The sequence below is a fragment of the Pinisolibacter sp. genome, assembly GCF_036782435.1.
GTDB lineage: Bacteria > Pseudomonadota > Alphaproteobacteria > Rhizobiales > Ancalomicrobiaceae > CALBKH01.
The window spans coordinates 1-113024 of the sequence record NZ_DAIPZB010000002.1 but is presented as its reverse complement, the minus strand read 5'-3'; the positions used below and the strand labels follow the sequence as shown (position 1 = coordinate 113024).

At 68.6% G+C, this 113024-nt stretch carries 104 protein-coding genes, 1 tRNA gene and 1 pseudogene (1 of these 106 running past the window's edge); 48 read left to right on the top strand and 58 right to left on the bottom strand.

The genetic code is table 11. The features are described from left to right. The 10 genes and pseudogenes from V7Q42_RS01445 to V7Q42_RS01400 form a co-directional block, all read right to left on the bottom strand. Positions 1–1295, bottom strand: the 5' portion of a protein-coding gene (locus V7Q42_RS01445) for an ABC transporter substrate-binding protein (protein WP_333821893.1). 214 nt of this gene lie to the left of the window's left edge; 1295 of the gene's 1509 nt are visible here — the first part of the coding sequence; it begins with the start codon at positions 1293–1295; its stop codon lies beyond the left edge, outside the window. 19 nt (positions 1296–1314) lie between these two features. Next, a complete protein-coding gene (locus V7Q42_RS01440) occupies positions 1315–2067 on the bottom strand; it encodes a FadR/GntR family transcriptional regulator (RefSeq protein WP_333821891.1) in 753 nt (250 codons plus the stop codon). Positions 2068–2245: 178 nt separating this feature from the next. Then, positions 2246–2896: an HAD family hydrolase gene (locus V7Q42_RS01435; protein ID WP_333821951.1), complete on the bottom strand. Its 651-nt coding sequence runs from the start codon at positions 2894–2896 to the stop codon at positions 2246–2248. A gap of 57 nt (positions 2897–2953) precedes the next feature. After that, a pseudogene (locus V7Q42_RS01430) lies at positions 2954–4531 on the bottom strand (FGGY-family carbohydrate kinase); the annotation flags it as partial. A 12-nt stretch (positions 4532–4543) separates the two neighbouring features. After that, a complete protein-coding gene (locus V7Q42_RS01425; RefSeq protein ID WP_333821890.1) occupies positions 4544–6022 on the bottom strand; it encodes a mannitol dehydrogenase family protein in 1479 nt (492 codons plus the stop codon). A gap of 67 nt (positions 6023–6089) precedes the next feature. Next, positions 6090–6863, bottom strand: coding sequence for an L-iditol 2-dehydrogenase (locus V7Q42_RS01420; RefSeq protein WP_333821889.1), 774 nt, complete (start codon positions 6861–6863; stop codon positions 6090–6092). Next, a complete protein-coding gene (locus V7Q42_RS01415; protein WP_333821888.1) occupies positions 6860–7861 on the bottom strand; it encodes an ABC transporter ATP-binding protein in 1002 nt (333 codons plus the stop codon). The genes V7Q42_RS01420 and V7Q42_RS01415 overlap by 4 nt, the downstream gene beginning before the upstream one ends. Positions 7862–7872: 11 nt before the next feature. Continuing rightward, positions 7873–8703 (bottom strand): carbohydrate ABC transporter permease, encoded by an 831-nt coding sequence (locus V7Q42_RS01410; RefSeq protein WP_333821887.1) that lies wholly within the window; start codon positions 8701–8703, stop codon positions 7873–7875. 3 nt (positions 8704–8706) lie between these two features. Then, positions 8707–9579 (bottom strand): carbohydrate ABC transporter permease, encoded by an 873-nt coding sequence (locus tag V7Q42_RS01405; RefSeq protein WP_333821886.1) that lies wholly within the window; start codon positions 9577–9579, stop codon positions 8707–8709. Positions 9580–9836: 257 nt separating this feature from the next. Continuing rightward, positions 9837–11147: an ABC transporter substrate-binding protein gene (locus tag V7Q42_RS01400; RefSeq protein ID WP_333821885.1), complete on the bottom strand. Its 1311-nt coding sequence runs from the start codon at positions 11145–11147 to the stop codon at positions 9837–9839. Between the two features lie 374 nt (positions 11148–11521). On the opposite strand from V7Q42_RS01400, the gene V7Q42_RS01395 reads away from it, so the two are divergent. After that, a complete protein-coding gene (locus V7Q42_RS01395) occupies positions 11522–12487 on the top strand; it encodes a sugar-binding transcriptional regulator (RefSeq protein ID WP_333821883.1) in 966 nt (321 codons plus the stop codon). 91 nt (positions 12488–12578) lie between these two features. Next, complete coding sequence (locus V7Q42_RS01390) at positions 12579–13523, top strand: carbohydrate kinase family protein (protein ID WP_333821879.1); 945 nt, start codon at positions 12579–12581, stop codon at positions 13521–13523. A 173-nt stretch (positions 13524–13696) separates the two neighbouring features. Here V7Q42_RS01390 and V7Q42_RS01385 read toward each other — a convergent pair whose 3' ends face one another. The 9 genes from V7Q42_RS01385 to V7Q42_RS01345 form a co-directional block, all read right to left on the bottom strand. Beyond that, positions 13697–13885 carry a 2-hydroxymuconate tautomerase gene (locus tag V7Q42_RS01385; RefSeq protein ID WP_333821877.1) on the bottom strand — a complete coding sequence of 63 codons (189 nt, stop codon included), beginning with the start codon at positions 13883–13885 and terminating at the stop codon, positions 13697–13699. Between the two features lie 135 nt (positions 13886–14020). Continuing rightward, the gene (locus V7Q42_RS01380; protein ID WP_333821876.1) at positions 14021–14791 is read right to left on the bottom strand and encodes a 2-keto-4-pentenoate hydratase; all 771 of its coding nucleotides are present in this window, start codon (positions 14789–14791) and stop codon (positions 14021–14023) included. Beyond that, complete coding sequence (gene dmpG, locus V7Q42_RS01375; protein ID WP_333821875.1) at positions 14788–15822, bottom strand: 4-hydroxy-2-oxovalerate aldolase; 1035 nt, start codon at positions 15820–15822, stop codon at positions 14788–14790. Before dmpG ends, V7Q42_RS01380 begins: the two co-directional genes overlap by 4 nt. Beyond that, the gene (locus tag V7Q42_RS01370; RefSeq protein ID WP_333821873.1) at positions 15822–16763 is read right to left on the bottom strand and encodes an acetaldehyde dehydrogenase (acetylating); all 942 of its coding nucleotides are present in this window, start codon (positions 16761–16763) and stop codon (positions 15822–15824) included. Before V7Q42_RS01370 ends, dmpG begins: the two co-directional genes overlap by 1 nt. Before the next feature lie 75 nt (positions 16764–16838). Continuing rightward, a complete protein-coding gene (locus V7Q42_RS01365) occupies positions 16839–17627 on the bottom strand; it encodes a 2-keto-4-pentenoate hydratase (RefSeq protein WP_333821872.1) in 789 nt (262 codons plus the stop codon). A 15-nt stretch (positions 17628–17642) separates the two neighbouring features. Next, complete coding sequence (locus tag V7Q42_RS01360; RefSeq protein WP_333821870.1) at positions 17643–19154, bottom strand: 2-hydroxymuconic semialdehyde dehydrogenase; 1512 nt, start codon at positions 19152–19154, stop codon at positions 17643–17645. 54 nt (positions 19155–19208) lie between these two features. Beyond that, a complete protein-coding gene (locus tag V7Q42_RS01355; RefSeq protein WP_333821868.1) occupies positions 19209–19631 on the bottom strand; it encodes a GlcG/HbpS family heme-binding protein in 423 nt (140 codons plus the stop codon). Positions 19632–19647: 16 nt separating this feature from the next. Then, positions 19648–20568, bottom strand: a complete 921-nt coding sequence (locus V7Q42_RS01350) for a catechol 2,3-dioxygenase (protein WP_333821865.1) — start codon at positions 20566–20568, stop codon at positions 19648–19650. A 23-nt stretch (positions 20569–20591) separates the two neighbouring features. Beyond that, positions 20592–21038 (bottom strand): 2Fe-2S iron-sulfur cluster-binding protein, encoded by a 447-nt coding sequence (locus V7Q42_RS01345; protein ID WP_333821864.1) that lies wholly within the window; start codon positions 21036–21038, stop codon positions 20592–20594. A gap of 238 nt (positions 21039–21276) precedes the next feature. Between V7Q42_RS01345 and V7Q42_RS01340 the strand changes: the two genes are divergently transcribed. The 13 genes from V7Q42_RS01340 (at position 21277) to V7Q42_RS01280 (ending at position 34338) form a co-directional block, all read left to right on the top strand. Next, the gene (locus V7Q42_RS01340) at positions 21277–21984 is read left to right on the top strand and encodes a GntR family transcriptional regulator (RefSeq protein WP_333821863.1); all 708 of its coding nucleotides are present in this window, start codon (positions 21277–21279) and stop codon (positions 21982–21984) included. 135 nt (positions 21985–22119) lie between these two features. Beyond that, positions 22120–22950: an alpha/beta fold hydrolase gene (locus V7Q42_RS01335; RefSeq protein WP_333821862.1), complete on the top strand. Its 831-nt coding sequence runs from the start codon at positions 22120–22122 to the stop codon at positions 22948–22950. A gap of 232 nt (positions 22951–23182) precedes the next feature. Then, positions 23183–23941 carry a glucosamine-6-phosphate deaminase gene (locus V7Q42_RS01330; RefSeq protein WP_333821860.1) on the top strand — a complete coding sequence of 253 codons (759 nt, stop codon included), beginning with the start codon at positions 23183–23185 and terminating at the stop codon, positions 23939–23941. Beyond that, complete coding sequence (locus tag V7Q42_RS01325; RefSeq protein WP_333821859.1) at positions 23938–24942, top strand: N-acetylglucosamine-6-phosphate deacetylase; 1005 nt, start codon at positions 23938–23940, stop codon at positions 24940–24942. The genes V7Q42_RS01330 and V7Q42_RS01325 overlap by 4 nt, the downstream gene beginning before the upstream one ends. A gap of 261 nt (positions 24943–25203) precedes the next feature. Further along, a complete protein-coding gene (locus V7Q42_RS01320; RefSeq protein WP_333821856.1) occupies positions 25204–26739 on the top strand; it encodes an ABC transporter substrate-binding protein in 1536 nt (511 codons plus the stop codon). 4 nt (positions 26740–26743) lie between these two features. Beyond that, the gene (locus tag V7Q42_RS01315; protein ID WP_333821855.1) at positions 26744–27685 is read left to right on the top strand and encodes an ABC transporter permease; all 942 of its coding nucleotides are present in this window, start codon (positions 26744–26746) and stop codon (positions 27683–27685) included. After that, positions 27685–28545, top strand: coding sequence for an ABC transporter permease (locus V7Q42_RS01310; protein ID WP_333821854.1), 861 nt, complete (start codon positions 27685–27687; stop codon positions 28543–28545). Before V7Q42_RS01315 ends, V7Q42_RS01310 begins: the two co-directional genes overlap by 1 nt. After that, complete coding sequence (locus tag V7Q42_RS01305) at positions 28545–29777, top strand: amidohydrolase/deacetylase family metallohydrolase (protein ID WP_333821853.1); 1233 nt, start codon at positions 28545–28547, stop codon at positions 29775–29777. Before V7Q42_RS01310 ends, V7Q42_RS01305 begins: the two co-directional genes overlap by 1 nt. Further along, positions 29774–30820, top strand: coding sequence for an ABC transporter ATP-binding protein (locus V7Q42_RS01300; RefSeq protein ID WP_333821852.1), 1047 nt, complete (start codon positions 29774–29776; stop codon positions 30818–30820). Before V7Q42_RS01305 ends, V7Q42_RS01300 begins: the two co-directional genes overlap by 4 nt. Continuing rightward, positions 30817–31806: an ABC transporter ATP-binding protein gene (locus V7Q42_RS01295; protein ID WP_333821851.1), complete on the top strand. Its 990-nt coding sequence runs from the start codon at positions 30817–30819 to the stop codon at positions 31804–31806. Before V7Q42_RS01300 ends, V7Q42_RS01295 begins: the two co-directional genes overlap by 4 nt. Further along, complete coding sequence (locus V7Q42_RS01290; RefSeq protein WP_333821850.1) at positions 31803–32288, top strand: RidA family protein; 486 nt, start codon at positions 31803–31805, stop codon at positions 32286–32288. Before V7Q42_RS01295 ends, V7Q42_RS01290 begins: the two co-directional genes overlap by 4 nt. Positions 32289–32299: 11 nt before the next feature. Further along, positions 32300–33499, top strand: coding sequence for an aminotransferase class V-fold PLP-dependent enzyme (locus V7Q42_RS01285; RefSeq protein WP_333821849.1), 1200 nt, complete (start codon positions 32300–32302; stop codon positions 33497–33499). A 38-nt stretch (positions 33500–33537) separates the two neighbouring features. Then, on the top strand, positions 33538–34338 hold the full coding sequence (locus V7Q42_RS01280; RefSeq protein WP_333821848.1) for an IclR family transcriptional regulator: 801 nt from the start codon (positions 33538–33540) through the stop codon (positions 34336–34338). Between the two features lie 110 nt (positions 34339–34448). Here V7Q42_RS01280 and V7Q42_RS01275 read toward each other — a convergent pair whose 3' ends face one another. Continuing rightward, entirely contained in the window at positions 34449–34868 is a 420-nt protein-coding gene (locus V7Q42_RS01275) for a hypothetical protein (protein WP_333821847.1), read from the bottom strand. On the opposite strand from V7Q42_RS01275, the gene V7Q42_RS01270 reads away from it, so the two are divergent. The 10 genes from V7Q42_RS01270 to V7Q42_RS01225 all read left to right on the top strand — a co-directional run bounded on the left by V7Q42_RS01270 (position 34855) and on the right by V7Q42_RS01225 (position 44563). Then, positions 34855–35409, top strand: a complete 555-nt coding sequence (locus tag V7Q42_RS01270) for a TorD/DmsD family molecular chaperone (protein WP_333821846.1) — start codon at positions 34855–34857, stop codon at positions 35407–35409. The genes V7Q42_RS01275 and V7Q42_RS01270 overlap by 14 nt on opposite strands. Positions 35410–35499: 90 nt before the next feature. Then, the gene (locus tag V7Q42_RS01265) at positions 35500–35694 is read left to right on the top strand and encodes a twin-arginine translocation signal domain-containing protein (RefSeq protein WP_333821843.1); all 195 of its coding nucleotides are present in this window, start codon (positions 35500–35502) and stop codon (positions 35692–35694) included. 55 nt (positions 35695–35749) lie between these two features. Then, a complete protein-coding gene (locus V7Q42_RS01260) occupies positions 35750–38665 on the top strand; it encodes a formate dehydrogenase subunit alpha (protein WP_333821842.1) in 2916 nt (971 codons plus the stop codon). A 15-nt stretch (positions 38666–38680) separates the two neighbouring features. After that, the gene (gene fdh3B / locus V7Q42_RS01255; RefSeq protein WP_333821840.1) at positions 38681–39277 is read left to right on the top strand and encodes a formate dehydrogenase FDH3 subunit beta; all 597 of its coding nucleotides are present in this window, start codon (positions 38681–38683) and stop codon (positions 39275–39277) included. Positions 39278–39473: 196 nt separating this feature from the next. Beyond that, positions 39474–40607, top strand: a complete 1134-nt coding sequence (locus V7Q42_RS01250) for a formate dehydrogenase subunit gamma (protein WP_333821838.1) — start codon at positions 39474–39476, stop codon at positions 40605–40607. A 14-nt stretch (positions 40608–40621) separates the two neighbouring features. Next, a complete protein-coding gene (locus V7Q42_RS01245; RefSeq protein WP_333821837.1) occupies positions 40622–41266 on the top strand; it encodes a hypothetical protein in 645 nt (214 codons plus the stop codon). Continuing rightward, the gene (locus tag V7Q42_RS01240) at positions 41263–42546 is read left to right on the top strand and encodes a (Fe-S)-binding protein (protein WP_333821836.1); all 1284 of its coding nucleotides are present in this window, start codon (positions 41263–41265) and stop codon (positions 42544–42546) included. Before V7Q42_RS01245 ends, V7Q42_RS01240 begins: the two co-directional genes overlap by 4 nt. Before the next feature lie 66 nt (positions 42547–42612). Beyond that, on the top strand, positions 42613–42804 hold the full coding sequence (locus V7Q42_RS01235; protein WP_333821835.1) for a DUF6494 family protein: 192 nt from the start codon (positions 42613–42615) through the stop codon (positions 42802–42804). Between the two features lie 8 nt (positions 42805–42812). After that, positions 42813–43553, top strand: coding sequence for a biotin/lipoate--protein ligase family protein (locus V7Q42_RS01230; RefSeq protein WP_333821834.1), 741 nt, complete (start codon positions 42813–42815; stop codon positions 43551–43553). Next, positions 43550–44563 carry a DUF6352 family protein gene (locus V7Q42_RS01225; protein ID WP_333821832.1) on the top strand — a complete coding sequence of 338 codons (1014 nt, stop codon included), beginning with the start codon at positions 43550–43552 and terminating at the stop codon, positions 44561–44563. The genes V7Q42_RS01230 and V7Q42_RS01225 overlap by 4 nt, the downstream gene beginning before the upstream one ends. Positions 44564–44612: 49 nt before the next feature. Here V7Q42_RS01225 and V7Q42_RS01220 read toward each other — a convergent pair whose 3' ends face one another. Continuing rightward, complete coding sequence (locus V7Q42_RS01220) at positions 44613–46691, bottom strand: 4Fe-4S binding protein (protein WP_333821831.1); 2079 nt, start codon at positions 46689–46691, stop codon at positions 44613–44615. 62 nt (positions 46692–46753) lie between these two features. Here V7Q42_RS01220 and V7Q42_RS01215 point away from each other — a divergent pair, with 62 nt between their 5' ends. After that, the gene (locus V7Q42_RS01215; RefSeq protein WP_333821830.1) at positions 46754–47299 is read left to right on the top strand and encodes a DUF3305 domain-containing protein; all 546 of its coding nucleotides are present in this window, start codon (positions 46754–46756) and stop codon (positions 47297–47299) included. Beyond that, the gene (locus V7Q42_RS01210; protein ID WP_333821828.1) at positions 47292–47951 is read left to right on the top strand and encodes a DUF3306 domain-containing protein; all 660 of its coding nucleotides are present in this window, start codon (positions 47292–47294) and stop codon (positions 47949–47951) included. The genes V7Q42_RS01215 and V7Q42_RS01210 overlap by 8 nt, the downstream gene beginning before the upstream one ends. Before the next feature lie 24 nt (positions 47952–47975). Here V7Q42_RS01210 and mobB read toward each other — a convergent pair whose 3' ends face one another. The 10 genes from mobB to V7Q42_RS01160 all read right to left on the bottom strand — a co-directional run bounded on the left by mobB (position 47976) and on the right by V7Q42_RS01160 (position 57175). Next, positions 47976–48512, bottom strand: a complete 537-nt coding sequence (mobB, locus tag V7Q42_RS01205) for a molybdopterin-guanine dinucleotide biosynthesis protein B (RefSeq protein ID WP_333821826.1) — start codon at positions 48510–48512, stop codon at positions 47976–47978. After that, entirely contained in the window at positions 48509–49135 is a 627-nt protein-coding gene (mobA, locus tag V7Q42_RS01200; RefSeq protein WP_333821825.1) for a molybdenum cofactor guanylyltransferase MobA, read from the bottom strand. The genes mobB and mobA overlap by 4 nt, the downstream gene beginning before the upstream one ends. Next, a complete protein-coding gene (gene fdhD, locus V7Q42_RS01195; protein ID WP_333821824.1) occupies positions 49132–50028 on the bottom strand; it encodes a formate dehydrogenase accessory sulfurtransferase FdhD in 897 nt (298 codons plus the stop codon). Before fdhD ends, mobA begins: the two co-directional genes overlap by 4 nt. Before the next feature lie 208 nt (positions 50029–50236). After that, a complete protein-coding gene (locus V7Q42_RS01190) occupies positions 50237–51334 on the bottom strand; it encodes an ABC transporter ATP-binding protein (RefSeq protein WP_333821823.1) in 1098 nt (365 codons plus the stop codon). Between the two features lie 45 nt (positions 51335–51379). Further along, a complete protein-coding gene (locus V7Q42_RS01185) occupies positions 51380–52195 on the bottom strand; it encodes a carbohydrate ABC transporter permease (RefSeq protein WP_333821822.1) in 816 nt (271 codons plus the stop codon). Positions 52196–52234: 39 nt separating this feature from the next. Next, entirely contained in the window at positions 52235–53113 is an 879-nt protein-coding gene (locus V7Q42_RS01180; RefSeq protein WP_333821820.1) for a carbohydrate ABC transporter permease, read from the bottom strand. Between the two features lie 110 nt (positions 53114–53223). After that, positions 53224–54483, bottom strand: coding sequence for an ABC transporter substrate-binding protein (locus V7Q42_RS01175; RefSeq protein WP_333821819.1), 1260 nt, complete (start codon positions 54481–54483; stop codon positions 53224–53226). A 385-nt stretch (positions 54484–54868) separates the two neighbouring features. After that, positions 54869–55516 carry a 2-dehydro-3-deoxy-6-phosphogalactonate aldolase gene (locus V7Q42_RS01170; protein WP_333821818.1) on the bottom strand — a complete coding sequence of 216 codons (648 nt, stop codon included), beginning with the start codon at positions 55514–55516 and terminating at the stop codon, positions 54869–54871. Then, complete coding sequence (locus tag V7Q42_RS01165; RefSeq protein ID WP_333821817.1) at positions 55500–56453, bottom strand: 2-dehydro-3-deoxygalactonokinase; 954 nt, start codon at positions 56451–56453, stop codon at positions 55500–55502. Before V7Q42_RS01165 ends, V7Q42_RS01170 begins: the two co-directional genes overlap by 17 nt. Before the next feature lie 236 nt (positions 56454–56689). Next, positions 56690–57175: a MarR family winged helix-turn-helix transcriptional regulator gene (locus V7Q42_RS01160; RefSeq protein ID WP_333821816.1), complete on the bottom strand. Its 486-nt coding sequence runs from the start codon at positions 57173–57175 to the stop codon at positions 56690–56692. A 191-nt stretch (positions 57176–57366) separates the two neighbouring features. On the opposite strand from V7Q42_RS01160, the gene V7Q42_RS01155 reads away from it, so the two are divergent. From V7Q42_RS01155 to bktB, 6 genes are all read left to right on the top strand, one after another. Further along, complete coding sequence (locus tag V7Q42_RS01155; RefSeq protein WP_333821815.1) at positions 57367–58398, top strand: ABC transporter substrate-binding protein; 1032 nt, start codon at positions 57367–57369, stop codon at positions 58396–58398. A 2-nt stretch (positions 58399–58400) separates the two neighbouring features. After that, the gene (locus V7Q42_RS01150) at positions 58401–59465 is read left to right on the top strand and encodes an ABC transporter ATP-binding protein (RefSeq protein WP_333821814.1); all 1065 of its coding nucleotides are present in this window, start codon (positions 58401–58403) and stop codon (positions 59463–59465) included. Next, positions 59462–61180, top strand: coding sequence for an ABC transporter permease (locus tag V7Q42_RS01145; RefSeq protein WP_333821813.1), 1719 nt, complete (start codon positions 59462–59464; stop codon positions 61178–61180). The genes V7Q42_RS01150 and V7Q42_RS01145 overlap by 4 nt, the downstream gene beginning before the upstream one ends. A 10-nt stretch (positions 61181–61190) precedes the next feature. After that, positions 61191–62366, top strand: coding sequence for a CaiB/BaiF CoA transferase family protein (locus V7Q42_RS01140; protein WP_333821811.1), 1176 nt, complete (start codon positions 61191–61193; stop codon positions 62364–62366). A gap of 2 nt (positions 62367–62368) precedes the next feature. Then, a complete protein-coding gene (locus V7Q42_RS01135) occupies positions 62369–64462 on the top strand; it encodes a 3-hydroxyacyl-CoA dehydrogenase NAD-binding domain-containing protein (protein ID WP_333821810.1) in 2094 nt (697 codons plus the stop codon). 113 nt (positions 64463–64575) lie between these two features. Next, on the top strand, positions 64576–65754 hold the full coding sequence (gene bktB, locus V7Q42_RS01130) for a beta-ketothiolase BktB (protein ID WP_333821808.1): 1179 nt from the start codon (positions 64576–64578) through the stop codon (positions 65752–65754). Positions 65755–66390: 636 nt separating this feature from the next. On the opposite strand, the gene V7Q42_RS01125 is transcribed toward bktB, so the two are convergent. The 6 genes from V7Q42_RS01125 to V7Q42_RS01100 all read right to left on the bottom strand — a co-directional run bounded on the left by V7Q42_RS01125 (position 66391) and on the right by V7Q42_RS01100 (position 73224). Further along, positions 66391–67680: an alkaline phosphatase family protein gene (locus tag V7Q42_RS01125; protein WP_333821805.1), complete on the bottom strand. Its 1290-nt coding sequence runs from the start codon at positions 67678–67680 to the stop codon at positions 66391–66393. 22 nt (positions 67681–67702) lie between these two features. Further along, positions 67703–68563 (bottom strand): ABC transporter permease, encoded by an 861-nt coding sequence (locus V7Q42_RS01120; protein ID WP_333821804.1) that lies wholly within the window; start codon positions 68561–68563, stop codon positions 67703–67705. A gap of 2 nt (positions 68564–68565) precedes the next feature. Further along, positions 68566–69501: an ABC transporter permease gene (locus tag V7Q42_RS01115; RefSeq protein ID WP_333821802.1), complete on the bottom strand. Its 936-nt coding sequence runs from the start codon at positions 69499–69501 to the stop codon at positions 68566–68568. Continuing rightward, positions 69501–70493: an ABC transporter ATP-binding protein gene (locus tag V7Q42_RS01110; protein ID WP_333821800.1), complete on the bottom strand. Its 993-nt coding sequence runs from the start codon at positions 70491–70493 to the stop codon at positions 69501–69503. Before V7Q42_RS01110 ends, V7Q42_RS01115 begins: the two co-directional genes overlap by 1 nt. Further along, complete coding sequence (locus V7Q42_RS01105; RefSeq protein WP_333821799.1) at positions 70490–71512, bottom strand: ABC transporter ATP-binding protein; 1023 nt, start codon at positions 71510–71512, stop codon at positions 70490–70492. Before V7Q42_RS01105 ends, V7Q42_RS01110 begins: the two co-directional genes overlap by 4 nt. Before the next feature lie 74 nt (positions 71513–71586). Beyond that, on the bottom strand, positions 71587–73224 hold the full coding sequence (locus V7Q42_RS01100; RefSeq protein WP_333821798.1) for an ABC transporter substrate-binding protein: 1638 nt from the start codon (positions 73222–73224) through the stop codon (positions 71587–71589). 251 nt (positions 73225–73475) lie between these two features. On the opposite strand from V7Q42_RS01100, the gene V7Q42_RS01095 reads away from it, so the two are divergent. After that, the gene (locus tag V7Q42_RS01095) at positions 73476–74306 is read left to right on the top strand and encodes a sugar phosphate isomerase/epimerase family protein (protein WP_333821797.1); all 831 of its coding nucleotides are present in this window, start codon (positions 73476–73478) and stop codon (positions 74304–74306) included. A 96-nt stretch (positions 74307–74402) separates the two neighbouring features. Here V7Q42_RS01095 and V7Q42_RS01090 read toward each other — a convergent pair whose 3' ends face one another. From V7Q42_RS01090 to V7Q42_RS01040, 11 genes are all read right to left on the bottom strand, one after another. Next, a complete protein-coding gene (locus V7Q42_RS01090; RefSeq protein ID WP_333821796.1) occupies positions 74403–76022 on the bottom strand; it encodes an ABC transporter substrate-binding protein in 1620 nt (539 codons plus the stop codon). Between the two features lie 38 nt (positions 76023–76060). Further along, entirely contained in the window at positions 76061–76825 is a 765-nt protein-coding gene (locus V7Q42_RS01085; protein WP_333821794.1) for a glycerophosphodiester phosphodiesterase, read from the bottom strand. Positions 76826–76832: 7 nt separating this feature from the next. Further along, complete coding sequence (locus tag V7Q42_RS01080) at positions 76833–77702, bottom strand: ABC transporter permease (RefSeq protein ID WP_333821791.1); 870 nt, start codon at positions 77700–77702, stop codon at positions 76833–76835. Then, the gene (locus tag V7Q42_RS01075) at positions 77699–78646 is read right to left on the bottom strand and encodes an ABC transporter permease (protein WP_333821789.1); all 948 of its coding nucleotides are present in this window, start codon (positions 78644–78646) and stop codon (positions 77699–77701) included. Before V7Q42_RS01075 ends, V7Q42_RS01080 begins: the two co-directional genes overlap by 4 nt. A gap of 74 nt (positions 78647–78720) precedes the next feature. Next, positions 78721–80628: an ABC transporter ATP-binding protein gene (locus V7Q42_RS01070; protein WP_333821788.1), complete on the bottom strand. Its 1908-nt coding sequence runs from the start codon at positions 80626–80628 to the stop codon at positions 78721–78723. Continuing rightward, entirely contained in the window at positions 80625–81512 is an 888-nt protein-coding gene (locus V7Q42_RS01065) for a metallophosphoesterase family protein (protein ID WP_333821787.1), read from the bottom strand. Before V7Q42_RS01065 ends, V7Q42_RS01070 begins: the two co-directional genes overlap by 4 nt. A 66-nt stretch (positions 81513–81578) precedes the next feature. Beyond that, positions 81579–83132 carry an ABC transporter substrate-binding protein gene (locus V7Q42_RS01060; protein ID WP_333821786.1) on the bottom strand — a complete coding sequence of 518 codons (1554 nt, stop codon included), beginning with the start codon at positions 83130–83132 and terminating at the stop codon, positions 81579–81581. Between the two features lie 89 nt (positions 83133–83221). Then, positions 83222–84118, bottom strand: coding sequence for an ABC transporter permease (locus V7Q42_RS01055; RefSeq protein WP_333821785.1), 897 nt, complete (start codon positions 84116–84118; stop codon positions 83222–83224). Beyond that, the gene (locus V7Q42_RS01050) at positions 84115–85053 is read right to left on the bottom strand and encodes an ABC transporter permease (protein WP_333821784.1); all 939 of its coding nucleotides are present in this window, start codon (positions 85051–85053) and stop codon (positions 84115–84117) included. The genes V7Q42_RS01055 and V7Q42_RS01050 overlap by 4 nt, the downstream gene beginning before the upstream one ends. Positions 85054–85196: 143 nt before the next feature. Then, positions 85197–85973 carry a phosphonate metabolism transcriptional regulator PhnF gene (gene phnF, locus V7Q42_RS01045; RefSeq protein WP_333821783.1) on the bottom strand — a complete coding sequence of 259 codons (777 nt, stop codon included), beginning with the start codon at positions 85971–85973 and terminating at the stop codon, positions 85197–85199. Between the two features lie 274 nt (positions 85974–86247). Further along, complete coding sequence (locus V7Q42_RS01040; RefSeq protein ID WP_333821782.1) at positions 86248–87204, bottom strand: LysR family transcriptional regulator; 957 nt, start codon at positions 87202–87204, stop codon at positions 86248–86250. Between the two features lie 173 nt (positions 87205–87377). Here V7Q42_RS01040 and V7Q42_RS01035 point away from each other — a divergent pair, with 173 nt between their 5' ends. Then, on the top strand, positions 87378–88733 hold the full coding sequence (locus tag V7Q42_RS01035; protein WP_333821780.1) for an amidase: 1356 nt from the start codon (positions 87378–87380) through the stop codon (positions 88731–88733). A 23-nt stretch (positions 88734–88756) separates the two neighbouring features. On the opposite strand, the gene V7Q42_RS01030 is transcribed toward V7Q42_RS01035, so the two are convergent. Then, a complete protein-coding gene (locus V7Q42_RS01030; RefSeq protein ID WP_333821778.1) occupies positions 88757–89470 on the bottom strand; it encodes a GntR family transcriptional regulator in 714 nt (237 codons plus the stop codon). A 149-nt stretch (positions 89471–89619) separates the two neighbouring features. On the opposite strand from V7Q42_RS01030, the gene V7Q42_RS01025 reads away from it, so the two are divergent. The 9 genes from V7Q42_RS01025 (at position 89620) to V7Q42_RS00985 (ending at position 99102) form a co-directional block, all read left to right on the top strand. After that, complete coding sequence (locus V7Q42_RS01025) at positions 89620–90387, top strand: class II aldolase/adducin family protein (protein WP_333821776.1); 768 nt, start codon at positions 89620–89622, stop codon at positions 90385–90387. A gap of 97 nt (positions 90388–90484) precedes the next feature. Beyond that, complete coding sequence (locus V7Q42_RS01020) at positions 90485–92047, top strand: ABC transporter substrate-binding protein (protein WP_333821773.1); 1563 nt, start codon at positions 90485–90487, stop codon at positions 92045–92047. A 249-nt stretch (positions 92048–92296) separates the two neighbouring features. Continuing rightward, positions 92297–93274: an ABC transporter permease gene (locus V7Q42_RS01015; protein WP_333821771.1), complete on the top strand. Its 978-nt coding sequence runs from the start codon at positions 92297–92299 to the stop codon at positions 93272–93274. Next, on the top strand, positions 93271–94110 hold the full coding sequence (locus tag V7Q42_RS01010) for an ABC transporter permease (RefSeq protein WP_333821768.1): 840 nt from the start codon (positions 93271–93273) through the stop codon (positions 94108–94110). The genes V7Q42_RS01015 and V7Q42_RS01010 overlap by 4 nt, the downstream gene beginning before the upstream one ends. 10 nt (positions 94111–94120) lie before the next feature. Further along, positions 94121–95764, top strand: a complete 1644-nt coding sequence (locus V7Q42_RS01005) for an ABC transporter ATP-binding protein (protein ID WP_333821767.1) — start codon at positions 94121–94123, stop codon at positions 95762–95764. Between the two features lie 38 nt (positions 95765–95802). Then, complete coding sequence (locus V7Q42_RS01000) at positions 95803–96831, top strand: histone deacetylase family protein (RefSeq protein WP_333821765.1); 1029 nt, start codon at positions 95803–95805, stop codon at positions 96829–96831. Next, positions 96828–98075 (top strand): Zn-dependent hydrolase, encoded by a 1248-nt coding sequence (locus V7Q42_RS00995; RefSeq protein ID WP_333821764.1) that lies wholly within the window; start codon positions 96828–96830, stop codon positions 98073–98075. Before V7Q42_RS01000 ends, V7Q42_RS00995 begins: the two co-directional genes overlap by 4 nt. Before the next feature lie 169 nt (positions 98076–98244). Next, a complete protein-coding gene (locus tag V7Q42_RS00990; protein WP_333821761.1) occupies positions 98245–98613 on the top strand; it encodes a hypothetical protein in 369 nt (122 codons plus the stop codon). A gap of 177 nt (positions 98614–98790) precedes the next feature. After that, positions 98791–99102, top strand: coding sequence for a hypothetical protein (locus V7Q42_RS00985; RefSeq protein ID WP_333821759.1), 312 nt, complete (start codon positions 98791–98793; stop codon positions 99100–99102). Between the two features lie 269 nt (positions 99103–99371). On the opposite strand, the gene V7Q42_RS00980 is transcribed toward V7Q42_RS00985, so the two are convergent. Next, positions 99372–99461, bottom strand: a tRNA-Ser gene (locus V7Q42_RS00980). Between the two features lie 421 nt (positions 99462–99882). Next, positions 99883–100641, bottom strand: a complete 759-nt coding sequence (nth, locus tag V7Q42_RS00975; protein WP_333821758.1) for an endonuclease III — start codon at positions 100639–100641, stop codon at positions 99883–99885. 237 nt (positions 100642–100878) lie between these two features. Between nth and V7Q42_RS00970 the strand changes: the two genes are divergently transcribed. After that, positions 100879–101760, top strand: a complete 882-nt coding sequence (locus V7Q42_RS00970) for a bifunctional helix-turn-helix domain-containing protein/methylated-DNA--[protein]-cysteine S-methyltransferase (RefSeq protein ID WP_333821757.1) — start codon at positions 100879–100881, stop codon at positions 101758–101760. 346 nt (positions 101761–102106) lie between these two features. On the opposite strand, the gene V7Q42_RS00965 is transcribed toward V7Q42_RS00970, so the two are convergent. From V7Q42_RS00965 to mutM, 7 genes are all read right to left on the bottom strand, one after another. Then, positions 102107–102727: a 2,3-bisphosphoglycerate-dependent phosphoglycerate mutase gene (locus V7Q42_RS00965; protein ID WP_333821756.1), complete on the bottom strand. Its 621-nt coding sequence runs from the start codon at positions 102725–102727 to the stop codon at positions 102107–102109. A 27-nt stretch (positions 102728–102754) separates the two neighbouring features. Next, entirely contained in the window at positions 102755–103573 is an 819-nt protein-coding gene (gene dapB, locus V7Q42_RS00960) for a 4-hydroxy-tetrahydrodipicolinate reductase (RefSeq protein WP_333821754.1), read from the bottom strand. A 222-nt stretch (positions 103574–103795) separates the two neighbouring features. Next, the gene (gene dnaA / locus V7Q42_RS00955; protein ID WP_333821949.1) at positions 103796–105226 is read right to left on the bottom strand and encodes a chromosomal replication initiator protein DnaA; all 1431 of its coding nucleotides are present in this window, start codon (positions 105224–105226) and stop codon (positions 103796–103798) included. Positions 105227–105414: 188 nt separating this feature from the next. Further along, the gene (locus V7Q42_RS00950) at positions 105415–105861 is read right to left on the bottom strand and encodes a rhodanese-like domain-containing protein (protein WP_333821752.1); all 447 of its coding nucleotides are present in this window, start codon (positions 105859–105861) and stop codon (positions 105415–105417) included. A 674-nt stretch (positions 105862–106535) separates the two neighbouring features. Next, positions 106536–106802, bottom strand: a complete 267-nt coding sequence (gene rpsT / locus V7Q42_RS00945) for a 30S ribosomal protein S20 (protein ID WP_333821750.1) — start codon at positions 106800–106802, stop codon at positions 106536–106538. Positions 106803–107077: 275 nt separating this feature from the next. After that, positions 107078–107851, bottom strand: a complete 774-nt coding sequence (locus V7Q42_RS00940) for an enoyl-CoA hydratase (RefSeq protein WP_333821748.1) — start codon at positions 107849–107851, stop codon at positions 107078–107080. 140 nt (positions 107852–107991) lie between these two features. Next, positions 107992–108888: a bifunctional DNA-formamidopyrimidine glycosylase/DNA-(apurinic or apyrimidinic site) lyase gene (gene mutM, locus V7Q42_RS00935; protein WP_333821747.1), complete on the bottom strand. Its 897-nt coding sequence runs from the start codon at positions 108886–108888 to the stop codon at positions 107992–107994. A 320-nt stretch (positions 108889–109208) separates the two neighbouring features. Here mutM and ubiE point away from each other — a divergent pair, with 320 nt between their 5' ends. The 3 genes from ubiE to V7Q42_RS00920 all read left to right on the top strand — a co-directional run bounded on the left by ubiE (position 109209) and on the right by V7Q42_RS00920 (position 112298). Then, complete coding sequence (gene ubiE, locus V7Q42_RS00930) at positions 109209–110012, top strand: bifunctional demethylmenaquinone methyltransferase/2-methoxy-6-polyprenyl-1,4-benzoquinol methylase UbiE (RefSeq protein WP_333821746.1); 804 nt, start codon at positions 109209–109211, stop codon at positions 110010–110012. Positions 110013–110016: 4 nt separating this feature from the next. Beyond that, on the top strand, positions 110017–111603 hold the full coding sequence (gene ubiB / locus V7Q42_RS00925) for a 2-polyprenylphenol 6-hydroxylase (protein ID WP_333821745.1): 1587 nt from the start codon (positions 110017–110019) through the stop codon (positions 111601–111603). 92 nt (positions 111604–111695) lie between these two features. After that, positions 111696–112298, top strand: a complete 603-nt coding sequence (locus V7Q42_RS00920) for a DUF4202 domain-containing protein (protein ID WP_333821743.1) — start codon at positions 111696–111698, stop codon at positions 112296–112298. Positions 112299–113024: the final 726 nt, after the last annotated feature.

The following is a 113024-nucleotide window of genomic DNA, read 5'->3' as shown; positions in this document are numbered from 1 at the left end:
TTCGGGTTGCAGTACTTCACCTCGTTGAGGCCGCCCTTGCAGGTGACGAATTGGTGGATGTTGCCGTCCGGATCGACGCGGCCGGACCAGTCGGTCCGCGCCATCTGGAAGTTGCCGGCGGTCTCCTCGTTGAGGAGCGTGGCGAACTCCATGGTCTTGAGTTTCACGTCGAAACCGGCCTCGGCCACCATCGCCTGCACCGCCTCCATCATCTGGACGACGATCGGGCTGTTGGAGACCAGCATCTCGATCTCCAACCGGTCGTGACCGGCGGCCTTGAGCAGCGCCTTGGCCTTGGCGACGTCGCGGGCCGGCACCGGGATCTTGGCATTGTACCAGGGGCTCGTCGGCGCGACCGGCTGGTTGCCGGCCGGCGCGGTGCCTTCGTAGACGATCTGGTTCAGCGCCTCGCGGTCGATGGCGAGCGAGAACGCCTGCCGCACCCGCTTGTCCTTGCCCATCGGCGTGTCGGCGCGCGGGCCATGGCCGACGTTCACGTAGATCGACAGGAAGCCGAGGTTGACGACCTGGGCGAGGCCGAGCTTGGCGTCCTTCTTCACCACGGCGGCGTCGGTCGGCGACATGCGCTCGATCATGTCGAGGTCGCCGGCGCGCAGGTTGGCGAGCCGCACGGTGGCGTCGACGATCGGCAGGTAGGTCACCTTGTCGAAGTGGATGTTGTCCTTGTTCCAGTAGTCGGCGAACTTCTTCAGCACGATGCGGTCCTGCTGGACGCGCTCGACGAATTCGAACGGCCCGGCGCACACCGGCTTGCTGGAGAAGTTGGCGCCGAGTTCCGCCGCCGCCTTCGGCGACACGATCATGCCGGCGCGGTCGGAGAGCTGGGCGAGGAGTGTGGCGTCCGGTTGCTTGAGGGTGAACTTGACCTCGAGCGGCCCCGTCGCCTCGACCGAGGCGATCGAGGCGACCTCGCTCTTGCGTCGCGATTCCGGCATCGTCTGATTGCGCTTGATGGTGGCGACGACCGCTTCGGCGTCCATCGCCGTGCCGTCGTGGAACTTGACGCCGGGGCGCAGCTTCATCGTCAGCACCTTGTCGCCGTCCGACCACGCCCATTCGGTGGCGAGCTGCGGCACGATCTCGAGGTTCGGCGTCACGTCGACGAGCTTGTCGCACATCGCCGTGTAGACGATGCGGCCGACGAAGGTGCGCGACTGTGCCGGGTCGAGCATGTCGGGGTCCTCCGCCAGACCGATCTTCAGGTCGGCGGCGAAGGCGGGGGCGGCGAAAAGCGCGCCGGTCAGAAACGTCGCAAGAAGTCCTGCTTTCTTCATGCCCTTCTCCTCTTCGATCTCAGCGGTTCTCCGAGCGCTCGGACTGCGGTCCGGGCCCTCGTACGAGTCGGTCCGTGAAGACGTCGTGCGAGGTCGCCCGCACGAGGTTCTCCTGGATGGTGAGCAGGTGACGGCGCATCGCCTCGCCGGCGCCCAGCGGATCGCGCGCCGCGATCGCGTCGACGATCGTCAGATGCTGGTCGTGGGTGATCGGGCGGCTGCGCGCCGCGACGCGCGCCTGCTCGCGGATCTTCTGCCAGGCGAGGTCCTGCCGCACCCGGTTCATCATGTCGAAGAGAGCCAGCATCAGGTTGTTGCCGGCGCACTGGGCGATCTTGCGATGCAGGGCGCCGTCCCACAGCTCGCGCGCATCGGCGTCGGCGCATTCGCCGATCTTGCCGATTAGATCGTACATGCTGCGGATGTCCTCGGGCTTCGCCCGCATGGCGGCGAGCTGGGCGAGCTGCGGCTCGAGCCGCAGGCGCACCTCCATCACCTCCATCGGATCGGTGTCCGCGACCAGGACCTCGAGACGTTCCTCCGTCTCCGCCGGACGTGAGCCGACGAAGGTGCCCGACCCCTGGCGGCGCCAGACGATGCCCTCCGATTCCAACACCTCGAAGGCACGGCGAACCGACCGGCGGCTCACGCCGAGCTCTTCGGCGAGGGTCCGTTCCGTCGGCAGCCGCGTACCCTTCTCGAAGCGGCCGCTGCGCAGGAGCGACCGGAGACGGTCGAGGGCGGCATTGGAATTGTCGCTGTCGTCGTGCATGGATTGGTGCGGCCCAATTTCGAATTGGTTCAGTTCATCCCGAGCCGCCGGCGCCGTCAAGCGCAAAAGCGGCCAACAAACGGGCTTGCCGAAAGTTCGAGCACTTTGCCGGTGAAATGACCGCGTCCCGTCCGCCGACATGCCGACGCGGCGGATGAGGTGCCGAGCGATGGCGCCGTCAGTCGATCAGCGTCGCCAGATCCTCGAAGCTCGTCACGATCGCCCGAGGACGGGCCGCACGCAGACGGGCTTCGTAGTCGGCGCCGACCGCGTGGCCGCCGCCGAGGAAGCCGATCACGGCCATTCCCGCCCGCTGTGCCGCCTCGATGCCGACGGCGCTGTCCTCGATCACCACACAGTCGGCGGGCTCGACGCCCATGGTCCGTGCCGCATGGAGAAACAGGTCGGGCGCCGGCTTGCCGCGCGCCACCATCGTCGCCGAGAACACGCATCCGGTGAAGCGATCGGCGAGACCGGCCGCGGTCAGCGCGACATCGAGCCGGTGCGGCGAACTCGACGACGCCAGGCAATGGGCGATGCCCCGCGCCGCCAATCGATCGAGCAGCCGCACGACGCCCGGGATCGCGGTCAATTCGCTGCGGAACCGCGCGAACAGCCGCTCCTGCAGATCGACCGCGTCGGCTTCGTCGATCCGCACGCCCCAGGCCTCGTGGATGCCGGCGTAGGCCTCGGCGGCGCTGCGGCCCAGCGTCCGGGCGGCGAGTTCGGCGTCGTCGACGGTGGCGCCCCGGTCCTCGATGTGCGCCTTCAACACCGCGAGGGCGATCGGCTCGCTGTCGACCACGACCCCGTCGCAGTCGAAGATCACCAGTCGTCGGCGGGCGAGAAGCGCGGCGGCACGTTCGCCCGATCCGCGCCGCTCGACCAGCCGGTCGACCTCGCGGCGGTGGGCATGCAGCGCGAGGAAGATCTCGTAATCGACGTCGTGACGGCGCTTCGCCCGTCGATCCGGCACGCGCACCGTGTCGCCGACGCGCATCGCCTCGGCGGCGGCGGCCGGACCGTCGTGGAGACCGGCGGCGCAGGCGGCGAGCATGGCGGTGCCGCGCAGCATGGCGTTGTCTTCGCCGGTGACGACGACATCGCAACCGGTGACGTCGCCGTAGAGTTCGACGAGAAGGGGGTTGCGGGCATGCCCGCCGGTCAGATGCAGGATATCGATCGTCCGCCCGGCGGCGCGCATCGCCTCGAGGATGTGACGGACGCCGAGAGCGAGTGCCACGCCGGTGCGCCAATAGAGGGCGCACAGCCCGTCGAAGGACGCGTCGACGTCGAGGCCCGAGACGACCCCGAGGGCGCGCGGGTCGGCGAGCGGCGAGCGGTTGCCGTGGAAGTCGGGCAGCACGTGCAGGCGCTCGGCGAAGGCCGCGCCGTCGCGCGCCCTCGAGTCCTCGATGCGGCGGATCACCCGCTCGACCAGATCCGGCGTCGGTTCGCCGCCGGCCCGGTGCAGACGGATGACGTGGTCGAGCAGCGCCCCCGAGGCCGACTGCCCACCCTCCGTCACCCACAGATCCGGAAGAATCGCACCGAAATAGGGACCCCAGCTCCCGGCGAAGACGATCGGTCGCGGTGACAGAGTCATGACGCAGCTCGACGTTCCGGCGATCAACGCCGCGCGGCGATCGAGTTCGCTCGCCGTCCGGCCGAAGGGGCCGAGCAGCGCCAGCGCGCCGGCATAGGCGTCGACGAGCCCGGCGCCGACCCGGCAGTCGGGGGAGAGGCCGAGTTCGCGCGCCGCCTTCGCGGTGAGCGGCCCGAGGTCGGTGCCGGGCGCCACCGCCCGGGCGGGAAGCGCGCCGCGTTCGGTCAGGTCGTCGAGGCCGACCGCGGCGAGATGATCCCGCGCCCAGGGTTCGGCCTCGTGCGGCAGGTAGGCCCATTTGCAGCCGAGCGTGCACTGCGATCGCGCCGTCGCACCACTCGCCTTCCAGGTGAGGAAATCGGCGAGATCGAAGAGGTGGCCGATGCGGGCCCAAGCCTGCGGCAGGCGTCGCTTCAGCCACATCAGCTTCGGCGTCTGCATCTCCGGCGACATGACGCCACCGACCCGATCGAGAACCGCATGACCGGTGGCGGTGCACTGGTCCGCCTCGGCCAGGGCGCGATGATCGTGCCAGACGATCGTGTCCCAGCGATCCGCGCCGGTGATCGACACCGACACCGGTCGGCCGTCGGCATCGCGCGCCACCAGCGAGCAGGTGGCGTCGAAGGCGATCGCCGCCACCGCGTCGCCGGAGATCCCCGCCGCCATGACCGCCGCGCGCGTCGCGGCGCAGACCGCCGCCCAGATGTCCTCGCTGTCGTGCTCGGCGTGGTCGGGCGCCGGTCGATGGATCCGCACCGGATGTTCGGCCGAAGCCGCCATCCGACCGTGTTCGTCGAATATGCCGACGCGTGCGCTGCTCGTCCCCACGTCGACGGCGCAGAGATGTCGAGCCATGCCTTCGTCCCGTCAGTCGCCTCTGACGTAATCTGTCAGAACCGCGAGGGTTCCGCGATCCCACAGGTCGCGAAGATGACGGGAAAACCGCTCGCGGAAAGCGGGTGCGTCGGCGACGTCGCCGAAGACGTCGCCGAGCCCGTCGAGGAAGACGGTCGGTTCGGCACGCGCCGCCGCCGCCAGCGGCCGCAGCCGCTCCGCCGCCGGATCGTCGACCGGGATCGGCCGACCGGCGTCGTCGGTTCCGGCGCAGAAGCGGCACCACGCCGCCGAAACGAGCGCCAGCCCGGTGACGTCGAGCCCCTTCGCCAAGCGGTCGCGCAGCGACGGCACGATGAACTTCGGCTGGCGGTTCGAGCCGTCCTGGCAGAGCCGCGGGATCGTGTCGGCGATCTTCGGGTTGGCGAAGCGCTGCGCGATGAGCCGGTAATAGGCGACGAGGTCGGTGTCCGGCACCGGCGGCACGATCGGCACGATCTCGCTCGTCTCGAGCTTGTCGAGGAAGGCGGCGATCGACGGATGGGCCATGGCGTCGTGAACGAAATGGACGCCGATCAACGCCGCCGGATAGGCGATCGCCGCGTGTCCGCCGTTGAGGATGCGGATCTTCATCAATTCCCACGGCGCGACGTGGTCGACGAAGGTGACGCCGACCGTCTCGAAGGCCGGCCGGCCGAGCGGGAACCGGTCCTCGAGCACCCACTGCTTGAACGGTTCGCAGAACACCGGCCAGTTGTCGTGGACGCCGAAATCGGTCTCCAGCGCCTGCCGCTCGCGCTCCGTGGTCGCCGGGGTGATACGGTCGACCATGCCGTTCGGAAAGGCGACCGTCTCCTCCACCCAGCCGGCGAAGGCGGGATCGGTGAGCCGCGCCAGCCCGGCGAGCGTCTGGCGCGTCACCTCGCCGTTGCCGGGGATGTTGTCGCAGGACATGACGGTGAAGGGCGCGAGCCCCGCCGCGCGACGCCGGCGAAGCCCCTTCAGGATCAGGCCGAACACGGTGCGCGGATGGTCGGGCGCCGCGGCGTCGGCGACGATGTCGGGATGGCCGGCGTCGAAACGTCCGCTCGCCGAATCGAGGAAGTAGCCGCCCTCGGTGATGGTCAGCGAGACGATGCGGATCTCGGGCGAGGCGAGCGTCGCCACCAGCCGATCGCGGTCCTCGACCGGGATGAAGTCGATCATCGGCCCGATCACCCGCACCGCCGCCGGATCGCCGCCGAGTTCGACCAGGGTCGTGAGGTAGTCCTGGGACGCCAGCGCCTCGCGCATGGTCTCGTCGGAGGGGCGCACCCCGGCGCCGACGATCCCCCAGTCGAGCGCCTCGCCGCGGCTCATCAACAGGTCGAGATAGACCGCCTGATGGGCGCGGTGGAAGTTGCCGACGCCGAAATGGACGATGCCGGGCGTCAGGTCGCCTCGCGCGTAGGTCGGGCGGGTGACGCCGGCCGGAAGCCGGTCCAGCGTCGACGACGAGAGTGCGATGACCATGTTCGTCTCCACGAGATCCGGGACCGCGGGGGCGATCGAGGCCGCCCCGGCTCACGCGATCTCGGCCTCAGCTCATCCAGTTGCCACCATCGACGTTGTAGGTCTGGGCGACGACGTAATCGCTCTCGGCCGAGGCCAGGAAGATCGCCATGCCGACGAGATCCTCCGCCGTGCCCATGCGGCCATAGGGCACCGCCTCGCCGACGAGACGCTTCTTCTCGCCGAGCGGCCGGTTTTCGTATCTGGCGAAGAGAGCGTCGACCCCGTCCCAGTGCTCGCCGTCGACGACGCCGGGGGCGATGGCGTTGACGTTGATCCGGTGCCGGATCAGGTCGAGCCCGGCCGACTGGGTGAGCGAGATCACCGCCGCCTTGGTGGCGCAGTAGACGGCCACCAGCGCTTCGCCGCGCCGTCCCGCCTGGCTCGCCATGTTGATGATCTTGCCGCCGCGCCCGCGCCCGATCATCGATTTCGCCGCCGCCTGGAGGGTGAAGAGCGTGCCGGCGACGTTGACGGCGAAGAGCCGGTCGTAGCTCTCGCGGCTGATCTCGACGACGGGGGCGAGGTCGAAGAGGGCGGCGTTGTTGACCAGGATGTCGAGGCCGCCGGTGCGGGCCTCGACCGCGGCTACGCCCGCCTCGATCGACGCCTGATCGGAGACGTCCATGCGGACCGCCCAGGCCGCTGGGCCGATCTCGCGCGCCGTCGCCTCGGCGCGCTCGACGTTCACGTCGGCGATGGCGACCGTCGCCCCTTCCCGCACATAGGCCTCGGCGAAAGCGCGGCCGATGCCGCGCGCGGCGCCGGTGATCAGCACCGACTTGTGCCCGAGCCGTTTCATCTGATCGCCATCCCTTTGTCGTCGAAGCGATGGATGGCGGCCGGATCGGGGGTCAGACCGACCCGATCGCCGTGGCGGAAGCCGACGTCGCCGCCGGCGCGCACCGTCAGGGTGCCGAGGTCGCCGGCGTCGACGTGCAGGAAGGTGTCGGAGCCGAGCCGCTCGGCGACGCCGACCGTGCCCGGCCAGTCGCCGCCGTCGGCCGAGATCGCCAGATGCTCGGGGCGCACCCCGATGGTGTGGGCGCCGTGCGCCGCCGCCACCGGCCCGGTGACGAAATTCATCTTCGGCGAGCCGATGAAGCCGGCGACGAACAGGTTGTCGGGGCGACGGTAGAGGTCGAGCGGCGAGCCGACCTGGGCGATGCGGCCCTTGTTCAGCACCACGATCTTGTCGGCCATGGTCATCGCTTCGACCTGGTCGTGGGTGACGTAGATCATGGTGGTGCCGAGCTGGTGGTGCAGCTCGGAGATCTCGAGCCGCATCTGCACCCTGAGCGCCGCGTCGAGATTGGACAGCGGCTCGTCGAACAGGAACGCCGAGGGTTGGCGCACGATGGCGCGACCGATGGCGACGCGCTGGCGCTGGCCGCCGGAGAGCTGCTTCGGCTTGCGATCGAGGTAGTCGGTGAGGTTGAGGGTGGCCGCCGCCGCCGTCACCTTGGCGTCGATCTCGTGCGCCGTCATGCCCGCCATCTTCAGCGGGAAGGCGATGTTGGCGCGCACGCTCATGTGCGGATAGAGCGCGTAGGACTGGAACACCATCGACAGTCCGCGCTTGGCCGGCGCGAGGTCGGTGGCATCGCGCCCGTCGATCAGGACGCGGCCGGCGGAGACGTCCTCGAGCCCGGCGATGAGGCGCAGGAGCGTCGACTTTCCGCAGCCCGAAGGGCCGACGAACACGGTGAACTCGCCGTCGCCGATCTCGAGATCGATCGGCGGGATGACGGTCACTTCCCCGAAGGTCTTCTCGACCTTTTCCAAGACGATGCTGCCCATGGGTCGGTTCCTCATTTCACGGCGCCGAAGGTGAGACCGCGCACCAGCTGCTTCTGCGAGAACCAGCCGAGGATCAGGATCGGCGCGATCGCCATGGTCGAAGCGGCGGAGAGCTTGGCGTAGAACAGCCCCTCGGGGCTCGAATAGGAGGCGATGAAGGCGGTGAGCGGCGCCGCCTTGGCGGCGGTCAGGTTCAGCGTCCAGAACGCCTCGTTCCAGGCGAGGATGACGTTGAGCAGCAGCGTCGAGGCGATGCCGGGCACCGCCATCGGCGTCAGCACGTGGACGATCTCGTTCCACAGATCCGCACCGTCCATCCGCGCCGCTTCGAGGATCTCGCCGGGGATCTCCTTGAAGTAGGTGTAGAGCATCCAGATGATGATCGGCAGGTCGATCAGGGTGAGGATGATGGTCAGCCCCAACCGCGTGTCGAGCAGGCCGAGATCGCGGAAGATCAGGTAGATCGGCACCAGCACGCCGACCGGCGGCATCATCTTGGTGGAGAGCATCCACATCAAGAGATCCTTGGTGCGCTTGGCCGGTTGGAAGGCCATCGCCCAGGCCGCCGGCACGGCGATGACGAGACCGATCACCGTCGAACCGAGCGAGATCACCACCGAGTTGAGGAAGTGACGGAAATAGTCCGAGCGCTCCTGCACCTCGGCGTAGTTCTCGAGCGTCCAATGGAAGGCGAGGAAGGACGGCGGCGAGGCCACCGCCTCCGCTTCGGTCTTGAACGAGGTCAGGACCGTCCACAGGATCGGGAAGAAGACGAGGAAACCGATACCCCAGGCGAGGGCCGTGACGCCGAGCTTGCGGGGCAGAGTGGTGCGACGTGCCATGGCTCAACCCTCCAGCGTCCGGCCGATCATCCGCATCAGGAAGAAGGCGACGATGTTGGCGAGGACGACGGCGACGATGCCGCCCGCCGAGGCGCCGCCGACGTCGAACTGCAACAGCGCCTGGGCGTAGACGAGATAGGCGAGATTGGTGCTGTCGGTGCCCGGTCCGCCGTTGGTGGTCACCAGGATTTCGGCGAAGACCGACAGGAGGAAGATCGTCTGGATCAGGATCACCACGGTGATCGCCCGCGACAGGTGCGGCAGCACGATGTAACGGAAGCGCGCGAGCGCTCCGGCACCGTCGAGCTCCGCCGCTTCGCGTTGTTCCTCGTCGAGCGACTGCAGCGCGGTGAGCAGGATCAGCGTCGAGAACGGCAGCCACTGCCAGGCGACGATGACGATCACCGCCAGCAGCGGCGTCGTCGCCAGCCAGTCGTGCGGCGCCATGCCCACCGACTTCTGCAGCCAGGCGAAGAGCCCGTTGACCGGGTTCATGAACATGTTCTTCCACACCAGCGCCGAAACCGTCGGCATGACGAAGAACGGCGCGATCATCAGCAGCCGCACCGCGCCCTGGCCGAAGAACGGCTGATCGAGCAGCAATGCGAACAGGATGCCGCCGACGATGGTGATGGCGAGCACCCCGAGCACGATCGCCAGCGTGTTGGCCACCGCGGCGAAGAAGGCCGGATCGGTGAGGAAGAACTCGTAGTTGAGAAAGCCGATCCACTCTCGGGTGCCCGGCATCAGCAGATTGAAGCGCAGGAACGAGAACCAGACGGTCATCGCCAGCGGCACGATCATCCACAGGAACAGAAGGACGACCGAGGGTGCCACCAAGAGGCGTGCCGCGGCCCTGGAGTGTTGCGTGGACATGGACGACCTCCCGGATGGGGCGGTGGGCACCGACCCGCCGGCCGCGCCGGAGCGCGGCACCGCGGATCGCGTCGGATCGGTCCCGACGGGCGCCTCCCGTCGGTTGCCGGCGGGCGGAGCGGACGGCCGCCCGCCGCGCGAACCGGTCTTCCCTTCGACGCGGCCGTGAGACCCCGCCGGAGGAGGGGTCGGAGCCGCGAACATCGGGTCGCGGCTCCGACCGGGTCACCTCCCGCGGTCCGGGAGGAGGGACGGCGTCACTTGAGGTAGCCGGCCTTGGTCATCTCGCGGACGGTGATGTCCTGGCCCGCCTTGAGGGCGTCGTCGACCGACTTCTGCCCGGCGAGCGCCGCCGAGAACTGCTGGCCGACCGCCGTGCCGATCCCCTGGAATTCCGGAATGGCGACGAACTGTACGCCGACATAGGGCACCGGCTTCACCGTCGGATGGGTCGGATCGGCCGAGTTGATGCTGTCGAGCGTCATCGCCGCGAAGGGCGCCGCCTTCTGGTACTCCGGATTGGCGTAGAGCGAGGCGCGGGTGCCCGGCGGCACGTTGGCCCAGCCCTCCTTCGAGGCGACCAGGGCGAGGTACTCCTTGGAGGTCGCCCAGGCGATGAACTTCTGCGCCGCCTCGGACTTCTTCGAGCCGGCCGGCACCGCCAGCGACCACGCCCACAGCCAGTTGCCGCGCTTGCCGAGGCCGGTGTCGGGGGCGAGCGCGAAGCCGACTTTGTCGGCGACCTTCGATTCCTTCGGGTTGGAGACGAAGGAGGCGGCGACCGTGGCGTCGATCCACATGCCGCACTTGCCCGACTGGAACAGCGCCAGGTTCTCGTTGAAGCCGTTGGAGGAGGCGCCCGGAGGTCCGGCGTCCTTCATCAGCTTGACGTAGAAGTCGAGCGCCTTCTTCCATTCGGCGGAGTTCAGCTGCGGCTGCCACTTCTCGTCGAACCAGCGCGCCCCGAACGAGTTCGCGGTGGCGGTGAGGAACGCCATGTTCTCACCCCAACCGGCCTTGCCGCGCAGGCAGATGCCGTAGACCTCGGCGTTCTTGTCGGTGAGCTTGCGCGCCGCGTCGGCGACGAAGTCCCAGGTCGGCGCCTTCGGCATGGTGAGGCCGGCCTTGGCGAAGAGGTCGGTGCGATACATCACCATCGACGACTCGCCGTAGAACGGCGCCGCATAGAGCTTGCCGTCGCGCGACAGGCCGGAGCGGATCGCCGGCAACAGGTCGTCGACGTCATAGGCCGCGCCGAGCTTGTCGAGCGGCACCAGCCAACCCTGTTTGGCCCAGATCGGCACCTCGTAGGTGCCGATGGTCAGCACGTCGAACTGGCCGCCCTTGGTGGCGATGTCGGTCGTCACCTTCTGGCGCAGGACGTTCTCTTCGAGAGTGACCCATTCGACGTCGATACCGGGGTTCTTCGCGGTGAAATCCCCGGTCAGCTTCTGCATGCGGACCATGTCGCCGTTGTTGACGGTCGCGATGGTGAGCGTCTCGGCCTGCGCGGCGGAGACGATCACGAACAGCGAGGACATGCCCAGCAATACCGATCTCAGTGTCATCAGACCCTCCCTGTCCCGACGGTGGCCGTTCGGCGGCCATCCCACCGGGGAAACCGGAGCCCGTCGCCGACGACCGGCGCGCGCTTCCGCGTGACAGAGCAATTGCTCATCCCTTGAGTAATTACTCGATCGGAGTAGACTGTCAATGGAGATTCCTCGCTGCACTGCAGCGATACTTCCTCCGTGGCGTCCGTTGTTGCATCGCAAAATCGAAGCGGTGTAAGCACGCGTCCGTAGGCTGTCCGCGGAAGTCGTCGAAATTGAAATTTCTCCGAGTTGTCGAATGAATACTCGTCGTTCTTGCGTTCTTGACACCCCGTCGGGGGCGATGCTCTGGTTGGACCGCGGCGACGGAGCCGGTACGGGAGTGGGTGATGGCGTCGCAGCGAGGCGGGGACGAGAACGGCAGGCTCGAGGATGCCGCGCGCGCCGGCTGGCTCTACTACATCGCCGGCAACACTCAGGATCAGATCGCCGCGAAGCTCGGCGTGTCGCGCCAGAGCGCCCAGCGACTGGTGTCGCTGGCCATCTCCGAGCGCCTGATCAAGTTCGAACTGGATCACCCGATCGCCCGCTGCCTGTCGCTCGCCGACGAGCTCGAACGGCGCTTCGGCCTGCGGCTCGCCGAGGTGGCGCCGACCGATCCGGAGCACCCCGGTTCGCTGGTCGGCGTCGGCCATGCGACGGCCGCGCATCTCGAGCGCCATCTGCGCTCGGCCACGCCGACGACGCTCGGTATCGGCACCGGGCGAACCCTGAAGGCGGCGGTGGAGCAGATGTCGGCCTTCGACTGTTCGCACCACAAGATCGTGTCGATGACCGGCAACATCGCGCCCGACGGCGTCGCCGCCTACTACTCGGTGATCTACAACATCGCCGACAAGACCAAGGCGCGCTGCTATCCCTTCCCGATGCCGGTCGTCGCCTCCTCGGCCGAGGAACGCGAGACGCTGTCGCGTCAGCCGCTGATCCTCTCCAACCTCGGGCTGATCGAGCAGGCGGAAGCGATCTTCGTCGGCATCGCCGGCGTCGGTCCGGATGCGCCGCTGCTCGTCGACGGCTTCCTCTCCGAGGCGGAGTTGAACGCCCTGCGCGATGCCGGAGCGGTCGGCGAGATCACCGGCTGGGCCTTCGATCGGGCCGGCGTGCCGATCACCGGTCTGACCAACGCCCGGGTGATGAGCGCGCCGCTGCCCGATCTCGCCTCGAAACTCTGTGTCGCCGTGGCGGTCGGCGCCTCGAAGGTCGAGCCGTTGCGCGCCGCGCTCGCCGGACCGCTGATCAACGGCCTCATCACCGACGAGGCGACCGCGGAGGCGCTGCTCGGCGCCGCCGTCTGATCGTTCTCGACCCGTTTTCGTCATCGACGCCGCCGCGCCACGCCGGATCCCCGGCGACGGCAACGGGGCGCCGCACAGGGGAGCCCGCATCATGATCGTCGTCGCCGGCGAAGCTCTGATGGACGTCTACGAGGCCGGCACGACGCCGACCGGGTCGATGCTCGACGCGCGCATGGGCGGGTCGCCCTTCAACGTGGCGATCGGGCTGGCGCGGTTGGGGATGCCCGCCGCCTTCTTCGGTGGCATCTCGACCGGTATCCTCGGCGATCGCCTCGCCCGCGCGCTGGCCGAGGAGGGGGTCGATCTCGGCCCCGCGGTGCGGCTCGACGCACCGACCACCCTGGCGCTGGTCGGTCTGAGGCCGAACGGCGTTCCCGACTATGCCTTCTACGGCCATGGCGCCGCCGATCGCTCGCTCGCCCTCGACACGCTGGCGCGGGTGCCGGCGGCGTCGGCCTACCACTTCGGCTCCTATTCGATGGTGGTCGAGCCGACCGCCTCGACGCTGCTCGCCCTGGCGCGGCGCGAGAGCGGCCGGGCGGTGATCTCCTGGGATCCCAACGTCCGGCCGACGGTCGAGCCCGACCCGGAGGTGTGGCGTGCGCTCGTCGCCCGGATGCTGCCGCTCGCCCACCTGATCAAGGTCAGCGACGAGGATCTCTCGATCCTCTTTCCCGGCCGCGACCCCGCCGACGTCGCCGGCGAATGGCTCGCCGCCGGCGTCCGCCTCGTCGTCGTCACCCGCGGCGGGCTGGGGGGCTCGGCCTGGACCGGGGCGGGACGGGTCGATCGTCCGGCGCGGCAGGTCGCGGTGGTCGACACGGTCGGCGCCGGCGACACCTTCCAGGCGGCGCTGCTCACCGCCCTCGCCGAGGGCGGGCATCTCGCCCCCGACGCCCTCGGCCGCCTCGCGGGCGAAACCCTCGCCGAGATCCTCGACTTCGCCGCCACCGCCGCGGCGCTGACCTGCACCCGTCGCGGTGCGGATCTGCCGAGACGGGCCGAACTCGACGCGCCGCCGCGTACGGCCCCCTGACGGCGTCGCCGCCGTCGGGCTCACGGTTCGCGAACATCCGCGCGCCGCCTGTTCCAAAGGCCGGAGGCGCTGCCGCACCCGGCCTTCGAAGACACGCGAATTTCTCATTTGCGTCAGAGGCATGAGAAATTCGCGTCAGGAATGTCATCGGTCGTTTTCGATGGCCGATGAGATCATTTCGGCTCGCCCTTGAGGACGCCGCCGGCGGCGAAGTGCCAGGCGGGCACTTCGTTGATGATGATCCGCACCGACTCGCGCGGCGCGTCGAGGCTGGCGACGAGCGCGTCGGTCACCGCCTCGACCATCTTCTTCTTCTTCTCGAAGGACCGGCCCTCGATCATGGTCATGTGAACGATCGGCATCGCTTCACCTCCGACGAGAGGCCGGAGGTGCCGGCGCACCCGGCCTCGAGAATACGCGCGAATGTCTCATCCGCATCGGAGGCATGAGAAATTCGCGCAAGGAATACCGACGGTCGTCTTCGACGCCCGTCGGTATCAATCGACGACGTGGAAGGAGACCGCGCCGAGTCCCTGGAAGGCGGTGCGGACGAAGAGGCCGGGGGCGAGCGGATGGGCGGCGGTGGCGCCGCCGGCCAGCACGATGTCGCCGGGCTCCAACCGTTCGCCGGCCCGCGCCACCAGACGCGCCGCGGCGACGAGGCTGCGGATCGGGTCGCCGAGGATCGCCGCGGTCGAGCCGATCTGCACCGGCCGGCCGTTCACCTCCATGACGATGCCGAGGTTCGACACGTCGGTCGACGGCCTCGCCCATGATCCGACGTAGAAGCCGGAGGACGACGAGTTGTCGGCGATGACGTCCGGCAGGGCGAACTTGAAGTTCTGGTAGCGGCTGTCGATGATCTCCAGCGCCGGGGCGACCGCCTCGACCGCAGCCAAGGCTTCGGCTGCCGAGACGTCGCCCTCGAGTGGCTTGCCGATGATGTAGGCGATCTCCGGTTCCACCCGCGGATGGACGTACCGGCCGCGGCGCAGTTCACCGCCTTCGGCGAGCCGCATGGCGTCGGTGAGCCGCCCCCAGATCACCTCGGAGACGCCGACCTGTTGCATCTTGGCGCGCGAGGTGAGGCCCATCTTGTAGCCGGCGCGCCGTTCGCCGCGGGCGCGGCGGCGGGCGACCGAGAGCGCCTGGACCGCATAGGCGTCCTCGGCCGTCAGGTCGGGGAGGGTGTCGGTCAATTGTGGGATGGCGGTCGCGGTGCGGGCCGCCTCGTCGACGATGCGGGCGAGTTCGGCGAGGCTCGTCATGCCGCTTCTCCGCGCTTCTGGAGGATGTCGAGGGCGACGTCGATGATCATGTCCTCCTGACCGCCGACCATGCGGCGACGGCCGAGTTCGGTGAGGATCTCGCGGGTGTCGACGCCGTAGAGCTTCGAGGCGTTCTCGGCGTGACGCAGGAACGACGAGTAGACGCCGGCATAACCGAGCGACAGGCTCTCGCGATCGACCCGCACCGGGCGATCCTGCAGCGGCCGAACGAGGTCGTCGGCGGCGTCCATCAGCTTGAAGAGATCGCAGCCGGTCTCCAGCCCCTTGCGGTTCAGCACCGCGATCAGCGCCTCGAGCGGTGCGTTGCCCGCACCCGCGCCCATACCGGCGAGGCTCGCGTCGACGCGGACCGCACCGGCCTCGATACCCGCCACCGCATTGGCGACGCCGAGGGTGAGATTGTGGTGGGTGTGGACGCCGATTTCGGTCTCCGGCTTCAGCGCCGCGCGCACCGCCGTCACCCGTTCCGAATAGTCCTCGGGGAGGAGCGCGCCGGCCGAGTCGGTCACGTAGACGCATTCGGCGCCGTAGCTCTCCATCAGCTCGGCCTGCTCGACCAGCTTCGCACTGTCGACCATGTGGGCCATCATCAGGAAGCCGATGGTGTCCATGCCGAGCGCGCGCGCCGCCTCGATGTGCTGGCGCGACACGTCGGCCTCGGTGCAATGGGTGGCGATGCGCACCGACCTTGCGCCGGCTTCGTACGCCGCCTTCAGATCGTGGACCGTGCCGATGCCGGGGATCAGCAGGATGGTCGGCACCGCGTGGGTACAGACCTCGGCGACCGCGCCGATCCAGTCGACGTCGTCGTGGACGCCGAAGCCGTAGTTGAAGGTCGAGCCGGTGAGGCCGTCGCCGTGGGTGATCTCGATCGCGTCGACGCGTGCCTCGTCGAGCGCCTTGGCGACGGCGCGCACGGTGTCGAGCGTATAGGCGTGGCGGATCGAGTGCATGCCGTCACGCAGCGTGACGTCCTGGACGTAGAGTTTGTTCGGGTTCGGGCGAGCCATCACGCGGCCTCCTGCGCACGGACCTTGGCGGCCCAGTGGTCGGCGGTGACCAGGGCGGCGGAGGTCATGATGTCGAGATTGCCGGCATAGGCCGGGAGATAGTGTGCGGCACCCTCGACCTCGAGCATGATCGTGGTCTTCAGCCCCGACGAGAGGCCGATGCCGGGGATGCGGACCGGCGCATTGTCGCCGATCACCTCGAACTGCACCTTCTGCTTCAGCCGGTAGCCGGGCACATAGGTCTGCACGGCAGCGACCATCTCGAGGATCGACGCCTCGATCGCCTCGCGGTCGCCACCCTGGGAGAGGGTGAAGACGGTGTCGCGCATGATCAGCGGCGGTTCGGCCGGGTTGAGGATGATGATCGCCTTGCCGCGTTCGGCGCCGCCGAGGACCTCGATCGCCTTCGACGTCGTTTCGGTGAACTCGTCGATGTTGGCGCGGGTGCCGGGGCCGGCCGACTTCGACGAGATCGAGGCGACGATCTCGCCGTAGATCAGACGCTTCGACGCGCGCTTGACCGCGTGGACCATCGGGATCGTCGCCTGGCCGCCGCAGGTGACCATGTTGACGTTGGGCTCGTCGATGTTGGCGTCGCCGTTGATCGCCGGGATGGTGAAGGGTCCGATCGCCGCCGGCGTCAGGTCGATGACCTTCTTGCCGTCCTTTTGCAGCAGCGCGTCGTTGTGCAGATGCGCCTTGGCCGAGGTGGCATCGAACACCACCTGGATGTCCTCGTACTCCGGCATGCGGCGCAAGCCGTCGATGCCTTCGTGGGTCGTCGGCACCTTGAGCCGCGCCGCCCGGGCGAGGCCGTCGGAATTCGGATCGATGCCGACCATCGCCCCCATCTCGAGATGCTGCGACGTGCGCATCACCTTGATCATCAGATCGGTGCCGATGTTGCCCGACCCGATGATCGCGCATTTCACTTTGGACATGGGTTCACTCCTCGTGGTCGCGCCCGGAGGGCGAGCCGCGTGAAAAGGGAAGACGGGGGATCGCCGCCGCCGAAGTCAGGCGAAGGCGGCTCGGACGTTGCCGAGGCCCTCGATGCGGACGTCGAAGACGTCGCCCGCGACCACCGGCACCATCGGGCCCAGCGCCCCGGAGAGGATGGTGTCGCCGGCCCGCATCGGCCGGCCGACCTGCGCCATCACCTTGGCGAGCCAGAGGGTGGCGTTGAGCGGCGAGCCCATGCAGGCCGCTCCGGCGCCGACCGAAACCGGTTCGCCGGCCTTCTCCATCACCATGCCGCACAGCCGCATGTCGAAATCGGTGATCCTGACCGGCCGCGAGCCGAGCACGTAGAGGCCGGAGGAGGCGTTGTCGGCGATCGTGTCGGTCAGCCGGATGTCCCAGTCGGCGACGCGGGAGCCGACGATCTCGATCGCCGGCACGGCGTAGTCGATGGCGCGGAAGAGATCGGCCACCGTCAACTGCTCGCCGTCGAGGTCGCGTCCGAGGACGAAGGCGATCTCCGCCTCGACCTTGGGCTGCATCACGTCGGCGAGCGGAATGTCGAGCGCCTCGGGACGGGCCATGTCGGCGAACAGCATGCCGTAGTCGGGCTGGTCGACACCGAGCTGTTTCTGCACCGCGAGCGAGGTGAGGCCGATCTTGCGGCCGACGAGACGGCGGCCGTTCGCCAGCGCCCGCTCGGTGTTGATCTGCTGCACCGCATAGGCCGCGGCGGCGTCACCGGCCTCGAGGAGGTCGCGGATCGGCGTGGTCGGCGTGCCCGACGTCGCGGCGGCGTGGAGGCGGTCGGCGGCCTCGCGGATAGCCTCGGGAGAGGTGGCCATGGTTCGGTTCCGATCTCAGAGCTTGACGCAGACGTTGGTGATCTCGGTGTAGAACTCGAGGCTGTGCACGCCACCCTCGCGGCCGATGCCGGAGGCTTTGGCGCCGCCGAACGCCGTGCGAAGATCGCGCAGGAACCACGAGTTCACCCAACAGATGCCGACGTCCATCTTGGCCGCGACGCGATGGGCGCGCGACAGATTTTCCGTCCACACCGCCGCGGCGAGGCCGTAGGGGGTGGAGTTGGCCAGCCGCACCGCCTCTTCCTCGGTGTCGAAGGGGCGGATGTGGCAGCAGGGGCCGAAGATCTCTTCGTTGACGCAAGATGCATCGTCGGAAAGCCCGGTCCAGATGGTCGGCTCGACCCAGGAGCCGCCGGCGAGATCGGCCGGCATGGCGGGGACGCCGCCGCCGGTGACGACCGTCGCGCCCTCCTCGACCGCCTTGGCGTAATAGGACAGCACCTTCGACTGATGTTCCTTGGAGATCAGCGGGCCGATGCCGGTGGTCGGGTCCTCCGGTCGGCCGAGCCGCAGCCGCTCCGCGCCCTTCTTCAGACGGGCGACGAACTCCTCGAAGATCGGCCGTTCGACATAGACACGCTCGGTGCCGAGGCACACCTGACCGCAGTTGGAGAAGACCGAGCGCATGGTGCCCTCGATCGCCTTCTCCATGTCGCAGTCGGCGAAGACCAGTGCCGGGTTCTTGCCGCCGAGCTCGAAGGACACCGGGCGGATGCCGTGCGCCGCCTGGCGCATGATCGCCTCGCCGGTGCGGGTCTCGCCGGTGAAGGTGATGCCGTTCACGCCCGGATGCTGGGTGAGAAACTCGCCGGCCGAATTCGGGCCGAGGCCGTGGACGACGTTGTAGACGCCCTTCGGCACCCCGACCGCGTTCATCACCTCGCCGAGCAGCGTCGCGGTGAGCGGCGTCTCCTCCGACGGCTTGACCACCACCGTGTTGCCCAGCGCCAGTGCCGGTCCGACCTTCCAGGTCATGAGCAGCAGCGGCAGGTTCCATGGGCTGATGACGGCGATGACGCCGCGCGGCCGCCTGAGGCCGTAGTTGATCGCGCCGGTGCCGTCGGGAGTGGCCATGGTGAAGCACTCGGTCGCGACCGTCTTGGCGACGTCGGTGAACATCTTGAAGTTCGCCGCGCCGCGCGGAATGTCGATGTGGGAGGCGAGCGACATCGGCTTGCCGGTGTCGAGGCATTCGGCCTCCAGGAAGTCGTCGAAGCGGCGGTTGATCTCGTCGGCGACGGCGCCGAGCAGATCGGTGCGCTCGACCACGCTCATCCGGCCCCATGGGCCGTCGAGCGCGGCGCGCGCGGCGCGAACGGCGCGATCGATTTCCTCGCGGCCACCCTCGGGGACGCTGCCGATCGGGCTACCGTCGGTCGGGCAGACGTTCCGCCAGCTCTTTCCCGTCGTCCCTTGCGTGAATTCACCGTCGATGAAGTGGGCGGCATCTCGCCGAGCGCTCGAGTCGGCGAGCGAACGGCGTTCGTGGAGCGAATGAACGGTCATACGACGGTCTCCTGACGGACACGACGGGGCGAGCCCCGTCCGGAATGGATGCGCTCACGCGGAGAGGGCGGCGAGCCCGGCGGCGGCGCAGGCGCGATCGTCGTCCTCGGAGCCGCCGGATACGCCGATGGCACCGACGGTCGCGCCGTCGAGAACGATCGGCAGACCGCCGCCGAAGAGAACGACGCCGGGCCGGAGCGCGATCCCCTCGCGCAGCACGTCGCGCGACGACAGCGCCTCGCACAGCCGGTCGGTGGTGAGCCCGAAGGTCGCCGCCGTCCACGCCTTGTCGCGGGCGATGTCGATCGAGGCGGTGAAGGCGCCGTCGGCGCGGATCGCCGCCAGGAGATGCCCTCCGGCGTCGACCACCGTGGCGACGACCGCGACGCCGCGCGCCGTGCCGCGGGCCACCGCCGCCTGCGCGGCGACGACGGCCGCCGCGCAGGTCAGCGTGGAGATCGAACGCAGGTTCGACATCGACCGGCCCTCGCCCTCAGGTCACGACCGAGAGGAAGGCGTCGTTGAGCTGGCGCTCGTAGTAGAAGATGCCCTTGCCGACCTGCTCGGCGTCCCAGGTGCGGGTCGGGTTGTCCGGGTAGTAGGAGTAGCCGCCGGCGAACACCTCGTTGCGATTGCCCGAGGGATCGAAGAAGTAGATCGTCTGGCCACGGGTGATGCCGTGACGGGTCGGCCCGATGTCGACCGAGACGTCGTAGCGGGTCAGGATGTCGGCGGCGTGGCCGATGTCGTTCCAGTTCTCCAGCTCGAAGGCGGCGTGATGGAACTTGCCCGGCTCGGGGTGGTTCACGAAGGCGATGTCGTGGGCCTTCATCGAGGCGGTCAGCCAGATGGCGAGCAGCCCGTCGGGCATGTCGACGCGCTCGGCGCAGGAGAAGTCGAGCACCTTGGTGAAGAAGTCGAGATTGCGCCGGATGTTCGGCCCGTAGAGCAGGGCGTGGTCGAAGCGGCGCGCCCGCATGCCGTGCGGCTCGATCTCCCAGACATCGGGATTGTGGACGCGCGGTTTGGGATCCGACTGGTCGGCATGATGGTAGAGCTCGATGCGATGACCGGATTCGAGCATCCAGCCGATGCGGCGGCCGAGACCGGGCTGTTCGCCGGCGGCGACGTGGTCGACCGGATAGCCCCATTCGACGACGCGCTTCTCGAACATGTCGAGATCGCTCTCTTCGCGCACCTTGAAGGCCATGACGTCGAAGCCGGCGGTGTCGGCGCGACGCAGCACGAAGCTGTGGTGATCGAACTCGTCGGCGGCCTTCAGGTAGACGCGGCCGTCGGGGCCCTCGGTCACCTGATGCAGGCCGATGCGCTTGGTGTAATGCTCAAGCGCGGCGGGCATGTCGAGCACCCGCAGCTGGATGAATCCGGGACGCAGAACGCCGGTATGGGCCATTTTCGTTTCCTCCTGGGACGAGATCACCCGAAGACCTGGTTGGCCGACGGGCCTTTCGTTCTGCCGAGGCTCGGGGTCTCGAGCCGCAGCGTCAGATCGGATTGCGCGTAGATGGCGCAGGCGAGCACCACACCCTCGGCCTCGTCCGCCTCGGTGACGTGGGCTCGGCTCATCGGTGTGACGCGATAGTCGCCGGCGAGGACCCGAGCGCGGCAGACGCCGCATCCGCCCCGTCGGCAGCCGACCGGTAGTTTCCTCGGCAGACCCTTGAGCTGCCCGAACCCTTGGGCTCGCTCCAGCGCCACCAGAACCCGTTCCTCGGTCGAAGCGGTCGCCGAACCACATCCCTCCACCACGATGGTCACCCGACGCGGTGCCGTGAGCCGGTCGGACCGGGGTGTCCCCGATGCGCCGGTCGTGACCGCCGGGCTCGTTCGACCCGAGGCTGAGGTCGCGGTCTCGTCGTTCATCACCGCTCTTTCGTGGTCCATGGCGCGTTCGGTCGCCCGTTCGCGCCTCGTCGAGGGATTTATGGGACACGGATCGGAGGGTGTCAACAAATTTTCGAGATTTTGAGATTTACCGGATTATTCCTGATACTCGGCAATGTGGAATGCGCGCGTTCTTGTGGTGATTGTCGGCGTTTGCTAGGCTCCGAACGGTGCGATCGGCTTCCCCTCCGACGCCCTTCGCGAAGGAATTCCCCGCATGGACAAGAACTCGGCCGCAGCCGGGCGCCAACCCAAAGTGGTCGGTGCGCGCAGCCTCGTGGAGGCTGCCTATGCGACCATCCGCCACGACATTCTCGACGGCTCTCTGGCACCGGGTCTGAAGCTCCGTTTCGAGATGCTGCGCGAACGCTACGGCGTCGGCGCCTCGACCCTGCGTGAGGCGCTGACCCGGTTGGTCGGCGAGTCGCTGGTGACGTCGGAGGAACAGCGCGGGTTCCGTGTCGCGGAAGTGTCGCTCGACGACTTTGCCGACCTCACCCGGGCGCGCAAGCTGATCGAAGTGGAGGCCCTGCGGCAGTCGATCCTCCACGGCGACGACGCCTGGGAGGGTACGCTGGTCGGCGCCTTCCACCGGCTGAGCAAGGTCGAGGCGAAGCTGGCCACCGGCGCGCCGGAACTACGTGACGATTTCGAGGAGCGCAATCGCGACTTCCACTACGCGCTCATCGCCGCCTGTCCGTCGCGTTGGCTCAAACACATGCACGGCATCCTGTTCCAGCAGTCGGAACGCTATCGCCGGCTCTCGCTCGCCGCCAGGGACGAATCGCGCGACGTCCACGCCGAGCACGAGGCGGTGCTCGAGGCCGCGCTGGCGCGCGACGTCGATCGCGCCTGCCGGCTCGAGGCCGAGCACATCGACAAGACGCTGCAGCTGCTGAGCCGCCGTTTCGCTCCCAAGACCTGATCGCTCCGTCCCTCGTCGGATGCGCCGGCCGCGCCCGCCGGCGGCTTCGTCGTCGATGAAGACAATTTCGATATTCATGATATCATCGAAATATCGAGATCCGCCGCGCGGATCGCACCCGCCAGGAGGAACGAGATGAACCAGAGCGATCCGGAGATCGGCCGTCGCGTGAGAACCGGCGCCTTCGACACCAACGTCCACGACCGCGGCGCCGGCGCGCCGGTCGTCTTCATCCACGGTTCCGGACCCGGCGTCTCGGCCTGGGCCAATTGGCGCGGGGTCCTCCCCGTTCTGTCGGAGTGTTTCCGGGTGATCGCCCCCGACATGGTCGGCTTCGGATTCACGGACCGACCGGCCGGTATGGACTATCGGCGTGAGGTCTGGGTGAAGCAGGCGATCGATCTCCTCGACGAACTCGGGCTCGAGCGCGTCGACATCGTCGGCAATTCGTTCGGCGGGGCGATCGCCCTGGCGCTGGCCATCGCGCATCCGCAGCGCGTCCGCCGGCTGGTGCTGATGGGCAGCGTCGGCGTGTCCTTCCCGATCACCGAGGGGCTCGACCGGGTGTGGGGCTACCGGCCGTCGCTCGCCGAGATGCGGGCGATGCTCGACATCTTCGCCTTCGACCGCGCTCTGGTCACCGACGAGCTGGCCGAATTGCGCTATCGCGCCTCGATCCGACCCGGCTTCCAGGAGAGCTTCTCGGCGATGTTCCCGGCGCCACGGCAGCGATGGGTCGATGCGCTCGCCAGCGACGAGATCGACATCCGCGCTCTGCCGCACGAGACGCTGGTGATCCACGGCCGCGACGATCGAGTGATCCCGCTCGAGGCGTCGCTGCGGCTCGCCGGGCTGATCGATCGCGCCCAGCTGCACGTCTTCGGACGCTGTGGCCACTGGACCCAGATCGAACATGCCGCCCGCTTCAACCGATTGGTCGGCGACTTCCTCGCCGAAGCCGACTGAGTGAGCATCCTCGGCGGTGGCACGGGGTCGCCCGCGCCGCCGCTCGATCGGCGGGTTCCGGCGCCCGGCGCTCCGTCGTCGACGAGCGCGTCGTCGCCACCGGTCTGCCACGCCCCGGTGGAGTCTTCCCTTGTGAGCCTTCGCGCGGAAACACCGTTGCCTTCTCGTCGGTCGAGACTAAGCTCCGCGAACGAACAAGGAGCGGACACGGGCGGCACGGACGGAAACCCGGATGATCGACGCGCGCCTACTCCCCGACAAGCGAACCATCGGAGTGAAAGCCGCCGCGCTCGGCGCCGCAGCCATTCGCGCCGCGATCGCCCGCGACGGCGCGGCGACCATCATCCTGGCGACCGGCTCCAGCCAGTTCGAGGTCCTCGAAGCGCTGGTGGCGGCCCCCGGCATCGACTGGTCGAAGGTCACGGCCTTCCACCTCGACGAATACATCGGCTTGGCCGCAGCCCATCCGGCGAGCTTCCGCCGCTATCTCCAGGAGCGCTTCGTGGCGCCGCTCGGCGGCCGGGTCGCCTTCGTCCCCGTCGACGGGGAGGCGGACGTCGCGGCCGAGACGGCGCGCCTCGGCGCGCTGATCGCCGGCCGGCGCATCGCCGTCTGTTTCGCCGGCATCGGTGAGAACGGTCACATCGCCTTCAACGATCCCCCGGCCGATTTCGAGACGAGCGAACCCTACATCGCCGTCGATCTCGACCCCGTCTGTCGCAATCAGCAATACGGCGAGGGCTGGTTCGAGACGCTCGAGGCGGTGCCGCACCGCGCCATCTCGATGAGCGTCCGCCAGATCATGAAGAGCGAACTGATCATCCTCGCGGTTCCCGACGCGCGCAAGGCGCGGGCCGTGCGCGATACGCTCGAGGGGCCGATCTCGCCGCTCCATCCCGCCTCGATCCTCAGGACCCACCCGGCGACGGTGCTGCTCCTCGACCCACCGGCCGCTTCGCTGCTGGCGCATCCGCCGGGAGGGCCGCGATGATCGTCTCCGAGGGCCTCTTCGATCTCCAGGTCAACGGCTTCGCCGGGATCGACTTCAATTCCGGGGCGCTGACGCCCGATGATCTCGATCTCGCCCTGGAGGCGATGCTCGCCACCGGCGTCACTCACTGCCTGCCGACCGTCATCACCGCGCAACCGGACGAGCTCGCCGCTCGCTTCGCGGCGCTCGACGCCGCCGTCTCGAAGAGCCGCCTCGGGCCGCTCATGTGCCCGGGCTATCATCTCGAGGGTCCCTTCCTGAACCCGGCGCCCGGCTACTGCGGGTGCCATCCGCCGAGCGCCATGGGCCCGGCCGACCCGAGCCTGATCGTGCGCCTGGAGGCCTCGCTCGCGCGGCCGATCCTGTTGGTGACCGTTGCTCCCGAGATCGACGGCGGCCTCGACCTGATCGCCGGGCTGAGCCGGCGCGGCAAGATCGTCGCGCTCGGCTACACCGCCTGCGACTTCGACACCGCCCGGGCGGCGGCCGATGCCGGCGCTGTCCTCGCCACCCATCTCGGCAACGGCCTGCCGCAGACCCTGCACAAGCTCGCCAACCCGATCTTCGCCCAGCTCGCCGAGGACCGCCTGTGGGCGAGCTTCATCGCCGACGGAATCCACATCGACCCGCGCGCCCTGAAGGGGCTGATCCGCGCCAGGGGGATCGGTCGATCGATCCTGGTGACCGACGCCGTCGCTGCCGCGGCCGCGCCGGTCGGCCCCCACGAGTTCGCCGGCATGCCGATCGAACGCCGGGCCGACGGCTCGGCCCGCCGGGCTTCGAGTGAGGCGCTCGCCGGCTCGGCGCTGTGTCTCGATCGGGCGGTGCGTAATCTCGTCGCCTGGGGGATCGCCACGGCGCAGGACGCGATCGCCATGGCGTCGGCCCATCCGCGTGCCCTGCTGGCGCCGGCGCTCGCCGCCCACGGCGTCGCCATGGGTGCCGGCCGTGTCGCGTGGAGCGATGTCCTCGACATCGTCGAGGCGAGCGCGGACGCCTGAAGCCCGACGGAGCCCCGACGGCAGCAGCGCCGTTTCACCGGATTCAGGGGCGGAGTCGGCCGTGCCGAACGGTGGAACCCTCTTCGGCGACGCACGCGCGCGCCCCTGGCGGAACGAAGCCGGAGTTCGACGGATCGGGAGCCGAACCGGGATGGAGCGCCGCGCCGGAGCGAAATTGACAAAGTCGGATCCCGGTGAGATCGTATGACATAATAAAAGATGTCATTCCACAATAGTGGTATAACCGACAGGGAGCTCACCATGAACGGTACGGTTCGGATTCTCCTTTCCTCCGTGATCGCGATCGTCGGCCTGACCGACGCCGTGTCCGCCGCGCCGGCGCGGGGCGGGGTCATCGACGTCGCCACCATCGGCGAGCCGCCGACGCTCGATCCGGTCTCCTCCACCGCCGACCTCGTCGGCATCATCTCGCAGCACGTCTTCGAGACACTCTACACCTTCGACAAGGCCTGGGCGCCGACGCCGCTCCTCGCTGCGACCCTGCCGGAGATCTCCGCCGACGGCACCGTCTATCGGATCCCGTTGCGCGCCGGCGTCAAGTTCCACGACGGCTCGACCATGTCGTCGAAGGACGTCGTCGCCTCGCTGAAGCGCTGGATGAAGATCGGTTCGCGCGGCAAACAGGTCGCCGCCAACGTCGTCTCGATCGAAGCCGACGGCGACATGGCGGTGAAGATCACGCTGAAGACCGCCTACGCGCCGCTCACCGCCTTCCTCGCCTTCAACAATTCGGCGGCGATCGTCGTGCCGGAGGCCAACAACGAGGACACGCTGACCAAGATCGTCGGCACCGGTCCCTACATGCTGAAGGAGCGCAAGCCCGATCAGTACATCCAGCTCGTCCGCTTCGACGGCTACGCCTCGCGCGCCGGCGACCCGGACGGCTACGGCGGCGCCCGCAAGCAGTGGCTCGACGAGATCCGCTTCGTCCCCGTCCCCGACGCCAACACCCGCGTCGAAGGCGCGGTCGCCGGCCAGTTCGCCTATGTCGACAGCCTGCCGATCGAGAGCTTCGACCGGGTCAAGGCGGGCAAGGACAAGCCGATGCTGCTGAAGCCCTTCGGCTGGCCGATGTTCGTGATGAACACCAAGCAGGGCGTCTTCTCCGACATCACCCTGCGCAAGGCCGTCCAGGCGGCGCTGGCGCCCGAGGACATGATGACCGCGGCCTTCGGCTCGAAGGACTTCTTCTCGGTCGAAGGCGCCATGTATCCCAAGGAGTACGTCTGGTCGACCGACGCCGGCACCGAGCCCTACAAGCCGCAGGGCGCGACGGAAGCCGCCGCCGCGTTGGTCAAGAAGGCCGGCTACGACGCCTCCAAGCCGATCCGCATCCTCACCTCGCGCCAGTACGAGTTCCACTACAAGATGGCGCTGGTGGCGCAGGAATACCTGAAGGCGGCCGGCTTCGCGGTGCAGCTCGACGTGGTCGAGTGGGCGACCCTGGTGCAGCGCCGCGCCGATCCGGCGCTGTGGGACATCTACATCACCCACAGCCCGTTCCTGCCCGAGCCGGCGCTGATCGGCTTCATGTCCGACGCCGCCCCCGGCTGGTGGACGAGCCCGGCCAAGACCGCGGCGATCGCCGCGCTCAACACCGCGACCGACCCGAAGAAGCGCATCGCCGCCTGGGCCGAGGTGCAGAAGGTGATCTATGCCGAAGCGCCGGCCTACAAGGTCGGCAACTTCAACGCACTCGCCGCCAAGGCGCCGCAGCTCGAGGGTGTCTCCCCCGCGCCGTGGCCGTACTTCTGGAACGCCTGGCTGGAGAAGTGACATCGTGGCCCGGGTGATCCTCCGCCGCCTCGTCGAGATGGTCGCGGTCATGGCTCTGGTCGTGACCATCGTCTTCGTGATCGTCCGGGTCGCCCCGGGCGATCCGGCGGCCATGATGCTCGGGCCCGACGCCACACCCCAGGACGTCGTCGATCTCCGCGCCCGTCTCGGGCTCGACTCGTCGCTCTTCGTCCAGTACGGGCGCTACGTCGCCGGGTTGCTCCAAGGGGATCTCGGCCAATCGATCTTCCTCGCCCGGCCGGTCGGTCAGGCGCTGTGGGAGCGGGCCGAGCCCACCTTCTTCCTGACGCTGTTCTCGATCCTCGTCGCCTGCGGCATCGCCCTGCCGGTGGGGATCCTGTCGGCCTACTGGCGCGGCTCGGTCTTCGATCAGGTGACGACGACCACCGCGGTCTTCGTCGCCTCGATCCCCAGCTTCTGGCTCGGCCTCGTGCTGATGCAGGTCTTCGCCGTGAAGCTCGGCTGGTTCGATCCGTCGGGCTACGGCGGGCCGGGGGCGTCTCTGGCCGAGCGCCTCCATCATCTGGTGCTGCCGGCGGTGGCGCTCGGCATCGTCTCCTCGGCGCTGATCGCCCGCTTCACCCGGGCGAGCATGCTCGACGTGCTCGGCGACGACTATGTCCGCACCGCCCGCGCCAAGGGCATGGGCGAGGCGAGGGTGGTTCTGAAACACGCCTTGAAGAACGCCCTGATCCCGATCCTCACCGTGATCGGCCTGACCGCGGCGCTGCTCATCTCCGGCGCCATCGTCACCGAGACGGTCTACGGCCTACCCGGCGTCGGCTCGCTCGTCGTCTCGGCGGTGCTGAGGCGCGACTATCCGGTGATCCAGGGGACGCTGCTGATCGTCGCCGGCCTCTACGTGCTGATCAATTTCGTCATCGACATGCTCTACCTCGTGGTCGACCCACGCGTGAGGTACTGATGGCCGCCTCCGCCCCCATCTCCGCCGACGAGAGCCTCGTCGCCGGGCTGATGCGCCGGCCGCCGGCGGTCGCCGCCGCGATCATCCTCGCCCTGGTGATCCTCGCCGCGCTCGCCGCCCAGTGGGTGGCTCCCTATGCGCCGTCGAAACTGTCGATCGCCTCGCGCCTCCAGGGACCGTCGCTCGCCCATCTCTTCGGTACCGACGAGTTCGGCCGCGACGTGCTCTCGCGCACCATCTGGGCGGGCCGCGTGTCGCTCGCCGTCGGCGGTTCGGTGGTCGTCGTCTCCTGCCTGATCGGCGTGACCCTCGGCCTCCTCGCCGGCTATTTCCGCCGGCTCGACGGGCCGCTCTCCCGCCTCATCGATGCGATGATGGCCTTCCCCGACATCCTCCTCGCCATCGCCCTGGTGGCGGCGCTCGGGCCCAACGTCGTCAACGTCGTCCTGGCGCTCGGCATCGTCTATGCCCCGCGCGCCGCCCGCGTGGTGCGCGCTTCGACCCTGGTCATCCGCGAACTCGCCTATGTCGAGGCGGCCCGGGCGCTCGGCGTGCCCACCTACAAGATCCTGATCCGCCACGTGCTGCGCAATCTCGCCTCGCCGATCACCGTGCAGGCGACCTTCATCTTCGCCAACGCCATCCTGGCCGAGGCCGGTTTGTCCTTCCTCGGCGTCGGCGTCTCGCCGGACGTGCCGACCTGGGGCACGATGATCGCCATGGGGCGCCAGTTCATGGATCAGGCCGGCTGGATCATGTGGTTCCCCGGCATCGCCATCGTCGCCTCGGTCATGTCGCTCCAGGTCATGGGCGACGCGCTACGCGACCTTCTCGACCCGCGTCTCGCGAGGACCACCTGATGCTCGACGATCTCTTCGCCGCCGCGAAGGCCCCGATCCTGATCACCGATGCCCGACCGATCGGCTTCACCGATCTCGCCGGGACGGCCGAGCGCGTGGATGTGCTGATCGACGCCGACGGCAAAGTCGCCGCCGCCGGACCCGGCATCGCGTCGCAGGCGCCGAGCGAGGTGCGGCGGGTCGAGGCGAAGGGGGCTTTCCTCTCGCCCGGCTGGGTCGATCTCCACACCCACGTCTGGTGGGGCGGCACCGACGTCTCGATCCGCCCCGAGCAATGCGGCGCGGCGCGCGGCGTCACCACCCTCGTCGACGCCGGCTCGGCCGGCGAGGCGAACTTCCACGGGCTTCGCGAGCACGTCATGGAGCGGGCGCGCGAGACCATCTACGCCTTCCTCAACATCGGTTCGATCGGCCTCGTCGCCTGCAACCGGGTGAGCGAACTCATCGACATGCGCTCGGTCGACCTCGACCGCACCGTGGCGGTGATCGAGGCCAACCGCGACCGCATCGTCGGGGTGAAGTGCCGGGCGAGCGCGGTGATCACCGGCACCTGGGGCATGGAGGCCCTGAAGCTCGCCAAGAAGATCGCCCGCGTCGTCGACCTGCCGTTGATGGTCCACGTCGGCGAGCCGCCGCCGCTCTACGACGACGTCCTCGCCGTGCTCGATCCCGGCGACATCGTCACCCACTGTTTCAACGGCAAGGTCGGCGGTTCGCTGCTCGAGGATCGGACGCTGTGGTGTCTCGTCGAACAGGCGGCGGCGCGCGGTATCGTCCTCGACGTCGGCCACGGCGGCGCTTCGTTCTCCTTCGAGGTGGCGGAAGCGGCGATCGCCGGAGGCCTCCTGCCGCACACGATCTCGACCGACCTGCACCAATGGTCGCTCGACGGCGCGGTCTGGGACCTCGCCACCACGCTCTCCAAGCTGCTGGCGCTCGGCATGCCCTTCGAGGCGGTGGTGAAGGCGGCGACCACGACGCCGCGCGCCGCCATCCGCAAGCCGACGGACGGGTTCCTGACCCGCGGCGCGGCGGCCGACTTCACCCTCTTCGACCTCGTCGACGAACGGCTGGAGGTGCGCGACTCGAAGGGTCGCCCCGCCCGCCTCGAGCGGCTCTTCGAGCCGCGTCGCACCATCATCGGCGCGAACCTGGTCGAGGCGCATCGTCACCTCCCGCCGGACGGTCCCAAGGGCCGCGCCGCCTGTCCCAACTGCGGATGGCTGCAATGACGGCCGCCGCCCCCGTCCCCGCGCCGGATCTCGATCTCGCCCCCGAGGTGATCCTCGAGGTTCGCGATCTGAAGACTCATTTCCCCGGTCGCCGTGGCGTCGCCAAGGCGGTCGACGGGGTGAGTTTCACCCTGCCGCGCGGTCGCACCGTGGCGGTGGTCGGCGAATCCGGGTCGGGCAAGTCGGTGACCAGCCTGACGATCATGGGGTTGCTCGCGCCTCCCGGCCACGTCGCCGGCGGCTCGATCCTGCATCGCGATCGCCGCGGCCGGTTGCGCGACCTGACGACGCTCGGCCGCGCCGAATTCCGCGACATCCGCGGGCCGGAGATCGCCATGATCTTTCAGGAGCCGATGACCAGCCTCAATCCGCTGATGCGGGTCGGCGATCAGATCGGCGAGATGATCGCGCTGCACGAGAGGATCTCCCGGAGCGAGCTGCGCGCCCGGGTGATCGAACTCCTGCGCCTCGTCGAGATTCCGGCGCCGGAGAGCCGCATCGACACCTATCCGCACGAGATGTCCGGCGGCATGCGCCAGCGCGTCATGATCGCCATGGCGCTCGCCTGCCGGCCGGGTCTGCTCATCGCCGACGAGCCGACGACGGCGCTCGACGTCACCATCCAGGCGCAGATCCTCGAACTGATGCGCCGGCTCCAGAGCGAACTGGGCATGAGCGTCCTGTTCATCACCCACAATCTCGGCGTCGTTGCCGAGATCGCCCACGAGGTGGTGGTGATGTACGCCGGCCGCGTCGTCGAGCAGGGGCCGGTTGAAGAGATCTTCGCCCGGCCGTCGCATCCCTACACCCGGGCGCTGCTCGCCTCGACGCCGAACGTCTCTCGCGACGTGGCGGCCGACGGCACCCGCCGGCCGCTCGCCGCCATCCCCGGTTCGGTGCCGTCGATCACCCGCCTTCCGCTCGGCTGCGCCTTCGCGCCGCGCTGCGCGCTCGCCGTCGACGCCTGCCGCGAGGTCGACCCGGCGCTGGAGCCGATCGGCCCCCATCATGTCGTCCGCTGCCCGAGGAGAGACGCCGCATGACCGCCGCGCCGCTGCTCGAGGTCCGAGGCCTCACCAAGCATTTCCACCTTCCCGACGGGCGCATCGTCCATGCGGTCGAGAACGTCGATCTGACGATCCCGCGCGGCCGCATCGTCGGACTGGTCGGCGAATCAGGTTCCGGCAAGACCACGGTCGGGCGGGCGCTGCTGCGCCTGATCGAGCCGACCGCCGGCAGCATGATGTTCGACGGCACCGACATCTTCGCGCTGTCCGAGCGCGAGATGCGCGCCTGGCGCCGGCGGCTGCAGATCATCTTCCAGGATCCCTATTCGAGCCTCGACCCGCGGATGACCGTGCGCGCCATCATCGACGAGGCGCTCGATACGCGCGGCTATCCGAAGGGCAGGGCGCGGCTCGAGCGGGTCGCCGACCTGCTCCAACTCGTCGGCCTCGAAGCCGATCACGCCTCGCGCTACCCGCACGAATTCTCCGGTGGCCAGCGCCAGCGCATCGGCATCGCCCGGGCGCTCGCCGTCGAACCGGACTTCATCGTCGCCGACGAGCCGGTCTCCGCTCTCGACGTGTCGGTCCAGGCGCAGGTCTTGAACCTCATGGAGGATCTGCGCCGCCGCTTCGACCTGACCATGCTGTTCATCTCGCACGACCTGACCGTGGTGGAATACGCCTGCGACGAGATCGTCGTGCTCTATCTCGGCCGGGTGATGGAGCGCGGCCCCAGCCGCGAGATCCGGGCGAACCCGCTCCACCCCTATACCCGGGCGCTTCTCGCCGCCGCGCCGCAGCCCGACCCGACCCGTCGGCGCATCCATCGACCGCTCGGCGGCGACATCCCCAGCCCGATCTCGCCGCCCTCGGGCTGCGTCTTCCGCACCCGCTGCCCGCTCGCCGACAAGGCTTGCGCGGTCACCGTTCCTCCGACCGTCGATCTCGGCGGCGGGCGGTCCGCCGCCTGCCTGAAGCTCGACACCGCCACTTCCCTCCCGCTCGTGGACAGACCCGCATGACCATCCACCCCCAGGCCTCGCCGCTCGATCGGCTCGCCGCCCTCGGCCTGACCCTGCCGCCGCCGCCCGAGCCGATCGCCAACTACATCCCCTATGCCATCCACGGCGACCTGCTCTATCTCTCGGGTCAGGGGCCGCGCCAGCACGACGGCAGGCTGCGCATCGGCAAGGTCGGCCGCGACGTCGACGTGGCCCGGGCCCGCGCCGACGCGGAGCTCACCGGTCTCAACCTGCTCGCCGTCGCGCAAGCCGCGCTCGGCGACCTCGGACGGGTCAAGCGTGTCGTCAAGCTCCTCGGCATGGTCAACGCCGTGCCGGACTTCGCCGACCATCCGAAGGTGATCGACGGCTGCTCGTCGCTTCTCGTCGCGGTCTTCGGCGAGGCCGGCCGCCACGCCCGCTCCGCCGTCGGTCTCGGCTCGCTGCCCGACGGCATCACCGTCGAGATCGAAGCCATCTTCGCCGTCGAAGATCGCGCCTGAGGACCCGTCCGATGTCGAACCACGACCCCCGTCCGCGCCTCGGCCTGCGCCCGGTGATCAACACCTCGGGCACCATGACCTCGCTCGGCGCTTCGATCGTCGTGCCCGAGGCGATCGCCGCGATGACCGAACTGCTGCCGCAGTTCGTCGAGATGGGCGACCTGCATCGGCTCGCCAGCCGCGCGATCGCCGCGGCGACCGGCGCCGAAGCCGGCTTCGTCACCGCCTCCGCCGCCGCCGGCATCACACTTTCGATCGCCGCCGCCATGACCGGCGCCGATCTCGCCGCCATCGAGCGGCTGCCCGAGACGACGGGACTGAAGGACGAGGTGGTGGTGCTCGCCGGCCATCTCGTCGACTACGGCGCCCCGCTCGACCAGTCGATCCGCGTCGCCGGGGCGAAGCCGGTCGTCGTCGGCCAGGCGACCTCGTCGCACGCCTATCAACTGGCCGGGGCGATCACCGAACGCACCGCCGCGGCGCTCTACGTCGTCTCCCACCACGTCGCCCACTACGGCATGGTGCCTTTCGAAACCTTCGTCGAGGTGGCGCACGCCCGCGGTGTGCCGGTCATCGTCGACGCGGCTTCCGAATACGACCTGACCGGCTTCGTCGCGGCAGGCACCGACGTCGCCGTCTATTCGGCCCACAAGTTCCTCGGCGGGCCGACGGCGGGTCTCGTCGCCGGGCGCAAGGATCTCGTCCGCGCCACCTACCTGCAGAATCGCGGCATCGGCCGCGGCATGAAGACCGGCAAGGAGAGCATCCTCGGCGCCGTCGCGGCGCTCGAGGCCTGGGCCCGGCGCGACCATGCGGCGGTGCGCCGGCGCGAGCGCGCCGCGCTCGATCACTGGGTCGAGACGCTCTCCGGCCGCCCCGGTGTCCGCGCCGAGATCGAAGCCGATCCGACGCATAATCCGCTCGACCGGCTGAAGGTGCGGATCGACGCCGCCGCGGCGCGTATCACCGCCTGGGATCTCGCCGACGCCCTCGCCGCCGGGTCGCCGCCGGTGATCGTGCGCGATCACGAGGTCGAACTCGGCTTCTTCTTCCTCGATCCTTGCAATCTGCACGAAGACGAGGAATTTCTGGTCGGCCGTCGCCTGATCGAAGAACTCGACCGGGCGGCGGCGGCTCCCACCCCGATCGCCACGTCCTACGCGGCGCGTCGCCTGAAGGCCGAGGCGAAGATCCTCGCCTGGCCGGACTGACGGGGGAGGGGGCGCGAACGAAGCGAGCGGAGACGAAGGTGGGAGACGTGACGATCGAGGAGGCGACGGGAGGGCGAAAGCGGGTTTCGCGAGTGAGCGCGCTCGACCGCATGCTGCAGATCCTCGATCATCTCCAGGAGACCGGCCAGCCGGCGACCGCCTACGAACTCGCCAAGGCGACCGGGGCGCCGCTCTCCACCGTCTACGCCACCGTCGACGACATGGTGGCGAAGCGCCTGCTCGATCGCACCGCGGCCGGCGCGGTGTGGCTCGGCCCGCGGCTCTACCACTACGGTCTGAGCTACGCCCGCAATCTCGACTTCCTCACCGTCGCCACCCACGAGATGAACGAGCTGTCTCACGCGGTCGGCGAGACGGTGCAGGTCTGTGGCCGCGACGGCGACCACATGGTGGTCCTCGCCATGGCCGAGGGCATCGGCCATTTCCAGGTGACGTCGCGGATCGGGACTCGGGTGCCGCTCAATTGGACCGCCTCGGGTCGTCTTCTCGTCGGCCACCTCGACGAAGCCGAGCGCCTCGAGATCTTCCGCCGCTCGGCGACACCGTCGCCCACCGGTCGCGCCGAGACCGATCCGGTGGTCCTGGCGACGACCTCGCCCAGGGCGCTCGATGCCTGCCTCTCCGTCCAACAGGGCGAGAGCGACTATTCCGTCGCCTGCATCGCCGCACCGATTCGCGATCGCGACGGCGCCTGCATCGCGACGATCTCGATCGTCGTCCCAGAGTTCAAGGTCGGCCAGTCCGACCCCGATCTCGTCGACGCCGTGAAGGCCGCCGCGACCCGCATCGAGGACCGCCTCGGTCGCCAGAGCGAATGATACCGGGTCCACGAAATTCGGACTCGTCCGAATTTCGCGAGTTTCGGCCTGACCGGCCGCCGCCCGTTCGGGCTCGCCTTCGCCCGTGAAGTCTCGAACGGGTCGGCACTTCATGGGGTCGATATGACGACGGTGGACGACGGGCGCGTTCCGGTGTCCGGCCTCGTCCCCGGACTGCGCGCCGTCGCGCGGCGACCGACTCGATCGCGCCCGATACCGTCGGCGGGTGCGAGGGTGCTCTGCAGGTTGCCGCGCGAAAGAGAAATGTCGAAATGGTTGCGATCGCTGGATGGAATTTCGTTATGCGCAAGATGTAACAACGCATTCTTCCTGTCGTCGCAACGGTCGTCGAGGGTTTCTGCGGGAAGAGCGATGATTTCCTGAAAATCGTCGCCGAGAAGAAAAATAGCCGTTGCTTTCGACCTTCGTCGATGGTCATTCTTGGAAAAAATACAGGGAGGCGTTGTGTCGCAAACCGCGTCGACGCGTGAACGGCCGATCGATGAGACCGATCGGATGAGAGCCGGCATCTATCGTCTGCTGGCGCGGCTTCTGGCGCGCCCGGCCGACGCAGATCTGCTCGCGCTCGTCGCCGGCCTCGGCGGCGATCGATCCGAGATGGGGCAGGCGATCGCAGCCCTGGCGGCGGCCGCCGCCGCGACGGCCCCCGAAGCGGTGCGGGACGAGTACGACGAGGTCTTCATCGGCGTCGGCCGCGGCCTCCTCATCCCCTACGCGTCCTACTATCTGACCGGCTTCCTCAACGACAAACCGCTGGCGCGCCTGCGCATCGACATGGAACGGCTCGGCATCGCCCGGGCCGAGAACGTCGTCGAGCCGGAGGACCACGTCGCCGCACTGCTCGAGATGATGGCCGGGCTGATCGAGGGCGGCTTCGCCGTGCCGGCCTCGGACGAGGATCAGGCGGCATTCTTCGAGGCCCACGTGGTCGGTTGGATGCCGCATTTCTTCGCCGATCTCGAGAAGCTGCCGCAGGCCCGCTTCCACGGAGCCGTCGGCCGCGTCGGACGTCTGTTCGTCGAGATCGAGAAGGCCGCTTTCGAGATGTGACCGCATCTCGTCCATCACCCCGCGATCGGCGCCGACGACCGGCCGGCCGAGGGGAACCGACAACGGGTCGTCGAGAAGAGGAGAGATCCGATGGATGGGAAGATCGAAGAAGCCCGGACGGATCGTCGAGGCTTCCTGAAGTTCGCCGGCCTCGGAACCGTCGCCGGCGGTGCCGCGCTGGTCACCGGCGGCGCCGAACCCGCGCAGGCGGCCAAGCCGGCCGAGGGCCAGGGCTATCGGGAAACCGAACACGTGAAGACCTACTACGCCACCGCCCGCTTCTGACGTTCACGAACGACGAAGATCGCCGACGAGGCGAAGGGTACAACGGGAGATTGATATGCTCAGGAAGAAGACGAATGGGGTAGCGAGAGGCCCCCGACTGTCCTCGACCGGTACGGAGCACGGGATCGCGGCCATCGACCGCCGCACCTTCCTCAAGCGCTCTGGTCTGACCATCGGCGGTGCCACCGCCATCTCGACGCTGACCACCGGCATGGTCGAGGCCGCGACGCCCGCCACCCCGGCGGCCAAGGCGACCGAGACCAAGATGTCCATCTGCACCCACTGCTCGGTCGGCTGCTCGGTCATCGCCGAGCTCGATCACGGTGTGTGGATCCGCCAGGGCGTCGGCTACGATTCTCCCTTCAGCCTCGGTGGCCACTGCGCCAAGGGCGCGTCGGTGCGCGAACACGCGCACGGCGAACGCCGGCTCAAGTACCCGATGAAGCTCGTCGACGGGAAGTGGAAGCGCGTCTCCTGGGATCAGGCGATCAACGAGATCGGCGACAAGATGCTCGCCGTGCGTGAGAAGTCGGGCCCGGATTCCGTCTACTGGCTCGGCTCGGCCAAGCACTCCAACGAGCAGGCCTATCTCTATCGCAAGTTCGCCGCCTATTGGGGCACGAACAACGTCGACCATCAGGCGCGTATCTGTCACTCGACCACGGTCGCGGGTGTTGCCAACACCTGGGGCTACGGCGCGATGACGAACTCCTACAACGACATCCACAATTCGCGCTCGATCATCCTGTTCGGCTCCAATCCGGCCGAGGCGCATCCGGTGTCGCTGCTGCATCTGCTCAAGGCCAAGGAGCAGAACAACGCGCCGCTGATCGTCTGCGATCCGCGCTTCACCCGCACGGCGGCCCACGCCGACGAATTCGTCCGCTTCCGTCCCGGCACCGACGTGGCGCTGGTGTGGGGCATCCTCTGGCACATCTTCGAGAACGGTCTCGAGGACAAGGAGTACATCCGCACCCGTGTCTGGGGCATGGACGAGATCCGCAAGGAAGTGAAGAAGTGGACGCCGGCCAAGGTCGAGCAGGTGACCGGGGTTCCCGGCTCGCAGCTCGAACGGGTCGCCAAGACGCTGGCCAACAATCGCCCCGGCACCCTGATCTGGTGCATGGGCGGCACCCAGCACACCAATGGCTCGTCGAACACCCGCGCCTACTCGATCCTGCAGCTGGCGCTCGGCAACATCGGCGTGTCCGGCGGCGGCGCCAACATCTTCCGTGGCCACGACAACGTCCAGGGCGCCACCGATCTCGGCGTTCTCGCCGACACGCTGCCCGGCTACTTCGGTCTGGCGGCCGGCTCCTGGGCCCATTGGGCGCGGGTCTGGGAAGAGGACCTCGGCTGGCTCAAGGGCCGCTTCGCCACGATGACCGGCAAGGACGGCAAGGCCAAGCCGATGATGTACGAGACCGGTATCCCGGTGTCGCGCTGGATCGACGGCGTCCTCGAGGCCAAGGAGAACATCCTGCAACCCGACAACACCAAGGTCATGGTGTTCTGGGGCCATGCGCCGAACTCGCAGACCCGTCTGCCGGAGATGCGCAAGGCGATGGGCATGCTCGAAATGCTGGTGGTCGTCGATCCCTATCCGACGATGACGGCGGTCCTTCAGGATCGCAAGGACGGCGTCTATCTGCTGCCGGCCGCGACCCAGTACGAGACCTACGGCTCGGTGACGGCGTCCAACCGGTCGATGCAGTGGCGCGAGAAGGTGATCGAGCCTCTCTTCGAGTCCAAGGTCGATCATGAGATCATGTATCTCTTCGCCAAGAAGTTCGGTTTCGCCGACCGGATGTTCCGCAACATCAAGATGAACGGCAACGAGCCGGTGATCGAGGACCTGACCCGCGAATACAATCGCGGCATGTGGACCATCGGCATGACCGGCCAGTCGCCGGAACGCCTGAAGTCGCACATGAAGCATCAGGCGACCTTCGACAAGACGACGCTGCGCGCCGTCGGTGGCCCGCACGACGGCGAGTTCTACGGACTGCCGTGGCCGTGCTGGGGCACGCCGGAGATGAAGCATCCCGGCTCCGCCGTGCTCTACGACACCTCCATCCCGGTGGCGCAGGGCGGCATGGGCTTCCGCGCCCGCTTCGGTGTCGAACGCAACGGTGAGAACCTGCTGGCGGAGAACAGCTGGCCGGTCGAGTCCGAGATCAAGGACGGCTACCCCGAGTTCACCATGGGCATGCTGCGCGGCCTCGGCTGGGACAAGGACCTGACCGAAGCCGAGATGGCCTCGATCAAGAAGGTCGCCGGCTCCGACGATCCCAAGAAGATCGACGAGGTCAACTGGAAGAACGATCTGTCGGGCGGCATCCAGCGGGTGGCGATCAAGCACGGCTGCGCGCCCTACGGCAACGCCAAGGCCCGCACCGTGGTGTGGACCTTCCCCGATCCGGTGCCGCTGCACCGCGAACCGCTCTATGCGCCGCGGCGCGACATGGTCGCCGAGTTCCCGACCTATACGGATCGGACCGACTGGCGCCTGCCCACCGCCTACGAGTCGATCCAGAAGAACGACTTCTCGAAGGACTTCCCGTTGATCATGACCTCGGGCCGTCTGGTCGAATACGAGGGCGGCGGCGACGAGACCCGGTCCAACCCGTGGCTCGCCGAGCTGCAGCAGGAGATGTTCGTCGAAATCAACACCTTCGACGCCAACAACCTGGGCATCAAGGACCACGATAAGGTGTGGCTGCACAGCCCGTCGGGGGCCAAGATCAAGATCGCGGCCATGGTGACCGAACGCGTCGGGCGCGGCGTGGTGTTCACGCCCTACCACTTCGGTGGCCAGTTCCAGGGTGTCGATCTCCGGGACAAGTATCCGGAGGGCAGTGATCCGATCGTGCTCGGCGAGGCCAGCAACACCGCGCAGACCTACGGGTACGACATCATCACCCAGATGCAGGAGACCAAAACCACGCTCTGCCGGATCGAGCGGGCCTGAGGGAGGAACTGAACCATGGCACGTATGAAGTTCCTCTGCGACGCCGAACGCTGCATCGAATGCAACGCCTGCGTCACCGCTTGTAAGAACGAGCACGAGGTTCCCTGGGGCATCAACCGTCGTCGGGTCGTGACGATCAACGACGGCAAGCCCGGGGAGCGGTCGCTGTCGGTCGCCTGCATGCACTGCTCGGACGCGCCCTGCATGGCGGTCTGCCCGACGGACTGCTTCTACCAGACCGACCAGGGTGTGGTGCTGCACAACAAGGACCTGTGCATCGGTTGCGGCTACTGCTTCTACGCCTGTCCCTTCGGCGCACCGCAGTATCCGCAGGCGTCGAGCTTCGGCTCGCGCGGCAAGATGGACAAGTGCACCTTCTGCTCCGGCGGTCCGGAGGTCGACAACTCCGCCGCCGAATTCCAGAAGTACGGCCGCAATCGTCTGGCCGAGGGCAAACTGCCGCTGTGCGCGGAGATGTGCTCGACCAAGGCGCTTCTGGCCGGCGACGGCGACACCGTGTCGGCGATCTACCGCGAACGCGTGGTGGCGCGCGGATTCGGAGCCGGAGCCTGGGGGTGGGGAACCGCCTATCAGAAGAAGGTTCCCCGCTGATCGGAACGGGACACACGACGATCACCTCGGACGGTCGGGTCGACCGGCCGTCCGGGTGAGCGAAGGTCGACGGGCGCCGAGGCGTCCGTCGCGACCGCGTGATCTCATCCGACGCCTCCCCTCATTCTGGAGTGGATCGATGCGCTTTCCACGAACGCTCCGTGCGTCGTTCTCGAATACGTTCGCGGCCGATGGCGTGGCGCAGGGGCTCGCGAAGCCCGCCGCGCGGCGCTTTCCCGCGTTCGACCTCGCACGGGTGGCGGGCGGCCTCGTCGTGGTCGTCCTGCTGCTTCTCGCCTCCCTCGCCCCGAGCCTGGCGCAGAGTTCGGTGCGCCCGCCGGCCGGGGCCGTCACTCTGGCGCCTCCCGGCCCGGAGATGCAGGGCGGTGCGCTCGGCAACCGTTCGGACGCCGAGGTCTGGCACGACGTCCGCAAGGGCGCGGCCGGCCGGGTCTCCATCCCCGATCCCAACGCACCGACGCTGATCCAGTCGCAGGGTCAGGACTGGCGCGTCTTCCACAACGAAGTGGTCAAGGTGTGGGGCGGGCGGATCTTCGCCGGCGTCGTCGTCGCCATCGTCGCCTTCTTCCTGATCCGCGGCCGCATCCGCATCAAGGGTGGGCGTTCGGGGCGGGTGATGCCGCGCTTCTCGCTGACCGAGCGGGTGGTCCACTGGTTCATGGCGGTGCTCTTCGTGCTGCTGGGCGTGAGCGGGCTCATCCTCTTCCTCGGCAAGGACATCCTCCTGCCGGTGGTCGGACCGAGCGTCTTCTCGCTGTTGGCCAGCGCCTCGCTGCAGGGTCACAACCTCTTCGGCCCGCTCTTCGTCGTGGCGATCGTCGCCCTCTTCGTCACCTTCGTCCGCGGCAACGGCTTCCGCTGGGTGGACGTGGTGTGGGCGCTCAAGGGCGGCGGCCTGCTCGGCGGCCACGCCAGCTCGCACCGCTACAATTTCGGCGAGAAGTCCTGGTTCTGGCTGGCCAGCATCGCCGGTGTGGCGCTGTCGATCAGCGGCATCCTGCTGCTCTTCCCCGACCACCTGCCGGGCATGGTGGCGCAGACGACGCCGGACGCTCCGCCGGCGCGGGCGATGATGCAACTCGCCAACCTCGTCCACGGCATCGCCGCCGTCGGCTTCATCGCGGTCGGTCTCGGCCACATCTACATCGGCACGCTCGGCATGGAGGGCGCGCTCGAGGGCATGACCCGCGGCACCGTCGACGAGAACTGGGCCAAGGAACATCACGACCTCTGGTACGAGGCGCATCTCGCCGAATCGAGCACCGACAGCGTCGGCGCCGAAGTGGCGGCCGCGGCCGGTAAGGTCTGAGAGGGGGCACGACGATGACGTTTCTGCAACTTGTCGAAGGCCCGCTCTGGTATCTCGCCGTCGTGGTCTTCGTCGTCGGCGTGGTCTGGCACCTCGTCGGTCTCGTCCGCCTCGGCCGATCGGTCGATCGCAGCGCGGCGCGGTCCTCCGGCACCGCCGGCGCGCTCAAGGCGATCGCACTGCATTCGGTGCCGCACGGCGGCAACCTGGGGCGAACGGTCTACCACTTCGTCACCGGCTACGCCTTCCACATCGGCCTCTTCGTGCTGGTGCTGTTCGCGGCGCCGCACGTGAAGTTCATCCACGACCGCATCCTCGGCGTCGGCTGGACGGCGATGCCGCGGTGGGGCTTCCTCCTCGCGGCCGAAGCCGCCTTCGCCGGGCTGATCCTGATGTGGGTCCGCCGCCTCACCGATCCGGTGATGCGTCGCCTGTCCGACGCGGATGATCACTTCGGCGTCTGGCTGATCTTCCTGGTGATGTTGACCGGCTGTCTGGCGCTGCAGGAGGCCCACGACGGGCTGCGGGCGCTGCACATGCTGTTCGTCGACATCCTGCTGATCTATTTCCCGTTCGGGCGGCTGATGCACGCCTTCACCTTCGTGTTCAGCCGCGCCTACACCGGCGCCACCTACGGGCGCAGGGGGGTGACTCCATGACCACCGCGACGACGATCGGGCCTTCGACGGTGAACGTCCAGGCCGCCATCGACCGCTTCCAGGCGGTGATCGGCAGTCACATCGCCTCCTACCTCGAAGCCTGCATCCACTGCGGACAGTGCAGCCAAGCCTGCCACTTCCACGAGGCGACGCAGGATCCGAAGTACACGCCGACCCTCAAACTGGTGCCGATGACGCGGGTCTACCGCCGCCACAAGGCGCCGCTCGCCGGCGTCAAGAAGCTCTTCGGTCTGGTCCCGCCGGAACTCACGGCCGACGATCTGATCGAATGGAAGGAGCTGATCTTCGACAGCTGCACCATGTGCGGTCGCTGCACCGAGGTCTGCCCGATGGGCATCGACATCGCCTCGATCGTCGGCCTGTCGCGACAGGCGATGACGGCGGCGGGCGTCGGCCCGTCCGATCTGTGGGAAGCGGCGGAGAACTCGCGCACCCGCGGCAGCCCGCTCGGCCTGACCCCGCAACTCCTCGAAGACCGGCTCGAGTGGCTCGCCGACGACAACGAGGTCGAGATCCCGCTCGACCGCGAAAAGGCGGACGTGCTGATCACCGTCTCGTCGATCGAGATGATGAAATATCCGGATTCGATCGTCGCGATGGCCAAGGTCCTCAACGCCGCCGGCGTCGACTGGACGATCAGCTCGAAGGGCTACGAAGCGACCAACTTCGGCGTCCTGTCGGGTAAGCCCGACATCGCCAAGATCATGGTCGAGCGTCTCACCACGGCGGCCGAGGCGGTCGGCGCCAAGACCCTGGTCATCCCGGAATGCGGCCACGCCTACGGCGCCATGCGTTGGAGCGGCGCCAACATTCTCGGCCGACCGCTGACCTTCGAGGTGGTGCACATCACCGAAATGGTGGCCAAGCTGATCCGCGACGGCAAGCTGAAGCTGAAGCCGACGGCCGAGTCGATGACCTATCACGACCCCTGCCAGATCTCGCGGCGCGGTGGTGCGACCCAGGCGGCGCGCGACATCCTCGGCGCCTTCGCCAAGGACTTCCGCGAGATGTCGCCGACGGCGAACCACAACTGGTGTTGCGGTGGCGGTGGCGGCGTCCAGGCGATGGGCAGCGCGGCGGAGCTTCGCCACAAGGTCTTCCAGGTGAAGATCGATCAGGTCGAGGCGACGGGAGCGGAGCATCTGGTGTCGTCCTGCGCCAACTGCCGTCTGACCATGGACGAGAGCCGGCAGGCGCTCGGCTGGACGCGGGAGATCAAGAGCCTCGTCGAAGTCCTGGCCGATCAACTCGAGGCCTGATACCCGTCCGAGCTACGAAACTGGAACGGCCGGCCCCCGTGGCCGGCCGGAACATGGAGACGCGCGGTGAGCGACGAAGACTTCAACATGTCGATGCGGAAGTTCCTGAAGCAGGTGGGCGTCACCTCGCAGCAGGAGATCGAGAACCTGGTGCGCAGCGGTGGCGCGTCCGGGCGCACGCTGAAGATGAAGGTGGTCGTCACCGCCGAAGGCACCTCGCTCGCCCATGTGGTCGAGGGCGAGATCGAGCTGCCCTGATCGCCCCCGTGTCGTCCGCGCCGATCCTGCCGCCCGTGTTGACCGGCCATCCCGCTCCACCGGATGTCGATCCTCTGCGCGTCGCGCTCGAGGGGGCCGCCTCCGGACGGCTCGGCGCCGGCGATCTCGTCTGGTCCCGGTCGACCGACGTCGCGGCCGCGGCGATCGTCCTCGAGCCCGACGTTCCCTGGCGCGACGTGCTGGAGATCGTGCCGGTGATGCTGCTCGCCGTCGGCGACGCGCTCGGCTCGATCGGCCCGCCCGACCTGCCGCTGATGGTCCGCTGGCCCGAGACCCTGACCGCCAACGGCGGGGCCGTCGGTCGGGTGACGATCGACGCGACCGCGCCGACCGGCCTCGACGACATCCCCGACCATGCCGTCGTCGGTTTCTCGGTCACACTGGAGCTGCCGGAGCATCTACGCGATGCGCCCGGGCACGAGGTCGGTGTGACGGCGCTGCACGAAGAGGGCTGCGGCGACGTCGTGTCGGATGCGCTGATCGGCGCCACGGCGCGCCATTTCCTGTCGTGGCTCGACGAATGGCGCCACGGCGGCTTCGCCCGCCTGAAGCCGGCTCTAGCTGGACGTCTCCTCGACGTCGGCGGTCCTCAGGCGCGGGTCGATCTCGGCGGCGCCATGTGCGAGGGTCGCATCCTCGGCTTCGACGACCGCGGTGGCGCGCGGATCGAAACCGCGGGCGGGATCCGCGAGATCTCGCTCGCCCGAGCCCTGGGAGTGGACGCGTGAGCGGGAGCGACGACGGCATCATCTGGAAATCGGCCGGGCTCCATCTCGTCGGACCCGCGGTGAACGGCCGGCTGCCGATCGCCCCCGATCTGCTGCGCGCCTACTACACGCGACCCGAGATCCATCCGATCGCCGAGAGTTGCGCCGCCGAGCACCGCTTGTTCGAGCGGCTGATGGCCGATCCCTTCGCCACGGTCGGCGCGGAGGATCTCGCCGCGATCGTCGATCGCGACGCGGCCGAGAACTACGCCATGGTGTTGGCGTTGCGCGACCATCTGGTGACCGCCGGATCGATCGAGGCGGGCTATCGCGCCCTCTTCGAGCCGGGGGCGCCGCGGGTGCCGCCGGTCTTCGTCGATCAACTGGTGCACCTCGTCGTCACCGACCTGTTGCGCGGCGAGAAGGACGCCTTCATCGCCCGCGCCGGCGAACTGTTCTTCCGCGAGCAGGTCTCGACCACCTCCGACGAGCGGATCATGCTGGCCGACGCCGAGGTGATCGAAACCCGCAGTGCCGGCGCTGCGCTCCTCGCCGTGGAGCTGCCGCGGTCGCGCGAGGTCGAGCTCGAAACGCTCACCCCCGAGAGTGCCGATCGCTACCGAGCGCACGCCGACCACTTCGATTTCGGCCTCGACTTCCGGTTCGGCCATCTCGGACAGAGCGGTTTCGCCCGGGTGATCGAGCGCTGGCTCGCCCGCTTTCTCGATCTCCGCACCCAGGTGTTGCCGTTGCAGTCGGTACGCGATCAGCCGTGGGTCTGGCACATCGGGCTCGACGCCGAGGCGACGCGCATCCTCAACGCCCTCTATCGCGGCGAGACCCTGCCCGTCGCCGGCCAGGGAAAGATCGCGGCGCTGTTCCGCATGGAGATCCTGGAGCCCGCTCGGGTGATCGAGCGGGTCCGCGGCCGGCCGGTGTTCCTCGGTCTCGCGGTCGACGCGAACGGCCGCGTGCGGATGAAACCGCAGAACCTCCTGACCAACCTGCCGCTGGTCGCGGCGCACCAGTGAAGATGCGCGGGGCCGACGTCCCCGACGTCGGCCGCTGCGAGTTTCCGTCTCAGCCGTCGCCGACGATGTCGTCGACCGAGCGACCTTCGCGCTCGGCGCGCAGGTAGTCCTCGGTGGTGCGGATGCGGCGCGGCGAGGCGATGGCGAAGGGATCGGCGCCGCCCTTCGACAGCTCGGTGAGCCGGCAGGTGTCGCACATGAAGAGCAGCGCCCGACGTTCGTCGGTGTCGAACATGCGATGAGTGCCGCCGAGTTTGCGCTGGACCGCGCGCAGCACGCCGGCGGCGGCGAAGGGCTTGCCGCAGGAGACGCAGAGCGCCGGCTCGTCCTCGTGCAGCACCACCGGCACGGCGGCGTCGGGGCGCAGCGACCAGCGCGGTTCGGGGCGGATCGCCTTCTCCGGGCAGGTGGTGGCGCACAGGCCGCACTGGACGCAGGCGGTCTCGACGAAGCGCAGCTGCGGTTTGTCGGCTCGGTCGCGTAGCGCTTGGGCGGGACAGGCCGAGACGCAGGCGAGGCAGAGGGTGCAGGCGGCGGTGTCGACGGTGACGCGGCCATAGGGCGCGCCGGCGGGCAGCGGCAGGGCGTCGCTCGCCGGCTTGCCGGCATCCGACAGGGCGGTCAGCGCGAACCGCGCGATCTCGCGCTTGCTGCCGACCGGGGAGGGCGCGACGCGGGTGATCTCGGCGCGGCCGGGAAGTTCGTAGAGCGGGGCCTCGACCAGGTCGGGATCGCTCTCGATGAGGGTGACGACCCGCGGGCCGGCATGGCCGAAGCCGGCGATCAGCGTCTCGAGCAGGTCGACCTCCGCCGCGACCGTGCCCATCTCCTCGGCCTTGGCCGGGTCGGCGAGGATGACGATCGTGCGGAAGCCGGCGGCGAGCGCCGCGGCCAGGAGATCGTGGCCGATGCCGCTGGTCGAATGCAGTTCGAGCGGCACGACCGCCGCCGGCAGGCCTCGGCCGTAACGGGCCATGGCGCCGATCAGCGGCGTCCCGTGCTTGGCGTCGTGGAGGAGCAGGACCGGCGCGTCGCCGCCGGCGGCGAGATAGGTGCGGGCCGTCGCCTGGATGCGCGTGATCAGGTCGGCGCGTGACGGGTAGGCGTAGGCGATCGCTCCGGTCGGACAATGAGCGGCGCAGTTGCCGCAGCCGTCGCAGATGCCGGGATCGATGACGACCGAATCGCCGTTCGGCGTGATCGCACTCGCCGGGCAATGGTCGAGGCACTTGCTGCAGCCGACCTTGCGGGAGCGCGAATGAGCGCAGATCGCCGCGTCGACGCTCACGTAGATCGGCTTCTCGAAGCTGCCGACGAGGTCGGAGGCCGTGGCGATCGCCTCGAGCACCGCGGCGCGGTCGCCGGGATCGGCGCGGACGTAGCCGTCGCGGCCGTGGTCGCCGGCGAAGAGCGGTCCGTCGCCGGTCATGTCGAAGACGACGCTGCAGGTGGTGCGCACGCCGTTGCGCGGCGGGCCGAAGACGGCGCTCGCCCGTGCCGAAGGCGACAGCGCGGCGTGACGGTCGATGGTCACCTCGAAAGCGCCGAAGGAGCCCCGGGCCGCCACCACCCGGCCGGTGAAGACGGGGAAGTCGCGCGTCGTCGGCAGGACGAGATCGTCGACGTCGGTGAGGAGGAGCGACACCGAGAGCGACCGGTCGAGACGGGCGGCGGCCTCGAAGGCGGCCTGACCGGCGCCGATCACCAGACAGAAGCCGTCGCTCTCGATGGTGCGCAGCCGCGCCGGAACCGCCGGCGTCGCCGTCGCGGCGATCAGCGCCGCCATCTTCGGCAGGCTCTTCGCCGATTCGGCGCTCCAGCCGGCGCTCTCGCGCAGGTCGACGAAGGTGAGGTCGCCGCGATCCGCTTCCGCTGCGATCTCGGCGAAGAGCGGCGCTTCCTGGGTGCAGCCGACGCACAGCGGCGAGGGATCGGCCAGCGCCTTTTCGAAGGCGGCGGTCTCGGCGCGACAGAGGTTGCGATGGAACCGCGCCGGGCCGAGGCCCGCTTCGGTCAGGATCTTGCCGAGCCCGTCGGCGGTGACCGGCATCGACCCTTCGCAATCGCACAGCAGCAGACGCGGACCACCCGAAACCATCGTTTCCCCCTTGTTGTATGGTACCGACACCTTATTCTCTGCACCGAGAGAGGCAACTCACTTCGTAACTCTCATGGGGAGAACGGTCGCTCGTGTCGCGCGAAATGACGATCATGCTCGGGGTGGTCGCGGAAAACCGCCGCTCCACCTCACGATGGATCGCAGATTACTGGATTCCCGTCGGGGTGATGTTGGCGCCTGCCGACCTTCGTAGCGGCGATGTTCTGGTCTCCGACGAGCGGATGACCCGCTACTACATGGGTCGATTCGAAATGACCTTCCATGCCGCCGACACCGAGGCCTACATCGAGAATCTCGACAGCGGCAATCCCGCCCTCTACGTCGTGCTGCGGCGAGATGCCGACGGCATACATCCGCTTCCCTGGTACGTCCACACCGTCACCGGTTCGCCGCACGCCGCGCAGGATTGCGAGGTCGGCAGCGAGGATCTGATCGAGCGCGTTCCCATGCCGCCGGAGATCCTGCGGGCCGTGCTCGAGTTCCTCGACGCCCACCATGTCGAGCAGAAGTTCGTCAAACGCCAGCGCGATCGGGTCGACCCGGAGGAGCACAAGTTCGGCAAGCAGCCGATCTTCCTGAACCGCAACCGCCCCGGCGGAGGCGGTCTCGATGGCTGAGGACCGGGACGAAGGGTTCCTGACCCGTTGGTCGCGCCGCAAGCGGATGACCGAGGCGGAAGCGATCGCCACCGATCCGACGATCGAGCCGGTGGAGGATCCGCAGGCGGTCGCCGCGCGCGACGCGGCGGAAGCCGAGCGGCTGGCGGAAGAGGAGGCGAACCGGCTCGCCGCGGAGGCGATCGATCTCGACACGCTCCGCTACGGCGACGATTTCTCCCTTTTCCTCAAGCGCGGCGTCCCGGATGCCCTGCGCCGCGACGCGTTGCGGCGGTTCTTCGTCTCCGATCCGCTGCTCGCCAATCTCGACGGCCTCAACGACTACGATCGGGACTTCAACGAACCCGCCGACCTGGTCTATCGGTCGATCCGAGATCCGATCCGCGGCTTTCTCGACCAAGTGGTCGAAACGGTCGGTTCCTCCGACGGGGCCGGGCAGACGCGATCGGCCGAGAGCGAGGAGACCGGGGCCGCTCCGGGACCGGAACCGGACGCGCTCCCTTCGATCGAAGAAGCGTCGGCGACCCCGGACGCCGAACCGACCCCGGAAGCCGCGCTCGAGCCTCCCTCCGACGGCCGCGACGTCACCGTGCCGATCGACCCGATCCCGCAGCCGCGACGCGTCTCTCTGCGCCGCCGCCTGGAAGGCTGACGCGCCGTCTCACCGGTGCCTTCGTCAAGCGGGCGTCGCGGCGTCCTGCTCCCGCTCGGCCAGACCGAGGTGGGTCGAGATCAGGTCGGCGATCGCGTCGACGTCGTCGAGATCGAGTACCGGTACGGCGCTGTTCTCGATGGAGTGATCGGCGGCGATCGCCAGCACGGTCGGATCCGACGGAGCCAAGGGCTTGTCGCCCCACGCGGCGCGGCGGCGCACCTCGATCTTCGGGTGCGACTCGCTCTTGTAGCCTTCGATCAACACCAGATCGCAGGGCGACAGACGCGACAGGATCTCGTCGAGCGTCGGCTCCGCCTCGTCGACGAGCTCGTGCATCAACGCCCAGCGGCGGCCGGAGACGATGGCGACCTCGTTCGCCCCGGCGCGACGATGGCAGTGACTGTCGGCCCCTTCGCGATCGACATCGAAGACGTGGTGGGCGTGCTTGACGGTGGCGACGCGGAGGCCGCGGCGGCTGAATTCGGCGACGAGGGCGCAGGTCAGCGTCGTCTTGCCGGAGTTCTTCCATCCCGCGATACCGAAGACGGGCGCCTTCATCTTCCGGCTCCGGCGAGCAGGGCCTCGGCTTCGGCGAGTTCTTCCGGTGTGTTGGCGTTGAAGAACGGATCGGGCGCGTCGGGCGCTTCCGGCTCGAAATCGCACCAGACGAAATCGTGGCGTTGCACCCAGGCCAGCACCTTCATCGTGTCGGAGGTGGCGAGCCAGTGTTCGAGATCGCCGCGGAGCGCGACCGGCCACAGACCGAACACCGGTTGGCGTCCGCTCGCCGACCGCGCCAGGACGATGCGCTCGGGCGCGCTCACGGCGGCGAGACGGGCGACCAGATTCGTCGGCAGGAAGGGGGCGTCGGTGGCGACGGTGGCCAGATGGGTCGCGCCGCCTCGCGCCGCCAGCCAGGACATACCGGTGACGACGCCGGCCAGCGGCCCGGCATGGCCCGCGACGATGTCGGGAAGCACCGGCAGCCCATACGCGGCGAAACCTTCCGCCGACGAGTTGGCGGAAATGGCGAGCGGCCCGACCTGCGGCGCGAAGCGCTCGATCACCCGGGCGATCATCGGGATGCCGCCGAGGGAGCGCATCGACTTGTCGCCGCCGCCCATGCGGCGCGACAGGCCGCCGGCCAGCACCAGACCGCCGAACCCCTTGGTATCGGTCATTCCGCGTCCTCGCGCGCGCCCTTGCGGCGATGGTGCGCCGCCTCCTCGGGCGCCGCTTCGGGGTCTTCGTCGAATTCGATCCGCTCGGTTCCGGACAGGGCGACGAAGCGCTTGCCGCGGGCGCGACCGATCAGCGTCAGCCCGGACTTGCGCGCGAGTTCGACGCCCCAGGCGGTGAAGCCGGAGCGCGAGACGAGGATCGGGATGCCGATCATCACCGTCTTGATCACCATCTCCGAGGTGAGGCGGCCGGTGGTGTAGAAGATCTTGTCGCCGGCCGGCACGCGGTTGAGGAACATCCACCCGGCGATCTTGTCGACCGCGTTGTGGCGTCCGACGTCCTCCATGTAGACGAGCGGCTTGTCCTTCTCGCACAGGACGCAGCCATGGATCGCCCCGGCCTCGAGATAGAGGCTCGGCGCCATGTTGATCTTGCGGGTCAGCGCATAGAGCCACGAGGTCTTGAGCTTGGCGCCGTCGGGCAGCCGCGTCCCGTCGAAACTCTCCATGACGTCGCCGAAGACCGTCCCCTGAGCGCAGCCCGAGGTCCGGACCTTCTTCTGCAGCTTGGCCTCGTAGTTGGTCTCGCGCTTGGTCCGGACAACGACGATGTCGAGCGACGCCTCGTAGTCGATCGCGGTGATCTCGTCCTCGGGACGCAGCATGTTCTGGTTGAGCAGGTAGCCGACGGCGAGAAGGTCCGGATGGTCGCCGATCGTCATCATGGTGACGATCTCCTGGCGGTTCAGGAACAGCGTCAGCGGCTTCTCCGTGACGACGCGTGTCGTGACCGGCGCGCCGTTGTGGTCGATGCCCTCGACCTCCTTCGAAAGCAACGGATCCTGTGGATCGGAGCGCAGAAGGAACTCGTCACTGGGAGTAGCGGACGTCATCGATACCGGCCATTTTTTGATTTCTGACGAAGATGTTAGGGTGGATTCGACTTTCGAACAAGAGGCGCGCCGACGACGGTCCCCCGCGCCGGCGCGATCGCCGGAGGCGCGCGGGAGGGGCCGCCTCCTGCAGGACCCTTCTTCGCGGCGCCGGACCGACGCTCCGTCGCTCCGCCGGTCGCGCGGTGTGTCGAAGCCGCTCCCGGCGTCACGCTCCGTGGTCGATCCCGATCGAGGCGCACCGCTCGGTGCTCTTCGCGTCGAACAGATGATAGTGGACCGGGGCGAGACGCAGCGTGTCGCCCTGCCGGATCGTCTGGCGTTCGCGGAAGAGGGCGATGATTTCGGCATCGCCGGCGGTCGCGGTCACCTGGGTCTCCGAGCCGGTCGGCTCGACGATCTTGGCGCCGACCGCGAATCCATCCTCTCCGTCGCCGACGATCCGCAGGTGCTCCGGCCGGATGCCGATCACCAGCGGCCGGCCGGCGAGCCCCTCGAGGGCGGGGGAGGGCGCCAGCGGTACGAAGACGCCGTTCTCGGCGGAAAAGCCGGTGCGGCCGCCGAGCTCGAGGGTGCCCTTCAGCATGTTCATCGCCGGCGATCCGATGAACCCGGCGACGAACAGATCGGCCGGCGTATCGTAGAGCTCGAGCGGCCCGCCGATCTGCTCGACGCTGCCCTCGCGCATCACGACGATGCGGTCGGCCATGGTCATCGCCTCGATCTGGTCGTGGGTGACGTAGATCATCGTCGTCTTCAGCCGCTGATGCAGTTCCTTGATCTCTGAACGCATGGCGACGCGCAGCTTGGCGTCGAGGTTCGACAGCGGTTCGTCGAACAGGAAGACGCGCGGATCGCGCACGATCGCCCGCCCCATGGCGACGCGCTGGCGCTGGCCGCCGGAAAGCTGTTTCGGCCGGCGCTTCAGATACCCGGTGAGCCCCAGGATTTCCGCCGCCCGCTGGACGCGGGTTTCGATCTCCGGCCGCGCCACGCCGCGCAGCTTGAGCGAGAAGGCCATGTTGTCGGCGACGGTCATGTGCGGATAGAGCGCGTAGTTCTGGAACACCATGGCGACGTCGCGATCCCGCGGCGCCAAGTCGTTGACCACCTGATCGCCGATGCGGATCTCGCCGGCGGTGATCGTCTCGAGCCCGGCGATCATGCGCAGCAGCGTGGACTTGCCGCAGCCCGACGGGCCGACCAGCACCACGAACTCGCCGTCCTCGATCGCGACGGAGACGCCGCGCAGGATCTCGGCGCGGTCGAAGGACTTCTTGACGTTGACGATGTCGACGGAGGCCATGGTCGTTTCGCTCGGTTTCGTGGTTCGATGAGAAAGGCCCGGGCGTCAGCCCTTGACCGCCCCCATGGTCAGTCCTTTGACGACGAATTTCTGGAAGATCATGGTCAGGATGATCGCCGGCGCCATGATCGCCACCGCCGCCGCCATCACCCCGCCCCAGTCGACCTCGGCGTAGGAGACGAAATTGTAGACCGCGATCGGCAGGGTCCTGGTCTTCTCCATCGACAGCACCTGGGAGAACATGAAGTTGTTCCAGGAGAAGATGAACGACAACGTCACCGAGGTGATGATGCCCGGCCCCGACATCGGCAGGATGATCGCCCAGAACGCGTATTGCCGTGTCGCCCCGTCGACCATGGCGGACTCCTCGAGCTCCACCGGGATCGAGTTGAAGTAGGACGACATGATCCACACCACGATCGGCAGGGCGATCAGCATGTGGCTGAGCACCAGCGCCACATAGGTGTCCATCAGGTTCAGCCGCGAAAAGATGATGTACCAGGGCATCAGGAACGAGATGCCCGGCATCAGTCGTGCCAGGAGGATGAACAGGGCGAGCTTTCGTTGGGTGAACCGCGAGATCGAATAGGCCGCCGGCAGGCCGAGGACGAGCGACAGGCCGACCGCCAGCCCGCCGACCACGGTCGAATTGATGAAATACTTCAGGAAGTCCTGCTCGCCGAACACCTTCTCGTAGTTCTGCAGCGTCGGCGTGAAGATCAACTTCGGCGGCCAGGCGATGATGTCGGTCTGCGTCTTGAACGATGACGACAGCATCCACAGGAACGGGAAGAGCACCATCAGCGATATGAAGATCACGACGAGATAGAACAGGGTCTCGTGCAGGATGTTCTTCTTCATTGCGATGTGCTCCTTGCCGAGGGGCGGGCCGTCGAAGTCTCAGCTTTCCGATGTGGATCGCAGTTTCATGATGCCGAGGCTGCACAGGAGAACGAAGAAGAACAGGGCGATCAGGATCACCGAGGCCTGCCCCATGCGGAAGTATTCGAAGGAGTACTTGAAGCCCATGATGTTGAGCGTCTCGGAGGCGTAGCCCGGGCCGCCGCCGGTCATGGCGAAGATGATGTCGAAGGTCTTCAACGCATCGATGAGGCGCAGGATCACCGCGGTCAGGATGGTCGGCATGACCATCGGAATGGTGACGTAGCGCAGCACCTGCCACTGCGTGGCGCCGTCCACCCGCGCCGCCTCGAACGGTTCCTCCGACAGGCCCGCGAGACCGGCGAGCACGATCAGCGTGATCATCGGCGTCCACTGCCACACGTCGACGATGACCAGCGACACCAGCACCGAGTTCGCATCCGAGACCCACAGGCCCTGTGGCAGGCCGAGCGACGACAGCGCCCAGTTGGCCAGCCCGATGGTCGGATCGTAGAAGAGATTGAAGACGATGCCGACCGCCACCGGTGTCGCCACCAGCGGCAGGAGCAGCAGCAGCTTCGTCAGGCTCTTACCGATGAAGGTCCGGTTCAGGATGAGCGCGATGACGGTGCCCAGCACCGCTTCGACGAATACCGCCAGGAAGGTGAAGGACAGGGTCCGCCATACGGCGTCGAGGAAGCGGGGCTCGGCGAAGACACGCCCGAAGTTCCGCAGACCGACGAAGCTCATCGGCATTCCCGAGGTCAGGTTCCAATTCGTGAAACTGAGCCCCAGGGTGTAGAGAATGGGAAAGATCATCAGCAGGGCGATGAAGATGACCGCCGGCAGCGGAAACAGGATCGGAAGATACTTTTCGATGTAGCTCGGTCTGCGCATCGAGGCCCCCGACTCCGTCCATCCCACACCGGTCCATCGGGCACCGATCCCGGCCGACCGGGCGCCGTGCGCCGGGTCGGCCGAGTCCGAGACCGATCGTCCGCTTCCCGTTACGGCTGGCCGTACTCGCCGGCATCCTTGAGCAGTTCGTTCACCCGGGCGGCCTTGGCCTTGGCCATCTCGGGCAGTTTGGCGGATTCGCCCTTGCTGTTGATCGACTCGATGATCAGCTCGCCGATCTGGTCACGCGCTTCGCCGACCGCGCTCATGTAGGGCCGATCGAAGGCATTGCCCTTCTCCGCGGCGAGCGCACGCGTCGACACGAGGCCGGGATTGACCGCCTCGAGCACCTTCGGATCCTTCCACACCGACGACCTGGCCATGGTGATGTTGGCCAGCATGCCCTTCACCGCCAGATCCTTGCTGCTCGCCCAGTCGAGGAACTTCAGAGCCGCCTCCTTGTTCTTGGACTGGTTCGCCACCGCGATGCCCCAGGAGGTGACGATGAACGGGCTCTGCGCCTTCGGGCCGGCCGGCAGGTCGGCGATACCGACGTTGGCCGCCGGGATCTGCGTCTTGGCCGGGTCGACCACCTGACCGTAGAACACCGAAGCGTCGGTCCACATCGCCACTTTGCCGGCCTGGAACAGCGGCATGATGTTCTCCCACGACATCGACGTCACGCCCTTGGGGCCGTAAGTGCCGAGGAGCTTGCCGTAGTAGCGGATGGCGTCGATCGCCGCGGGCTGATCGAACACCGCGACACCCTTGTCGAGATAGAGGCCGCCGTAGTTGTAGACGTAGCTGGAGAGCTGGGTGACCGCCGCTGCGCCCTTGCCGCGCGAGGCGATGCCGGCGACGGCGTCGGAATTGAGTTTCTTCGCCGCCTCTTCGAGCTCGACGAGAGTCTTCGGTACGGCGATCCCGGCGGCCTGGAACAGATCCTTGCGATAGTAGAGGACCTGCCATTCGGTGACGAGCGGGACGAGATAGGGCGTCGAGCCGGCCGAGGCGACGCTCATCACCGGTTTCGGGTAGTCGGAGAAGTCGTACTTCGCCAAAGGCTCGTACCAGCCGTTCTTGTTGAACATCTTCCCTTCCTGCAGCGGCCGCGTCATGAAGACGTCGACCGACGAGGACTTGGTGGCGAATTCGGTGGTCAGTTTCGTGGTGAGCTGGCTCTCCTGCAGGCTCTCGAAGTTGACCTTGATCCCAGATTGCTTCTCGAACTCGGGAATGACGGTCTTCAACAGTTCACCGTAGGGGTGATTGGCGAGCAGAACGCGGATTTCCTTCGTCTGGGCGAATGCGCCGGTGGTCAGGCACAGCGAAGACAGAAGAATCACGGTGGACGTGAGCATTTTCTTCATTTGAAGCTTCCTCACCTGAGTGACACGTAGGTGGCCGGACCGGTGAGTAGATCGCCGTCGATACCCGACGACCCGCTCGCCGAAACGATCGGTCGGAAAGTATGATAGACCCAAGTCGGCTACCATACCACCGATATCCGGGTCGTTACGGATCTTCCCGGGGAAGATGTTCCGCCGTCGAGGCATTCGCCTGCCGCATCGAATCCTCTTGCCCCGCGGCAAGATCGAAGATCGGACCCGTTGTGGGCTGCGGCGAATACCATCGAAACGAGTGCGGCTGATCTGTCCCGGCGCGGATGTCCTCGCGCGGATCGCCCCCATGATGGAAATGCGACGTCGAGGGAACGTTCGACCGAGGAAGCCGCGAGTGCGTCGCCGAAACCGGCTACCGCTGGAGACGTCCGGCGGCTCGTAACGCGGCGGCGAAAGCCTCGGCCTTGGCGCCGACCGTGGCCGGATCGTCGCCGGGCTTGTAGAGCGCCGAGCCGATGCCGAAGCCGGCGATCGGCGACCCCGTCCAGCGGTCGATCGTGTCGGCGGCGACGCCCCCGACGAGCAGCATCGGCACCGTGGCCGGCACGACCGCCGAGAGCGCCCGCACGATCGCCGGCGTCACCGCTTCGCCGGGGAAGAGTTTCAACACGTCGGCTCCGGCCCCGATCGCCGCGAAGGCCTCGCTCGGCGTCAGGAATCCGGGCGCCGAGACGAGACCCGCGCGCTTGGTGGCGGCGACGACGTCGAGGTTCGTGTTCGGCGAGACGATCAGCCGGCCGCCGGCTTCGGCGACCCGCGCGACCTCGTCGACCGTGAGCACGGTGCCGGCGCCGATGACCGCGCGGCCGGCGAAGGCCTCGGCGAGCGCCGCGATCGAGCGCAGCGGTTCGGGCGAATTGAGCGGCACTTCGACGATGCGGACGCCCGCCGCGACGAGCGCCTCGGTCACCGCCACGACCTCCTGCGGGCGAACCCCGCGCAGAATGGCGACGATCGGAAAGGCGGCGAGAGCCTCTCGAAACTCAGCGAGCGTGGACATCGGCGGCCTCCCGGCTGTGTCGAGCGATGCGCAGAAGCCCGTCGACGAACGAGCGTTCGGGATCGACGAGGGTGACGCGGCTGCCGGTGGTTTCGATCGCGAAACGATAATTGACGGCGACGACACCTCCGGCGACCAGCACGATCGGCAGATCGGCCGGCACCAGTCGTTTCGCTTCGCCGACTTCCGCGCCGATCAGCAGTCCCGACACATAGGGTTCGACGTCCTGCGGCGCCATCCGGCCGGCGAGGACGCCGGTTCGCGCATGGAAGGCGCGGTTGAGGATGCCGCCGTCGGCGGAGGCCGCCGTGAGGCCGATCGCGAAGGCGGCGCGGGCCGCCGCCTCGTCGTGCGGCGGTTCGCCGAGAAGGCGCAGCACCGATTGCCGAGTGAGCAGCGCGAAGATCTCGCCGGTCATGAAGGTGCGGAAGGTCTCGATGCGGCCGTGGCGCACCGTCGCCCATTTGGAATGCGTCCCCGGCAGGACGACGACGGCGTCGTCGACCCCGGCGCCGAGGATCTGCGTCTCCTCGCCCCGCATGACGTCGGCGGCCGCGTCGTCGGTGACGAGGCCGGGGACGATGTGGACGCGGGTTCCCCCGGCGATCTCGAAGGACATCAGGCCGGCGGCGATTTCGCTCACGCCGGCCGGGCAGGTGACATAGGGCACCTCCCGCCAGCCGTTGCGGCTGCCGACCATGCCCGCCATCACGACGGGGAGCCCCGGGTGGGCGGAGAGCCAGGGTGCGCACAGGCGCGTCAGCACGCCCTCGAACGCCGCCTTGTCGACGTGGCTCATGCCGTCGTCGGAAGCGACGCTGTCGAGAAGTACGCCGTCTTCCCCGACCAGATGGGCGCGGAAGCGTGTCGTTCCCCAGTCGACGGCCACGCAGACGGGCTGTTGCGTTCCGGATGCCGACGTTCCGCGGCTGTTCATCGGGTGACCCACTTCGACCTCGTTCTTCGTTGCGGGCGTGCCGGCGACGCACCCGCCCGCCGAACCTACAGCGAACCGGGCGTCGGGAGCTACGGTCGCGTTCGACGCGCCGCGCCGGGTCCGGCTTCCGCGAGCGATGGACCGACCGGCGCATCGATCTCGTGGCGACGGATGATGAGCCGCCGACCATGCGGGACGCTCGGACGCTCCGACGCGGCGGCTTCGGCGGTGCGTTTCTATCGCGGGGCCGTTCCGTTCGTCTGATCCGTCGTCAGTTCGTCGAGCATCCGGTCGGCCTCGATCTGTAGTCGATCGAGCGCGACCGTCAGGCTGCGGGCCGTCTCGGGCGCCAGCGTCGACAACAGCCTCTGCTGGCGCAGCCGGGCCTCGGCGAGTACCGCGTCGTGCAGCGCCCGGCCTTCGCCCGTCAGTTCGAGCAGCATGCGCCGGCCGTCGCGGGCGTCGCGGGAGCGCGCCACGAGCCCCCGCGCCACCAGACCGTCCACCGACAGACCGACCCAGCCCTTGTCGGTGGCGAGGATGCGACTGATCTCGCGGGCCGACGTCGTTCCGCGCATCGCGATGATCGACAGGACGCGCCATTCGGGAAGCGTGACGCCGAACTGGTCCCGGTACCGCCGGCTGGAGAACAGGCCGAGCGTGTTGGACAGCCGGAGCAGTCGATAGGTCAGCAGGTCGGCGACGGATTGCGGTTCGATCATCGGGTTCTTCTAGCAATTGACCGCGGGCGGCTCAAGGCATATGGTAGTGATCACACCTAATTTGCCGTGGACGCCGGTGTCGACCGACCCGGTCGTTTCCCGGCGTCGCCGGCACCGGAAGACCAGGACGGCCCCCCCGTACGAACGCCACGTGACAAGAGCGGACGACGGAACCACAGGGAGGAACGACGATGATCGACAGGCGCACACTGCTTCGCCACGGCTTCAACTTGGGCGTCGCCTCGTTGCTGGTCCGCCCGGCCTTCGCGGCCGGAGACTGGGCCGCGACGGTCGCCGCCGCCAAGAAGGAGGGGCGGGCGAGCCTCTATTCCTCCGGAATCGCCCGGGTCGAAGAGCCTCTCATGGCCGAATTCGGTCGCGCCTCGGGCATCGCCGTCGACTATTCGCGCCCCGGTGGCGGCGAGATCATCATGCGCAAGTACGAGCAGGAGGTGGGCAGTGGCGCCGGCTCCGCCGACGTCCTGTGGCTCAGCGACTATGCGCTCGGCCTCTACGCGCGGGAGAAGGGATGGGCGGCGACCCCGGATCTGCCGAACCTCGCCGCGCTCGGCAAGGTCTTCGCCGCCAAGGATCCGGGCATCTTCCCGACCGGCGGCTTCGGCATGACGATCGTCGTCAACGACAAGCTCGTCCCCGAGGGTACGGAGCCGCGCCGCTACGCCGACCTCGTCGACCCCCGCTACAAGGGCCAGATCGTCTTCGGTGCTCCGGAGAACGCCGGCACGTCGACCCTGTTGATCAAGGCCCTGGTCGAGCAACACGGCTGGGACTTCGTCGAGGCGCTCAGGGCCAACGAAGCCGGCGAGATGCGGCTCCAGGCGGAAGCGATGCAGGCGGTGGCCCGTGGCGAGAAGGGGATCTGCGTCGTGGCGCAGGCCTGGGCCTTCCTCTATCTGCAACAGGATGCGCCGATCCGCATCGTCTTCCCCGAGGACGGGACGGTCTTGGCCCGCTACTGCATGATCGTGTCCGCCAAGTCGACCCGTCCGGCCGCCGCCGCGGTCCTGGCCGACCATCTGCTGTCCGCCGCCCATCAGAAGGTGATCGTCGAGAAGACCGGCATGTACTGCTCCAACGCCGGCGCACCGACGCCGAAAGGCATGCCGTCGCTCACCGATCTCAGGATCTACGAGCCCGATCTGGTGGAACTGACGGCCAAGCGAGGCGAAGTCCTCGACACCTGGCGGAAGATCATGGGCTGATCATGTCGCGTGTCGAAGTCAACCAACTCGTGAAGACCTTCGGATCGGTGAACGCGATCGACGGTGTGTCGTTCGTCGTGCCGGAAGGTGAGATCGCCACCATGCTGGGGCCTTCCGGTTGCGGCAAGACGACCACCCTGCGCTGCATCGCCGGCCTCGAGACCGCCACCGCCGGCGAGATCGTCATCGGCGTCCGCACCGTCTTCGCCGACGGACGCGATCGGGTGCCGGTCGAGGCGCGAAACCTCGGCATGGTGTTCCAGTCCTATGCGATCTGGCCGCACATGACGATCGCCGACAACGTCGCCTACGGTCTGCGCGTACGACGCCGCTCGCGCGCCGAAGTCGAGGAACGGGTGCGTTCCGCCCTGGCACTGGTGCGGCTGGCGAACTACGCCGACCGCTATCCGGGCCAGCTCTCGGGCGGCCAGATGCAGCGCGTGGTGCTCGCCCGGGCCATCGCCTACGATCCGGAGATCCTCCTCCTCGACGAGCCGCTGGCCAATCTCGACACGCATCTGCGCGTCGAGATGCGCCAGGAGCTCAAGCGCATCCAGCGGGAGACCGGCACGACGATGATCGCCGTCACGCACGATCAGTCGGAGGCGCTGGCGCTCTCCGACCAGATCCTGGTGATGGGTGCGGGCCGGGTTCTGCAGCGCGGCGCGCCGGAGGACATCTTCCGCCGTCCGCAGACCGCGGAGGTGGCGCATTTCCTCGGCGCGACCAACGAGCTCGCGGCTCGCCGGGTCGACGGCCGCCTCGTCGTCGACGGGCTCGGTCTGTTGCCCGACGGCGTCGGTGACATCGGCGGAGCGGCGTCCGCGCGGGTCCTGTTCCGGCCTTCGGACGTGATCCTGCGTCCCGCCGATGCCGGGGGCGGCTGGCCGGGCGAGGTCGTGCTCGAGCAGTACCTGGGTCCGGACGTCCACTACCTCGTCCGCTTCGCCGGCGGCGAGGTCACCGTCGACGTTCCGAGTCACAGCGGCATGTTCGCGGAAGGTACGGCGGTCTCGTTGCACGTCGCTCCGGACTCTCTCTTCGTCTATCCGGAGGGCGCGTCATGACGGCCGGTGCCGACACGGCCGCCGCCGGCCGCGATGTTCGCCCGACGCCGCGGCGTGTGTCCGGGCTGTGGATCGCCTTCGTCGCGACGGCCGTCGTGCTGTTCGTCCTGACGATCTACCCGATGATCTGGCTGGTGATCGGCTCCCTGCGGGTCCCCGGCGGGTTCGGAATGGGGAACTTCGTCGATCTCGGCGAGAAGTTCGCCTTCGCCAAGGTGCTGGCCAATTCCTGGATCTACGCCTTCGGCTCGACCGGTCTCGCCGTGACGATCGGCGTCTCGCTCGCCGTTCTGGTGGCGCGCACCGACATGCCGTTCAAGCGGGTGGCGCGGCTCTCGGCGGTGCTCGCCTTCGTCTCGCCGCCGTGGCTGACCGCCATGGCCTACGTCTACGTCGCCAGCCCCAACGCCGGATTGGTCAACCGGGTCTTCCACGACCTCTTCGGGGTGAAGCCCTTCGACATCCAGTCGATGGGCGGCATGATCTTCGTGACCGCGCTCTTCCTCTACGCTTTCGTCTTCCTCACCGTCGAAGCCGCCCTCGCCTCCGTCGACGGTAGTTTCGAGGAGGCGGCACGCGTCTCCGGCGCCCGCCCGCTGACCGTCGTCCGCACCGTGACGCTGCCGCTGGTGACACCGGCCATCGTCTCGGCCGCCGCCTTCTCGGTGATCATCTCGTGGGGTCTCTTCGCGGCTCCGGCGATCCTCGGCATGCCCGCCCGCATCTACGTCTTCGGAACCCAGCTCTACCTGTTCCTCAGCGCCTTTCCGCCGCGCCTCGAGATGGCCGCGGCGATGGGCGTGCTCTTCGTCGCCACCGCGATGCTGCTCGCCGCGGTCGCATGGGTGTTCCGCCGCCGTCGCCGAGACCGCAGTTTCGCCGTCGTCGCCGGCAAGGGGGTGAAGGCCGCGTCGATGCCGCTCGGCCGGTGGCGGCTGGTGGCGGCGGGGTTCGCGCTGGGCGTCACGATGCTCTCGGTCGTCGGTCCCTTCCTCGTCGTCCTGTGGATGTCGCTCAACGTCAAATGGTTCGGCTCGATCGGTCTGGCGAACCTGTCGCTCGCCAATTTCCGCTACGTGATCCTGGAGTATTTCGCCTTCTGGCAGGTCGCCGGCAACACGTTGAAGATCGCGGCGATGGACGTCACCATGGTCCTGCTGACGGCCACGGCGGTGAGCTATTTCGTGCGACGCACCACGCTGCCCGGGCGGTTTGTCCTCCAGGGCGCCGCGCTCTACACCGTGCTGGTCCCGTCGGTGGCCTTCCTGACGGCGGTCATGTGGGCCTGGATCGGCTCGCCGATCGGGCTCTGGGGCAGCCTCGTTCTGATCGCGATGACCCAGGCGGCGCGTTCGTTGCCGATCGCCACCCGCAACATCGGCGACGGTTTCGGCCAGATCGACCGGCCTCTGGAAGAAGCCGCCGCCGTCTGCGGGGCGGGCCGCGGGCGCATCGCCGCGACGGTGACGCTGCCGCTCCTGCGACCGGTGCTGCTCTCCGTTTTCGCGTTGGATTTCCTCTCGGCGCTGCGCGACCTCAACACCCCCCTGTTCCTCGGCGGCGGATCGGCGGGGTCGATGACGCTCTCGGTCCTGATCTTCCAACTCTGGTCGGAAACGCGCATGGGCGAGGCCGCGGCGCTGACGATCGTGCTGCTCGGTCTGACGCTCGCGGTCTTCGTTCCCGTCTCCCGCGCCTTCGGCCGCAGAACCTGAGGAGAATGCGATGCGACCGTTGGAAGGCTTCCGGGTGCTCGATCTGACGCACGTGCTGGCCGGGCCGTGCGCGACGCATCACCTGCGGTGTCTCGGCGCCGAAGTGATCAAGATCGAACGTCCGGGGACGGGAGACCCGATGCGCGAACTGGCCGTGCGCCCCGAACTCGACGGCCTGTCGCCCGGCTTCCGCGCCCTCAACGCCGGCAAGAAGTCGGTGGTGCTCGATCTGACCACCGAGGCCGGCCGCGCCGCGATCCTCGAACTGGCCAAGGAGGCGGACGTCTTCGTCGAGAACTTCCGGCCGGGCGGCGCCCGGCGTCTCGGCCTCGCGCCGGAGGACATCCGCGCCGTCCGACCGCGGATCATCTACTGCTCGATTTCCGGCTGGGGCCAGAAGGGGCCGAACAGCGCCAGGGGCGCCTACGACCACGTGATCCAGGCTGCGACGGGCATGATGGCGCTCCAGGGCGGCCCGGCCACGGACCAGCCCGTGAAGGTCGGGTTTCCGGTGATCGACATCGCCACCGGGATCAGCGCGTCGGAAGCGATCCTCGCCGCCGTGATCCGGCGTCTGCGCGGCGACACGTCGCCGATCACGCTCGACGTCTCCATGGTCGATTCCGCGCTCGCTCTGATGTCGGGTCCGGCGGCCGGCGCGTTGGCGACGGGTCGACCGCCGCGTCGCGTCGGCAACCGAGGCTTCGTCGGCAGTCCCGGCGCCGACACTTTCGCGACCTCCGACGGCCATCTCTCGGTGGCGGCCAACACCAAGGCGCAGTTCACGACGCTCTGCCGTCTCCTCGGTCGACCGGAACTCGCCCTGCCACCGCACGTCCCCACCGAGATCGCGCCCGACGGCTTCCTCACCGACCTCGCCACGGACGAACTCCGCCGGGCCCTCGCCGCGGCCTTCGCGACCGCCGATGCCGGGACGCTGGAGCGCACCCTGAACGCCGAAGGGGTACCGGCGTCGCGCGTGCGCGACCTCTTCGAATACCTGACCGGGGCCTACGGCGAGACGCCCGGGATCGGCGTCGACGGCGAGCCCGTCGCCTTCGGACCGGCGTTCCGCTGGGAAGGCGAAGGCGCGACCGCCCTGGAGACCGCACCGCGGTTGGGCGCCGACACGGAGCGTCTCGTCCGCGTCGCCGCGCCGTCCGCCCCGACCACGACGAGGATCTGATCTTGGGAACGATCACCATCACCTTTCGATCCTCGGTCGCGCTGGTCACGATCGACAATCCGCCGGTCAATGCGCTGTCGACACGATCGGGGCTCGTCGACGCGCTGGCCTCGGCGATCGCCACCCATGTTTCGGATGCGGCCGTCACGGCCATCGTCGTCGTCGGTGCCGGACGGTGCTTCTCGGCGGGAGCCGACATCGCCGATTTCGGTGAGGACCCGGCGAAGGACGTCGGGCCGATACGGAACCTGATGGCGCTCCTCGACCGGATCGACAAACCCGTCGTTGCCGCCATCCACGGCTGGGCCTTGGGCGGCGGCCTCGAGTTCGCTCTCGCCTGCCACGCGCGCATCTGCACCGAAGAGGCCCGGTTCGCCTTTCCGGAGGTGACGCTCGGCCTGCTGCCGGGCGGGGGCGGTACACAGCGCCTGACGAGGCTGATCGGCCCGGCGGCCGCATGCGGCCTGATGATCTCGGGACGCCGGATCGCCGCGTCGGAAGCGCTGCGGCTCGGGCTGGTCGATCGGGTGGCGTCGGCCGACCTCGTCGGCGAAGCGGAGACGCTCGCGATCGATCTGGCCGGCTCGCCCCGCCCCTTGCCGCGCCCCCGCGACGCCGCCGTCGCGGGGGCCTGGGACATCGAAGCGGCGCGCACGGCGGCATCGGCGCGGCACGGCTTCGGTGAGGCGCCGCGGCAGATCGTCGCCTGCGTCGGGGCCGCGTGCGGCTCGCCCTTCGACGAGGGGCTCGCCTACGAATACCGCGCCTTCGATCGTCTGATGCTGTCGGAGGAGGCTCGGGGGCTGCGTCACGCCTTCCTGTCCGAAAGCGCGGTGTCGGCGGTTCCGGGTCTGCCGCCGCCGCGCCCCGCCGCACGACCGGCGAAGGCGGCGGTGGTCGGCGCCGGCACCATGGGGACCGGCATCGCGACCTGCCTGCTCGATGCCGGGTTCGAAGTCGTCCTCACCGATCCGAACGCCGAACCCTTGGCGCGTGGTCTCGCCGGCATAGAGCGCAATCTCCGTGTCGCCGTCGAGAAGGGCCGCTGCAGCATCGAGGCGGCGACCGAGCGGCGCGCCCGGCTGGTCGTCTCGGCGAGCCTCGAAGGCGCGGCGACGGCCGACATCGTCATCGAGGCCGCCTTCGAGGACCTCGAGGTCAAGCGCCGGATCTTCCGGCAACTGGACGGGATCGCCGGTGCCGACGCGATCCTCGCCACCAACACCTCGACCCTCGACGTCGACGCGATCGCCGCCGCCACCGACCGGCCACGAAGCGTGATCGGACTGCATTTCTTCAGTCCGGCCAACGTCATGAAGCTGCTCGAGATCGTCCGCGGCCCGCGCACCGATCCGCAGGTGGTCGCCGATGCGCTCGCCTTCGCACGCCGGATCGGCAAGGTCGGCGTCGTCTCCGGCCTGTGCGACGGCTTCATCGGCAATCGCATCTTCGAGGAATATCTGCGACAGGCCTATTTCCTGCTCGAAGAGGGTGCGCTCCCCTCCCGGGTCGACCGCGCCATGGAGGCCTGGGGCTTCGCGATGGGCCCGCTGCGCGTCATGGATCTGGCCGGCCAGGACATCGGCTGGAACATCCGCAAGCGCCGCGCGAAGGAGCAACCGGACAGGCCGTATTCCCGCATCCCGGACATGATCTGCGAACTCGGCCGCTTCGGCCAGAAGACCGGCCTCGGCTACTACCGTTACGACCCCGAGAATCGCAGAGGCGCGCCCGATCCGGAGATCGACGCGATGATCGTCGCCCATTCCGCCGAACTCGGTGTGGAGCGCCGCGAGATCGGCGATGCGGAGATCGTCGCGCGCTGCGTCTTCGCCATGGTCAACGAGGGCGCGCGCATCCTCGAAGAGAAGATCGCCGCCCGTCCCCTCGACATCGACGTCGTCTATCTGAACGGCTACGGCTTCCCACGTTTCCGCGGCGGTCCGATGTTCCACGCCGACCGGGTCGGCCTCGGCGCGGTGCTCGAGCGGATCGAGCATTTCGCCGCCGGTCATCACGGCTGGGCCTGGCGGCCGGCGCCGTTGCTCGCGCGTCTGGTGAAAGAGGGGCGCAGCTTCTCCGATCTCGACGGATGAGGTCGCGGTGCGATTTCGATGGACGGTGAGGCCGGCGGCGGTCGCGCTCGCGCCACGGCGCACGACGCCGATCGGCGGCCGTCCGACCGGCAAGAAGAAGGGAAGGGCGTGTCATGAAGGACATCTACATCGTCGGAGCGGTCAGAACCGCGGTGGGCGATTTCGGCGGTTCGATGCGCGACATCCCGCCGTCGACGCTCGGCAGCACGGTGGTGCGCGAAGCCGTCCGGCGCAGCGGCCTCGACCCGCAGGCGGTCGATCACGTGGTGTTCGGACAGGTCGTGCCGACCGAGCCGCGCGACGCCTACCTCGCGCGCGTCGCCGCCATCGAGGCCGGACTGCCGCAGGAGGCCCCGGCCCTCACCGTCAACCGGCTCTGCGGGTCCGGCCTCCAGGCGATCGTCTCGGCGGCCCAGATGCTCGCCCTGGGCGACGCCGAGATCGCCGTCGCCGGTGGCGCGGAGAGCATGAGCCGCGCGCCGTTCCAATCGCCGGCGACGCGCTGGGGCGCGCGTTTCGGCGACGCGGTCCTCGTCGACGTGCTCACCGGGGTGCTGACCGATCCGTTCCACCGCATCCTGATGGGCGTGACGGCCGAGAACGTCGCCGAGCGCTACGCCATCTCCCGCGACGAACAGGACGCCTACGCCGTCGAGAGCCACCGCCGGGCTGCACGGGCCTGGGCGGAGGGACGTTTCGACGGGCAGATCGTGCCGGTCATGGTCCGCCAGAAGCGTCAGCAGGTGGCCTTCGAGCGCGACGAGCACGTCCGACCGGACGCCGGCCTCGCGGACTTCGCCAAGCTTCCGACGGTCTTCAAACAGGGCGGAACCGTCACGGCGGGCAATGCTTCGGGCATGAACGACGGCGCCGCGGCGGTGGTCGTGGCGACCGCCGACGCCGTCGCGCGTCATCGCCTGACGCCGCTGGCGCGCCTCGTCGCCTATGCCCATGCCGGCGTCGATCCGGCCTACATGGGGATCGGGCCGGTGCCGGCGACGCGGGCGGTGATGAAACGCGCCGGGCTCTCGGTCGCCGACATGGACGTGATCGAGGCCAACGAGGCCTTCGCCGCCCAGGCCTGTGCCGTCGCCCGCGACCTCGACTTCGATCCCGAGAAGGTCAATCCGAACGGCAGCGGCATCTCGATCGGCCATCCGGTCGGCGCCACCGGCGCGATCAACACGGTGAAGGCGGTCCACGAACTGCGTCGCACCGGCGGTCGCCACGCCCTGGTCACCATGTGCATCGGCGGGGGCCAGGGGATCTCGGCGATCTTCGAGCGAACCTGACGGCGGGTCGGCACGAAACGGTCGCCGAAACGGATCCCTCTCATCGAAAGCTGGCGAGGCCCCGACGAACCTGGCCTGGTGCCGGTTCCGTCGACACCACCTCGAGCCGATTCAACCACCCGTTCGAACCCTGCCGGGCTGACATAGCCGATCGTCTTTCGGTACTTTTCGGGAACACGAACGCGGAATCGCCGAACACCATCGCGCCGCGAAAGTCCGGGTGCCTCGGCCATCTGCTCGTCGCCCCGTGTGGCGCCGTCGTGTCGCAGTGTCGATTTGCAACCCTTTGGTTTTCCGCTTTCCCTAGCCATGTCTACTCGGAGCTAGGCTCGTGGCGGTTGACGCGGTCGAGCGCGGACCGGTCTCCGAATTCCCTGAAAACAGCGAATATGCAGGGAAGATCTTCCAGATTTGGCGCCGGGAACCTCGGCGGCCTTCAAAAAAACAGATGAATCAACGCCATATGTCTGATTTCCCGACGCGACGAAGCAGGGAACATCTGGGACCGATCAGGGAGCCCTGGCCTCGCAGACGGGGCTGATCAGGGAAAGCGGCAGAGCGTCGGATGGCGGCGATCTTTTCCGTTGATCGCTCTTCGAGCGGCGCATCGAAGGAGCACGCCGCTCCGCCGAGCGGTCAACGGTCGGGTTCGTTCCCGATCTCGCACAACGAGCGTCCGTCGACGGCGTCGAGAGCGAACCCGAGATGGGCGAGCGCCGTGGGCGCGATGTCGACGATCGACGTGGGGGCGCCCACGATCTCGCCGGCACCGAACCCGCCCCCGGTGGCCATCAACGTCGGCCGGCTCTCCCACGGCCCGCGGCCGCCGTGGGTGCCGCAATCGCGGCGGACGTCGTCCTCGTCTTCGGAAAACCTGACCGCCATGGCGGTCAGGCCGCGCACTCCGTGCGAATTGACGCCGTCGGTCTTGGCCATCTCGACCACCAGCAGATCCGCCGCCGAGCTCTGACCGAGGGGGGCGAGATCGTCGCCGCGATGGACGACGCCGATCCAGGGTTGGTCGGCGAGCCACCCGGCGACCTGGTCGCGGCGATCGAGGGCGGAAGCGGCAAAATGGACGAAGGCGGCGGAGCCCTGCGGCGCGACGACGAGATCGTCGCCGTCGAGGCTGCGCTTGAAGCCGGCTTCGAACAACCGACGCTCGATCGGCACCACGTCGCTCACCGCCTCGTGGCCGTGATCGGAGCCGACCATGAACAGCACGTCGAAGCCGACGTCGCGCAACCGATCGACGGCCTCGGCGACATGGCCGACCAACTGGTCGACGAGTTTCATGGCGGTGAGGTGGCGCGGGCTTCCGAGGGGGGCCGCATGCATCGACTTGTCGGGTTCGGAGAGCCACAGCGTCGCGACCGTCGGGCGGCGCGCCACCAATTCGTCGACGAAGCGCGCGGCGCAGATCCGGTCGCCCTCGGCGCCGGCCGGGGCGGCGAGTCGCTCGCCGGTGTCGACCCGACCCGGTTCGTGGCAGAGGGTGCGATGATACAGCGTGCCGTGTCCCTCGGCGTCGTGGAAATAGGCGGTGCCCGGCGACGCGTTGGAGACATGGAGCGCCGAGCCACCCGACCGCGCGACGCGTTCGGCGAGCGCCGGACGGGTCAGCCAGCGGCCGAAATGGGCATGATGAGCGGCGTGATACTCCGGCTTGCCGACATCGTGGAAGACGAGACCGTCGCCCACGGGCAGCGCGATGCAGTTGCCGCGCAGGCCGTGGGACGCCGGGTGGCAGCCGGTGGCGATCGAAGCGGAGGAGGCGCGCGTCACCGAGGGAAAGATACCGGTATGGGTGTCGAACCAGACGCCCTCGCGGCGCAGCCGCATCAGCCCCGGCGTCGTCCCCTCGGTGACGAAGTCCGGGCGCATGCCATCGCAGATCACGGTGACGACCATCGGGCGGCGGGTCATGGGCGGGCCTTTCGTCTGGCGTTCAGCGCAGGGTCGGGTCGAGGCTGTCGCGCACCCAGTCGCCGAGGATCGAGACGGCGAGGGTGGTGAGCACGATGGTCACGGAAGGCGACAGCAGGATCCACGGGGCGCGGGTCAGGTATTCGCGTCCGTAGCCGACCATGTTGCCGAGGCTGGTCATCGGCGGCTGCACCCCGAGACCGAGGAACGACAGCCCGGATTCCATCAGGATGACCTCGGGAAACACCAGGGTCATCGAGACGATCAGCGTCGAAGCGATGTTGGGCAGGATGTGGCGGCCGTAGACCCGGCCCGGCGAAGCGCCGAGTTGGCGCACCGCGCCGGCATAGCCCTGGGACCCGGCCGAAATGGCGAGGCCGCGGGCGATGCGGGCGTAACGCTCCCATCCGTAGAGCCCCATCAGCCCGATCAGCAACGGCAGAGAATTGCCGAAGAAGGCCAGCACCGACAGCGCCATGATCAGGAACGGCATCGACGCCTGGAAGTCGGCGAGCATCAGCACGACCTGCTCGACCAGCCCGCGGAAATGGGCGGCGAGAAAGCCGAGCGTGGTGCCGATCAGGGCCGAGATCAGCGTCGCCCCGAAGGCGATGGCGAGCGAGATGCGGATCGAGGCGACGAGGCGGGAGAGCACGTCGCGGCCGAGTTCGTCGGTGCCGAGGAGATGGGTCGGCTCCCCCGGCGCGACGAGGCGGTGTTTGAGATCGAGGGCGGTGAAGCCGTGCGGCGCGATCGCGTCGGCGAAGAGCGCGATCACGATCATCGCGATCACCCAGAGGAGCGCCAGGGAGACCGTCACCGGCAGTCTCGGCAGGGTGACGGCGAAACGACGGGTCGGCGCCGCCGGCGAGAGATCGACCATGGTCAGTGTCCTCCGGCGCGGGCGCCGGCGGCGAGGCGCGGATCGAGGAAGCCGTAGAGGAAGTCGACCATCAGGTTGGAGAGGACCATGGTCGCGGCGACGAGCAGCAGGATGCACTGGACGACCGCGAGATCGCGGTTCGAAACGGCCACCACCAGCAGGCGCCCGACCCCCGGCCAGGAGAAGACGCTCTCCACCACCACCGCGCCGGCGATCAGGGTGCCGACCATGAAGCCGACGATGGTCACCGTCGGGATCGCGGCGTTGGGCAGCGCATGATCGCGGATCGCTCGCGCCCAGGGCAGGCCCTTGGCCGAGGCGGTTCGCATGTAGGGCTGGCCGAGCACCTCGAGCATGGCCGACCGGGTGAAGCGGGCGAGCACGGCCGCGCCGCCCACGCCCATGGTGACGATCGGCAGGATGGCGTGAATCCAGGTGTCCTGCCCGCCCGACGGCAGCCAGCCGAGCTGGACCGAGAAGATCAGCACCAACACGAGGCCGAGCACGAAGCTCGGGACGGTGAAACCGGCGACCGCCGCCGCCATCACCGTCCGGTCGACGAACGTGCCGCGATGCAGGCTCGCCCAGATCCCGGCGGGAATGCCGATGGCGATCTTCAGCGCCAGCGCCGGCAGGGTGAGCGCCAACGTCGCCGGGATGCGTTCGGCGACGAGTTCGATCGCCGGCCGGCCGTCGCGCATCGAGCGACCGAGTTCGCCGCGGAAGATCGCCGCGACATAGTCGACGTATTGAACCCAGATCGGCTCGTCGAGACCCCAGGACTTGCGGAAGGCGGCGATCACCTCGGGCGGCGCCTCGGGGCCGAGAATGATCAGCGCCGGGTCCGCCGACATGCGGAGCACGACGAAGGCGAAGGTGACGACGAGCGTGACGGTGAGGAGCGCGCGAAACACCCGCAGAGAGAAGAAGCGCAGCATCAGGCGGCCTCACGGGTCGACGTGGCGTCGCCGGACACCGGCAGGCAGGCGGCGCGACGGCCACCGCCGACATCGACGAGACGCGGCGTCTCGATGCGGCACCGCGCTTCCGCCACCGGGCAACGCGGATGGAAGGCGCAGCCGCTCGGCCGATCGGCCGGATCCGGCGGGTCCCCCTGGAGCACGATCCGGTCGGTGAGCCGTCGACCGGGGGTCGGCGCGGCGGAGACGAGCGCTCGGGTATAGGGATGGACCGGAGAGGCGAAGAGATCGTCGGCCGACCCCTCCTCGACGATCCGGCCGAGATACATCACCGCGACGCGCCGGCTCACCTGACGAACGACGCGCAGGTCGTGGCTGACGAAGAGCATGGCGAGGCCGAACTCGGCCTGGAGATCGACGAGCAGATTGACCACCTGCGCCTGGATCGACACGTCGAGCGCCGAGATCGGCTCGTCACAGACCAGGAAGTCCGGGGTGGTGGCGAGCGCCCGGGCGAGCACGGCGCGTTGACGCTGACCGCCCGAGAGCTCGTGGGGATAGCGCCGGCCGTGGTTGCGCGTCAGGCCGACCCGATCGAGCAGGTCGGCGACGCGGGCGACCCGCGACGCGGTGTCGCCGATGTCGTGGATGTCGAGCGGCTCGCGGATCTGCTCGCCGATCGGCAGGCGGCGGTCGAGCGCGCCGAGGGGATCCTGGAAGATCATCTGCATGCGAGCCCTGAGCCGTCGCCAGTCCGGCGTACCGCCCTTCGGCAGCGCGGCACCGTCGAAGGCGACGGTGCCGCGATCGCTCGGTTCGAGCCCGAGAACGAGGCGACCGGTGGTCGACTTGCCGGAGCCGGATTCACCGACGATGCCGAGCGTCTCGCCGCGCCCCAGCGTGAAGGAGACGCCGTCGACCGCGGCGACCTCGACCGCACGGCCGAACAGGCCGCGGCGGCTGTGATAGGTGCGAGCGACGTCGTCGACCCGGACGAGCGGTTCGGTCATGGCGCGACGGTCTCCGCGGTCGTGTGTTCGCGCCCGGCGCGCGCCGCGATCTCGCTGCGTCGATGGACGGCGAGGACGCAGGCCATGCGCCGGTCGGCTTCGATCGGCTCGATCTGCGGGACGTCGCCGGTGCAGCGGCGGTCCGAGTGCAGACAGCGCGGCGCGAAGGCGCAGCCGGGTGGCGGGTCACGCGGGTCCGGCACCGTCCCGGCGATCGAGACGAGGCGCCGGCGCGACCCGTCGAGCGGCGGCAGGGCCCCGATCAGTCCGCGCGTGTAGGGATGCGCCGGGTCGGCGAAGAGACGGGACGAGGGACCCTCCTCGACGATCCGACCGGCGTACATCACCGCGACGCGGTCGCAGGTCTGCGAGACGACGCCGAGGTCGTGGCTGATCAGCACCAACGCCATGCCGGTCTCCCGCCGCACCGAGTCCAGGAGATCGAGGATCTGCGCCTGGATGGTGACGTCGAGAGCGGTCGTCGGCTCGTCGGCGACGAGCAGATCCGGCTGTCCGGCGAGCGCCATGGCGATCATGACGCGTTGGTTCTGGCCACCCGAGAATTCGTGCGGATAGGCGGAGAGCCGCCGTTCGGCGTCGGGAATCCCCACGAGATCGAGAAGGCGCTTCGCCTCGGCGCCGACCGCGCGCCCCGAAAGGCCGCGATGCAGAGCGAGCGCCTCGCCGATCTGCCGGCGGATGGTCAGCACCGGATTGAGGGCGCTCGCCGGATCCTGGAAGATCATGGCGATGCGCCCGCCGCGCACCGCGTCGAGGCGGCGATCCGACGCGGCGATCAGATCTTCGCCGTCGAGGAGCGCGCGGCCTTCGATCCGCGCCTTGCCCGGCAGCAGCCCGAGCGCGGCGAGCCAGGTCACCGACTTGCCCGAACCGGATTCGCCGACGAGACCGAGCGTCCCGCCGCGCCCGATATCGAGATCGACGCCGTGCAGGACGCGGACCCCGTCGAAGCTGACCGACAAGCCTTCGAGACGGATGAGGGGGGAAGCGGACGCCATTTCGATATCGCTCTCCGATCTTCACGTCGAAGAAGGGGCGGCTCGGGGACCGAGGCCCCCGAGCCGTGTCTCGATCACATCGCGAAGTTGCCGGCGCGGAAGTCCATCGCGAAGGCCGGCGAGGCCTTCCACCGGATCGACTTCGGCTTCGCCGTGAACGTCGCGTTCTGGTGCAGCACCGTGTAGGCGGGATCTTCGCGCTCGCAGATCTCGAGCATGCGACGGAAGGCTTTGCGGCGGGTGTCGTGATCGGTCGAGGTCTCCATCACCTCGGCCATCTTGTTGGCCTCGTCGTTCGACCACTCGCCGATCTGCTGCTGCTGACCGTTGGGGCCGTGCTGGTTGACGATCGAGGAGACCGGATCGTTGAAGGGTGCGGAATTCGACCAGTCGCGCACGGCGCGGGTCGGGGTGCGCTCCATGATCTGGGTCCAGTTCTCCTTGCTCTCGATCTCGACGTTGAGACCGGCCGCCTTCCACATCTCGACCAGGATCTGCGCCGTCGCGACCTGGTTGGTGTAGTAGTTGTTGAGCAGGCGATAGGGGATCGGATCGCCCTTGTAGCCCGACTGCTCGACGAGATCGGCGGCGAGCGCGAGATCGAACTTCGGCACGTCCCAATCGGCGACGAACATGCCGTCGTAATAGGGCCACTGCAGACCCTTCGGCACCACCGTGCGACCGGCCCACAGGCTGTCGACGATCGCCTGACGGTCGATCGCATGGGTCATGGCGCGACGCACCCGCGGGTCGGCGAGCTGCGGGTGGTGCTTGTCGAAGACGGTCAGGCGATGGTTCAGGATGGTGCCGCCCTGGACCTCGAAGCTGGCGTTCTTCTCGATGCCGACGATCTGGTCCGGCGGAATGTCGCAGGCGAACTGATACTGGCCGGAGAGGAGGCCGTTGACGCGGCTCGCCACCTCCGGGACCTCGACGAAGCGGATGCGCTTCAAGGGCGGGCGTCCACCCCAATAATCGTCGTGCGCCTCGAGGATCAGGTGAGCGTCCGGCTTGAACTCGACCACCGCATAGGGGCCGGTGGTGATCGGCTTGCGGGCCCAGTCGAGGTAGCTGGGGCTGTCCTCCCAGCCCTTGCGGCTCATGATCTCCGAGCCGTAGCGCGACAGACGGCCTTCGAGTGTGACGTCCGGCGTCGCATTGACGAAGCGCACCGTATACCTGTCGATCGCGTCGACGCGGATCAGGTCGGGCCAGGCGCGGCGGGCCGTGGCGGGAACTTCGACCGGCAACTCCTTGCCCGGACGCGGCATCGGAATGTTCTCGAAGGCCTGGAGCGTGGAGCGCTTCTTCGCCTCGGTGTTGGCGAACATGCGCTCGCGCGAAAAGGTGAAGACCACGTCGTCCGCGGTCATCTCCGCGCCGTTGTGGAACTTCACGCCGGGACGCAGGGTCAGTTCGACGGTCTGCGCGTCGATGCGCTTCCACGCCGTCGCCAGCATCGGGATCTGCTTCAGCCCACCGAGCCAGTCGCGCCCGATCAGCCCCTCCCAGAGATGCGAAAAGAAGATCCGCTCGCCGACGTTCGACTGCTCGCGCAGCACGTCGAGGGTGTTGGAGTTGGTGATCTTCTGCACCGCGATGGTGATCGACGGACGATTGTCGCCCTGAGCGATGGCGAAGCGCGGCAGGATCAGCGAGCCGGCACCCGCGGCGCCGAGACGGAGGACCGAACGACGGGTCGACGAATACATGCACTCACCTCCGAAGAAACATTGACGTCGAAGCTTTTCGGGCGAAAAACATTTCACCACGGTGCGGACAGTGTGTTTCGATAGGATCGCGGCACGAATAAGCGATGACGTTCGTCTTGCATTTCGATGACGCCGCGGCGCGCGGAGGGCACGGATCGGCTGTTCGGTCGGATATGGTCTTCCGTCATCGATCCGATACGAAGATTTCGCAGAAGTGGCTCCTCCTTCCAAAATCCGAGGATTCCTCCCCGATGACCGCCGCTTCCCGCCCCCTGCCGCTGCTCGGCGCCGCCCTCTCCCTCGACATGGTCGAGCTGCATCGCGACTGGCTGTTCGAACGTGATCGTGACCTCGAGCTGCAGGACTTCTTCGAGGCGAGCGTGCTCGACGGCGACTGGCGCGACCGTGCCGAGCGGGCGAAGCGCGTGCTCTCCGGTTGGAACGGCCGGCTCGGCATCCACGGCCCGTTCTGGGGCTTCAAGATCGACAGCGAGGATCCCGAGATCCGTGCCGTGGTGACCAGCCGCCTGTTGCAGGGGCTCGAGGCCGCCGAGGCGATCGGGGCGACGCAGATGGTGATCCACTCGCCCTTCACCACCTGGGACGCCAACAACCTCGACTACAATCGACGTGGTCGCGAGAGCCTCTTCGAGCGTACCCACCTGACGCTCGCGGCGGTGGTGAAGCGGGCCGAGGAGATCGGCTGCACGCTGGTGATGGAGAACATCGAGGACAAGGACCCCGACGACCGCGTCGAACTGGTGAAGTCCTTCGCCAGCGAAGCGGTCCGGGTCTCCCTCGATGTCGGCCACGCGCTCTATGCGCATCGCTCCACCGGCGCCCCGCCGGTCGATTACTACGTCCGCGCCGCCGGCTCGCTCCTCCACCACGTCCACGTCCAGGACGCCGACGGTCACGCCGACCGCCACTGGCTGCCGGGGGAGGGCCTGATGCTGTGGCCTTCCTTCTTCAAGGCGGTCGCCGATTGGTGCGAGACCCCGCGTCTGCTGATCGAGGTCAAGGATCAGCCCCGGCTGATGAAGGGTGCCGCCCATCTGGTCGGCCTCGGCCTCGCCGAGTGAGCGTCCCGGCGCGACCCGGGTCCGTGACGGCTCGCCGGCCGGTTCAGAAATGAGTGGGACCCCGCCGCGTGGCGGGGTCCTCGCGTTTCGTCCCGATCAACCGGGGAAGGTCAGATTGTCCGGCCCGAGGTCCATGAAATAGAAGGTGGTCGGCCGCCAACCGATCGAGCGGCGGATCGCGTAGGCCTCGAACGGCTGGTAGAGGATGGTGCCGGGCGCCTCGCCCTCCCACTCGTCGAGCATGTGGGCGAAAAGCTCTTTGCGTTTCGCCGGTTCCGTCTCCGCCTCGAGCGCGCGGCCGTAGCGGTTGAACGCGGCGGCGGAGTCCGGCGCCCAGTATCTGGCGGCCTGCGCCTCGCCGCCCGGACCCCAGGCGATCCACAGGGCGCCGAGCGGATCGGGCAGGCGGGTCGAGTTCGACCAGTTGAAGATCTGCGCGCCGGTGCCGCGCATCTGGTCGGAGGTCTCGACCACCTGCAGGTCGGCGGCGATGCCCACCGCTTTCCACATCTCGACCAGGATCTGCGCCGCTTCGAGCGCATTGGTATAGTAGTTGGCCTGGGTGCGGTAGACGATCTTCTCGCCCTTGTAGCCCGCCTCCTTCAGGAGGGCGCGGGCGAGGTCGGGATCATGGACGAGCTTGCGCCCCTCGACGTACATGTCGCCGTATTCCGGATAGTTGTGGCTCGCCGGAACCTCCGCCTTGCCGAGCCAGAGGGTGTCGACCAGCTTCTTCCGATCGATGGCGGCGGCGAGCGCCCGGCGGATGCGCTCGTCGGCGAGGACGGGATCGCGGTTGTCGAAGACGAGCACGTGGGAATTGGCCAGCACCACCGATCGCACGTCGATGTCGGGATAACGCCCGACCGTCTCCACCTGATCCGGCGGCACGTTGGTGATGAGGTCGAACTCGCCGGCGACGAGACCGGCGACGCGCGCCGCGAGTTCCGGCACCGCCTTGAAGATCACCTTTTCGGCGGTCGGGCGGCCGAGGAAATGGTCGTCGAAGGCGGCGAGCACGGTGGCGTCGTTCTGCGCGTGCGACACCACCCGATAGGGTCCCGTGGCGATCGGGCGCTTGGAATAGGCTTCGAAGCCCATCTCCTCGTAGGCGCGCTTGTTGACGATCCAGGCGCACCAGGAGGCGAGCCGCTGCTCCAGCAGCACGTCCGGCACGCGGGTGCGGAAGCGCACGGTGTAACGATCGATCGGGTCGCAGCCGGCGAGAATGCCGAAATAGGGCCGGCCGGCCGGAATCTGCGGTTTCTCGCCCCACAGGCGTCCGTTGCGGAAGGTGTAGGCGACGTCTTCGGACGTCAGTTCGTCACCGTTGTGGAACTTCACGCCCTGGCGCAGCGTGATGATCAGCTCGCTCGGACTCACCCGCTTCCACTCGCTGGCGAGATGCGGCTTCAGCTTCGATCCGCCGCCGTCGGGGGAGCCGAGGAAATCACGACGGATGAGCGTGTCGAAGATCGAATAGGTGACGCGGGTGCCGACGTTGGAGAGCTCCCGCGCCGGTTCGAGGGTCGGCGGTAGGCCGGCGACGGCGACGGTGAAGGTCGGCCGTGCCGCCGCGGCGCTCGGGGCCGCGAACCCGGCGAGGGCGAAGGGGGCGACGGCCGAACCGGCGAGGAACCGGCGGCGATCGATGGCGACGTCGATGGGGAACATGGTCTGCGTCTCCTCGGGAACGAAGGGAAGAGGCTGCATCATCGGGCCCGGCCTCCGCCGGAGCCGGATCGGTGGCGGTCTCACGGACCGATCGGCGCGGTGACCGGACGGCGGCCGTCGCGCAGCGAGAGAGCGACGATCGGATCGTCGAGCATGACGGCGTCGATGCCGTCGCCGATCAGGCGAGCGAGGTCGGCGGCGGCGATCGCCCCGACCTCCGTGGGGGTCGGTCGGCCGGCCATCACCAGGACCGACAGGCCGAGCCGGTGAAGCCGATCGATCGCGGCGGCGGCGGCATCGTGCTGCCAGAGGCGCGCCCAACGCGCTCCGCATTCGGCGAGCGCCGGATGGTCCGCGACATCGGCGAAGAGGCCGACGAGGGGCGCGCCCGGCGCCGTCCGGGCGACGGTCTCGGCGGCGGTGAGCGAGCGGACGCCGAAGGCGATCCGGCCATCGCCGAGCCGGTCGACGAGCGACGCGACGACCGGTTCGAGGACCGCCGGTTCGGTGAGCTTGGTGTCGAGGAGGAGGCCGCGGTCGCGAGACCGGGCGAGGTCGATCATCGCCGCGATGGTCGGCATGTCCGGCTTCACCCGCCGCGCTGCCGTGAGATCGAGATCGGCGATGCGGCGCGGGTCACCTGCGACACGGGCGAAGTCGGCATCGTGGAGCGCCACCGCGATACTGTCGCGGGTCACCCGGAGATCGGTCTCGACGAAATCGACCCCGAGGGCGAAGGCGGCCGCGGCGCCGGCGAGGGTGTTCTCGGGCGCACCGCCGCCGAGGCCGCGATGGGCGCCGATGACGAGCTTCGTGGGCGGATCGATCCAAAGGGAACGGGTCACGGCGTCCTCATCGGGCGGGGTCGACGGTCGGATCGAGGCGGTCGCGCAGCCAATCGCCGAAGAGGCTCATGGCGAGCGTCGTCAGGAAGATGACGACGCCGGGCAGCACCGCGATCCACCACGCGTTGAGCAGGTAGCGGCGGCCTTCGCCGAGCATCAGGCCGAGCGAGGTGCCGGGCGGCTGGACGCCGAGCCCGAGGAACGACAGCGACGTCTCCAGCAGGATGGTGCCCGGGAAGTTCAGCGTCGCCTGGACCACCAGCGAGGCGAGGATGTTGGGCAGCAGATGGCGGAAGACGATACGGCTCGACCGCGCCCCGAGTTGTTCGACGGCGCGGATGTAGTCGGACGCCTGCTCCGAGACCGCGAGCCCGCGGGCGAGGCGGGCGTAGCGCTCCCACCCCTCGAGGCTGACCAACACCACGAAGAGCAGGATGTGGTTGCCGAAGAAGGCGAGGAAGGTGATGGCGATGAACAGCGACGGCAGCGCCGTCTGCATGTCGGTCGCCATCATCGCCGCCATGTCGACGAGGCCGCGCATCCGCCCGGCGGCGAGGCCGACGAGCGTGCCGAAGACGGCGCCGATCAGCGTGCCGAGGAAGGCGATGAGGATCGAGGTGCGGACCGCGTAGACGAGCCGCGAGACCATGTCGCGGCCGAGGTGGTCGGTGCCGAGCAGATGCCGCGCGTCGCCACCGGCGAGAAAGGCCGGCGGGCGGAAGCGGGCGGCGAGGTCCTGCGTCGTATAGTGGGTCGGGGCGAGGAGATCGGCGGCGAGGGCCACGATCACCATCGCGGCGAGCCAACCGATACAGACGATCACCGTCGGCGGAAGGGTGGCGGTGCGCGCCGTCGTGGACGATGCGGCGAGGCTCATCGGCCGCTCCCCAGGGTGCGCGCCAGATCGACCTTGGGGTCGACCAGCGCATGGAGGACGTCGACCGCCAGATTGGCGGCGACGATGATCGCGGTGACGGTCAGGATCACCGCCTGGACCACCGGCAGGTCGCGCAGCGCGACGGAATCGACGAGGAGCCGCCCGAGCCCCGGCCAGGCGAAGATCGTCTCGGTGACGACGGCGCCCGAAAGGGTGAGGCCGATCTCGATGCCGAGGAACATCAGCAGCGGGATCGCCGCATTGGGCAGCGCATGGCGAACGACGACGGCGATGCGGCCGAGCCCCTTGGCGCGCGCCGCCCGGACGAAGGGGCGACCCATCACCTCGAGCGTCGCGGTGCGGGCGAAGCGGGCGATCCGCCCGGCGAGCGGCAGGGCGAGCGTCACCGACGGCAGGATCAGATGCCACGGCGTCGTGGCTCCCGACGACGGCAGGATCCGCAGATGCAGGACGAAGAACAGGATGAACAGGATGCCGAGGAAGAACACCGGCATCGAATATCCGAGCACGGCGACGCCCATCAGGCCGCGGTCGAGCGCCGTGCCGTGGCGCAACGCGGCGGCGACGCCGATCGTCAGGCCCACGACCAGGGCCAACGACAACGCCGTCCCGCCGAGCAACAGCGTGCGCGGCAGAGCCTCGACGACCGCGTCGAAGGCCGGGCCACCGTCGGCGAACGAACGGCCGAAATCACCCTCGCCGATGCGTGCGAGCCAGGTCGCGTATTGTATCGGGATGGGGCGGTCGAGCCCCCAGGCGGCCCGGTATTCGGCACGGACGTCCGGCGGCGTCTCTGCCGGCAACAACTGTTCGGACGGATCGCCGGCGGCGCGCAGCGCCACGAAGACGACGGTCACGCAGAGCAGCAACGTGACCGCGGCGCGAACCGCACGCAGGGCGATGGCGAGGAGAGTCGACGGCATTCGGCGGCCTCCGGCGTACCGGCCGGGGAGGAGGGACGCGGTGGCTCCATCGGAGCGACACCGCATCGGTTCGGTTACTCTGTGGCGGGCTCGTGCATCGTCGCGATGACACCGAAGGCGGATTCGCGCCCGATCGGGCCGACCGTCTCGGTCGCGGCAGCCGCATTCGGAAGCGATGACCTTGCGGGCTCGGAGCGATCGTCGACGCCGACCGACCGGCGGACGAAGCGACCGCGTCCCACTTCGACCATCGCCGTCGCCGGCGAACGCCAGCCGACCGGGCGGATCGGGCTCGCCAGATCGGTGGTGTCCGCGGTGCGATCACCCGGGCGGCGGCGCGGGTCGGCGACCGGAACCGCGGCGATCAGGCGGCGAGTGTAGTCGTGGCGGGGGTCGCCGAGCACGGTCGCGGTCGGGCCGATCTCGACGATCTCGCCGCGGTACATGACGGCGACGCGGTGGGCGACCTGCTCGATCACCGCCATGTCGTGCGAGATGAAGAGATAGGCGACGCCGAGATCGCGTTGCAGCTCGCGCATCAGCTCGATCACCTGGGCGCGGACCGAGACGTCGAGCGCCGAGACCGGCTCGTCGGCGACGATCACCTTCGGCCCGAGCGACAAGGCCCGAGCGATGGCGAGGCGCTGCCGTTGGCCGCCGGAGAACTGGTGCGGATAGCGGTCGAGATGGGCGGGCTCCAGCCCGACCCGCAGCATCAGTCGTTCGGCGACGGCGCGCCGTGCGTCGCGGTTCATCGACGGCTCGAGCACGGCGAGCGGTTCGGTGACCGAGGCGAAGGCGGTGAGACGCGGATTGAGCGAGGCGTAGGGATCCTGGAAGATCATCTGCACATCGCGACGCATCGCCCGCAACGCCGCGCCGGTGAGCCCGGAGACGTCGCGACCGGCGATCCGCACCCGGCCGGCGGTCGGTTCGATCAGCCGCATCAGCGCCCGCCCGGTGGTCGACTTGCCGCAGCCCGACTCGCCGACGAGCCCGAGCGTCTCACCCGGTCGCAGCGTGAACGAGACGTCGGTCACCGCATGGACGTCGCCGGCGTGGCGGCGCAGAACGCCGCGCCGGACCGGAAAGCGCCGGACGAGACCCTCGACCTCGAGCACGGGAGCGGCGTTCGACGGGGCGGGACGCCGATGGGCCGTGCCGAGGCGCGGTACGGCCGCGAGCAGCGCCATCGAATAGGGATGGTTCGGGGCGGCGAAGAAAGCGCCGACCTCGGCCTCCTCCGCCTTCTCGCCGTCGCGCATCACCACGACGCGGTCGGCGATCTCGGCGACCACCGCGAGATCGTGGGTGATGAACAACACCGCCATGCCGATCTCGCGCTGCAACTCGCGGATCAGGGTCAGGATCTCGGCCTGGATGGTGACGTCGAGAGCGGTGGTCGGTTCGTCGGCGACGAGCAGCGCCGGCCGGCAGGCGAGCGCCATGGCGATCATCACCCGCTGACGCATGCCGCCCGAGAGTTCGTGCGGATACTGGGTCAGACGGCGCCGCGCGTCGGCGATCCGCACCCGCTCCAGCATCCCGATGGCACGCTGCGCCGCCTCGGCGCGGCTCAGCCCCTGATGCAGGACGAAGGTCTCGGCCAACTGGTCACCGATGGTGAAGACCGGATTGAGCGAGGTCATCGGCTCCTGGAAGATCATGGCGATGCGATCGCCACGGATCCGACGCAGGGTGCGTTCGTCGACGCGGGTGAGATCGCGGACCTCGCGGCCCCCGGCGTGGAAGCGGATACGGCCGCCGGTCACCGTGCCGCCCTCGCGGCCGATCAGACCCATGATCGACAGCGCCGTCACCGACTTGCCCGATCCGCTTTCGCCGACGATCGCCACCGTCTCGCCGGCGCCGATCGAGAAAGAGAGGGACTTCACCGCCTGCACGGTGGCGCGATCGGAGCGGAACTCGACCGAGAGGTTCTCGACCTCGATCAGCGGCGGGCGGGACGTCTCGGCCGTCATTCCGCCGCCTCCTCGACCCTTCGCGCGGCGAGCCGCAGGCGATGTTCGGGGTGATCGGCGAAGCGCGGCAAAGGCGGCACCCAGCGCCGTCCGGCGCGCTCCGCGGTCGTCTCGAAGACGAAAGGATCGCGGCCGAAGACCCGCCAGAGGATGCTGTCGGAAAGCTCGAGGAGCCCCCAGGCCGCGGCGGGTTCGGGGTGGCAGGTGAAGGTCTCGGTCAAGGACTGCAGCGTCAGATGCGGGATGCCGTCGACCACCGTCGCGGTGTTCCAGTGGACGTGGCCGGCGATCCACACGATCGGTACCCGAGCGGCGCGAAGAACCGCGCGGACCCGATCGGCGCCGGGGTAGGTCGCCGCGTCCGGGTTTGCGGAGAACCAGTAGTTGCCTTCCTGCGAATGTCCGGAGATCGGCACGTGACTGACGATCGCCAGCGGCCGGTCGGTTTCCGTCACGATGCGGGCCAGAGCGAGCAGGTCGTATTCGGTGAGGAGGAACCCACCCGGTCGGCGGATCAGGCTGTCGGCGCGCCACAGCACCACCCGCCAGTCGCCGACGTCGACCACCTCGTGCGCCATCGTCTGCCCGAACAGCCGCTCGTTGTCGGCGATCGAGAGATGGTCGCGATCGTGGTTGCCGGGGATGTGCAGGACGGGGACGGCGAAGCCGCGGAACGCCTCCGCCACCTCCGCCTCGAGGGCGAGATCGATCTCGCGCGAGACGTCGGAGATGCGGTCACCGAGGTCGAGGACCAGATCCGGTTTCGCCTCCGCGACGAAGCGGCGGAACTCGTCGAGGAGCGGCAGCGCCGCGGTTCCCTTCTTGGTGAAGGTGTCGGCGCCGTGATGGACGTCGGTGACGACGGCGAGGCGAACGCTGGTCATGGGGCATCTCCTGCGACGACGGGACGAGCCCGGCGCGGACGCCGGGCTCGTCGGGCGATGGGATCGTCACTTGGCCGAGACGGACTCGGCGCGGAAGTCGAGCACGTAGGGAATGTGGCCGGGCTGGGGCTTCCACCCGAGCGACTTGCGCATGCCGTAGGACTCGTAGGGCTGGTAGAGCGGCAGCACCGGCGGGTCGTCGGCGATCCGCTCCATCAGTTCGGCATAGGCCTTCTTGCGATCCTCGACCGCGGTCGAGTAGCGGAAGCGCTCCCACGCCGCGGCATAGGCCTCGTTCGGCTCGAACCGGCCCTCGGTGAACGAGGCGGCCTTGGGCGCCCACATGGTGCCGAAGGATCCGACCGGATCGGGGAAGTACATCGGGTTCGACCAGTTGCGCGACATCATCGTCGGGTCGGCGCCGGACCACTTCTCGTCGACGTTGATCTGCATCTTGACGCCGATCGCCGCCCACATCTCCTGGATCGCCTGGGCGGCGAGGAGACCGTTGGTGTAATAGGCGGCCTGGGTGTCGAAGCGGATCGGGGTGCCGTCGTAACCGGAGGCGGCGACCAGCTTCCTGGCCTCCGCCGGATCGTAGCGGAAGGTCTTCAGCTCCGGCATGTAGAGCGGGCCGTACTGCGGATAGGTGTGGGTCGAGGGCACCACCGCCTTGCCGTTCCACAGCGCCTGATTGAGCGTCTCGCGGTCGATCGCCAGCGACAGCGCCTTGCGCAGGTCCTTGGTCATCTTCGGGTGCTGGGTGTTGAAGATGACGACGTGGAAGAGCGGCGTCACCATGCCTTCGACCTTGAGCTTGGCGTCGCTCTCGATCTGGGCGATCTGATCCGGCGGCACGTTGGTGATCAGGTCGACCTCGCCGTTCTTCAGCGCGGTGATGCGGGCCGAAAGCTCGGGGATGCGGGTCAGCACCACCTTTTCGTAGGGCGCCTTGTCACCCCAGAAGCCGTCGAAGCGTTGCCACACCAGCTTCTGGTTGGGGACGTATTCGGTGACCTTGTAGGGACCGGTGCCGACCGGCTTGAGACCGAAGGCCTCGAAGTCGCCGGCTTCGGCGACGTTCGGATCGCCGGTCAGCGCCATCACGTATTTCTTCGGCACGATCATCAGTTGCTGGATGTTGAGCAGCGTCTCGAACAGCGGCTCCGGCTTCGCCGTGGTGATGCGGATCGTCTCCTCGTCGATCTTCTCGACCTTGTCGAAGTTGGGGACGAAGTCGCGCTTGCGGATCAGGTAGGGGGCGAAGTCGGTGTGGATGATGCGGTCGATGGTGAAGACCACGTCGTCGGCGGTCAGCGGATCGCCGTTGTGGAACTTCACCCCCTGCCGCAGCTTCAGCTCCATCACGTTGGGCGCGATCAGCTTCCACGAGGTGGCGAGACCCGGCTTCCACACGCTCTCCGGACGGGTGTGGTCCTTCTCGAGCAGCGTGTCGAAGACGTTGTAATACTGCTGCGAACCGACGTTGGAGTGGTCGCGGCCCGGATCGATGTAGGGCGACATGTTCTGCACGCCGACCGTCAGGGTCTGGGCGGCGGCCGGGACGACCGCGGCGCAGACGGCCGCGGCGATGGCGCCGGGGAGCGAGAAGCGGATCATGGATCGAGGTCTCCGTTCGAAGCGGGCCGGATCTGCGGCACCGATGGGATCGGGCGACCGGCGGATCCCCGCCGGTGGCGAGGGCGATGTCATCTTTCGCGCAGGCGCACGTCGAAGCGGTCGCGCAGCGCATCGCCGACCAGCATCACCACCAGGGCGACGAGGACGATGACGACGGCGGGAGCGGCCACCACCCAGGGGGCGGATGCCATGTAGTCGCGGCCCTGGCCGACCATCGACCCGAGGGTCGCGGTCGGCGGCTGGACGCCGAGGCCGAGGAAGGAGAGGGAACTCTCGAGCAGGATCAGGTTCGAGACGTTCAGCGTGAACATCACGATCACCGGCGAGACGATGTTCGGCGCCATGTGGACGAGCGCGATGCGCAGCCCCCCGGCCCCCGAGGCGCGCGCCGCCTCGACATAGGGCAGGTTGCGCAGGGCCAACACCTGAGCCCGGATCAGCCGGGCGAAATGCGCCCAGTAGGCGAGGCCGAGGACGACGATCAGCACCAGCATGTCGGTGCCGGCGAGCGCGATCACCAGGAGCGCCACCAGCACGAAGGGCAAGGAGATGACGAGATCGACGAAGCCCATGGCGAGATCGTCGACGATCCCGCCGACGAGGCCGGAGATCGTTCCGACCACCGCGCCGAGCGCCAGCCCGACCACCGCGCCGAACAGCGCCAGCGCCAGGGTGAGCCTCAGACCGTGCAGGGTGCGCGACAGGATGTCCCGACCGAGCTGATCGGTGCCGAGCCAGTAGCCCACCCTCGCGCCGTCGAAGCCCACCGGCGGGCGCAATCGGGCGAGCAGCTTCTGCTGATCCGGATCGAAGGGCGAGAGGAGCGGCGCAGCGATCGCCAGCACCAACAGGGCCAGGGCGAGCAGGCCCGCCACGACGAGCACCGGGTCGCGTCGCAGCGTCGCGGAGATGCGACGCGAGATCGATGGCAGCGGCGCGATCGCCGCGGCGGACGCCTCGCTCATGCGATCCCCCCGTCGGTACGACCGAAGCGGATGCGTGGGTCGATCGCCGCATAGGCGAGATCGACCAGAAGATTGATCGCCACCACGGCGCAGGCGATGGCGAGCACGCCGAATTGCAGAACCGGATAGTCGCGGCGCAGCGTCGCATGGATGAGGAGATCGCCGACGCCGTGCCAGGCGAAGACCGTTTCCACGACGATCGCGCCGGCGACCAGCGAGGTCATCTGCAACCCCAGCACGGTGATGACCGGGATCAGCGCATTGCGCAGACCGTGTTTGAAGATCACCACCCGCTCGGGCAGGCCCTTGGCCCGTGCCGTCCGCATGTAGTCCTGCGACAGCACGTCGAGCATGGCGTTGCGGGTGTAGCGGACGAGCGCGGCGACGAAGAAGGCGGAGAGCGCGATCGTCGGCATCACGTAGTGGAGGAGCGTCCCCGACCCGGAACTGGGAAGCCAGTGCAGCGTGTAGGAGAAGATGAGCAACATCAGGATGGCGAGGACGAAGTTGGGCACCGCGTAGCCGAGGAAGGCGGCGAGCAGTGCCACGCCCCCCACCGCAGTGCGGCGTCTGAGCGCGGTGAAGATGCCGACCGGAATGCCGACGACGATCGTGACGGCGAGTGTGGCGACGAGCAGCGACAGGCTCTGCCACAGGCGATCGGCGAAGATCTCGGCGACCGGACGGCGCTCGACCAGCCCGAGGCCGAAATTGCCCTCGAACATCGCGCGCCAGAACAGTTCGAACTGGACGAGGACCGGCCGGTCGAGCCCCCAATAGGCGATCATCTCCCGTCGCCCGTCGGCGTCGAGCCCTTCCGGCATGATGTAGTCGACCGGATTGCCCGAGAGCCGCACCGCGAAGAACACGGCCGAAACGATGACGACCAGGGTCACCGTCATGCGCAGCAATCGGCCTGCGAGGAATTCGATCATGGCGGTCTCGATGTCGTCGGACGTTCGGCCTGTCTAGGATGACTAGACAAGCTGACGGAGCGATGACATCGACGGCGAAGGATATCGCTCGGCCCGCGGCTCGGCCTTTCGGGGCGGCGCCGGACCACGCGAAGCGAGGCGGATCAGGTATCGATGCGCAGCGTCAGGCTTCCCGGCGGCAACACCGCGATGCCGAAGAGGATCGGCCGTCCGTCCGGATCGGCATCGACATAGGACATGATCATGACGGGCGTATCGTTGCCGATGTCGAGCGCGGTGGCTTCGACGTCGCGCGGCATGCGGCAGTCGATCCAGGTCGAGGTGCGGAAGAACCGCGGCACGCCATGGGCGGCGATCGCCGTGGTGAAACTGCGGGTCCGGGCGAAGGTCTCGTCGATGCCGGCGAAGCGTGCCGCATCGAAGCTGTGATAGCCGTAGCCGACGATGCGCGGCGTCGCGCTGCGCACCGATTCCACGACGATCAGGTCGTGCCCCGGCTCGAGCCCGAGGAGTTCGGCGACGCGCCCCTGGGCGGTGCGGCGATGCGAAGCGACGAGATGACCGGACGCCGCGGCGGCGAACCGCTCCTCGATCTCGCTCCATTTGGAATCGCGCGTGATCGGGTATTCCGCCGGCCGCTCGGCGACGAAGACGCCGGCGCCGCGGCGCGCCACCACCAGACCATGCGCAGCGAGACTGGCGAAGGCGGCGCGCACCGTGTGGCGATTGACGCTCCACCGTTGTGCCAGGTCGTGTTCCGACGGCAACCGACTTCCCGGTCCGATCAGACCGGAGCGGATCTCGTGTTCGAGTTCCATGCGGATCGAATGCCACATCGGCATCCGGCCGCGTTGGGCGGGCGAACCGGTGGTCTCTCGTTCCGACGGTTGTGACCGGGGCGTCGGGAGATGATCGATCACGCTTCTTTCCTCGACGCGATGCTTGCGAACTTGCAGCGGGCCGCCGTCGAGCGCATCGAACGGGTGTCGCACTTCGAAGACCCTCGAGGCGCCGATCTTATCCGAATGCGCCGGTCGTGCTTCCAAAAGAAAATCGGGCGGCGTTCACCATGTGACGTGTGAATCGATGCGATGGTTCGACCCCACCAGGGAGTGGGCCCCGAAGGTGGACGGGGGCGATCTGAGGAATTGACCCGGGCGTCGGGCTTTCGAAGGGTGAAAGCCATGAAGAGCCTCAGATGTCGAACAGCCGTGCCTCGACCTCGGGTGTCGCGACCGCGAAGCGCGAGGGCCCGAGATCGCGGAAGAAGCCCTGCATCTCGGCGATGAAGTCGGACAGGAAGCGCGGTTTGCGGGCGCCGTAAGGGTCGACGACGACGAGGGCCGGCGGCGGCAGCGGATCGGCGATGGGGCGGCGCACCAGATGGGGCGCGTCGCCCATCACCGGCGAGATCGGCCGCATGTTCAGAACCGCGATGCCGAAGCCCGCGGCGACGGCCGCGCGCACCGTCTCGTAGGACCGGGTGCGGAAGCCGATGCGGCGGCCGAGGCCCGACATGTCGAAGATGGTCGAGAGATAGGCGCCGGTCTGAGGCAGGTCGAGCAGGATCATCGGCCGGTCGGCGATCGCGGCGAGCGGCACGGCGGGAAGCGCGGCCAAGGGATCGTCCGCGCGCACCAGGACATGGGCCGGCATGCGACAGATCCGCGTCACCTCGCCGGAGAACGGCGGGCCCATCTCGTAGGTCACGGCCGCGTCGACGTGGCCGGTGTCGAGCCAGTCGCGCAGCCGATGCTGATCGGCCTCGAGCAGGTTGATGTCGATCGGCCCGGTGCGCGCGATCAGCCGCTTCAGGACCTCGGGCAGGAACAGCGGGCCGAAGGGCTCGAAGCAGCCGATGCGGATGGTGCGGGGCGGACCATCGGCGAGCGCGCCGATCTCGCGGACGAACTCGGTCTCGGCGGCGACGAGGCCGCGCGCGGCGGCGACGAAGCGCTCTCCGGCCGGCGTCGTCTGCATGCCCTTGGAGGGGCGGCGGATGAACATCTCCGCGCCGATGTCGGCCTCGGCGATGTCGATCGCCGCGAGGATCGACGATTGGGAAATGCCCAATTCGCGGCTCGCCGCCTGGATCGACCCGAGCCGGGCGACCTCGACGACGTAACGAACCTGGCGGACGGTGAGGGTCATTCATTCATCCATGAAATGTGTGATTGGCGTCAAAATAATACATTTTATGATCTCGAACGAGCCCCGCATGATTGCCTTCGGATAGAGCAGCGACAGCGATCGCCGCTTTTTCGAGCAGGGGGTTTGGCATGCCTTCGTCACGATCGTTCGTTCTTCCCGACGAAGGCCCCCGCGTGGCGGCGCTCGGCCGCGCCTTCGCGGCCGGCGCGCTGTCGCCGGTCGAGGTGACGCGGGCGGCGCTCGACCGGGCCGAGGCGATCGACCCTGCGCTCAACGCCTTCGTATCGATCGATCGGGCCGGGGCGCTCGCGGCGGCGCAAGCCTCCGAAGCGCGTTGGCGGGCGGGCGCGCCGCTGTCGCCGATCGACGGGATCCCGACCACGCTCAAGGACATCGTCTGGGTCGAGGGCTGGTCGGTGCGCTACGGGAGCCGCACCACCTCGGACACTCCTTTCGCCGAAGACGCCCCCGCCGTCGCGCGGATGCGGGCCGCCGGCGCGGTCTTCATCGGGCTCACCACCTCGCCGGAATTCGGCTGGAAGGCGGTGACCGACAGCCGCGCCCACGGCATCACCCGCAATCCCTGGAACCCCGACCTCACCTCCGGCGGCTCGTCGGGCGGGGCGGCGGTCGCGGCGGCGGCGGGTGCCGGCGTTCTGCATCTCGGCACCGACGGCGGCGGCTCGATACGTGTGCCGGCGGCCTTCTGCGGCATCGCCGGGCTGAAGCCGACCTTCGGGCGCGTCCCGGCCTATCCGGCGTCCTCCTTCGGCACCGTCGCCCATCTCGGGCCGATGGCGCGCCATGCGGCCGATCTCGCGCCGATGCTCGCGGCGATGTCGGGGCGCGATCTCGCTGACTGGTCGCAAGGGGCGGGCGTGCTCGACGCGCTCGACGCGGCGCCCGAGGCGATCTGGCAGGGCGCGCGGGTCGGCGTCTGGTCGGCGCCGCCGTGCGGGGCGGTCGATCCGGCGGTCGCCGAGGCCTTTGTTGTTGCGATGCGGCGGTTGGAGGATCTCGGTGCGATCCTCGAGCCGATCGCGTTGCCGATGGCCGACCGGGTCACCGACATCTTCGAGAAGCACTGGTTCAGCGGTGCCGCCACCCGGCTGACCCTGGTGCCGGAGGCGTTGCGCGGCGACGTCGATCCCGGTTTCCTCGAGGTCGCGGCGGCGGGGGGCGCGATGAGCGCCGTCGATCTCGTCTCGGCGCAGGTGGCGCGCGCGGCCTTCGGCACGGAAATGGACCGGCTGCTCGCGCAGTACGACTTCGTGGTGTCGCCGGGGGCGGCCGTGGTGCCGTTCGGGGCGGGGCTCGAGGTGCCCGAGGGCAGCGGTCTCGCGCGCTGGCATCTCTGGGCCGGGTTCTCGTTCCCGATCAATCTCAGCCAACAACCGGCCGCCGCGGTGCCGACCACACCGACGGCGACGGAGCTCCCCACCTCGCTCCAGATCATCGGGGCGCGCGGGGCGGATGCCCGGGTGCTCGCCGCGGCGAGCGCCTTCGAGGCGGCGGGGGCGATGCCATGAAGCGCCCGGCCCGCAGCCTCGTCTCAGCCCTTGCCGCGCGCCTCGCGCTCGGCCAAGAGGCGCACGACGTTGTCGCGGGCCACGCCGACGTGGACATCGATCGCCGCGAGCCAGCGGGCACCGTCGCGCGACAGAAGGGCGTCGAGGACGGGGTCGTGGGTGCGGGCGATCACCTCCGGATCGGCATAGAGATGGCCGATCACACTGATGCCGAAGCGCATCTCGTGGGTCAGCTCGTCGTAGACGCGCAGCGCCCGCTCGTTGTCGGCGAAGACCTGGATCATCCGGTGGAAGGCGAAGTCCTCTTCCACCTGCCGGCCGGGATCGTGGACGAAGGCGGCGATGCGGGCCGCTTGCGCCGTCAGGGCCTCGGCCATGGCCGGGGTGAGGCGCTCGCAGACCCGCAGGCCCGCGTGACGCTCCAGACAGATGCGCAGATCGTAGATCTCGTCGAGGCCCTTGGCGTCGAGCGCGCGCACGAAGAAGCCGCGCCGGGGCAGCGCCACCACCAGACCGCGATTTTCCAGGAGCCGCGCCGCCTCGCGCAGCGGCGCCCGCGACACGCCGAGTTCGTTCGCCAGATGGACCTCGTTGAGCCGTTCGCCGGGCGCGAAGCGGCCGCCGACGATCGCTTCGGTGAGGCGCGCGGCGATGCGGTTGACGAGGTCGTCGGCGGCGAGTGGCGGGAGCCGGCCGGATTCGGCTTCGAGGGTCGCTCCACCCTGCGCGTCGTTCATGCCGATCTCCCCTCGCCCGCCGTTTGGGTTGCTCGAAAATTCAACTCTGTCGACTGTCGACAATTCAGATTCTATGTGTTTACCCTTAGCTCGTCAAACGGCGCCCGGCGCGACGGCGCGCGGGGCGCATCCCGGGAGGGACGGCGGGCATGAACGCGATCACGACCACCGCGACGGGCGGCAACATCCCCGAGGAGCGCACCGATCTGGCGGCCGCCTATCGGCTGATCGCCCATCTCGGCATGGACGACAGCATCTACACCCACATCTCGGCCAAGGCGCCGCAGGGCGAGCTGTTCCTGCTCAACTCCTACGGCAAGCGCTTCGACGAAGTGAAGGCATCGGAGCTGGTGACGGTCGACCTCGACGGCACCGTGATCGACGATCCGCTCGGCCACGGCATCAACGCCGCCGGCTTCACCATCCATTCCGCCGTCCACGGAGCGCGGCCGGACGTCGGCTGCGTGCTGCACACCCATACGGTCGCGGGCGTCGCGGTCTCCTGCCTCGAGGAGGGGCTGCTGCCGCTGAACCAGTGGTCGCTGCAGTTCCACGGCCGCCTCGCCTTCCACGACTACGAGGGCATGGCGCTCGATCTCGCCGAGCGCGAGCGTCTGGTGGCCGACCTCGGCACTCGCAAGGCGATGATCCTGCGCAACCACGGTCTGATGACCTGCGGCCGCACGGTCGGCGAAGCCTTCGTGCTGATGCACAATCTCGAGCGCGCCTGTCAGGCGCAGCTCGCGGCGATGGCAACCGGCCGGCCGTTGCGCCTGCCCTCGGCGGAGATCGCCGAGATCACCGCCCGCCAATACGAGACCTGGGACGCGCTGCACGTCGACAGCGGTCTCGACGACCCCGAGTGGGACGCCTTCCTGCGGATCGCCCGCCGGGTCGCGCCCGACTTCGAGCACTGAGGCACCCGCGCCTCGACGGAACGACGGGGCGCCTCGCGCCTCGCGAAACTGAAGCCTCGCATCCTCGACCACCCCCAATCCGGAGGAACCGGCCGTCATGAAAGCGAAACTCCTGGGAACCCTCGCCACGTCCCTCGTCCTCGCCGCCGCGCTCGCGGGTCCTGCCCTCGCCGGCCCCAAGGAGGGGGGGCGCGCCAACGTCGTGATTCAGCCCGAACCGCCGGGCATCATGACCGGCATCGTCCAGAACGCGCCCGCTCAGATGGTCGGCGGCAACATCTTCGAGAGCCTGCTGCGCTTCGACACCGAACTGAAGCCGCATCCCCAGCTCGCCACCTCCTGGGAGATCTCGCCCGACGGCCTGACCTACACCTTCAAGCTCCATCCGGGCGTGAAGTGGCACGACGGCAAGCCCTTCACCTCGGCCGACGTCGTCTTCTCGGCCGACAAGTTCCTGCGCGAGACCAACCCGCGCACCCGCGCCTCGCTCTCGCACGTCGAAAGCATCACCGCGCCGGACGATCTCACCGTCGTCTTCAAGCTGAAGGAGACCTTCGGTCCCTTCATCCGCATGTTCGAGGCCGGCACGCTGCCGATGGTGCCGAAGCACATCTATGAAGGCACCGACTTCAAGACCAACCCGGCCAACAACGCGCCGATCGGCACCGGTCCGTTCAAGTTCGGCGAATGGGTCAAGGGCTCGCACATCCGGCTGGTCAAGAACCCCGACTATTACGAGAAGGGCCTGCCCCATCTCGACGAGATCTATTGGCACGTGATCCCGGATGCCGCCGCCCGCGCGGTCGCCTTCGAGACCGGCAAGATCGACATCCTGCCGGGCGGATCGGTCGAGAACTTCGACGTCGCCCGTCTCGCCAAGACCAAGAACGCCTGCATCACCGACAAGGGCTGGGAGTTCTTCGCGCCGCAGGCGTGGCTGTGGTTCAACCATCGCCAGGGCGTCACCGCCGACGTGCGCTTCCGCAAGGCGGTCTCCTACGCCATCGACCGCAAGTTCGCCCACGAGGCGCTGTGGAACGGCATGGGCAAAGTCTCGACCGGGCCGTTCGCCGACTCCACCGCCTTCCGCGACGACGCGGCGGTCGTGAAGTACGACTACGATCCGGCCAAGGCCAAGGCACTCCTCAAGGAGATGGGCTACAAGGGCGAGGTCATCCGCTTCCCCTACATGCCCTACGGCGAGACGTGGCAGCGCTGGGCCGAGGCGATCAAGCAGAACCTCGAGGACGTCGGAATCAAGGTCGAGCTGATCGCCACCGACGTCGCCGGCTGGAACAAGAAGATGGGCGATTGGGATTTCGACATCTCGACCACCTATCTCTACCAGTACGGCGATCCGGCGCTCGGCGTGTCGCGCGCCTATGTCTCGACCAACATCTCCAAGGGTTCGCCGTTCAACAACGTCGGCGGCTACGTCGACGCCGACGTCGACAAGCTCTTCGCCGAGGGCGCGACCGGCTTCCCCGACAGCGCCCGCCAGAAGGCCTACTCCGCCGTCCAGAAGAAGCTCTCGGAGGACGCGGTCTACGCCTGGCTGATCGACCTCAAGTTCCCGACCATCACCCACTGCAACGTCAAGAACCTGATCACCACCGGCATCGGCGTGAACGACGGGTTCAAGGACGCCTGGATCGAGTGATCGGGACGATGTGATCGAGTGGGGCGCCGGAGCCGCTTCGCGGCGCCCCCTCATCCGCCCCTTTCGGGGCACCTTCTCCAGCGAGGGGAGAAGGGAAGTCCGGCCTTCGGCCGGTGCGCGGATCATGTTGCACGCTCGTGCCCGAGCGAAGCGAGGTTCTTCCTTCTCCCCTCGCGGGAGAAGGTGCCCGAAGGGCGGATGAGGGGGGCGCCGACCACCCCGAGGTGCCGACACGAACGAGGATGATCGATGCAGACGCTCTGGTTCCTCTCCTCGCGCCTCGCCAAGGGCATCCTGGTGGTGCTGGCGATCGTGGTGCTGGACTTCTTCCTGATCCATCTCGCCCCCGGTGATCCGGCGGCGGTGATGGCGGGCGAGAGCGGCGCCACCGACGAGATCTTCCTTCAGCAACTCCGGGTCAAGTTCGGTCTCGACAAGCCCTTGCTGACCCAACTCGGGCTCTATCTCTGGGGCGTCGTGCGGCTCGACCTCGGCTATTCCTATCGCCAGCAGATGCCGGTGTTCGATCTCGTCATGGACCGCCTGCCAGCGACCCTGATCCTGACCGGCGCGGCCTTCGTCTTCTCGCTGGTGATCGGCGTCGCGATGGGCGCCTGGGCCGCCGCCAACAAGGGTCGCCCGCTCGACCGGCTCATCACCACCGTCTCGTTGATCTTCTACGCCACGCCGCTGTTCTGGATGGCGCTGATGTCGGTGCTGGTCTTCTCGGTCTGGCTCGACTGGCTGCCCGGCTTCGGCTTCGAGGAGGTCGGTGGGCACGAGAACTTCCTTGAGCGCGTGCTCGACGTGTCGCGCCATCTGGTGCTCCCGGCCGTCACGCTCGGGCTCTTCTTCACCGCCGTCTATGTCCGCATGACGCGCTCCTCGATGATCGAGACGGCGCGCATGGACTTCGTCAAGACGGCACGCGCCAAAGGGCTGACCGAGCGCGTCATCCTGCGCCGTCACGTGCTGCGCAACGCGGTGCTTCCCGTCGTCACGCTGGCCGGCCTCCAGGCCGGACAGATGGTCGGCGGGGCGGTGATGACCGAAACGGTCTTCGCCTGGCCCGGCATCGGACGGCTGATGTACGAGGCGCTGCTCCAGCGCGACTACAATCTGCTGCTCGGCGTCTTCCTCGTCTCCGCCGCCATGGTGGTCGTGTTCAACATCCTGACCGACTGGGTCTACCGCTTGGTCGACCCGCGCATCGAGGTGGCCGTATGACCGGTTTCTGGTCCCGTTTCCGCCGCCGACGGCTGGCGATGATCGGCCTGATCGTGGTGGCCCTGGTGGTGGCGCTCGCCGTCGCCGCCCCCTACCTCTACCCGCAGTCGCCGTGGAAAATGGTGCAGCGGCCGTTCCTGCCGCCCTTCGCCAACGCCATGGTGCCGCTCGGCACCGACACGCTGGGGCGCAACGTCGCGAGCGGGCTCGCCCACGGGGCGCAGGTGTCGCTCCTGATCGGCATCGTCTCGACGCTGGTCGCGCTCGCCGTCGGCGTGCCGATCGGCGCCATAGCGGGTTATTTCGGCGGGCTCGTCGACGACCTCCTGATGCGCTTCACCGAGTTCTTCCAGACGGTGCCGAGCTTCGCGCTGGCGATCGTGCTGGTCGCGATCTTCCAGCCGAGCCTCGTCTCGGTGGTGGTGGCGATCGGCGTCGTCGGCTGGCCGCCGGTGGCGCGGCTGGTGCGCGGCGAGGTGCTCGCCCAGCGCCGGCGCGAATATGTCGAGGCGGCGATTCTCGCCGGCCAATCGCACTTCACCATCATCACCCGCCAGATCCTGCCCAACGTGGTGTCGCCGATCGTGGTGCTCGCCTCGCTGATGGTGGCGACGGCGATCCTGCTCGAGAGTTCGCTCTCCTTCCTCGGGCTCGGTGATCCCTCGGTGATGTCGTGGGGCTACATGATCGGCGCGGCGCGCACCGTCGTGCGCCAGGCGTGGTGGCTGTCGTTCTTCCCCGGTGTGGCGATCCTGATCACCGTGCTCGCCATCAATCTGGTCGGCGAAGGTCTCGCCGAGGCCCTCGATCCGCGTTCCTCGCGCGATCACCACTGAGGAGGCGGCGATGAGCGACCCCGTCCTGACCGTCACCGAACTGGCGATCGAACTGCCGGCCGGTGCCGACCGCCTGTTCGCCGTCGAGGGCGTCTCCTTCGAGATCCGAGCCGGGGAGACGCTGGCGATCGTCGGCGAGAGCGGCTCGGGCAAGTCGATGTCCGCCAATGCGGTGATGGGCCTACTGCCGCCCGGCACCCGCGTCGCTCAGGGCATCGCCAAACTCGACGGGGTCGACCTCTTCCACCTCGACGACGCGGGGATGCGGGCGATCCGCGGCCGGCGGATCGGCATGATCTTCCAGGAGCCGATGACCGCGCTCGACCCCCTGATGCGGGTCGGCGAGCAGATCGCCGAGGTGTTCGAGGCGCACGATGTTCTGACCCCGGTCGAACGGAAGGCCCGAGCGCTGGCGCTTCTGACCGAGGTCGGCCTGCCTGAGCCGGAACGCGCCATCCACGCCTATCCGTTCCAGCTCTCCGGCGGCCAGCGCCAACGCGTGATGATCGCCATGGCGCTGGCGCTCGATCCGGTGCTGCTCATCGCCGACGAGCCGACCACCGCGCTCGACGTCACCACCCAGGCGCAGATCCTGAAACTCATCAAGGAGCTGCAGGTGAAGCACGGCACCGCCGTGATGTTCATCACCCACGACTTCGGCGTTGTCGCCGACATCGCCGACCGGGTCGTGGTGATGCGTCAGGGCAAGGTGGTGGAGACCGGGACGGCGGCCGCGGTGCTCGGCGATCCGCAACACGACTACACCAAGGCCCTCATCGCGGCGATCCCGACCGGTCACCCGGCGGCCGCCCCACCGAGCGAACCGCGCGCCCGCGACGTCGTGCTCGAGGTCGAGGGGCTCACCAAGACCTACGTGACGTCGGGCGGCTTCATGCGGCCGGCCCGGGTGGTCCACGCGGTCAAATCCGTCTCTTTCGATCTGGCGCGGGGCGAGACGCTCGGCGTCGTCGGCGAGAGCGGATCGGGCAAGTCCTCGCTCGGGCGCTGTCTCGTGCGGCTGATCGACCCGGAGGCCGGTTCGATCAAGATCGAGGGCGCCGAGACCATGGGCCAGTCGGTCGGCCAGATGCGGATTTGGCGGCGCAGGATGCAGATGGTGTTCCAGGACCCCTACGGCTCGCTCAATCCGCGCACCCGGGTGGGCCGGATCGTCGCCGAAGGGCCGATCGCGGCGGGCGTGCCGGTCAAGGAGGCGCTCGCCAAGGCGGCCGAGCTGCTCTCGATGGTCGGGCTCGACGCCTCCGCCGTCGATCGTTTCCCGCACGAGTTCTCCGGCGGCCAGCGCCAACGCATCGGCATCGCCCGGGCGCTGGCGCTCGATCCGCGCATCATCATCGCCGACGAGGCGGTTTCGGCGCTCGACGTGTCGATCCAGGCGCAGGTGCTGCGGCTTCTCGCCGACCTCAAGGCGCGGCTCGATCTGGCGCTGATCTTCATCACCCACGATCTCCGGGTCGCGGCGACGATCTGCGACAAGGTCGCGGTGATGCAGCGCGGCGAGATCGTCGAGATGGGGCCGGTCGCCGAGGTCTTCGGCGATCCGAAGCACGAGTACACACGGAAGCTGATCGCCGCCATTCCGGGCCGCTCCGAGAGCGGGCCGCTCGGGCGGGTGCGCGCCGCCGGCGCGTGACCACCGGACGACATGTTTCGGACGACACGGGGTTTCTCATGAAGATCGTCTTCGACGAGCGCCAGCTGGCGCACGATCCCGAACTCTATTTTCGACGCGGCGCGCTGATCGGCCATCCCGAGCAGCCGCAACGCGCCATCTTGCTGCGCGACGCGCTTCTCGCCGCCGGCCACGACCGAGCGCATCCCGCAGACTTCGGGCTCGACCCGATCACGGCGGTGCACGATCCCGACTTCGTCGCCTGCCTGATGGGCGCCTGGGATGCGCTCGGGGCCGAGTTGGGGCCGGGCGCGATCGTCCCGACCTTCCATCCGCAGCGGCGCGACACGCGGCTCCCCGCCAGCCCGCTCGGGCGGCTCGGCTGGTATTCGACCGACACGTCTTGTCCGATCGTGCCCGGCACCGCGCAGGCGATCTACTGGTCGGCGCAGACCGCGATCGACGCGGCCGAGCGGGTCGCTTCGGGCAGGGAGAGCCACGTCTATGCGCTGTGCCGCCCGCCGGGGCACCACGCGACGATCGATCAGACCATGGGCTTCTGCTTCTTCAACAACGCCGCCATCGCCGCCCAGCACCTGCGCAAGACCTTTTCCAAGGTGGCGATCCTCGATGTCGACACCCACGGCGGCAACGGCACCGAGGACGTGTTCTACCGGCGCGGCGACGTGGTCTTCGTGTCGATCCACACCGACCCGAGCGCCTATACGCCCTTCTTCACCGGTTATGCCGACGAGACCGGCGTGGGCGACGGGGTCGGGGCGACCCACAATCTGGTGCTGCCGGTCGGCGCGGACGCGAACGCCATCCTCGTCCGCTACGACGAGGCGCTCGCGATCATCCGCGCCTCCGGGGCGGAGGCACTGGTGATCTCGCTCGGGCTCGACATGTCGAAGGACGATCCGCTGTCGCTCGTCGGCATGACCGGCGAGGGTTTCGCGGAAGGGGCGCGGCGGATCGCCCGCCTCGGCCTTCCGACCGTATTGGTTCAGGAGGGGGGCTATCTCGGTCCCTCGCTCTCCGACAACGCCGTCGCCTTCCTGGGCGCTTTCGACGAGGCTCGCGCATGATTCCCAATCTGATGATCGACGGCGAGCGCCTGTGGGGCACGCTGATGGAGACCGCCCAATTCGGCGCGACGGCGAAGGGCGGCGTGAAGCGGCTGACGCTGTCGGCCGAGGACAAGCAGGTGCGCGACTGGTTCGTCGAACAGGCGACGGCGCTCGGCTGCACCATCACCATCGACGAGGTCGGCAACGTGTTCGCGCGGCGGCCGGGCAAGGACCCGAGCCTCGCGCCGATCGCCATGGGCTCGCATCTCGACACGCAGCCGACCGGCGGCAAGTTCGACGGCATCCTCGGCGTGCTCGGCGCGCTCGAGGTGATGCGCACGCTCCATGCCGCCGGCTACGAGACCAACGCGCCGATCGAGGTGGTCGACTGGGCCAACGAAGAAGGCTCGCGCTTCTCCCCGGCGATGCTGGCGTCGGGGGTCTTCGCAGGCGTCTTCACGCGTGACTATGCGTGGGAGGCCAAGGACCGGGACGGCGTCGCCTATGCGGACGCGCTGCGCGGCATCGGCTATCTCGGCAAGGAGACGCCCGGCGCCCATCCGCTGACCGCCTATTTCGAGCTGCACATCGAGCAGGGGCCGATCCTCGAGGCCGAGGGCGAGACGATCGGCGTCCTGACCGGGGTCCAGGGCATGCGCTGGTACGACGTCACGGTGACCGGCCAGGACGCCCATACGGGCGCGACACCGATGCGGCTGCGCAAGGACGCGCTGGTCGGGGCCTCACTGGTGATCGCCGGGATCGAGGCGATCGCCGCCGCCCATGCGCCGGACGCGGTGGCCAGCGTCGGCACCGTCGAGGTGAAGCCGCAGTCGCGCAACGTGGTGCCGGGCGAGGTCACCTTCACCGTCGACCTGCGCCACCCGGACGAGGCGGTGATCGACCAGATGGAGGCGGAATTCCGCGCGTTGCTGGCCTCCGTGCTGGAGCCGCGCGGGCTCGGCTGGACCGAGAGCGTGTTCTGGAACTCGCCCGCGGTGCGCTTCGATCCGCGCCTCGTCGACTGCGTCGAGCGCGCCGCCGCCAAGGGCGGATACGCCCGGCGGCGGATGGTGTCGGGCGCCGGGCACGACGCGGTCTATCTGTCACGAGTGGCGCCGACGACGATGATCTTCGTGCCCTGCGAAGGCGGTGTCAGCCACAACGAATACGAGGACGCGACCCCGGCCGATTGCGCGGCGGGCGCCCAGGTGCTCCTCGACGCCGTACTCGACTTCGACGCCTCGCTGGCGCGTCGGTGAGGATCGATCTGACGGGGTCCGGTGTTCTACTAAGATAAGTTACGTAACGTCATCTGGCGATTCGTGCCAACCGCCGCGCTTTCCGCCTGGGCGCGTTCTCGGCGGATGAGGAAGGCATCGGCTGCTTGAAACGAGCGTCCGCTTCGGGTCGAACGCGGAAGTAGGACGAGTGATCGTCGCGGATAAGAAAGGCATCGCGGGGATCACCGGGATGGCCTTTGGCGTGTCCGCGTGGCGGCGTTCGGAGGCAGATCGGGATCGGCTGCTTTCGACTGGACTTGCCGCGGGAACGGAGCGGTCGTGGGGTTGCGGCGGAGGGGAACCCGATCGGAGTGGTGTGCGTCGCATCCCGGCGGCGGATCTGGAGGCGGTCGTCGAGCGGAGCATCCGGAGCTTACTCGCCGACGAGGCGGGACTCTATCCCTTGATCGCGGCGACCGGTGCCGATCCGGTCCGGGTCCGGAACACGATCACCGGCCTCGGCTCGATGGCTTCGCGGTGGTCGTCGCTCGACCGAACCGGACGGATCTCGCTCTAACATCGCCTCGTCGTCGGCATCGCGGTTCGGCCCGAACAAGTCGACATCGCCGTCCGGCCGGCGGCGCTCCTAGATCTCGCCGATCCGGCGATCCCCGCCGCTCGGCTCTCATCGGAGACCGAGGACGCCCATCCGCTCCACCATCTGACGGTCCCGGCGCGGTTGAAGCGGGTCGGCATGGAGGTGCCGCATCGTGGTCCAGCGCCGAAGTCCGACCGCAGCCTCCTGCGACTGCTCGGCCAGGCGCACCGCTTCCGGGAGATGCTCCTGCGGGGGAACGGATCGACCATGGGCGAGCTGGCGGAAGAGGCCGGGGTCACGCCGTCCTGGTTCTCGCGGATCGTCCGTCTCGGTTTCCTGTCGCCGAGGATCGTCACGGCGATCGTCGACGGCACTCAGCCCCTGGAACTCTCCGCCGACCGTCTCCTGAAGGCGGGCCCGGTCTCATCGGCCTGGCCCGAACAGCTCGCGACCTACGGCTTCGTCTGAGCGCCGAGTCGCCTCGACCGACCACATGGCTCCCGCCGGAAACGGCGGGAGCTTTCGTTCGCCGCGACGCACCGGTCGAACCGACATGAGGCGTAATGTACCGAAAAAATGGGGTCGAGAGATATCGGGCCTCAACGCCCCCCGGAAAGCGTACCGAAAGCGTCTCTCCCGACGGCGCCCGAAGGGCGGGTCGCACAGGCTTTTGAAAAGACGCTCGAAATCACCCTGTCAGGGCGGGTGTCTCGATGCCGGGGAAAATCGGGAATGTATGGCGGTGAGAGAGGGATTCGAACCCTCGATACGCTTTCACGTATACACGCGTTCCAGGCGTGCGCCTTCAACCACTCGGCCACCTCACCGCAACCCCATCGGGGAAGCGCCGACTTCATATGCGATGCGGACGCGCCATGCAAGGCGGGAAACAGGGGTGTCGGCCGATCGCCCGGAGGACCGACGGGTGGGCGAGGTTCGTCGCCGACGTCCCGTCGCCGACGGGGGCACGCGGCCGATCCGCATCGCCCGTCGCGGATCGACGCGAAGAACGCCGCCGCCACCGTGAAAGGTCGCTCGCGCCGCCGTCAGGGGCTCGATCGAGGGCGGCCGAGAAATCGCCGACCTCGCCGCCCGATCGCCCTGATCTACCGGCGCCGCCCTCGTACCGGGCTCGCGAATTCCGAACTCGTCCCAAATTCGGGAGCGTCATGGCTCGACCGGCCGACGCGCGTTCGAGCTCGCCTTCACTCACGGAGTTCCGATCGTCCCGATCAAGCCGCCCCTTTTTCAGAACGCCACCGGCTTTTCCGGTGCATCGGCGGTCTTCTCCGGCGACTTGCACAGGTCGGCGATCAGACAGCGGTCGCACTCGGGCTTCCTCGCCTTGCAGACGTAGCGGCCGTGCAGGATCAGCCAGTGGTGCGAATCCCGCTTGTAGGCCGCGGGGATGATCGCCTCGAGCCGCTTCTCCACCTCCTCCGGCGTCCTGCCGGGCGCCAGCCGCAGGCGGTTGGCGAGGCGGAAGATGTGGGTGTCGACGGCGATCGTCGGTTGGCCGAAGGCGATGTTGAGCACCACGTTGGCGGTCTTGCGCCCGACCCCGGGCAGCGCCTGCAGCGCTTCGCGGGTCCCCGGGACCTCGCCGCCGTGGCTCTCCACCAGCGCCTTCGACAGCAGCCAGACGTTCTTCGCCTTGGTCTTGAAGAGGCCGATGGTCTTGATCAGGTCACGGATCCGCTCCTCGCCGAGATCGACCATCTTCTGCGGCGTGTCGGCGAGGCGGAAGAGCTCCGGTGTCGCCTTGTTGACGCCGGCATCGGTCGCCTGCGCCGAGAGGACGACGGCGACCAGGAGCGTGAAGGTGTTGACCGAGTAGAGCTCGCCTTTCGGTTCCGGTTCGGCGTCGTGGAAGCGGCGAAACAGCGCCTCGATCTCCGCCGGTGAATAGAGCGATCGGACGGCCGCCTTGCCGCGGCGCGGCGCCGCCTTGCGGCCGGCGGTCGTCGGTGCGGCGGAGGAGGGGCGGGGCTTCGGCGTGCGAGTCATCGGGCGTCTCCGGGTCGTCCTACCTAGAGCATGTTCGGCCCCGGAGGGAACGGGCCTTTCACGCGTCGCTGGACGATCGGACCGGCGGCCCGGGCGGAGGCGATCCCTCCGCCGGAACGCGGCGCGGCCGGAGGTGCGGCGGGGAGGCCGCCTCGGCCGACCGCGGCCCGTCGGAAATCGGGTGTCGGCCGGTCGGCGCCGCGTCTACGATCGGCGCGACCGACGAGGACCGAACCCATGACCGAGAGTGCCGCCGCCCCCGCGACCGTCGAGACCGATCGGGTCGCCGATTACGAGGCGATCCGCCGCGCCGTCGCCTTCATCACCGAACGCCGCACCGACCAACCCTCGGCCGATGAGATCGCCGCGGCCGTCGGTCTCACGCCGGTGCAGCTCTCCCGTCTCTTCTCCCGCTTCGCCGGCATCACGCCCAAGCAGTTCCTCGCCGCGGTCACGCTCGACGCCGCCAAGCGCCTGCTCGACGACGACGCCTCGGTGCTCGACACCGCCCTCGAGGTCGGCCTCTCCGGCCCCGGCCGGCTGCACGACCTCTTCGTCACCCACGAGGCGATGACGCCCGGGGCTTACAAGAGCCGCGGTGGCGGCCTCGTCATGCGCCACGGCTTCGCGCCCTCGCCCTTCGGCATCGCCGTGCTGGTGGCGACCGACCACGGCCTCGCCGGCCTCGCCTTCGCCGACCCCGGCGGCGAAGCGGCGGCCCTCGCCGATCTTCTCGAACGTTGGCCGGCGGCCACTCACGTCCGCGACGACGCGGCCGTCGCGCCGCACGCCGCGCGCATCTTCGACATGGAGGAATGGCGACCCGACCGGCCGCTACGCGTGGTGTTGATCGGCACCGATTTCGAGATCCGGGTGTGGAAGACCCTGCTCGCCATTCCCTTCGGCCGCACCACCACCTATTCGCGGGTCGCCGCCCACATCGGCCGGCCGACGGCGAGCCGGGCGGTCGGCGCGGCGGTGGGCCGCAATCCGATCTCCTTCGTCGTTCCCTGCCACCGGGTGGTGTCGAGCGCCGGCGATCTCACCGGCTACCACTGGGGCCTGCCGCGCAAACGCGCCATCCTCGGCTGGGAGGCGGCGAAGAGTTGGAAGGTGTGATGGCGGGTACGGTCGAGCCATCCGAACCGCGTATTCCGTTCGACGACACCCCGTCCGCCCGGCAGTCTTTCGACGAGCCGCAGCTGACGCCGCCAATGATCCGCAGATGGAAAGAACCAACCAGTTGGTATGTATCAGGCGACGACTTCGCCCGGAGTGTGATGCCGATCCCGCGGAATATCGCCTTGTTCGAAGACCTCATGGGGAAGAGGCGGGCCCGAAGGGAGGCGGCCGTGCGGGCCGTCGGTTCGTGAATTTCGGATGACCGCAGCGGCGCGAACCCGATGCGACGAGGGCGCCCACCGGCCGGTGAGCGCCCTCGCACATGTCGTGTCTCCGTTCGCCGTCAGCCGGCGAGATCCTCGTGGGCGATCACCTCGCCCTCGCCGTCGAGGCGGTAGACGATCGGCGCGCCGGTCGCCAGCTCGCGCTTGAGGATCTGCTCGGGGGTGAGCTTCTCGAGCTTCATGATCAGGGCGCGCAGCGAGTTGCCGTGGGCGGAGACGATCACCCGCTTGCCGGCGAGCACGTCCGGCAGGATGTGTGCGTCGTAATAGGGCAGCACCCGCGCCGCGGTGTCCTTGAGGCTCTCGCCGCCGGGCGGCGGAACGTCGAACGAGCGGCGCCAGATGTGCACCTGCTCGTCGCCCCACTTCTGGCGCGCCTCGTCCTTGTTGAGGCCGGAGAGGTCGCCGTAGTCGCGCTCGTTGAGCGCCTGATCGCGGGTGATCGGCAGATCGGTCTGGCCGAGCTCGGTCAGGATCAGGTCGAGCGTCTTCTGCGCCCGGGTCAGCGCCGAGGTGTAGGCGAGATCGAAGACGAACCCCTTGGCCTTGAGCTTGCGGCCGGCGGCGATCGCCTCGCCGACGCCCTTCTCGGTCAGCCCGGGATCCTTCCAGCCGGTGAACAGGTTGAGCTTGTTCCATTCGCTCTCGCCGTGGCGGCAGAGCACCAGGAGACGATCCATCGTTGTGAACTCCTCTCGTGAAAGACGTCAGCCGCGGGGCGTGAGGCCCAGAACGTCGGCCATGGAATAGAGACCGGGCTTGCGCCCCATGCCCCACAGCGCCGCCTTGATCGCGCCATGGGCGAAGATCGAGCGGTCCTCGGCCCGGTGGGTGAGTTCGATGCGCTCGTGCGGACCGGCGAGGACGACGGTGTGTTCGCCGACCACGGTACCGCCGCGCAGCGTCGCGAAGCCGATGTCGCCGGGCCGCCGCGCGCCGGTGTGACCGTCGCGGACCCGGACCGAATGGTCGTCGAGCGACACCCGCCGTCCCTCCGCCGCCGCCTTGCCGAGCAGCAGCGCGGTGCCGGAGGGCGCATCGACCTTCATACGGTGATGCATTTCCAGCACCTCGACGTCGTAGTCGGCCCCGAGCGCCCGCGCCGCCTCGCGCACCAACTGGGCCAGGAGATTGACCCCGAGACTCATGTTGCCGGACTTCACCAGCACCGCGTGGCGTGCCGCGGCGGTGAGCCGGGCGTCGTCCTCGGCCGAACAGCCGGTGGTGCCGATGACGTGGACGATGCGCGCCTGGGCGGCGAGTTCGGCGAAATGGACGGTGGAGGCGGGCGAGGTGAAGTCGAGGACGCCGTCGGCTCTCGCGAAAGCGGCGAGCGGATCGTCGGTGATCGGCACGTCGAGACCGCCGAGCCCGGCGATCTGGCCGGCGTCGCGCCCCAGCTCCGGCGAGCCCGCCCGCTCGATCGCGCCGGTGACGACGCAGCCCTCGGCCTCCGTCACCGCCCGGATCAAGGTCCGGCCCATGCGGCCGGCGGCGCCCACCACGACGAGACGCATGTCGCCCATGTCGATCCTCCCCGAAACGCGCCGGCTTCGTCCGAGCTCGACGTCGAGGCCCTTGGACTACGCCGCTCCCCGGCGCGGCGCAAGTTCGACGAGCGACGAAATCGGCGACGCGCGGCCGCCATGCCGAAGGTGGGAGGCGGCCGGTGAAACGCGACCGCCCGGCGATCTCGCGATCGCCGGGCGGGAAGGGAGGTGGGTGACACCCCACACGATCGGTGCGGATCAGCCGTCGAGCAGCCGCTTCAGCATTTCGATCTCGTCGGCGAAGCCGCGATCGGCGCTCGCCATCTCCTCGATCTTGCGCACCGCGTGCAGCACCGTGGTGTGGTCGCGGTTGCCGAACCGTCGACCGATCTCGGGCAGCGACCGCGGCGTCAGCGCCTTGGCCAGATACATGGCGATCTGGCGCGGGCGCACCACCGTGCGGGTCCGCCGAGCCGAGAGGAGATCGGCCTTGGTGACGTTGAAATGCTTGGAGACGACCCGCTGGATGTCCTCGATCTTGACCTTGCGCGGCTCGCGCGCCCTGAGCAGGTCGCGCAGCGCCACTTCCGCCATCTCGAGGGCGATCTGTTGGCCGGTCAGCTGGTTGTGAGCGACGAGGCGGTTGACCGCACCGTCGAGGTCGCGCCCCGACGAGACGACGTTCTCCGCGACCCAGTCGATCACCGCCGCCGAGATCTCGAGCCGCGGATCGGCCTTCTTGGCGCAGGCGACCCGGTGAGCGACGATGCGTCGGCGCAGATCGACGTCCGGCGCGCCCACCTCGACCAGCAGTCCGCCGGCGAGCCGCGAGCGCACGCGCTCGTCGACCGTTTCGAGATCGGCCGGCGGTCGATCCGCCGCGACCACCACCTGGCGCGCCCCGTCGATGAGCGAGTTCAGCGTGTGGCAGAACTCCTGCTGCACCTGACGGCCCTGCAGGAACTGCATGTCGTCGATGAGGAGGAGGTCGATACCGCGCAGCGCCTCCTTGAAGGCGATCGCCGACTGCGCCATCAGCGCCGCGACGAAACGGTACATGAAGTGCTCGGCGGTGAGATAGAGCACCCGCCGGCCCTGCGCCCGCGCCGCATGGGCGATGGCCTGCAGGAGGTGGGTCTTGCCGAGGCCGACGGAGGCATGGAGGTAGAGCGGGTTGAAAGCGACCGGCTCGCCCGGCCGGACGTCGGCGACGCGCCGCGCCGCGGCGAAAGCGAGGCTGTTGGAACGGCCCTCGACGAAAGTGTCGAAGGAATAGCGCGCATCGAGCGGGCTACCCGCCAGAACGTCGGCTTCACGGTCGTCCGTGGCGCGCGCCGCCACCGACGCCGCGACGGCGCGGCCGTTCGCGGGGAAGGGAATCGGCCGTGTCGCGACCGGTTCGGCCGCCGTCTCGCGCGGCGCCGCGCTCGGGCGAATGGCGGAGCGCACCGAGAACTCGATCTGGCGGATCGTGCCGAAGCTCTCGCCGAAGAGCGTGAGCAGGCGGTCGCGATAGCGGCTCTGCAACCAGTTCTTGAGGAAGCGGGTCGGCACCGACAGGTGCACCGTGTCCGCCTCGATCGACGCCAGTTCGACCCGGGCGAACCAACTCGAGAACACGTCCTCGCCCAGCTCCGCCCTGAGCCGTGCCTTGATGCGATCCCACTCTTCGCGCCCCGTGGGGACCATCGACATCGCTGCCGCCTCCATCGTACTCCGCCTTTCGGTCTCGACCGTCCGCCGCCTCGAACGATCGCGACCCCTCGCCGCCATTCTTTCCGTCGCCCGCCGCGTTCGTGGCCGGACGACACGTTCCCGAGCCGGCGTGGCGTTACCGCCCCGTCGGTCCCCGTCGCGTCGATCGACGCGCTTCACGATCAGGTCTGAGACCAGGGTAGTCCGCGCATCTTCCAACCCGAGACCCGGCCGCGATGGCTTTCGCCGTCGAGACCGCCCTCGAAGCCTTCCGAGATGTTGTAACAATGCGACCAGCCGGCCGAGGTCATCGCGACCGCCGCAAAACGGCTGCGTTGACCGGACCGGCACAGGAAGTAGATCGGAACGTCGCGCGCGATCCCCGCCGAGACCAACGCTTCGTCCAGGATCGCCACGAAATCGGGATTGACGGTCATCGTCGGGAAGACCTGCCATTCCAGGGTGATCGGCTGCTTGCCGAGCCCCGCGAGGGCCGGAAGCCCGACGAAGGCCCATTCGGCCCGTGTACGGACGTCGACCAGAATGGCGTGCTCGTTCGCCGCGAGCGACGCCCAAGCTTCCGCAGGGTCCACGTCTCCGGCGTAGACCCCGACGAACTCGTTCGACATGACGATGCCCCCCGAGCCGGACGGAGCCCGGCTCACCCCTTCGTGTGATACAATTTGATTGATGAACGACCCTGTCGGAGCAATGCCACCTTTCCGGCCGGTCGTCGATCCCGCCTTCCCCCAAGTCTACTTCATCCAGTTACGTAATACACTCGACAACATTTCTTGTGATGTCATGGCGAATGTTACGAATTCGGCTTGTTCGACTATGGATTTCCGCAGGACCGTGAAGGCAGCGCCTTCATGAGGGGGACATTACACAGCGCCTTCTCACCGCGCAATGGCCACTCCGGTGTCGAGGGCGGGTGATCGCGGGGGCTCGTCGGGGGTGGAACCCGTTCCGTGTCGGGGAAGTCCTTCCGACTCAACGGACTTAGGCCGCAGGATGGCGGACATGTATTTTTTTCGTACCTGCCGGCGAAAAATTCGTCGCACCCCATTCTCGTCCGCCGAGGCGGGGCGGTTCCGATCCATCATTTCGCGACTTGTCGCCAAGATCATGAAAGAAAAAATGAATTTCTGTCAGGGTGAATCCGGTCCGGGCGTTTCCGTAGCATTCCGCTAAGTATAATTACAGACCGCCGCGACGCTCGAAAATGGTAGCCGGGAAACAAAAGAACCCGGGCCGTGGCCCGGGTCTTGAAGACGTTGCGTCATGCCCCGAAGGGTCGAGATCAGGCGCCGAGCGCCTTCACCCGATGGGCGAGACGGGAGATCTTGCGGGAGGCCGTGTTGCGATGGACGACGCCCTTGGAGGCGGCGCGCTGCAGCTCCGGCTGAGCAGCCTTGAGCGCTTCCGCCGCGGCGGCCTGATCGCCCGAGGCGATCGCCTCTTCGACCTTGCGCAGGAAGGTGCGGACGCGCGAACGACGGGACTTGTTGACCGCGGTGCGGCGCGCGATCTTGCGGGCCGCCTTCTTGGCGGACGGCGTATTGGCCATGGACGAGCCTCTCCTGGATCTCGACTGTGCTCGACCCGAACTGCCGAATGCCTCCCGCCCCGACGATCCGCGTCCGGCGACGCGCCCGTCTCGTGGGAAGCCGACCGGGCAGGGCCGACGACGTGAAAGAGCGGCGGCGGGAAAGGCCGCCACCGAGTGGGCGAGCTTATAGCCGGGGAGGTCCCGGGCGTCAACGGGCCGAAAGGCCGGTTCCCCCGGCTTTTCGGCCATGGCCGATGTGCATCGGCGCGACGCCCGGACCCGGCCGGCTCGCCTCAGCGGTGCTTGAACTCCGCGGAGCGCTTCTCGGCGAAGGCGCCCATGCCCTCCTTCTGGTCCTCGGTGCCGAAGGTGGCGTGGAACATCCGCCGTTCGAACCGCAGTCCCTCGGCGAGCGACGTCTCGAAGGCGCGGTTGACCGCTTCCTTGGCGAACATCGCGGCGATCAGCGGCTTGGCGGCGATCTCCGCGGCGATCGCCATCACCGCCTCGACGAAGCCTTCCGCCGGCAGGATGCGGGCGACGAGCCCGTCGGCCATCGCCTCCTGGGCGCCGATCCGCCGCCCGGTGAGGCAGAGGTCCATCGCCTTGGCCTTGCCGATGGCGCGGGTCAGCCGTTGGGTGCCGCCGGCGCCCGGGATGGTGCCGAGATTGATCTCCGGCTGGCCGAACTTGGCGGTTTCCGCGGCGATGATCATGTCGCACATCATGGCGAGTTCGCAGCCGCCGCCCAGCGCGAAGCCGGCGACGCCGGCGATGATCGGCTTGCGGAAGCGCGACACCCGATCCCACGGCGTGATCAGGTCGCCGAGATAGGCGGTCGCCAGCGTCTTCGGCTGCATCTCCTTGATGTCGGCGCCGGCGGCGAAGGACCGCTCCGACCCGGTGATCACCACGCAGCCGATTCCGTCGTCGACCTCGAAGACGTCGAGCGCGGCGGAGACCTCCGCCATCAACGCCGAATTGAGGGCGTTGAGCGCCTGCGGACGGTTGAGCGTGATCAGGCCGACGCGTCCGCGCGTCTCCACCTGGATGTTCTCGTAAGCCATGGGGTCTCCTTTCCTCCGACCGGCGGTTCGGCCGCGGCCGCTTTCCCTTCAAGGGCTATCGGAGAGCCGGGACGCCCGCAACGCGATCTTTCGCACGGCGGTCGTGCGAAAAAGCCCGGCCGAGGCGTCCGTGGTGCCGATCAGCGCTGGCAGATCGGGCAGTAGAAGGTCGATCGCCCCGACTGGACACGGCGCGTCACCACCCCGGAGCAGGATGGGCGCGGGCAGGGCTCACCCTCCCGGTCGTAGACCGCGAAGGAATGTTGGAAATAGCCGAGCTCGCCGTCGGTCCGGCGATGATCGCGCAACGACGATCCGCCGGCCTCGACCGCCTCGGCGAGCACGTCGCGGATGGCGCTCGCCAACCCGCCGAGCTTCTTCGACGGCCGCCCCGTGGCGGTGACGGTGTCGCCGGCCGAAAGCGCCGGCGAGAGCTTCGCCCGCCACAACGCCTCGCAGACGTAGATGTTGCCGAGGCCGGCCAGCAGCCGCTGGTCGAGGAGGGCCGCTTTCAGGGGCGCCGCCTTGTCGCGGAAGAGCGCGGCGAGGAGATCGGCCGAGAGTTCGTTGCCGAGCGGCTCGACGCCGAGCCCGACGAGGGACGAATGGGCCGTGAGCCCCTCGCGCGCGACGAGATCCATGAAGCCGAAGCGGCGCGGATCGTTGTAGGTGACGGTGGTGCCCGCCGGCGCCCCCGGCCCCTCGAGATGGAAGACGACGTGGTCGTGGGCGGCGGAACGATCGCGGGCGATGTGGAAGTCGCCCGGGAGGATCTCCTCGTCGGGAAAGCGGATGCGGAACGACCCCGACATGCCGAGATGGGCGATCAGCACTTCGGCCGTCGAGAGATCGAGGAGGAGGTATTTGGCCCGCCGACCGAGCGCCGTGATCGTCGCACCGGTCAGCCGCTCGACGAAACCGGGTGGGAAGGGGATCCGCAGGTTCGCCCGGCGCTGCTCGACCCGGACGATCCGCGCTTCCTCCATCACCGGCTGGAGGCCACGGCGAACGGTTTCGACCTCGGGCAGTTCGGGCATGGCGGGTCCTCGGCAAGGGGGTCGAGCGTCGCATCGGCGCACCTCGAGAGATAGCGTCGTCGAGAGGCTTCCGCTATGGTCCGCCGCGATCACGGTCGCGACGCGTCTGTCCTCGACGGGCGCCGTCGCGGGTTTCCCTTCTCCCCTGCGGGAGAAGGTGGCGCGCAGCGCCGGATGAGGGGGCTCGGTGCCTCCTCTCGGCACGGCGTTCGTGGAGAGGTCCAACCCCTCATCCGCCCCTTCGGGGCACCTTCTCCCGCGAGGGGAGAAGGGTTCCGAGCTCCGCTCGGGAGGGATCCAGACGAAGCCGAGGAAGTCCCATGTCGCACGATCCCGCCGCCGCTTCCGCCCCGAGCGACACCGCGTCGTCAGGCGCCACCGCCTCCTTCGGCTTCCGCGACGTGCCGCTCGAGGACAAGCAGCATCTCGTCGACGACGTCTTCCACAAGGTGGCGAGCCGTTACGACGTCATGAACGACGCCATGTCGGGCGGCCTCCATCGCCTGTGGAAGGACGCGATGGTCTCGCGCCTGTCGCCGCCGAAGATCGGCCGCCGCCGCTACGAGGTCCTCGACATGGCCGGCGGCACCGGCGACATCGCCTTCCGCATCGTCGAGAGGTCGGAGAGGCACGCGCACGTCACCGTCTCCGACATCAACGCCTCGATGCTCGGTGTCGGCCGTGAGCGCGCCGAGAAACGCGGCCTTGCCGCCAATCTCGACTTCGTCGAGGCCAATGCCGAGGAACTGCCCTTCGAGTCGAACCGCTTCGACGCCTATACGATCGCCTTCGGCATCCGCAACGTGCCGCGCATCGACAAGGCGCTGGCCGAGGCCCACCGCGTGCTGAAGCCCGGCGGCCGCCTGCTCGTGCTGGAGTTCTCGGCGGTCGAGATGCCGGTCCTCGACAAGATCTACGACGCCTTCTCCTTCCATCTGATTCCGCTCATGGGCCGCGCCATCGCCGGCGACGCCGAGCCCTATCGCTATCTGGTGGAATCGATCCGCAAGTTCCCGCCGCAGGAGAAATTCGCCGAGATGATCCGCGCCGCCGGCTTCTCCCGCGTCGACTACACCAACTTCACCGGCGGCATCGCCGCGCTGCACTCGGGCTGGAAGATCTGAGGCGATGGCGCACGCGATCGGTTCCCTCCTCAGGCTCGCCCGCGCCGGCTGGGTGATGGCGCGCGAAGGCCTCGTCACCGCGATGGCCCCGCCCGACCCGCCGCCGATCGGTCGGCTCGCGCTGGTCCTCGCCGGACTGGTCGAGCGCAAGGAGGTGGAGGGCGCGTCGCGCGGCCAACGCGCCAGCCGGGCGCTGAACCGCCTCGGGCCGTCCTACGTCAAGCTCGGCCAGTTCCTCGCCACCCGGCCGGACATCGTCGGCCGCGCCATGGCCGACGATCTCGAAGCGCTGCAGGATCGCGTCGCCCCCTTCGATCACGACACGGCGGAAGCGATCGTCGCCCGCTCTTTCGGCAAGCCGATCGCCGAACTCTTCGTCGAATTCGGTCAGCCGGTCGCCGCCGCCTCGATCGCCCAGGTCCACAAGGCGCGGGTGAAGGCGGACGACGGGACGATCCGCGACGTCGCGGTGAAGGTGCTCCGGCCCGATGTCGAGGCCCGCTTCAAGCGCGATCTCGATGCCTTCTATCTCGCCGCCCGCCTGATCGAAGCGCTGGTGCCGCCGACCCGCCGGCTGCGCCTCGTCGCGGTGGTCGACACCCTCGCCCGCTCGGTCCGCCTCGAGATGGATCTGCGGCTCGAGGCGGCGGCGATCGCCGAACTCGCCGAGAACACCGCGAACGATCCCGAATTCCGCCTGCCCGCGGTCGATTGGCCGCGCACCCAGCGCGGCGTGCTGACGCTCGAATGGATCGACGGCGTCAAGCTCTCCGATCGCGCCGGCATGATCGCCGCCGGCCACGATCTGAAGCGCCTCGGTCGCATCGTCATGCAGACCTTCCTGCGTCATGCGATGCGCGACGGCTTCTTCCACGCCGACATGCACCAGGGCAACCTCTTCGTCGTGCCCTCCGGCGACCTCGTCGCCGTCGATCTCGGCATCACCGGCCGCCTCGACACCGACGAGCGCCGCTTCCTCGCCGAGATCCTCTACGGCTTCATCATCCGCGACTATCGCCGCGTCGCCCAGGTCCACTTCGACGCCGGCTACGTGCCGCCGCATCAGGAGGTCGAGGTCTTCGCCCAGGCGCTGCGCGCCGTCGGTCAGGCGCTACGCGACCGCCCGCCGGCCGAAGTGTCGATCGCCGGCCTGCTCGGCCAGCTCTTCGAATACACCGACGTCTTCGAGATGAAGACCCAGCCGCGGCTGATCCTGTTGCAGAAGACCATGGTGGTGGTGGAAGGCGTCGCCCGCTCGCTCGATCCGGACCTCGACATCTGGACGGTGTCCGAGCCCGTGGTGCGCGAATGGGTCGAGTCCAATCTCGGCCCCGGCGCCCGCCTCGCCGACGCCGCCACCTCGGCCGGCGCGCTCGGCCGGCTGGCGCTCGCCGTGCCGCGTCTCGCCGAACGGCTCGACCTCGCCTCGGCGGGTCTCGCCAAATGGGCCGAAGCCGGCGTCCGCCTCGACGCCGAGACGGTGGAGGCGCTCGCCGAGGCCCAGGCGCGGCGCGATCGCCCACGGCGGGCGGCGATGTGGCTCGCCGCCGCTTCCCTCGCCGCCGTCGCCTATGTCATGATGATTTCCTAATATACGAGATCGTCGCCGGTTCCGCGCCCCGCCAGAGGGCACGATCCATGCAAGGAACCGCGGCGAAGGGCAGATCCGGAGGACAACCCGACATGACCATGTCGCGCCTGGAACAGACGTATGCACTCATCGACGCCGCCAACGCCGACGATCCCGTCAAGGTGACGGTCGACGGCGTCTCGCGGCCCTACGCCCAGGTCTACGGCGAGCGCATGACCGCCCGCATGGCCAAGCTGGCGCCCGACGCCTCGGATCTGCTGAAGATCGCGGCGCGCGCCCAGCACATCCGCCGCTTCGACATCCCGCGCTCGAGCTACCCGATGGACAAGCCCGGCTACCACGCCTGGCGCAACGCCCTGAAGGCGCGCCACGGTGAACTTCTCGCTGAGATCATGCGCAAGGTCGGTTGGCCGGAAGAAGATGTCGTGCGCGCCGGCCAGATGGTGCGCAAGGAGCGCATCAAGCGTGATGCGGAAGCGCAGGCGGTCGAGGATTGCGCCTCGCTGGTCTTCCTCGAGTTCGAATATGTCGACTTCGGCGCCAAGTACGACGACGCCAAGGTCGTCGACATCGTCGCCAAGACCTGGGCCAAGATGTCCGACGCCGGCCACGCCCAGGCCCTCGAACTGGTGCCGCTCTTGCCCGAACGGCTGCAGAAACTGACCGTCCAGGCGGTCACCGGCACCGCTGCCTGACGCGACATCACGGTTCGGCGGAAACCGCAGGAGCGCCCGACGCCGAACCGTCCACGACGGACTCGATGGGCACGGCGAGAACCGCGGACGGGTCGCCGGATCCTGTCGTTTCGCGCCGCCCCCGTGCTGCGAACGAAGAAGCGAAATCGGGGCGAGGTGGTCTCGATTCGAACCGACCAGTCGGTATGCGACGGGTCTTGAAGTCTCTTTCGAGCCCGTGGCGGACTGCGAAGCCTGCCGGCCCGATGAAGAACCCTCGGGCTCGAGCCGCGGTGTCATCCCGAACTCACGCGGCTCCGGCAAGTCTCGACGTCGGCGATCCGAAGTTGCCACAGCCGGTCCACACCCCTCTGGGAGGCGCCCTTCGCGAAGTCCGTCGCGACGGGTTCGAGGCTTCGAAATCGCCGCCGAAGTCGCCTGAACCACAGGTCGTCATCCTCGGCCGAAGCGAAGCGGAGGGGAAGGGGATCCATCGATTTTTCAACGAGTTGCGAGATGCGTAGATCTTCTTTCTTCGCGCGTCGCGCTCGTCGGGGACGACGGCCGATCTCGAGGCGACGCCGTCCGCGAATTCCAGGGAACGACGAGGAGGTCCCGCGGGGGGCCGGCGACGAGCCGCCGGCCTTCGGAAACGATCCGCCGGACGAAGGGTCGGAGCGTCGGGCGCCGTCTCACGAGACCTGTGCGCGGTTGGACCATCATGTTGATTTGATGCGTTTAATGTGC

What these genes read in the sequence shown, in the direction of transcription:
- V7Q42_RS01360 (WP_333821870.1), bottom strand. Translation starts at nt 19,154, where the DNA reads ATGACCGTTCATTCGCTCCACGAACGCCGTTCGCTCGCCGACTCGAGC.
- bktB (WP_333821808.1), top strand. Translation starts at nt 64,576, where the DNA reads ATGAAGGACATCTACATCGTCGGAGCGGTCAGAACCGCGGTGGGCGAT.
- V7Q42_RS01275 (WP_333821847.1), bottom strand. Translation starts at nt 34,868, where the DNA reads ATGCCGGCTCTCATCCGATCGGTCTCATCGATCGGCCGTTCACGCGTC.
- rpsT (WP_333821750.1), bottom strand. Translation starts at nt 106,802, where the DNA reads ATGGCCAATACGCCGTCCGCCAAGAAGGCGGCCCGCAAGATCGCGCGC.
- V7Q42_RS01335 (WP_333821862.1), top strand. Translation starts at nt 22,120, where the DNA reads ATGAACCAGAGCGATCCGGAGATCGGCCGTCGCGTGAGAACCGGCGCC.
- V7Q42_RS01145 (WP_333821813.1), top strand. Translation starts at nt 59,462, where the DNA reads ATGACGGCCGGTGCCGACACGGCCGCCGCCGGCCGCGATGTTCGCCCG.
- V7Q42_RS01015 (WP_333821771.1), top strand. Translation starts at nt 92,297, where the DNA reads ATGCAGACGCTCTGGTTCCTCTCCTCGCGCCTCGCCAAGGGCATCCTG.
- V7Q42_RS01190 (WP_333821823.1), bottom strand. Translation starts at nt 51,334, where the DNA reads ATGGCCTCCGTCGACATCGTCAACGTCAAGAAGTCCTTCGACCGCGCC.
- V7Q42_RS01320 (WP_333821856.1), top strand. Translation starts at nt 25,204, where the DNA reads ATGAACGGTACGGTTCGGATTCTCCTTTCCTCCGTGATCGCGATCGTC.
- dnaA (WP_333821949.1), bottom strand. Translation starts at nt 105,226, where the DNA reads ATGGTCCCCACGGGGCGCGAAGAGTGGGATCGCATCAAGGCACGGCTC.
- ubiE (WP_333821746.1), top strand. Translation starts at nt 109,209, where the DNA reads ATGTCGCACGATCCCGCCGCCGCTTCCGCCCCGAGCGACACCGCGTCG.
- V7Q42_RS01010 (WP_333821768.1), top strand. Translation starts at nt 93,271, where the DNA reads ATGACCGGTTTCTGGTCCCGTTTCCGCCGCCGACGGCTGGCGATGATC.
- V7Q42_RS01330 (WP_333821860.1), top strand. Translation starts at nt 23,183, where the DNA reads ATGATCGACGCGCGCCTACTCCCCGACAAGCGAACCATCGGAGTGAAA.
- V7Q42_RS01175 (WP_333821819.1), bottom strand. Translation starts at nt 54,483, where the DNA reads ATGAAGAAAATGCTCACGTCCACCGTGATTCTTCTGTCTTCGCTGTGC.
- dapB (WP_333821754.1), bottom strand. Translation starts at nt 103,573, where the DNA reads ATGGGCGACATGCGTCTCGTCGTGGTGGGCGCCGCCGGCCGCATGGGC.
- V7Q42_RS01140 (WP_333821811.1), top strand. Translation starts at nt 61,191, where the DNA reads ATGCGACCGTTGGAAGGCTTCCGGGTGCTCGATCTGACGCACGTGCTG.
- mobB (WP_333821826.1), bottom strand. Translation starts at nt 48,512, where the DNA reads ATGAAGGCGCCCGTCTTCGGTATCGCGGGATGGAAGAACTCCGGCAAG.
- V7Q42_RS01370 (WP_333821873.1), bottom strand. Translation starts at nt 16,763, where the DNA reads ATGTCCAAAGTGAAATGCGCGATCATCGGGTCGGGCAACATCGGCACC.
- V7Q42_RS01395 (WP_333821883.1), top strand. Translation starts at nt 11,522, where the DNA reads ATGGCGTCGCAGCGAGGCGGGGACGAGAACGGCAGGCTCGAGGATGCC.
- V7Q42_RS01020 (WP_333821773.1), top strand. Translation starts at nt 90,485, where the DNA reads ATGAAAGCGAAACTCCTGGGAACCCTCGCCACGTCCCTCGTCCTCGCC.
- V7Q42_RS01210 (WP_333821828.1), top strand. Translation starts at nt 47,292, where the DNA reads ATGGCTGAGGACCGGGACGAAGGGTTCCTGACCCGTTGGTCGCGCCGC.
- V7Q42_RS01345 (WP_333821864.1), bottom strand. Translation starts at nt 21,038, where the DNA reads ATGAACGACGAGACCGCGACCTCAGCCTCGGGTCGAACGAGCCCGGCG.
- nth (WP_333821758.1), bottom strand. Translation starts at nt 100,641, where the DNA reads ATGACTCGCACGCCGAAGCCCCGCCCCTCCTCCGCCGCACCGACGACC.
- V7Q42_RS01270 (WP_333821846.1), top strand. Translation starts at nt 34,855, where the DNA reads ATGAGAGCCGGCATCTATCGTCTGCTGGCGCGGCTTCTGGCGCGCCCG.
- V7Q42_RS00985 (WP_333821759.1), top strand. Translation starts at nt 98,791, where the DNA reads ATGGAGGTGCCGCATCGTGGTCCAGCGCCGAAGTCCGACCGCAGCCTC.
- V7Q42_RS01240 (WP_333821836.1), top strand. Translation starts at nt 41,263, where the DNA reads ATGACCACCGCGACGACGATCGGGCCTTCGACGGTGAACGTCCAGGCC.
- V7Q42_RS01115 (WP_333821802.1), bottom strand. Translation starts at nt 69,501, where the DNA reads ATGCTGCGCTTCTTCTCTCTGCGGGTGTTTCGCGCGCTCCTCACCGTC.
- ubiB (WP_333821745.1), top strand. Translation starts at nt 110,017, where the DNA reads ATGGCGCACGCGATCGGTTCCCTCCTCAGGCTCGCCCGCGCCGGCTGG.
- V7Q42_RS01005 (WP_333821767.1), top strand. Translation starts at nt 94,121, where the DNA reads ATGAGCGACCCCGTCCTGACCGTCACCGAACTGGCGATCGAACTGCCG.
- V7Q42_RS01185 (WP_333821822.1), bottom strand. Translation starts at nt 52,195, where the DNA reads ATGAAGAAGAACATCCTGCACGAGACCCTGTTCTATCTCGTCGTGATC.
- V7Q42_RS01030 (WP_333821778.1), bottom strand. Translation starts at nt 89,470, where the DNA reads ATGAACGACGCGCAGGGTGGAGCGACCCTCGAAGCCGAATCCGGCCGG.
- V7Q42_RS01050 (WP_333821784.1), bottom strand. Translation starts at nt 85,053, where the DNA reads ATGATCGAATTCCTCGCAGGCCGATTGCTGCGCATGACGGTGACCCTG.
- V7Q42_RS01265 (WP_333821843.1), top strand. Translation starts at nt 35,500, where the DNA reads ATGGATGGGAAGATCGAAGAAGCCCGGACGGATCGTCGAGGCTTCCTG.
- V7Q42_RS01425 (WP_333821890.1), bottom strand. Translation starts at nt 6,022, where the DNA reads ATGGTCATCGCACTCTCGTCGTCGACGCTGGACCGGCTTCCGGCCGGC.
- V7Q42_RS01075 (WP_333821789.1), bottom strand. Translation starts at nt 78,646, where the DNA reads ATGCCGTCGACTCTCCTCGCCATCGCCCTGCGTGCGGTTCGCGCCGCG.
- mobA (WP_333821825.1), bottom strand. Translation starts at nt 49,135, where the DNA reads ATGACCGATACCAAGGGGTTCGGCGGTCTGGTGCTGGCCGGCGGCCTG.
- V7Q42_RS01390 (WP_333821879.1), top strand. Translation starts at nt 12,579, where the DNA reads ATGATCGTCGTCGCCGGCGAAGCTCTGATGGACGTCTACGAGGCCGGC.
- fdhD (WP_333821824.1), bottom strand. Translation starts at nt 50,028, where the DNA reads ATGACGTCCGCTACTCCCAGTGACGAGTTCCTTCTGCGCTCCGATCCA.
- V7Q42_RS01165 (WP_333821817.1), bottom strand. Translation starts at nt 56,453, where the DNA reads ATGAACAGCCGCGGAACGTCGGCATCCGGAACGCAACAGCCCGTCTGC.
- V7Q42_RS01300 (WP_333821852.1), top strand. Translation starts at nt 29,774, where the DNA reads ATGACGGCCGCCGCCCCCGTCCCCGCGCCGGATCTCGATCTCGCCCCC.
- V7Q42_RS01405 (WP_333821886.1), bottom strand. Translation starts at nt 9,579, where the DNA reads ATGTCCACGCAACACTCCAGGGCCGCGGCACGCCTCTTGGTGGCACCC.
- V7Q42_RS01095 (WP_333821797.1), top strand. Translation starts at nt 73,476, where the DNA reads ATGACCGCCGCTTCCCGCCCCCTGCCGCTGCTCGGCGCCGCCCTCTCC.
- V7Q42_RS01025 (WP_333821776.1), top strand. Translation starts at nt 89,620, where the DNA reads ATGAACGCGATCACGACCACCGCGACGGGCGGCAACATCCCCGAGGAG.
- V7Q42_RS01065 (WP_333821787.1), bottom strand. Translation starts at nt 81,512, where the DNA reads ATGACCAGCGTTCGCCTCGCCGTCGTCACCGACGTCCATCACGGCGCC.
- V7Q42_RS00970 (WP_333821757.1), top strand. Translation starts at nt 100,879, where the DNA reads ATGACCGAGAGTGCCGCCGCCCCCGCGACCGTCGAGACCGATCGGGTC.
- V7Q42_RS01440 (WP_333821891.1), bottom strand. Translation starts at nt 2,067, where the DNA reads ATGCACGACGACAGCGACAATTCCAATGCCGCCCTCGACCGTCTCCGG.
- V7Q42_RS01380 (WP_333821876.1), bottom strand. Translation starts at nt 14,791, where the DNA reads ATGACGAGCCTCGCCGAACTCGCCCGCATCGTCGACGAGGCGGCCCGC.
- V7Q42_RS01070 (WP_333821788.1), bottom strand. Translation starts at nt 80,628, where the DNA reads ATGACGGCCGAGACGTCCCGCCCGCCGCTGATCGAGGTCGAGAACCTC.
- V7Q42_RS01040 (WP_333821782.1), bottom strand. Translation starts at nt 87,204, where the DNA reads ATGACCCTCACCGTCCGCCAGGTTCGTTACGTCGTCGAGGTCGCCCGG.
- V7Q42_RS01180 (WP_333821820.1), bottom strand. Translation starts at nt 53,113, where the DNA reads ATGCGCAGACCGAGCTACATCGAAAAGTATCTTCCGATCCTGTTTCCG.
- V7Q42_RS01400 (WP_333821885.1), bottom strand. Translation starts at nt 11,147, where the DNA reads ATGACACTGAGATCGGTATTGCTGGGCATGTCCTCGCTGTTCGTGATC.
- dmpG (WP_333821875.1), bottom strand. Translation starts at nt 15,822, where the DNA reads ATGGCTCGCCCGAACCCGAACAAACTCTACGTCCAGGACGTCACGCTG.
- V7Q42_RS00950 (WP_333821752.1), bottom strand. Translation starts at nt 105,861, where the DNA reads ATGTCGAACGAGTTCGTCGGGGTCTACGCCGGAGACGTGGACCCTGCG.
- V7Q42_RS01060 (WP_333821786.1), bottom strand. Translation starts at nt 83,132, where the DNA reads ATGATCCGCTTCTCGCTCCCCGGCGCCATCGCCGCGGCCGTCTGCGCC.
- V7Q42_RS01160 (WP_333821816.1), bottom strand. Translation starts at nt 57,175, where the DNA reads ATGATCGAACCGCAATCCGTCGCCGACCTGCTGACCTATCGACTGCTC.
- V7Q42_RS01385 (WP_333821877.1), bottom strand. Translation starts at nt 13,885, where the DNA reads ATGCCGATCGTTCACATGACCATGATCGAGGGCCGGTCCTTCGAGAAG.
- V7Q42_RS01420 (WP_333821889.1), bottom strand. Translation starts at nt 6,863, where the DNA reads ATGAAACGGCTCGGGCACAAGTCGGTGCTGATCACCGGCGCCGCGCGC.
- V7Q42_RS01350 (WP_333821865.1), bottom strand. Translation starts at nt 20,568, where the DNA reads ATGGCCCATACCGGCGTTCTGCGTCCCGGATTCATCCAGCTGCGGGTG.
- V7Q42_RS01110 (WP_333821800.1), bottom strand. Translation starts at nt 70,493, where the DNA reads ATGACCGAACCGCTCGTCCGGGTCGACGACGTCGCTCGCACCTATCAC.
- V7Q42_RS01310 (WP_333821854.1), top strand. Translation starts at nt 27,685, where the DNA reads ATGGCCGCCTCCGCCCCCATCTCCGCCGACGAGAGCCTCGTCGCCGGG.
- V7Q42_RS01090 (WP_333821796.1), bottom strand. Translation starts at nt 76,022, where the DNA reads ATGATGCAGCCTCTTCCCTTCGTTCCCGAGGAGACGCAGACCATGTTC.
- V7Q42_RS01105 (WP_333821799.1), bottom strand. Translation starts at nt 71,512, where the DNA reads ATGGCGTCCGCTTCCCCCCTCATCCGTCTCGAAGGCTTGTCGGTCAGC.
- V7Q42_RS01260 (WP_333821842.1), top strand. Translation starts at nt 35,750, where the DNA reads ATGCTCAGGAAGAAGACGAATGGGGTAGCGAGAGGCCCCCGACTGTCC.
- V7Q42_RS01295 (WP_333821851.1), top strand. Translation starts at nt 30,817, where the DNA reads ATGACCGCCGCGCCGCTGCTCGAGGTCCGAGGCCTCACCAAGCATTTC.
- V7Q42_RS01365 (WP_333821872.1), bottom strand. Translation starts at nt 17,627, where the DNA reads ATGGCCACCTCTCCCGAGGCTATCCGCGAGGCCGCCGACCGCCTCCAC.
- V7Q42_RS01155 (WP_333821815.1), top strand. Translation starts at nt 57,367, where the DNA reads ATGATCGACAGGCGCACACTGCTTCGCCACGGCTTCAACTTGGGCGTC.
- V7Q42_RS01290 (WP_333821850.1), top strand. Translation starts at nt 31,803, where the DNA reads ATGACCATCCACCCCCAGGCCTCGCCGCTCGATCGGCTCGCCGCCCTC.
- V7Q42_RS01305 (WP_333821853.1), top strand. Translation starts at nt 28,545, where the DNA reads ATGCTCGACGATCTCTTCGCCGCCGCGAAGGCCCCGATCCTGATCACC.
- V7Q42_RS01125 (WP_333821805.1), bottom strand. Translation starts at nt 67,680, where the DNA reads ATGACCCGCCGCCCGATGGTCGTCACCGTGATCTGCGATGGCATGCGC.
- V7Q42_RS01000 (WP_333821765.1), top strand. Translation starts at nt 95,803, where the DNA reads ATGAAGATCGTCTTCGACGAGCGCCAGCTGGCGCACGATCCCGAACTC.
- V7Q42_RS01325 (WP_333821859.1), top strand. Translation starts at nt 23,938, where the DNA reads ATGATCGTCTCCGAGGGCCTCTTCGATCTCCAGGTCAACGGCTTCGCC.
- V7Q42_RS01120 (WP_333821804.1), bottom strand. Translation starts at nt 68,563, where the DNA reads ATGGTCGATCTCTCGCCGGCGGCGCCGACCCGTCGTTTCGCCGTCACC.
- V7Q42_RS00995 (WP_333821764.1), top strand. Translation starts at nt 96,828, where the DNA reads ATGATTCCCAATCTGATGATCGACGGCGAGCGCCTGTGGGGCACGCTG.
- V7Q42_RS01285 (WP_333821849.1), top strand. Translation starts at nt 32,300, where the DNA reads ATGTCGAACCACGACCCCCGTCCGCGCCTCGGCCTGCGCCCGGTGATC.
- V7Q42_RS01355 (WP_333821868.1), bottom strand. Translation starts at nt 19,631, where the DNA reads ATGTCGAACCTGCGTTCGATCTCCACGCTGACCTGCGCGGCGGCCGTC.
- V7Q42_RS00940 (WP_333821748.1), bottom strand. Translation starts at nt 107,851, where the DNA reads ATGGCTTACGAGAACATCCAGGTGGAGACGCGCGGACGCGTCGGCCTG.
- V7Q42_RS01170 (WP_333821818.1), bottom strand. Translation starts at nt 55,516, where the DNA reads ATGTCCACGCTCGCTGAGTTTCGAGAGGCTCTCGCCGCCTTTCCGATC.
- mutM (WP_333821747.1), bottom strand. Translation starts at nt 108,888, where the DNA reads ATGCCCGAACTGCCCGAGGTCGAAACCGTTCGCCGTGGCCTCCAGCCG.
- V7Q42_RS01100 (WP_333821798.1), bottom strand. Translation starts at nt 73,224, where the DNA reads ATGTATTCGTCGACCCGTCGTTCGGTCCTCCGTCTCGGCGCCGCGGGT.
- V7Q42_RS01415 (WP_333821888.1), bottom strand. Translation starts at nt 7,861, where the DNA reads ATGGGCAGCATCGTCTTGGAAAAGGTCGAGAAGACCTTCGGGGAAGTG.
- V7Q42_RS00965 (WP_333821756.1), bottom strand. Translation starts at nt 102,727, where the DNA reads ATGGATCGTCTCCTGGTGCTCTGCCGCCACGGCGAGAGCGAATGGAAC.
- fdh3B (WP_333821840.1), top strand. Translation starts at nt 38,681, where the DNA reads ATGGCACGTATGAAGTTCCTCTGCGACGCCGAACGCTGCATCGAATGC.
- V7Q42_RS01245 (WP_333821837.1), top strand. Translation starts at nt 40,622, where the DNA reads ATGACGTTTCTGCAACTTGTCGAAGGCCCGCTCTGGTATCTCGCCGTC.
- V7Q42_RS01150 (WP_333821814.1), top strand. Translation starts at nt 58,401, where the DNA reads ATGTCGCGTGTCGAAGTCAACCAACTCGTGAAGACCTTCGGATCGGTG.
- V7Q42_RS01340 (WP_333821863.1), top strand. Translation starts at nt 21,277, where the DNA reads ATGGACAAGAACTCGGCCGCAGCCGGGCGCCAACCCAAAGTGGTCGGT.
- V7Q42_RS01410 (WP_333821887.1), bottom strand. Translation starts at nt 8,703, where the DNA reads ATGGCACGTCGCACCACTCTGCCCCGCAAGCTCGGCGTCACGGCCCTC.
- V7Q42_RS00920 (WP_333821743.1), top strand. Translation starts at nt 111,696, where the DNA reads ATGACCATGTCGCGCCTGGAACAGACGTATGCACTCATCGACGCCGCC.
- V7Q42_RS01080 (WP_333821791.1), bottom strand. Translation starts at nt 77,702, where the DNA reads ATGAGCCTCGCCGCATCGTCCACGACGGCGCGCACCGCCACCCTTCCG.
- V7Q42_RS01055 (WP_333821785.1), bottom strand. Translation starts at nt 84,118, where the DNA reads ATGAGCGAGGCGTCCGCCGCGGCGATCGCGCCGCTGCCATCGATCTCG.